At 71.9% G+C, this 115,343-nt stretch carries 105 protein-coding genes and 1 tRNA gene (2 of these 106 running past the window's edge); 56 read left to right on the top strand and 50 right to left on the bottom strand.

The window, feature by feature from the left end; translation table 11 throughout:
* The 7 genes in view from BM424_RS16520 to BM424_RS16490 are tightly spaced (at most 8 nt apart) and all read right to left on the bottom strand, a layout consistent with a single transcriptional unit that may run on beyond the window.
* Window positions 1-264, bottom strand: partial view of an SDR family NAD(P)-dependent oxidoreductase gene (locus BM424_RS16520; RefSeq protein ID WP_093418664.1) — the 5' end (the start) only. Its footprint begins 666 nt before the window's first position; the window shows 264 of its 930 coding nt (coding positions 1-264); it begins with the start codon at window positions 262-264; its stop codon lies off the left edge, out of view.
* 8 nt (window positions 265-272) lie between these two features.
* On the bottom strand, window positions 273-500 hold the full coding sequence (locus BM424_RS16515) for a hypothetical protein (protein WP_245775898.1): 228 nt from the start codon (window positions 498-500) through the stop codon (window positions 273-275).
* Window positions 497-1,525, bottom strand: a complete 1,029-nt coding sequence (locus tag BM424_RS16510) for an ABC transporter ATP-binding protein (RefSeq protein WP_093418662.1) — start codon at window positions 1,523-1,525, stop codon at window positions 497-499. The genes BM424_RS16515 and BM424_RS16510 overlap by 4 nt, the downstream gene beginning before the upstream one ends.
* Window positions 1,522-2,535, bottom strand: a complete 1,014-nt coding sequence (locus BM424_RS16505) for an ABC transporter ATP-binding protein (RefSeq protein WP_093418659.1) — start codon at window positions 2,533-2,535, stop codon at window positions 1,522-1,524. The genes BM424_RS16510 and BM424_RS16505 overlap by 4 nt, the downstream gene beginning before the upstream one ends.
* Entirely contained in the window at window positions 2,532-3,362 is an 831-nt protein-coding gene (locus tag BM424_RS16500; RefSeq protein WP_093418657.1) for an ABC transporter permease, read from the bottom strand. The genes BM424_RS16505 and BM424_RS16500 overlap by 4 nt, the downstream gene beginning before the upstream one ends.
* Window positions 3,349-4,356, bottom strand: coding sequence for an ABC transporter permease (locus BM424_RS16495; protein WP_245775897.1), 1,008 nt, complete (start codon window positions 4,354-4,356; stop codon window positions 3,349-3,351). Before BM424_RS16495 ends, BM424_RS16500 begins: the two co-directional genes overlap by 14 nt.
* The gene (locus tag BM424_RS16490; protein ID WP_093418654.1) at window positions 4,353-5,963 is read right to left on the bottom strand and encodes an ABC transporter substrate-binding protein; all 1,611 of its coding nucleotides are present in this window, start codon (window positions 5,961-5,963) and stop codon (window positions 4,353-4,355) included. Before BM424_RS16490 ends, BM424_RS16495 begins: the two co-directional genes overlap by 4 nt.
* Before the next feature lie 422 nt (window positions 5,964-6,385).
* On the opposite strand from BM424_RS16490, the gene BM424_RS16485 reads away from it, so the two are divergent.
* Complete coding sequence (locus BM424_RS16485) at window positions 6,386-7,204, top strand: IclR family transcriptional regulator (RefSeq protein WP_093418651.1); 819 nt, start codon at window positions 6,386-6,388, stop codon at window positions 7,202-7,204.
* A gap of 808 nt (window positions 7,205-8,012) precedes the next feature.
* Here the strand turns inward: BM424_RS16485 and BM424_RS16480 are convergent.
* From BM424_RS16480 to BM424_RS16425, 12 genes are all read right to left on the bottom strand, one after another.
* Window positions 8,013-9,017, bottom strand: coding sequence for an amidohydrolase family protein (locus BM424_RS16480; protein WP_093418648.1), 1,005 nt, complete (start codon window positions 9,015-9,017; stop codon window positions 8,013-8,015).
* A gap of 14 nt (window positions 9,018-9,031) precedes the next feature.
* Window positions 9,032-10,138: a zinc-dependent alcohol dehydrogenase gene (locus BM424_RS16475; RefSeq protein ID WP_093418645.1), complete on the bottom strand. Its 1,107-nt coding sequence runs from the start codon at window positions 10,136-10,138 to the stop codon at window positions 9,032-9,034.
* Window positions 10,138-11,187 carry a hypothetical protein gene (locus BM424_RS16470; RefSeq protein ID WP_093418642.1) on the bottom strand — a complete coding sequence of 350 codons (1,050 nt, stop codon included), beginning with the start codon at window positions 11,185-11,187 and terminating at the stop codon, window positions 10,138-10,140. Before BM424_RS16470 ends, BM424_RS16475 begins: the two co-directional genes overlap by 1 nt.
* Complete coding sequence (locus BM424_RS16465) at window positions 11,184-11,729, bottom strand: UGSC family (seleno)protein (protein WP_093418640.1); 546 nt, start codon at window positions 11,727-11,729, stop codon at window positions 11,184-11,186. The genes BM424_RS16470 and BM424_RS16465 overlap by 4 nt, the downstream gene beginning before the upstream one ends.
* A gap of 11 nt (window positions 11,730-11,740) precedes the next feature.
* Window positions 11,741-13,030 (bottom strand): phenylacetate--CoA ligase family protein, encoded by a 1,290-nt coding sequence (locus tag BM424_RS16460; RefSeq protein WP_093418637.1) that lies wholly within the window; start codon window positions 13,028-13,030, stop codon window positions 11,741-11,743.
* Window positions 13,031-13,046: 16 nt separating this feature from the next.
* Complete coding sequence (locus tag BM424_RS16455; protein WP_093418634.1) at window positions 13,047-14,171, bottom strand: NDMA-dependent alcohol dehydrogenase; 1,125 nt, start codon at window positions 14,169-14,171, stop codon at window positions 13,047-13,049.
* On the bottom strand, window positions 14,168-15,142 hold the full coding sequence (locus BM424_RS16450) for an LLM class F420-dependent oxidoreductase (protein WP_093418632.1): 975 nt from the start codon (window positions 15,140-15,142) through the stop codon (window positions 14,168-14,170). Before BM424_RS16450 ends, BM424_RS16455 begins: the two co-directional genes overlap by 4 nt.
* Window positions 15,129-16,253, bottom strand: a complete 1,125-nt coding sequence (locus BM424_RS16445) for an NDMA-dependent alcohol dehydrogenase (protein WP_093418628.1) — start codon at window positions 16,251-16,253, stop codon at window positions 15,129-15,131. Before BM424_RS16445 ends, BM424_RS16450 begins: the two co-directional genes overlap by 14 nt.
* A 193-nt stretch (window positions 16,254-16,446) precedes the next feature.
* Window positions 16,447-16,722: a hypothetical protein gene (locus tag BM424_RS16440; RefSeq protein WP_093418626.1), complete on the bottom strand. Its 276-nt coding sequence runs from the start codon at window positions 16,720-16,722 to the stop codon at window positions 16,447-16,449.
* A 52-nt stretch (window positions 16,723-16,774) separates the two neighbouring features.
* Window positions 16,775-17,590 carry a citryl-CoA lyase gene (locus BM424_RS16435; protein WP_093418623.1) on the bottom strand — a complete coding sequence of 272 codons (816 nt, stop codon included), beginning with the start codon at window positions 17,588-17,590 and terminating at the stop codon, window positions 16,775-16,777.
* Window positions 17,591-17,813: 223 nt separating this feature from the next.
* The gene (locus BM424_RS16430) at window positions 17,814-18,965 is read right to left on the bottom strand and encodes a CaiB/BaiF CoA transferase family protein (protein WP_093418621.1); all 1,152 of its coding nucleotides are present in this window, start codon (window positions 18,963-18,965) and stop codon (window positions 17,814-17,816) included.
* Between the two features lie 87 nt (window positions 18,966-19,052).
* Entirely contained in the window at window positions 19,053-19,877 is an 825-nt protein-coding gene (locus BM424_RS16425) for a PhzF family phenazine biosynthesis protein (RefSeq protein WP_093418618.1), read from the bottom strand.
* A gap of 81 nt (window positions 19,878-19,958) precedes the next feature.
* Here BM424_RS16425 and BM424_RS16420 point away from each other — a divergent pair, with 81 nt between their 5' ends.
* On the top strand, window positions 19,959-20,897 hold the full coding sequence (locus BM424_RS16420) for an NADP-dependent oxidoreductase (RefSeq protein ID WP_093419275.1): 939 nt from the start codon (window positions 19,959-19,961) through the stop codon (window positions 20,895-20,897).
* Window positions 20,898-20,916: 19 nt separating this feature from the next.
* On the opposite strand, the gene BM424_RS16415 is transcribed toward BM424_RS16420, so the two are convergent.
* The 3 genes from BM424_RS16415 to BM424_RS16400 all read right to left on the bottom strand — a co-directional run bounded on the left by BM424_RS16415 (window position 20,917) and on the right by BM424_RS16400 (window position 24,484).
* Window positions 20,917-21,846: an aldo/keto reductase gene (locus tag BM424_RS16415; RefSeq protein ID WP_093418615.1), complete on the bottom strand. Its 930-nt coding sequence runs from the start codon at window positions 21,844-21,846 to the stop codon at window positions 20,917-20,919.
* 3 nt (window positions 21,847-21,849) lie between these two features.
* A complete protein-coding gene (locus BM424_RS16410; RefSeq protein WP_093418613.1) occupies window positions 21,850-22,602 on the bottom strand; it encodes an SDR family NAD(P)-dependent oxidoreductase in 753 nt (250 codons plus the stop codon).
* A 463-nt stretch (window positions 22,603-23,065) separates the two neighbouring features.
* Entirely contained in the window at window positions 23,066-24,484 is a 1,419-nt protein-coding gene (locus BM424_RS16400; RefSeq protein ID WP_093418608.1) for a sugar porter family MFS transporter, read from the bottom strand.
* A 146-nt stretch (window positions 24,485-24,630) separates the two neighbouring features.
* Between BM424_RS16400 and BM424_RS16395 the strand changes: the two genes are divergently transcribed.
* From BM424_RS16395 to BM424_RS16365, 7 genes are all read left to right on the top strand, one after another.
* Window positions 24,631-25,812 carry an ROK family protein gene (locus tag BM424_RS16395; RefSeq protein ID WP_139274088.1) on the top strand — a complete coding sequence of 394 codons (1,182 nt, stop codon included), beginning with the start codon at window positions 24,631-24,633 and terminating at the stop codon, window positions 25,810-25,812.
* A complete protein-coding gene (locus BM424_RS16390) occupies window positions 25,809-26,831 on the top strand; it encodes a LacI family DNA-binding transcriptional regulator (protein ID WP_175548128.1) in 1,023 nt (340 codons plus the stop codon). Before BM424_RS16395 ends, BM424_RS16390 begins: the two co-directional genes overlap by 4 nt.
* Window positions 26,832-26,965: 134 nt before the next feature.
* The gene (locus tag BM424_RS16385) at window positions 26,966-28,273 is read left to right on the top strand and encodes an extracellular solute-binding protein (protein ID WP_093418600.1); all 1,308 of its coding nucleotides are present in this window, start codon (window positions 26,966-26,968) and stop codon (window positions 28,271-28,273) included.
* Window positions 28,270-29,238 (top strand): carbohydrate ABC transporter permease, encoded by a 969-nt coding sequence (locus BM424_RS16380; protein ID WP_245775894.1) that lies wholly within the window; start codon window positions 28,270-28,272, stop codon window positions 29,236-29,238. Before BM424_RS16385 ends, BM424_RS16380 begins: the two co-directional genes overlap by 4 nt.
* A complete protein-coding gene (locus BM424_RS16375) occupies window positions 29,231-30,070 on the top strand; it encodes a carbohydrate ABC transporter permease (protein WP_093418598.1) in 840 nt (279 codons plus the stop codon). Before BM424_RS16380 ends, BM424_RS16375 begins: the two co-directional genes overlap by 8 nt.
* A gap of 60 nt (window positions 30,071-30,130) precedes the next feature.
* Window positions 30,131-32,065: a cellulase family glycosylhydrolase gene (locus BM424_RS16370; RefSeq protein WP_093418595.1), complete on the top strand. Its 1,935-nt coding sequence runs from the start codon at window positions 30,131-30,133 to the stop codon at window positions 32,063-32,065.
* A 120-nt stretch (window positions 32,066-32,185) separates the two neighbouring features.
* Window positions 32,186-33,073 carry an SMP-30/gluconolactonase/LRE family protein gene (locus BM424_RS16365; protein ID WP_093418593.1) on the top strand — a complete coding sequence of 296 codons (888 nt, stop codon included), beginning with the start codon at window positions 32,186-32,188 and terminating at the stop codon, window positions 33,071-33,073.
* A 75-nt stretch (window positions 33,074-33,148) separates the two neighbouring features.
* Here BM424_RS16365 and BM424_RS16360 read toward each other — a convergent pair whose 3' ends face one another.
* The 3 genes from BM424_RS16360 to BM424_RS16350 are packed head-to-tail and all read right to left on the bottom strand — an operon-like array spanning window position 33,149 to window position 36,194.
* On the bottom strand, window positions 33,149-33,967 hold the full coding sequence (locus tag BM424_RS16360; RefSeq protein WP_093419273.1) for a carbohydrate ABC transporter permease: 819 nt from the start codon (window positions 33,965-33,967) through the stop codon (window positions 33,149-33,151).
* A complete protein-coding gene (locus BM424_RS16355) occupies window positions 33,967-34,899 on the bottom strand; it encodes a carbohydrate ABC transporter permease (protein ID WP_093418590.1) in 933 nt (310 codons plus the stop codon). Before BM424_RS16355 ends, BM424_RS16360 begins: the two co-directional genes overlap by 1 nt.
* Window positions 34,896-36,194 (bottom strand): ABC transporter substrate-binding protein, encoded by a 1,299-nt coding sequence (locus BM424_RS16350; protein WP_093418588.1) that lies wholly within the window; start codon window positions 36,192-36,194, stop codon window positions 34,896-34,898. Before BM424_RS16350 ends, BM424_RS16355 begins: the two co-directional genes overlap by 4 nt.
* 296 nt (window positions 36,195-36,490) lie before the next feature.
* Here BM424_RS16350 and BM424_RS16345 point away from each other — a divergent pair, with 296 nt between their 5' ends.
* From BM424_RS16345 to BM424_RS16335, 3 genes are all read left to right on the top strand, one after another.
* Window positions 36,491-38,803, top strand: coding sequence for a beta-xylosidase/alpha-l-arabinosidase (locus BM424_RS16345; RefSeq protein ID WP_093418585.1), 2,313 nt, complete (start codon window positions 36,491-36,493; stop codon window positions 38,801-38,803).
* 69 nt (window positions 38,804-38,872) lie between these two features.
* The gene (locus BM424_RS16340; protein WP_093418583.1) at window positions 38,873-39,889 is read left to right on the top strand and encodes a LacI family DNA-binding transcriptional regulator; all 1,017 of its coding nucleotides are present in this window, start codon (window positions 38,873-38,875) and stop codon (window positions 39,887-39,889) included.
* 147 nt (window positions 39,890-40,036) lie between these two features.
* Window positions 40,037-41,023 carry an LLM class flavin-dependent oxidoreductase gene (locus tag BM424_RS16335; RefSeq protein WP_093418580.1) on the top strand — a complete coding sequence of 329 codons (987 nt, stop codon included), beginning with the start codon at window positions 40,037-40,039 and terminating at the stop codon, window positions 41,021-41,023.
* 1 nt (window position 41,024) lies between these two features.
* On the opposite strand, the gene BM424_RS16330 is transcribed toward BM424_RS16335, so the two are convergent.
* Window positions 41,025-42,524: an amidohydrolase family protein gene (locus BM424_RS16330; RefSeq protein ID WP_093418578.1), complete on the bottom strand. Its 1,500-nt coding sequence runs from the start codon at window positions 42,522-42,524 to the stop codon at window positions 41,025-41,027.
* Window positions 42,525-42,526: 2 nt separating this feature from the next.
* Window positions 42,527-43,792 carry a cytosine permease gene (locus BM424_RS16325; RefSeq protein WP_093418575.1) on the bottom strand — a complete coding sequence of 422 codons (1,266 nt, stop codon included), beginning with the start codon at window positions 43,790-43,792 and terminating at the stop codon, window positions 42,527-42,529.
* A gap of 203 nt (window positions 43,793-43,995) precedes the next feature.
* Here BM424_RS16325 and BM424_RS16320 point away from each other — a divergent pair, with 203 nt between their 5' ends.
* Window positions 43,996-45,048, top strand: a complete 1,053-nt coding sequence (locus BM424_RS16320; protein ID WP_175548127.1) for a PucR family transcriptional regulator — start codon at window positions 43,996-43,998, stop codon at window positions 45,046-45,048.
* Between the two features lie 19 nt (window positions 45,049-45,067).
* Here BM424_RS16320 and BM424_RS16315 read toward each other — a convergent pair whose 3' ends face one another.
* Window positions 45,068-46,075, bottom strand: a complete 1,008-nt coding sequence (locus BM424_RS16315; protein ID WP_245775893.1) for an ABC transporter substrate-binding protein — start codon at window positions 46,073-46,075, stop codon at window positions 45,068-45,070.
* Window positions 46,076-46,135: 60 nt separating this feature from the next.
* On the opposite strand from BM424_RS16315, the gene BM424_RS16310 reads away from it, so the two are divergent.
* From BM424_RS16310 to BM424_RS16280, 7 genes are all read left to right on the top strand, one after another.
* The gene (locus BM424_RS16310; RefSeq protein ID WP_093418570.1) at window positions 46,136-47,065 is read left to right on the top strand and encodes a siderophore-interacting protein; all 930 of its coding nucleotides are present in this window, start codon (window positions 46,136-46,138) and stop codon (window positions 47,063-47,065) included.
* Window positions 47,066-47,137: 72 nt separating this feature from the next.
* A complete protein-coding gene (locus BM424_RS16305; RefSeq protein ID WP_093418567.1) occupies window positions 47,138-48,121 on the top strand; it encodes a sigma-70 family RNA polymerase sigma factor in 984 nt (327 codons plus the stop codon).
* Between the two features lie 37 nt (window positions 48,122-48,158).
* A tRNA-Sec gene (locus tag BM424_RS16300) sits at window positions 48,159-48,253 on the top strand.
* 32 nt (window positions 48,254-48,285) lie between these two features.
* Window positions 48,286-49,284 (top strand): selenide, water dikinase SelD, encoded by a 999-nt coding sequence (selD, locus tag BM424_RS16295; RefSeq protein WP_093418564.1) that lies wholly within the window; start codon window positions 48,286-48,288, stop codon window positions 49,282-49,284.
* A gap of 551 nt (window positions 49,285-49,835) precedes the next feature.
* A complete protein-coding gene (locus BM424_RS16290; protein WP_093418561.1) occupies window positions 49,836-50,957 on the top strand; it encodes an LLM class flavin-dependent oxidoreductase in 1,122 nt (373 codons plus the stop codon).
* A 16-nt stretch (window positions 50,958-50,973) separates the two neighbouring features.
* Entirely contained in the window at window positions 50,974-52,311 is a 1,338-nt protein-coding gene (locus tag BM424_RS16285) for an NtaA/DmoA family FMN-dependent monooxygenase (RefSeq protein ID WP_245775892.1), read from the top strand.
* Window positions 52,312-52,327: 16 nt separating this feature from the next.
* Window positions 52,328-53,449, top strand: coding sequence for an MsnO8 family LLM class oxidoreductase (locus BM424_RS16280; RefSeq protein WP_093418559.1), 1,122 nt, complete (start codon window positions 52,328-52,330; stop codon window positions 53,447-53,449).
* 237 nt (window positions 53,450-53,686) lie between these two features.
* Here the strand turns inward: BM424_RS16280 and BM424_RS16275 are convergent, their stop codons facing one another.
* Window positions 53,687-54,307 carry a TetR/AcrR family transcriptional regulator gene (locus tag BM424_RS16275; RefSeq protein WP_093418556.1) on the bottom strand — a complete coding sequence of 207 codons (621 nt, stop codon included), beginning with the start codon at window positions 54,305-54,307 and terminating at the stop codon, window positions 53,687-53,689.
* 64 nt (window positions 54,308-54,371) lie between these two features.
* Here BM424_RS16275 and BM424_RS16270 point away from each other — a divergent pair, with 64 nt between their 5' ends.
* A complete protein-coding gene (locus BM424_RS16270) occupies window positions 54,372-55,436 on the top strand; it encodes a DUF2855 family protein (RefSeq protein WP_093418553.1) in 1,065 nt (354 codons plus the stop codon).
* 17 nt (window positions 55,437-55,453) lie between these two features.
* Here the strand turns inward: BM424_RS16270 and BM424_RS16265 are convergent, their stop codons facing one another.
* Both BM424_RS16265 and BM424_RS16260 read right to left on the bottom strand, forming a co-directional pair.
* Window positions 55,454-56,197, bottom strand: coding sequence for an SDR family oxidoreductase (locus BM424_RS16265; RefSeq protein ID WP_093418551.1), 744 nt, complete (start codon window positions 56,195-56,197; stop codon window positions 55,454-55,456).
* A gap of 80 nt (window positions 56,198-56,277) precedes the next feature.
* The gene (locus BM424_RS16260; protein WP_245775891.1) at window positions 56,278-57,603 is read right to left on the bottom strand and encodes a carboxypeptidase regulatory-like domain-containing protein; all 1,326 of its coding nucleotides are present in this window, start codon (window positions 57,601-57,603) and stop codon (window positions 56,278-56,280) included.
* A gap of 187 nt (window positions 57,604-57,790) precedes the next feature.
* On the opposite strand from BM424_RS16260, the gene BM424_RS16255 reads away from it, so the two are divergent.
* A complete protein-coding gene (locus BM424_RS16255; protein WP_093418548.1) occupies window positions 57,791-58,738 on the top strand; it encodes a DUF3048 domain-containing protein in 948 nt (315 codons plus the stop codon).
* Here the strand turns inward: BM424_RS16255 and BM424_RS16250 are convergent.
* On the bottom strand, window positions 58,735-60,180 hold the full coding sequence (locus tag BM424_RS16250) for an Nramp family divalent metal transporter (protein WP_245775890.1): 1,446 nt from the start codon (window positions 60,178-60,180) through the stop codon (window positions 58,735-58,737). The two genes, BM424_RS16255 and BM424_RS16250, sit on opposite strands and share 4 nt — an antisense overlap.
* Window positions 60,181-60,386: 206 nt before the next feature.
* Between BM424_RS16250 and BM424_RS16245 the strand changes: the two genes are divergently transcribed.
* From BM424_RS16245 to BM424_RS16205, 9 genes are all read left to right on the top strand, one after another.
* Window positions 60,387-60,872 (top strand): NUDIX domain-containing protein, encoded by a 486-nt coding sequence (locus BM424_RS16245; protein ID WP_093418546.1) that lies wholly within the window; start codon window positions 60,387-60,389, stop codon window positions 60,870-60,872.
* 114 nt (window positions 60,873-60,986) lie between these two features.
* A complete protein-coding gene (locus BM424_RS16240) occupies window positions 60,987-61,808 on the top strand; it encodes a CoA transferase subunit A (RefSeq protein WP_093419267.1) in 822 nt (273 codons plus the stop codon).
* Window positions 61,805-62,560 (top strand): CoA-transferase subunit beta, encoded by a 756-nt coding sequence (locus BM424_RS16235; protein WP_093418543.1) that lies wholly within the window; start codon window positions 61,805-61,807, stop codon window positions 62,558-62,560. The genes BM424_RS16240 and BM424_RS16235 overlap by 4 nt, the downstream gene beginning before the upstream one ends.
* 39 nt (window positions 62,561-62,599) lie before the next feature.
* On the top strand, window positions 62,600-63,352 hold the full coding sequence (gene pcaH, locus BM424_RS16230; RefSeq protein ID WP_093418541.1) for a protocatechuate 3,4-dioxygenase subunit beta: 753 nt from the start codon (window positions 62,600-62,602) through the stop codon (window positions 63,350-63,352).
* Window positions 63,352-63,912, top strand: a complete 561-nt coding sequence (gene pcaG / locus BM424_RS16225) for a protocatechuate 3,4-dioxygenase subunit alpha (protein ID WP_093418539.1) — start codon at window positions 63,352-63,354, stop codon at window positions 63,910-63,912. Before pcaH ends, pcaG begins: the two co-directional genes overlap by 1 nt.
* Before the next feature lie 38 nt (window positions 63,913-63,950).
* A complete protein-coding gene (gene pcaB, locus BM424_RS16220) occupies window positions 63,951-65,267 on the top strand; it encodes a 3-carboxy-cis,cis-muconate cycloisomerase (RefSeq protein ID WP_093418536.1) in 1,317 nt (438 codons plus the stop codon).
* Window positions 65,264-66,022, top strand: coding sequence for a 3-oxoadipate enol-lactonase (gene pcaD, locus BM424_RS16215; protein WP_093418533.1), 759 nt, complete (start codon window positions 65,264-65,266; stop codon window positions 66,020-66,022). The genes pcaB and pcaD overlap by 4 nt, the downstream gene beginning before the upstream one ends.
* On the top strand, window positions 66,019-66,402 hold the full coding sequence (gene pcaC, locus BM424_RS16210) for a 4-carboxymuconolactone decarboxylase (protein WP_217649734.1): 384 nt from the start codon (window positions 66,019-66,021) through the stop codon (window positions 66,400-66,402). The genes pcaD and pcaC overlap by 4 nt, the downstream gene beginning before the upstream one ends.
* 38 nt (window positions 66,403-66,440) lie before the next feature.
* A complete protein-coding gene (locus BM424_RS16205; protein WP_093418531.1) occupies window positions 66,441-67,241 on the top strand; it encodes an IclR family transcriptional regulator in 801 nt (266 codons plus the stop codon).
* 2 nt (window positions 67,242-67,243) lie between these two features.
* On the opposite strand, the gene BM424_RS16200 is transcribed toward BM424_RS16205, so the two are convergent.
* Window positions 67,244-67,999, bottom strand: coding sequence for a FadR/GntR family transcriptional regulator (locus tag BM424_RS16200; protein ID WP_093418529.1), 756 nt, complete (start codon window positions 67,997-67,999; stop codon window positions 67,244-67,246).
* 143 nt (window positions 68,000-68,142) lie between these two features.
* Between BM424_RS16200 and BM424_RS16195 the strand changes: the two genes are divergently transcribed.
* The 4 genes from BM424_RS16195 (at window position 68,143) to BM424_RS16180 (ending at window position 71,440) form a co-directional block, all read left to right on the top strand.
* A complete protein-coding gene (locus tag BM424_RS16195) occupies window positions 68,143-68,877 on the top strand; it encodes a (Fe-S)-binding protein (protein WP_093418527.1) in 735 nt (244 codons plus the stop codon).
* 17 nt (window positions 68,878-68,894) lie between these two features.
* Window positions 68,895-70,337, top strand: coding sequence for a LutB/LldF family L-lactate oxidation iron-sulfur protein (locus BM424_RS16190; RefSeq protein ID WP_093419262.1), 1,443 nt, complete (start codon window positions 68,895-68,897; stop codon window positions 70,335-70,337).
* Window positions 70,334-70,969 carry a LutC/YkgG family protein gene (locus BM424_RS16185; RefSeq protein ID WP_093418525.1) on the top strand — a complete coding sequence of 212 codons (636 nt, stop codon included), beginning with the start codon at window positions 70,334-70,336 and terminating at the stop codon, window positions 70,967-70,969. Before BM424_RS16190 ends, BM424_RS16185 begins: the two co-directional genes overlap by 4 nt.
* 258 nt (window positions 70,970-71,227) lie before the next feature.
* Complete coding sequence (locus BM424_RS16180; protein ID WP_093418523.1) at window positions 71,228-71,440, top strand: hypothetical protein; 213 nt, start codon at window positions 71,228-71,230, stop codon at window positions 71,438-71,440.
* A gap of 56 nt (window positions 71,441-71,496) precedes the next feature.
* Here the strand turns inward: BM424_RS16180 and BM424_RS16175 are convergent, their stop codons facing one another.
* Both BM424_RS16175 and BM424_RS16170 read right to left on the bottom strand, forming a co-directional pair.
* Window positions 71,497-72,972 carry an APC family permease gene (locus tag BM424_RS16175; RefSeq protein ID WP_093418520.1) on the bottom strand — a complete coding sequence of 492 codons (1,476 nt, stop codon included), beginning with the start codon at window positions 72,970-72,972 and terminating at the stop codon, window positions 71,497-71,499.
* 51 nt (window positions 72,973-73,023) lie between these two features.
* A complete protein-coding gene (locus tag BM424_RS16170) occupies window positions 73,024-73,767 on the bottom strand; it encodes a GPP34 family phosphoprotein (protein ID WP_245775889.1) in 744 nt (247 codons plus the stop codon).
* 336 nt (window positions 73,768-74,103) lie between these two features.
* Here BM424_RS16170 and BM424_RS16165 point away from each other — a divergent pair, with 336 nt between their 5' ends.
* Window positions 74,104-76,008, top strand: a complete 1,905-nt coding sequence (locus tag BM424_RS16165) for an ABC transporter ATP-binding protein (RefSeq protein ID WP_217649740.1) — start codon at window positions 74,104-74,106, stop codon at window positions 76,006-76,008.
* Between the two features lie 188 nt (window positions 76,009-76,196).
* Here BM424_RS16165 and BM424_RS16160 read toward each other — a convergent pair whose 3' ends face one another.
* The 5 genes from BM424_RS16160 to BM424_RS16140 form a co-directional block, all read right to left on the bottom strand.
* A complete protein-coding gene (locus tag BM424_RS16160) occupies window positions 76,197-76,685 on the bottom strand; it encodes a MarR family winged helix-turn-helix transcriptional regulator (RefSeq protein WP_217649733.1) in 489 nt (162 codons plus the stop codon).
* 27 nt (window positions 76,686-76,712) lie between these two features.
* Window positions 76,713-77,708 carry an NsdA family TPR-like regulatory protein gene (locus BM424_RS16155; protein WP_139274087.1) on the bottom strand — a complete coding sequence of 332 codons (996 nt, stop codon included), beginning with the start codon at window positions 77,706-77,708 and terminating at the stop codon, window positions 76,713-76,715.
* Window positions 77,709-77,819: 111 nt separating this feature from the next.
* A complete protein-coding gene (locus BM424_RS16150) occupies window positions 77,820-78,809 on the bottom strand; it encodes a PHP domain-containing protein (protein WP_245775888.1) in 990 nt (329 codons plus the stop codon).
* Window positions 78,806-80,197: an amidase gene (locus tag BM424_RS16145; RefSeq protein WP_093418512.1), complete on the bottom strand. Its 1,392-nt coding sequence runs from the start codon at window positions 80,195-80,197 to the stop codon at window positions 78,806-78,808. Before BM424_RS16145 ends, BM424_RS16150 begins: the two co-directional genes overlap by 4 nt.
* 60 nt (window positions 80,198-80,257) lie before the next feature.
* Window positions 80,258-81,040: a hypothetical protein gene (locus BM424_RS16140; protein ID WP_093418510.1), complete on the bottom strand. Its 783-nt coding sequence runs from the start codon at window positions 81,038-81,040 to the stop codon at window positions 80,258-80,260.
* A 259-nt stretch (window positions 81,041-81,299) separates the two neighbouring features.
* Here BM424_RS16140 and BM424_RS16135 point away from each other — a divergent pair, with 259 nt between their 5' ends.
* Window positions 81,300-81,992 (top strand): GntR family transcriptional regulator, encoded by a 693-nt coding sequence (locus tag BM424_RS16135; protein WP_093418507.1) that lies wholly within the window; start codon window positions 81,300-81,302, stop codon window positions 81,990-81,992.
* A gap of 315 nt (window positions 81,993-82,307) precedes the next feature.
* Here BM424_RS16135 and BM424_RS16130 read toward each other — a convergent pair whose 3' ends face one another.
* On the bottom strand, window positions 82,308-83,468 hold the full coding sequence (locus BM424_RS16130; protein ID WP_139274086.1) for an acyl-CoA dehydrogenase family protein: 1,161 nt from the start codon (window positions 83,466-83,468) through the stop codon (window positions 82,308-82,310).
* Between the two features lie 325 nt (window positions 83,469-83,793).
* Here BM424_RS16130 and BM424_RS16125 point away from each other — a divergent pair, with 325 nt between their 5' ends.
* The 5 genes from BM424_RS16125 (at window position 83,794) to BM424_RS16105 (ending at window position 91,004) form a co-directional block, all read left to right on the top strand.
* A complete protein-coding gene (locus BM424_RS16125; RefSeq protein ID WP_093418502.1) occupies window positions 83,794-85,491 on the top strand; it encodes a thiamine pyrophosphate-binding protein in 1,698 nt (565 codons plus the stop codon).
* A gap of 11 nt (window positions 85,492-85,502) precedes the next feature.
* Window positions 85,503-86,729 carry a formyl-CoA transferase gene (gene frc / locus BM424_RS16120; protein ID WP_093418500.1) on the top strand — a complete coding sequence of 409 codons (1,227 nt, stop codon included), beginning with the start codon at window positions 85,503-85,505 and terminating at the stop codon, window positions 86,727-86,729.
* Window position 86,730: 1 nt separating this feature from the next.
* Entirely contained in the window at window positions 86,731-88,860 is a 2,130-nt protein-coding gene (locus BM424_RS16115) for an acetate--CoA ligase family protein (protein WP_093418497.1), read from the top strand.
* Between the two features lie 208 nt (window positions 88,861-89,068).
* Window positions 89,069-90,565 (top strand): Nramp family divalent metal transporter, encoded by a 1,497-nt coding sequence (locus tag BM424_RS16110; protein WP_245775887.1) that lies wholly within the window; start codon window positions 89,069-89,071, stop codon window positions 90,563-90,565.
* Window position 90,566: 1 nt separating this feature from the next.
* Window positions 90,567-91,004 (top strand): hypothetical protein, encoded by a 438-nt coding sequence (locus BM424_RS16105; RefSeq protein ID WP_093418491.1) that lies wholly within the window; start codon window positions 90,567-90,569, stop codon window positions 91,002-91,004.
* 27 nt (window positions 91,005-91,031) lie between these two features.
* Here BM424_RS16105 and BM424_RS28430 read toward each other — a convergent pair whose 3' ends face one another.
* Window positions 91,032-91,217, bottom strand: a complete 186-nt coding sequence (locus tag BM424_RS28430) for a hypothetical protein (protein ID WP_139274085.1) — start codon at window positions 91,215-91,217, stop codon at window positions 91,032-91,034.
* Window positions 91,218-91,289: 72 nt separating this feature from the next.
* Between BM424_RS28430 and BM424_RS16100 the strand changes: the two genes are divergently transcribed.
* The 3 genes from BM424_RS16100 to BM424_RS16090 all read left to right on the top strand — a co-directional run bounded on the left by BM424_RS16100 (window position 91,290) and on the right by BM424_RS16090 (window position 95,189).
* Entirely contained in the window at window positions 91,290-92,624 is a 1,335-nt protein-coding gene (locus tag BM424_RS16100) for an MFS transporter (RefSeq protein WP_139274084.1), read from the top strand.
* Window positions 92,625-92,708: 84 nt separating this feature from the next.
* On the top strand, window positions 92,709-94,289 hold the full coding sequence (locus tag BM424_RS16095) for a phytoene desaturase family protein (RefSeq protein ID WP_093418486.1): 1,581 nt from the start codon (window positions 92,709-92,711) through the stop codon (window positions 94,287-94,289).
* Window positions 94,290-94,667: 378 nt separating this feature from the next.
* Window positions 94,668-95,189, top strand: a complete 522-nt coding sequence (locus tag BM424_RS16090; protein ID WP_093418483.1) for a lytic polysaccharide monooxygenase auxiliary activity family 9 protein — start codon at window positions 94,668-94,670, stop codon at window positions 95,187-95,189.
* A 53-nt stretch (window positions 95,190-95,242) separates the two neighbouring features.
* Here the strand turns inward: BM424_RS16090 and ilvA are convergent, their stop codons facing one another.
* On the bottom strand, window positions 95,243-96,490 hold the full coding sequence (gene ilvA / locus BM424_RS16085) for a threonine ammonia-lyase IlvA (protein ID WP_093418480.1): 1,248 nt from the start codon (window positions 96,488-96,490) through the stop codon (window positions 95,243-95,245).
* A gap of 46 nt (window positions 96,491-96,536) precedes the next feature.
* Window positions 96,537-96,932, bottom strand: a complete 396-nt coding sequence (locus BM424_RS16080) for a DUF5313 family protein (RefSeq protein WP_093418477.1) — start codon at window positions 96,930-96,932, stop codon at window positions 96,537-96,539.
* Window positions 96,933-97,028: 96 nt separating this feature from the next.
* On the opposite strand from BM424_RS16080, the gene BM424_RS16075 reads away from it, so the two are divergent.
* The 7 genes from BM424_RS16075 to BM424_RS16045 all read left to right on the top strand — a co-directional run bounded on the left by BM424_RS16075 (window position 97,029) and on the right by BM424_RS16045 (window position 105,133).
* Entirely contained in the window at window positions 97,029-98,324 is a 1,296-nt protein-coding gene (locus tag BM424_RS16075; RefSeq protein WP_139274083.1) for a nickel pincer cofactor-dependent isomerase, group 22, read from the top strand.
* Between the two features lie 193 nt (window positions 98,325-98,517).
* A complete protein-coding gene (locus BM424_RS16070; protein WP_093418471.1) occupies window positions 98,518-99,084 on the top strand; it encodes a GNAT family N-acetyltransferase in 567 nt (188 codons plus the stop codon).
* A gap of 245 nt (window positions 99,085-99,329) precedes the next feature.
* Window positions 99,330-100,775 carry an LCP family protein gene (locus tag BM424_RS16065; protein ID WP_245775886.1) on the top strand — a complete coding sequence of 482 codons (1,446 nt, stop codon included), beginning with the start codon at window positions 99,330-99,332 and terminating at the stop codon, window positions 100,773-100,775.
* 308 nt (window positions 100,776-101,083) lie between these two features.
* Window positions 101,084-101,731, top strand: a complete 648-nt coding sequence (locus BM424_RS16060) for a hypothetical protein (protein ID WP_217649732.1) — start codon at window positions 101,084-101,086, stop codon at window positions 101,729-101,731.
* Between the two features lie 12 nt (window positions 101,732-101,743).
* Complete coding sequence (locus BM424_RS16055) at window positions 101,744-102,292, top strand: hypothetical protein (RefSeq protein WP_093418468.1); 549 nt, start codon at window positions 101,744-101,746, stop codon at window positions 102,290-102,292.
* On the top strand, window positions 102,289-104,160 hold the full coding sequence (locus BM424_RS16050; protein ID WP_139274082.1) for a hypothetical protein: 1,872 nt from the start codon (window positions 102,289-102,291) through the stop codon (window positions 104,158-104,160). The genes BM424_RS16055 and BM424_RS16050 overlap by 4 nt, the downstream gene beginning before the upstream one ends.
* A gap of 40 nt (window positions 104,161-104,200) precedes the next feature.
* A complete protein-coding gene (locus BM424_RS16045; RefSeq protein WP_093418461.1) occupies window positions 104,201-105,133 on the top strand; it encodes an AraC family transcriptional regulator in 933 nt (310 codons plus the stop codon).
* Between the two features lie 97 nt (window positions 105,134-105,230).
* Here BM424_RS16045 and BM424_RS16040 read toward each other — a convergent pair whose 3' ends face one another.
* From BM424_RS16040 to BM424_RS16030, 4 genes are all read right to left on the bottom strand, one after another.
* Complete coding sequence (locus BM424_RS16040; RefSeq protein WP_093418458.1) at window positions 105,231-106,151, bottom strand: AEC family transporter; 921 nt, start codon at window positions 106,149-106,151, stop codon at window positions 105,231-105,233.
* A gap of 185 nt (window positions 106,152-106,336) precedes the next feature.
* Window positions 106,337-109,492 (bottom strand): arabinosyltransferase domain-containing protein, encoded by a 3,156-nt coding sequence (locus BM424_RS16035; RefSeq protein WP_093418455.1) that lies wholly within the window; start codon window positions 109,490-109,492, stop codon window positions 106,337-106,339.
* A gap of 159 nt (window positions 109,493-109,651) precedes the next feature.
* Window positions 109,652-109,777, bottom strand: a complete 126-nt coding sequence (locus BM424_RS29735) for a hypothetical protein (RefSeq protein WP_281248777.1) — start codon at window positions 109,775-109,777, stop codon at window positions 109,652-109,654.
* A 390-nt stretch (window positions 109,778-110,167) separates the two neighbouring features.
* Complete coding sequence (locus BM424_RS16030; RefSeq protein WP_093418452.1) at window positions 110,168-110,686, bottom strand: hypothetical protein; 519 nt, start codon at window positions 110,684-110,686, stop codon at window positions 110,168-110,170.
* A gap of 128 nt (window positions 110,687-110,814) precedes the next feature.
* Here BM424_RS16030 and BM424_RS16025 point away from each other — a divergent pair, with 128 nt between their 5' ends.
* Genes BM424_RS16025 through BM424_RS16015 form a run of 3 tightly spaced genes read left to right on the top strand, consistent with a single transcriptional unit; the run spans window position 110,815 to window position 113,276 of the window.
* Window positions 110,815-111,366, top strand: a complete 552-nt coding sequence (locus BM424_RS16025; protein WP_245775885.1) for a heme-binding beta-barrel domain-containing protein — start codon at window positions 110,815-110,817, stop codon at window positions 111,364-111,366.
* 17 nt (window positions 111,367-111,383) lie between these two features.
* Window positions 111,384-111,827 carry a MarR family winged helix-turn-helix transcriptional regulator gene (locus tag BM424_RS16020; protein WP_217649731.1) on the top strand — a complete coding sequence of 148 codons (444 nt, stop codon included), beginning with the start codon at window positions 111,384-111,386 and terminating at the stop codon, window positions 111,825-111,827.
* A 24-nt stretch (window positions 111,828-111,851) separates the two neighbouring features.
* Window positions 111,852-113,276 (top strand): MFS transporter, encoded by a 1,425-nt coding sequence (locus tag BM424_RS16015; RefSeq protein WP_093418449.1) that lies wholly within the window; start codon window positions 111,852-111,854, stop codon window positions 113,274-113,276.
* 129 nt (window positions 113,277-113,405) lie between these two features.
* Here the strand turns inward: BM424_RS16015 and BM424_RS16010 are convergent, their stop codons facing one another.
* A complete protein-coding gene (locus tag BM424_RS16010) occupies window positions 113,406-113,609 on the bottom strand; it encodes a cold-shock protein (RefSeq protein ID WP_093418446.1) in 204 nt (67 codons plus the stop codon).
* Between the two features lie 350 nt (window positions 113,610-113,959).
* Here BM424_RS16010 and BM424_RS16005 point away from each other — a divergent pair, with 350 nt between their 5' ends.
* Window positions 113,960-115,078: an LLM class flavin-dependent oxidoreductase gene (locus BM424_RS16005; protein ID WP_093418442.1), complete on the top strand. Its 1,119-nt coding sequence runs from the start codon at window positions 113,960-113,962 to the stop codon at window positions 115,076-115,078.
* Here BM424_RS16005 and BM424_RS16000 read toward each other — a convergent pair whose 3' ends face one another.
* Window positions 115,079-115,343, bottom strand: partial view of an L-threonylcarbamoyladenylate synthase gene (locus BM424_RS16000; RefSeq protein ID WP_093419244.1) — the end only. 356 nt of this gene lie beyond the right edge of the window; only the last 265 of its 621 coding nucleotides appear in the window; the start codon falls outside the window, past its right edge — the gene reads right to left on this strand; the stop codon is at window positions 115,079-115,081.

The following is a 115,343-nucleotide window of genomic DNA, read 5'->3' as shown; positions in this document are numbered from 1 at the left end:
GAGGATGTCGATGTGCCCGAAGCGCTCGACGACGGTGTCGATGTAGCCGGTGACCTGCTGTTCGTCGGTGACGTCGCCGGGGATGGCCAGGGCGGTGCCGCCGTTGCGCTCGATGCGCTCGACGCAGGCCTGCGCGGCGGCGGGGTCGATGTCGTTGCAGGCGACGGTCGCGCCGTAGCGGGCCAGCGCCAGGGCGATGCCGCTGCCGATGTTGGGTCCGGCTCCGGTGACGATCGCGACCTTGCCCTCGAGTGAGATCTCCACGTGCGCTCCTAGTCCTCGCCGGGATAGATCAGGGTGATGTCGTCCTCGGGAATCCCCAGGGCCTGTTGCAGCACGCCGCGCATGAGGGGTTTGGGCACGAGGCAGTCCTCGCAGGCCTCGGGACCCGCGGTGATCCGCACCCGCACTCCCGCGTCGGTGTCGGTGACGGCGAGGTCGTAGTCGTCGGCGGCCAGGGTGCCGCGCAGCTGCTCCAGGGCGGTGTCGTCGATGCTCACAGCGCACCTCCGGGGAAGTGGCACGCCACCCGGTGGCCGGGGGCGCGTTCGCGGAGCACGGGTTGTTCGCGCTCGCAGCGGTCCTCGGCCTTCGGGCAGCGGGTGCGGAACCGGCAGCCGGTGGGCGGTTCCAGCGGGGACGGGGGTTCGCCGCTCAGCGGGGCCGAGCGGCCTTCGGCCCGGCCCGCTCCGGGGGCGAGTTCGGGGATGGAGGCCAGCAGCGCGGCGGTGTAGGGGTGTTGCGGGTGCGCGTAGAGCTCGTCGGCGGGGCCGATCTCGGCGAACTGCCCGAGGTGCATGACCGCGACCCGGTCGCTGACCTGCTTGACCAGGGCGAGGTCGTGCGAGATGAACAGGTAGGACAACCCGAGTTCGCGGCGCAGCTGCTCGAAGAGGTTGAGCACCTGTGCCTGCACCAGGACGTCCAATGAGGACGCCGCTTCGTCGCAGATCACCAGGGCGGGGTTGAGCGCGATGGCGCGGGCGATGGCGACCCGCTGGCACTGCCCGCCGGACAGCTCCCGGGGTCGCCGGCGGCCGTGGGCGGCGGGGTCGAGGCCGACGAGGTCGAGGAGTTCCCCGACGCGCTTGCGGCGGTGCTCGGCTCCGCGCACGCCGTAGCCGAGGAGGGGTTCTTCGACGAGGTCGGTGACGCGCCAGCGCGGGTTGAGCGAGCCGAACGGGTCCTGGAACACCAGCTGCATCTCGCGGCGGGCCTCCACCAGCGCGCGTCGGCGCAGCGTCGTCAGGTCGGTGCCCTGGAACAGCACCTCGCCCGACCTGGGGCGCGGGGATTGCAGGATCGATCTGGCCAATGTGGACTTCCCGGACCCGGTTTCACCTACCACGCCGAGGGTTTCGCCCGGGTGCAGGTCGAAGGACACGTCGGAGACGGCGTGCACGGTGCCGCCCTTGATTCCCCCGGCTCCCCGGGAGGTGAACTGCTGGACGAGGTGGCGGACCCGCAGCAGCGGTTCGCCGGTGCGGTTCGGGTCTCGCGCGGTGCGTTCCTGGACTGCGGTCATGCGCTCGCCTCCTCGACCGGGTGCCAGCAGGCCCACCAGTGGCCGGGTTCGTGCTCGTCGAGCGGTGGTTCCTGGGCGCACCGCTCGGTCGCCGAGGGGCAGCGCGGCCGGAACGGGCAGCCCTCCGGCAGGGCGCTCAGATCCGGTGGCTGGCCGGGGATGACGGGCAGCAGCGCGTGCGCTTCGCGCTCCAGCGTCGGGATCGCGCCGAGCAGCGCGCGGGTGTAGGGCATCCGGACGTGCTCGAAGAGCTCGGCGGTGGCCGCGTGCTCGACGGCTCGTCCCGCGTACATGACCACGACGTCCTGGGCGTAGGAGGCGGCGAGCCCGAGGTCGTGGCTGATCAGGATGACCGCCATGTTCAGCCGTCGTTGCAGGTCCAGCAGCAGGTCCATGATCTGGGCCTGGGTGGTGACGTCGAGGGAGGTGGTGGCCTCGTCGGCGATGAGCAGCCGGGGTTCGGCGCCGAGCGCGATGGCGATCATGACCCGCTGCCGCATCCCTCCGGAGAGCTGGTGCGGGTATTCGTGGAAGCGCTGCTCGGGCGCGGCGAGCCGCACCAGCCGCAGCAGTTCCACGGCCCGCTCGCGGGCGGCGGCGCGGTCGAGGTCGCGGTGGGCGCGGATGGCTTCGGTGATCTGGTCGCCGACGCGCATGGTGGGGTTGAGCGAGCGGGCCGGGTCCTGGAACACCACGGCGATGTCGGCGCCCCGGTGCCGGCGCATCTCCTTGTCCGGCAGGCCGACGAGCTCCACGCCGTCGAGGCGGGCCGAGCCGGTCACCGTCGCGGTGGGCGGCAGCAGGCCCAGCAGGGCGCGGACGCCGACGCTCTTGCCGGAGCCGGATTCGCCGACGATCGCCAGCATCCGGCCCGGTGCCAGCCGGTAGGACAGCCCGTTGACGGCGTGCACCTGCCTGCCGCGGTGCCGGAACCGCACGCGCAGGTCCGAGACCTCCAGCAGCGGCGTGGTTTCCACGACGGGGGTGCGGGTGGCGCGTTCGATGCTCATTCGCCGCTCCAGCGGGATCGCAGGGATTCGCCGAGCAGGTTGAACGCCAGCACGGTCGCGAACAGCGCCAGGCACGGCCACACCACCAGCATCGGGGTGGCCGACAGGCTCTGCTGGCCTTGGGCGATCATGTTGCCCCAGCTCGGTTCGGGCGCCTGGATGCCGAGACCGAGGAAGCTCAGGGCGCCTTCGATGACGATGATCAGCCCCATGCCCAGCATCGCGAAGGTGACCAGCTGCGGCAGCACGTTCGGCGCGATGTGCCGCAGCAGGATCCGCCACGACGGCGTGCCGCACAGCTCCGCGGCGGCCATGCACGGCTGTTCCCGCAGTCGCAGGGTCGCGGCGCGGGACAGCCGGGCGAAGGCGGGGACGCTGAAGAACGCCAGCGCCAGGATCGTGTTGGTCCGGCTGGGGCCGAGGCTTTGGGCGACGGCGAGGATCAGCACCAGCGACGGGAACGCGATGAGCACGTCCAGCAGCCGCATGATGATCGTGTCGCCGATCCCGCCGAGGTAACCGGACAGAGCGCCGAGGGCACCTCCGGCGAGCAGGCCGAGGGCGTTGACCGACACCGCCACGGTCAGCGACGACCGACCGCCGTGCAGGACGCGGGAGAGGATGTCGTTGCCGTTGGGGTCGGTTCCCAGCGGGTTGCCGGGCGTGAACGACGGCAGGTAGGACTCCAGGACGCTGCCGCCGGTGGGTGGCGGCACGGGAAGCACGAGCGGGCCCAGGAAGCAGGCGCCGATCATGAGCGCCGCCAGGGCGGCCGGGGCGACGATCGGCAGGGAACGCGTCCAGGACGGCGGGTCAGCGACTGCCATAGCGGATCCTCGGGTCGAGCACGGCGTAGAGCAGGTCGGCCAGCAGGTTGGCGGCGACGGTGACGACGGCGAACAGCACGACGCAGGCCTGCACGACCACGTAGTCGCGGGTGTTGATGGCCTGCAGCAGCAGCTGCCCGAGCCCGGGCAGCGCGAAGATCTGCTCGATGATGACGGTGGAGCCGATCAGCGTGCCGAGGTTGAGGCCGACGACGGTGATCAGGCCGAACGCGGAGTTGCGGAAGGCGTGCAGCAGCAGGACCCGCCACGGTCCGATCCCCTTGGCGCGGGCGGTGGTGATGTAGTCCTCGCCCTGGAGCTGGTCGACGAGGTCGCCGCGCAGGAACCGGGTGTACAGGCACAGCAGCGGGATGCCGAGTCCGAGCGCGGGCAGCACGAACGAGTGCAGGTTGCCGCCGATGCTCTCCGACATCGGGACGAAGCCGATCGCGGGGAACACCGTCATGTTCACCGCGAACGCCAGCACCAGCAGCAGCGCGAGCACGTAGTTGGCCACCGACAGGCCGGTGATGCTCAGCAGCATGCTGAGCCGGTCGAACCAGCCGTGCGGGCGAATCGCGGCCAGCAGCGCCAGGGGGATCGCCAGGGCGAGGGAGAACAGGAACGCCAGGGCGAGCAGTTCGGCGCTGACCGCGAGGTGCTCGCCCAGCAGCCCGGTGACGGGCTGGCCGCTGACCAGCGAGGTCCCGAGGTCACCGGTGACGGCGGCGCCGAGCCACTGCAGGTAGCGCACGGGCGCGGGCCGGTCGAGTCCGAGCTGCTGCTCCAGGGCCCGGATCTGCTCGGGGGTCGCTTCGGCGCCGAGCAGCTGCTGCGCGGCTCCGCCGGGGATGAGGGTGAGCACCCAGAACGCCAGGACGCTGACGCCGAGCAGGATCGGCACGGCCATCAGCAGCCGCTTGCCGATCAGCCGCAGGCTCGGTGACCCGGCGAGCCCGTCCGGTGCGGGCCGGGTGGTAACGGCGGCGGTCACCGCTGCTCCCTCCAGACCTCGTCCCAGAGCACCCCGCTGTTGACCAGCATCGGCGGGATCTTGGTGGTCAGTCCGGGTCCGTGGACGCCGGCGACGGCGAGGTTGGCGGGCGCGAAGGCCAATCCGAAGGGGGCGTAGGCGTGGTCACTGATGTGCTCGGCGGCCCGGGTGTAGAGCGCGTCGCGCTGGGCGGGGTCGGCGGTGGCGGCGGCGTCGTTGAGCAGCCCGTCCAGCTCGGGGTCGGACACGCCGCTGAACGGCGAGGTGGAGTTGAAGCGGAATCCCACGCCCACCCCGGCCGCCGGGTCCCAGGCCCCGGCGGTCTGCAGCATCGCCTGCCACTTCCCGGAGTTGAACTGCTGGACCAATGTGGACAGTTCGTACTTGTGGACGGTGACCTCGATCCCGGCCTGCCGCCACTGGGTCTGCAACGCGGTCATGACCTGCTCGGCGACGTAGTTGCCGAGGGTGCCGAGTTCGACGCGCAGCCCGCCCAGCTCGGTGACCAGCTGCCGCGCGCGGGCCGGGTCGTGCGGCGGGTAGCCGGCGACCTTCTCGTGGTGGAACAGCCCGCCCTGCCCGGTGAAGGACTGGCTGACCGGGTACTGGCCGCGGAACAGGCCCTGCGAGATGGCCTGGAAGTCGGTGGCGGCGTAGATGGCGTCGCGGGCGCGCTTGTCGTCGAACGGGGCGGCGGCGGTGTTGAGCTGCACGACGTAGGGCGAGGTCGGCGGCTGGGCGGTGACGGCGAGTTTCCCGCTCTGCCGCGCGGTGTCGAGCAGCGGTGTGGTGGTCAGGCCCTCGTAGGCCTGGGCCTGCCCGGCCAGCAGCGCCTGGTAGGCGGGCTGGTCGCCGCCGATGGACTTGAAGGTGAGCTTGTCGAGGTAGGGCAGCCCGGGTTCGAAGTAGTGCGGGTTGCGGCGCAGGACGAGTTCGGAGGAGAGCTTGTTGGATTCCACGACGAACGGGCCCGCGCCCACCGGGGTGATCTTGAAGGCCTCCTCCCCCAGCTTCCGCAGGGCGGTGGGCGAGGCGATCCAGTTGGCGTTGGAGGTGGGCATGCTGTTGACGGCCGCGCCGTAGGGGCGGGTGAAGTGCAGCGACACGACGCGCGGGTTCTCCACGGTGATGCCGTTGTCGGCCAGCGGCCAGGTGGGGCGGCAGGTGCACGGCGAGCTCATCGCCCGGCGCAGGTTGAACGCGACCGCCTCGGCGTCCATCGGGGTGCCGTCGGAGAACCGCAGGCCCTCGCGCAGCGTGATGCGCACGGTCCGGTCGCCGTCGAGGAGCTCGTAGCTCTCGGCCTGGTGCGGGACGACCTCGGCGCCGCTGCCGTCGTCGCGGGCGCGCAGCTGGAACAGGCCGCCGTAGACGGCGAACATCTGGGAGATGTTGGCGCCGCCGGTGGTGTTGGTGGCCGGGTCGAGCCCGGTCGGCCAGCCGCCGCCGAAGCTCGCGTCGGCGAGCACGGTGAGCTCGCCGCCGCGCTGCGGCGGTCCGGAGGGGCGGGTGTCGACGGCTCCGCTGCTGCCGCAGGCGGCCAGCATCAGTGTCAGCGCGGCTCCGGCCAGGGCTTTCGCTCTCGGTAGCGGTCGTCCTCTGCTCATCACGTCAGCACTCCCGCTTCGGGTCGCGAACCGGCGCGGGAGCACTCGTTCGACGGCGCCGCTGCCGATCCGTGGTGGGGTGGGCGCCGCGAACGCGGGGGTTCCCAAGGGGTTCCGCCCCGGCGCCGCCGTGACCGCGCTCACCTTCTCGCCGCTCCAGACTCACCAACGCGCCCGATGCGGTGCACTGCGCTTTCGCGGGGCGAAAGGGAAGTTGGGGGTCCCGTTGTGTGGGGGTGGGGACAGTTTTCATGAAAACTGTCCCCACCCCCGAAGGCCGCAACGGGCCTACGTCGTTTGTCCCGAACTCGGTGCGCCGATGCGGCCGAGCCGGCCGAAAGCGGTCCGCCTCCCTTGTGGCCCCGCCGCCGAGGTGGCAAGACTGGGGACGGAGCTGGCGACGTTGACAAAGGGGTCGGCGGATGACCGTGTTACCGGACGTGGAGTCGACGACAGGAGATCCCGGCGAGCGCAGACCGACGGCCGCGGGCAAGGTGCTCGCGGTGCTCGACGCGTTCGGCCCCCGGCACCGCACCTTGTCGCTGAGCGAGATCTCGCGCCGCGCGGGACTGACGCTGCCGACGGCGCACCGGCTGGTCCGCGAGCTGCTGGCCTGGGGCGCGCTGGAACGCGACGACGACGGCCGCTACTCGGTGGGCCTGCGGCTCCTGGAACTCTCAGCCCTCGCCCCGCGCGGCCTGGAACTGCGCGAAGCCGCGTTCCCGCACCTGCAAGACCTGCACCAGATCACCCGCGGCAACGTGCACCTGGGCGTGCGCGACGGCGTCGAAGTCGTCTACGTGGAGGCCATCCGCGCCCGCGTCCGCAACCCGGTCTCCAGCCGCACCGGCGACCGCTGGCCCATGCACGTCACCGGCACCGGCCTGGTCCTGCTGGCCTTCGCCGACTCGGAGTTGCAGGAAGAGGTCCTGGCCGCCCCGCTGGAACGCTTCACGCCCCTGACGGTGGTCGACCCGGCCGAACTCCGCCGCAAACTCGCCCACATCCGCCAGACCGGCGTCGCAGTCGCCCGAGGCCAGATCACCACACCGGACATGGTGGTGGCGGTCCCGGTCCACAGCCCCCGAGGCGAAGTCATCGCCGCCATCAGCGTCGTGGTCGAAACAGCCCAAGCCCGCCCCAGAGAACTCACAGCCCTCCTCACCCAAGCCTCCCGCTCCATCACCCGAACCCTCGACCCCACCCGACGCCTCCCCCTACGCCCAGCCCCGAAGCACTGAACGCCCGAGGTACCGACCGGGCTAACGCTACCCAAGAACGCGCACAAGGAACGCGATCAAGGCGACCCAAGCTTCAGCAAACGCGACCCACTACGGGTACGTTTCAAGAGGAACGCAACTAAAACGACCCAAGCTTTGGTAGACGCGACCCACTACGGGTACGTTTCGCAAGGGAACGCGATCAAGGCGACCCAAGCTTTGGTAGAGGCGACCCACTACGGATACGTTTCGAAAGGCAGTGACAATTTCTTCTGAAATTGGCGAACCGCACAACGTAAGAAAAGCACAAAACGAAGCCAATTTCAGGAGAAATTGTCACTCCGTACGCAAGCAGCTCGACCCCGCGGAGCGCTCCTGAAGAACCCCGTGGGGGTGGTGACAGTTTTCATGAAAACTGTTCGACCCCAACGGAGTCTCTGCGGGGAGGACTCCAGGGCTCTCGAGGTGGTTGAGCTGGGGTTTTGGGGTTCCGTCCTGTGGGTGGAGTGACAGTTTTCATGAAAACTGTCCCGACCCCCACGGGGTCGCCTTGGGGGCGCTTCGCGGGGTGCTTTGCGTGGGTGCGGAGGGGCAATTTCTCCTGAAATTTGCTTCGTTTTGTGCTTTTCTTACGTTGTGCGGTTCGCCAATTTCAGAAGAAATTGCCCCTGCCTTGCGAAACGTATCCGTAGTGGGTCGCGTTTACCAAAGCTTGGGTCGCCTTACTCGCGTTCCTTGCGAAACGTATCCGTAGTGGGTCGCGTCTACCAAAGCTTGGGTCGTTTTAGTTGCGTTCCTTTTGAAACGTACCCGTAGCCCCACTCCGGGTTTAGGTGGGTGGTGGGAGGCCTAGCCAGGTGTAGGCGTTGTCGTAGGTGATTCTGTGCAGGGTGTCGGCGGGGAGGTTCATCGCGCGCAGGGTTCGGGCTGTTGGGGTTTCTCTGGGCATTGCTGGGAAGTCTGAGCCTATGAGGAGGCGGTCCGGGCCGAGGAGGTCTATGAGGTAGCGGAGGGCGCGGTGGTCGAAGACGAGGGTGTCGTAGTAGAAGCGGCGGGCGTGGTCCAGGGGTGAGGGGCCGTCGTCGGGGGCTACCGCGCGGTCGAGGTCGACCGGTCCTTCGTTCCAGGAGCCGCTCCAGAAGTACTGGGCGCGGGGCAGCATCAGCGGGTAGCCGCCCGCGGCGTGGCTGAAGGCGATGCGCAGGTCCGGGCACTTCGCGGCGGTTCCGCCTGCGACCAGGGAGGACGCGGCCAGGGCGCCTTCCAGGCCGACGACGTAGGTGCCCATCGCCGACTGCGGGAGGCGGTCGGTGGCGGTGGGCATGGCGTGCACGAACACCGCGAGGCCGAGACGTTCGGCCTCGGCGAAGAACGGCAGGAACCGCTCGTCGCCGATGGATTCGCCGGCGATGTTGGAGGCGATCTCGACGCCGTGCAGCCCCTGGTCGCGGATCGCGGTGAGCTCGGCCGCGGCGGATTCCGGATCCTGCAGCGGCACCATCCCCAGGCCCAGCAGCCGGTGCGGGTGAGCGTCGCACAGGGCCGCGGTGAACTCGTTGACGTGCCGGGCCAGCGACAGGCCGTCGGCCGGGGGCAGGTCGGAGCGCAGCAGCGGGGGCATCGGGCTGAGGACTTCGACGTCCACGCCGGAGGCGTCCTGGGCCTCGATGCGGCGCTCGGCGTTGAAGAACACGTCCCGGGCCCGGAACCGCAGCGCGCCGAACAGCAGGGTCCGCGCGCTGTCGCCGTCGACGGGTTCCATCCGCGGGAAGCACTCCGGGGCGTCGGCCGGGTAGTCGTAGGGCAGCAGGTGCGCGTGCGTGTCGACCAGCACGGGAGACCTCCGGCTCAGTGGTGGGGATGGACCGAGACGTGCACGGGCGCTTCGCCTTCCACCTCGCCGGCGAGGGTTTCCATCGCCAGCGCGGTGTCGTCGAGGCCGAAGGTGTGGGTGTGCAGCTTCTCCAGCGGGAATCGCCGGGACTCGATGAGCTTGATGGCGGCCGCGTTGGACTCGGCGTCGACGCCGAACGCGCCGAAGACCTGCAGCGCGCGGTTGATGATGAGGTCGGTGCGCAGCGGCACCTCCCGGTCGCCCTTGAGGCCGGCGAGCACGACGCGTCCGCCGTGCTTGGCGGCCAGCAGCGCGTCGGTGACCGGTTGCGCGGCCATCGGGGTGAGTTCCAGGACGACGTCGGCCATCTCGCCGCCGGTGATCTCGGTGACGCGCTGGACGGTGTCCTCGGCGTGCTCGCCGTCGACGGTGAGGGTGTGGTCGGCGCCGAACTCCCCGGCCAGCGCGAGCTTGTGGGCGTCGGCCTCCAGGCCGGTGACGATGATGGTGCCGGCTCCGGCGGCGCGGGCGGCGATGACCGAGGCGATGCCGCGCTGCCCGGCGCCGAGGATCAGGACGGTGTCGCCGAGCCCGACGCCGCCGAGCTTCGCCGCCCACCGCACCCCGGCGCCCAGCGGGTTGAACATCGCGGCGACCTCGGCGGGCAGCGTGTTGTCGATCTTGTGCAGGACGGCGTTGGGCGTCAGGTAGAGGTGCTCGGCCATGCCGCCCCACAGGCTCGGGGCCACGTCGATCCCGGTGACGCCGTGGCCGATGGTGCGGTTCTTGCAGCCCTGGTAGCGGCCGGTCAGGCAGTCCCGGCAGGTCCGGCACGGGACGATGACCTCCAGCGCCACCCGGTCCCCGGGCTGCACGCCCCAGCGCCGCGCGGCCTCGTCGCCGATCTCCTCGACGATGCCCATCGGCTCGTGCCCGGGGATCACCGGGAAGCCACCGCGCATCCGCATGTGGCCCTTGTACATCTCGACGTCGCTGCCGCAGATGCCGTTGGCCTCCACCCGCAGCAGCCCGTCGTCGGCGCCGATCTTCGGGCGGTCGAACTCGCGGATCTCGATCCGCCGGGGCCCGGTCTGCACCGCGGCCCGCACCTTCTCGCTCATCACTGCCCTCCGGTTGAGTGGATCGGGACCGAGGTGCCGGACCAGTCGGCGAAAAGCCGCACCACCATGGAGATCCCGGCGTTGCGCGCCCCGGCCACCAGCAGCGGCAGATGGGTCCGGGTGTCGCCGGGCAGCAGCCGGTCGAACGCCTCGGGCCGGGTGCCGTCGGCGTGCCGGACGCCGTTGTCGCCGAGCCCGTCCTTGCCCACGGCGGCGAGATCGGCGACGCTGCGCCCGCAGCGCTCGGCGAGCCAGGCGCGCACGTCGGCCTTGGTGAACCCGGCGCGGCCGAGCATCTGGGCGTGCTCGGGGCAGAACACCACGCCGGCGCCCGCGTGCCGGAAGATCCACGAGCCGGTCCGCGAGATCGTGTCGGCGAAGTCGGCGAGCAGCTGCTCCGGGTCGCTGGTGTGCCGGTTGTCGACGAACTCGCAGGTCCGCAGCAACGTCGCCGACACCGCCGAAACCCCTTGCGGGGAACCGGTTTCCTCCGCGAGGGGTTCCCAGGGCGATTCCTCCTCGTTCTCGGCCAGGCAGATCTGCCAGCGGCCGGGCAGGCCCTGGGTGGCCTGTTCAAGGACGTGCGGGTGCACGCCGAAGACGTTGCGCACGATGAGCCCGATCGCACGCGGCACGGTGGCGTTGGCGCGGAACCCGGGCCCGAACGCTCCCCCGGCGCCGTTGAAGCCCAGGCGCTGCCGGATCGGGCCGTTGACCACGATCAGCGGTGCGGGCCCGCTGGTGGACTGCCAGCCGCCGCCGGTGGCGGCGCGTTCCCGCATCAACGCTTCCCAGGCGGCCAGCACCACCGGGAAGTGCTCGGGGCGGCATCCGGCCATGGCGGCGTTGATCGCGGCGAGTTCGACGGTGACGACGCGCTCGAACTGCGGCAGCTTCCCGATCTCCTCGCCGGGGTCGCGATCGACCTCGGCGAGGAAGCGGTCCACCAGCGGTTGCGAGGCCGGGACCAGCGGGAGCCCGTCGGACCAGTCCTGCTCGTAGCAGTGCTCGATGGCCCGCTGCGCGACGTCGGGGTCGGGGCCGCTCACGCGCCCTCCCCGGTCAGCAGCGCGACGACGCCGGGCAGCACCTCGCGCGCACGTTCGCGGACCTGCTCGGGGGTGAGGATCGCGACCGGGTGGGCGGTGGTGGCGTAGCGGTAGCCGGGCGAGCCGCGCAGCTGCGCCATCGCGTCGGCGGTGGCCACGAACGCGTCGCTGCAGATCACCGCCGCGGGCAGGCCCGCCTGCTCGAACAGCAGCCCGTCGGCGACGGCCGAGGCGCTGCACGACCCGCAGTCGCCGACGCCGGTGACGACCACGTCGCAGCGCTCGGCGTACTCGGCGATCAGCTCCGGCGGGGCGGGCTGGGCGAAGGCCCGCTTGGTGCGCAGCAGCTCGACCCCGGCCGCGCCGTGCTCGGCGCACAGCAGCTCGGCGAGCTCGGTGAGCAGCAGGGCGGCGTTCTGCTTGGTGTTCTCCAGCAGCCCGACGCGGGCGCCGACCAGACCGGCCGGGCGCTTGGCGAGCCTCGTCTCCCCCGCCGCGACGGTGGTCGACCGGCCGGTGGGATCGAGGATGGTGTGGGACATGTCGGCTCCTCTCAGCTCTCGACGCGGGTGAGCCGGGTCTTCATCTCGGAGCGCTCGATCGAACCCGGCGGCACCAGCGCGATCTCGGCGCGCACCGACAGGCGCGCGCGGAGGGTGTCGGTGATGAGCCGGGCGAGTTCGGCGTGGTCACCGGCCTGCTCGCCGTGCTCGACCTCCACGCGCAGCGGCGGTTCCACGCGGGGTCCCGGCGCGGGCAGCACCACCTGCACGGCGCCGGTGGTGCGCGGGTGCAGCGCCTGCACGAGGTCGCGGATCGCCGACGGGAACACGTTGACGCCCAGCACGATGAGCATGTCGTCGGTGCGGCCGAAGCAGCGGATCAGCGGCATCCCGTCGTCCTCGACGCCGGTGACCACCACCCGGTCGCCGGTGCGGAACCGCACCAGCGGGCAGCACTCGCGGTCGACCGAGGTGTAGACGAGCTCACCGCGGGTACCGGTTTCGGGCACGAGCACGTCCCCGGTGTCGGGGTCGACGAGTTCGACGAGGACGTGCCTGCCGCCGGTAAAGCGCATCCCGCCGCTGCCGGGGCGTTCGCCGAACAGCACCGGTGCCATGTCGGCGTTGCCGAGCCCTTCGGTCATCGGGGCGCCCCACTCGCTCTCGACGTGCTCGCGGAACGCCGGTTCCCCGCCACCGGGTTCGCCGCCGACGAACAACCGGCGCAGCCCGAACTCCCGGGGGTCGCGCCCGCGCGCCCGCAGGTGTTCGGCCAGGTAACGGGCGTAAGACGGGGTGGAGTGCAGGGCGGTGACACCGAGGGTGTCCATCGCCTGCACGACCTTCTCCGACGCCCCGGTCCCGATGGGCACGAACGCCGAGCCGATGCGCTCGAACGCGTCGCGCACCGGGAGGCCGCCGACGAACAAGGTCAGCCCGGCGGCGTGCACGACGACGTCGTCGCGGGTGGCGCCCATGGTGCGGAAGGCGCGCGCCACCATCTCGGTCCAGGCCGCGGCGTCGCGCCGGGTCACCCCCACCCAGCTCGGGGTGCCGGTGGTGCCGGTGGAGGCGTGCACCCGCACGACCTCGGCCGGGTCGACCCCGGCGTGGCGGCCCAGAGGGGGCCGGGCGGCTTGGGATTCGCGCAGCATCGGCTTGGTGGTGAACGGGAACTTGGCGAGGTCTTCGAGGGAGTCGAACGCCTGCGGGGTGACGCCGTGCTCGGCGAACGCGTCGGCGTAGAACGCCGACCGCGCGGGCAGGCCCTCCAGCTGGGCGCGCAGCAGCTCGAACACGACCTCGCGATCGTCGGGCGTGGTGAAGCTCGGGGTGACCACAGCGATCCTCCGGTCCTCAGACGTCGTGGACGACGACGCCGCGGATGTTCTTGCCCTCGGCCATGTCCCGGTAGGCGTCGTTGATGTCGTCGAGCCGGTACTTGCGTGTGACGAGTTCGTCGAGCTTGAGATCACCGGACCGGTAGAGCCCCAGCAGCGTCGGGATGTCGTGCAGCGGGTTGGAGTCGCCGAACAGGGCGCCGCGGATCTGACGCTGGTAGCTGATGGTGTTGCCGGCGTGGACGTGCACGGTGTTCTCGCCGAGCCTGCCGATGGCGGTGAGCGTGACCTTGCCGCCCTTGCCGACGACCTGCACGGCGTCGTTGACGACCTCCTCGGTGAGCACGCCGGGCGTGCAGATGGCGTGGTCGGCGAGCTGGCCCCAGGTGGTCTCGACGACGAACTCGTGGGCGGTGGCGGCGTCGGCGAAGGTGTGGGTGGCGCCGAAGACCTTGGCCATGTCGCGCTTGAACTCCACGGGGTCGACGACCACGACGTTCTTCGCCCCGGCGTAGCGGGCGCCCTGCACGGCGTTGCTGCCCACTCCGCCGGCGCCGTAGATGACCACGGTGTCGCCGGGCCGGACTCCGGCGGCGTGCACGGCCGAGCCCCATCCGGTCGGCACGCCGCAGCCGACGAGGGCGCCGATCTCGAAGGGGATGTCGTCGGCCAGCGGCACGCACGCCCACTCCGAGACCACCGCGAGCCGCGAGAAGGTCCCGAGGGTGCAGAACCCGCCGAGGTCCTGGTCCCCGAGGTGGAACCGGAAGGTGCCGTCGAGGAACATGCCGGTGCTCGCGTTGAGGCCCTTCACGCACATGTTCTGGTGGCCGGTGGAGCACGGGCGGCAGGCGCCGCAGGCGGGGATGTAGGAGCACACGATCCGGTCGCCGGGCCGGACCCGCCGCACGTCGGGGCCGACGGATTCGACGATCCCGGCGCCTTCGTGGCCCCCGACGACGGGGAACCGGACGGGCGCGTCGCCCTGGGTGATGTGGTCGTCGGAGTGGCACAGGCCCGCCGCGTGGAACCGCACCCGCACCTCGTGCGATCCGGGGGCGTCGAGGGTGAGGTCGGCGAGTTCCCAGCCGCGGTGCGGCTCGCGGGCGATGGCGGCCCGGGTGGTGATGGTGCCGGTCATGACGTGACCCCCGTTTCCGGCCGTGCCGCGCCGGGCACGTGCGGCAGCACCTCGGCACCGATCAGCGCGATCTGGTCGAGGTCGTGGATGTCGTAGACGTGCAGGTAGACGGTGTCGGCGCCGATGCGGGCGAGCTCCCCGATCCGGTCGGCGAGGTGGCTCGGGGAGCCGATCGCGGCGTGCTCGCGGATGAACTCCGACCCGATGACCCCGGCCCTGCGCTCGGTCTCGGCACGGCTGGTGCCGCAGGCCACCGGCAGGACGGCAGAGTGCCGTGCCGTAGCCGGGTCGCGCCCGATGGCCTCGCAGGCGCGGTCGAAGATCGCGTAGCGCTCCCGCAGGTCGCCGCCGAGGGCGCCGTTGAACTCGGCCGCGTAGCGCGCGGCCAGCGCCGGGGTGCGCTTGGGACCCGCGCCGCCGATGATGATCGGCGGTCCCGGGCGTTGCACGGGACGTGGCGGGGTGCGGTTGTCGCTGACTCGGAAGTGCTTGCCGTCGAAGGAGAATCCCGTTCCGGGTTCGGCGGTCCACAGCCCGGTGACGATCGCGAGCACTTCCTCCAGCCGGTCGAAACGCGTTCCGGTGCCGGGGAAGTCGATGCCGAAGGCCTCGTGCTCCCGGGCGTACCAGCCGGTTCCGATGCCGAGCTCGACGCGACCGCCGCTCATGTCGTCGGCGGAGGCCACGATCGCGGCCAGCAGGCCGGGTTCCCGGAACGTGGCGGCGGTGACCAGCGAGCCGAGCCGCACGCGGCGGGTGTCGCGGGCCAGGCCGGCGAGCGTGGTCCAGCAGTCGGTGGGCCGGTAGGCGGGGTCGTCGGGGTCGACGCCGAGCAGGTGGTCCGAGCGGAAGAACGCCTCGAACCCGGCCCGCTCGGTGGCCTGGGCGAGCGCGAGGACGTCGGCGTAGCGGGCTCCGTGGCGGGGTTCCATGAGCACCCGCATCCGGATCCCGCTCTCACGCGGCGTCATGCGACACCTCGTGGACGACGACGCCCCGCACGTTGCGGCCGTCGAGCATGTCCCGGTAGCCCTGGTTGACGTCCTCGAGCCGGTACCGGCGGGTGATCAGCTCGTCGAGCTTGAGATCCCCGGACTGGTAGAGCCCGAGCAGGCGGGGCACGTCGTGCAGCGGGTTGCAGGCCCCGAAGATGGCGCCCTGCACGCGCCGCTGGTAGCCGATGAACATCCCGGCGGGGGCGTCGACGCTGCCGTTGCCGACGGCGGTGATCGTGACCTGCCCGCTCTTGCCGACGACCTGCAGCGCCGAGTCGATGACCTCGTCGTGCAGCACGCCGACGGTGATGATGGCGTGATCGGCCAGCTCGCCCCACGTGGTCTCGACGACGAACTCGTGGGCGGTGGCGGCGTCGGCGAAGGTGCGGGTGGCGCCGAAGACCTTCGCCATGTCCCGCTTGAACTCCACCGGGTCCACCACGACGACGTTCTTCGCCCCCGCGAACCGCGCCCCCTGCACGGCGTTGCTACCCACTCCCCCGGCCCCGTAGATCACCACGGTGTCGCCCGCGCGGACCCCGGCCGCGTGCACCGCCGAGCCCCACCCGGTCGGCACCCCGCAGCTGACCAGCGCCGCGACCTCGAACGGGATGTCCTCGGCGATCTTGATGCAGGAGAACTCGGAGATCACCGCCCGCTCGGCGAAGGTCCCCAGCACGCACAGCCCGCCGAGGTCCTGGCCGTCGAGGTGGAACCGGAACGTGCCGTCGGGGAACATCCCGGTGGCGGCGTTCTTCCCGGCGTCGCACAGGTTCTGGCGCGCGGTGGAGCAGTAGCGGCAGGACCCGCAGGCGGGGATGAACGAGCACACCACGTGATCGCCGACGGCCACCCGGGTCACGCCCTCGCCGACGGCCTCGACGATCCCGGCGCCCTCGTGCCCGCCGACGACGGGGAACCGCATGGGCGCGTCGCCCTTCTGGATGTGGTCGTCGGAGTGGCACAACCCGGCGGCGTGGAAGCGCACCCGCACCTCGTTGGCCCGGGGTTCGTCGAGCTCGACGTCCGTGATCTCCCACGGCCGTCCGGGCTCCCGGCAGATGGCGGCACGCGTGATCATGCTCATGTGGGCCCCGTCCCTGGAGAACATCGCCGAACCGACCGCGCGGGAACGCACTCACCCGCAGCGATTTTCACGATGCCCCGGCCGGGCCCGCCCCGGCGACACCGCTTTTGCGACGCGGAAGCCGCAGCCCGCACGACGAACCGGGCCGCGCTCGGCAGCGCAGCCCGGTTCACCGGCTCCGGCCCCAGGCCGGTCAGGGGCGGGGAACGACCTCAGCGAACTCCGCGTCCACACCCGCGACCAGCTGATCCAGCCACGGCGGGACCGACGGGTCCTCGGCGGGCACGTCGGTGCTCTGCACCTGCACGAGGTACTGGCCGTAGCGCAGGTCCACCCACCAGGTGTCGCAGACGCCGGGCCTGCCCCGGATCTCCCCGCACGCGAAGCGCACCTCGTCCGCCTCGCGCGGTGGCACCCGCGGGACGCGCTGCGAGGTCTCGTCGAACCCCTCACGACCACGCGGGTCCACGCGGCCGAACGCCCAGCCCGCCCACCGCGCCGACGCGTGGAACGGGGTGTTTTCACTCGGTCAGCGGAGTGGGGCCGTCGGTTGGTGGGTCTGCGTAGTCGGCGTTGCGGTCGACTGCGCGGTAGATGTCGTGGGCGATGGGGGTGCGCATCTCTTCGGCGAGGTGGCCGAGGAGGCCCGCTGCTCGGGCGAGGAGGGCGTAGCCGCGGAGGAGTTCGATCGGCAGGCCGAGGTCGGCGAGGGCGGCGCCGCAGACGCCCGCGCCGTTGAGCGGGAGCGCGCGGCCCAGTTCGTCGGGGGCGACGCGGCCGATCGCTTCGAACAGGGCGAGGTGCGGGCCGTGGGTGCCGGATTCGCGGGCGATGCGGATGAGGACCGGGGTGCGCGGGTCCTGCTGCTTGTGCACCGGGTGGCCGAGCCCCGGCACCAGCTGCTCTCGGGCGCGCTGCTGGCGGATCGCCTCGCGGGCCAGGACGTCCCAGCCCTCGTCGGTGTCCGGGGTGTCGTGGCCGGCGAGGGTGTCGGCGAGGAACTTCGCGGTGTCCTCGGTGACGCCGAGGAACCGGGAACCTCCGCCGAGCAGGCCTGCGGCCATCGCGCCCTGGATCGACTCCGGGGCCGACAGCAGGGTCAGCCGGGAGGCGATGGCGGTCGGCGTGAAGCCGTGATCGGCCAGGGCCACCAGCACGGTGTCGAACACCCGCAGCTGACCGGGCGTGGGACGGCGCCCGGCGGTGAGCTGGAAGGCCAGTTCCCCGAAGGAGATCCGGCCCATCAGGTCTTCGGCGAGGTTCTGGCCGAGGAGGGTGATCGTGTCCGGGTCCGAGGTGCCGATCGAGGTGGGGTAACGCGGTTGCTCGACGCTCACGCCGCCATCTCCTGCTTCTCTCGACGCTGCCGATTCCCCCGAGGCTGCCACGCCGAACGGTCTCGCGGTCCCGGTGGCGACGTCCGTTGCCAGGGGACAGTTTTAGTGAAAACTGTCCATGATCAATATCCCTTTTGTCCGGACAGTTTTCACTAAAACTGTCCCCTGGTGAGGAACGCGCCCCCACGGGACCACGGCTCGGCGGCGGGGTTGCGGCTGGGGTTCACCGGTCGGTGAGCCAGCGGCGGATGTCGTCGCCGTGCTCGTCGAGGGCGGGTGGGGGTAGGGAGTGGCGGGAGGGGGTGTGGCTGAAGCCGATGGGGTTGCGGATCATCGGGAGAGCTTCGTCGCCGACGTGGACCACCGGGTCGAGGCCGAGCTCGGTGGCCAGGGAGACTCCGCCGTCGACGGTGTTGATCGGGCCGCACGCGACCCCGGCCTCGCTGAGCTCGCGCCACCACTCCAGGGCGGGCCGCTTGCGCAGTTCGGCGACCAGCAGCGGGCGCAGCTGGTCGCGGTTGCGGGTGCGGTCGTCGTTGTGCCGGAACCGCTCGTCGTCGACCAGCTCGTCGAGGCCGAGGACTCCGCACAGCGCCCGGAACTGGCCGTCGTTGCCCGCGATGACGATGAGGTCGTTGTCGGCGGTGGGCAGCGGTTCGTAGGGGAACAGGCTCGGGTGCGCGTTGCCCATCCGGTGCGGGACCGCGCCGGACGCGACGTAGCCGGTGCTGTGGTTGACCAGACCCGACAGGGCCGACGACAGCAGGTTCACCTCCACGTGCTGGCCCTCGCCGCTGCTCGACCGGTGGTGCAGAGCCGAGAGGATGCCGATGGCGGCGTGCATCCCGGTCATCAGGTCGAACACCGAGATCCCGGACCGGTACGGCGGACCGTCGGGATCACCGGTGAGGCTCATCAGCCCCGACATCGCCTGCACCAGCAGGTCGTACCCGGCCAGCCGCGCACCCGCGCCGGTGCCGAAACCGCTGATCGAGGCGTACACCAGGCCCGGGTTGCGAGCCGCGGCGGTGTCGTAGTCCAGGCCGAAGCGCGCCAGTCCGCCCGGCCGGAAGTTCTCGATCAGCACGTCGGCCCGGGCCGCCAGCTCGCGCGCCACCTCGCCGTCCTCGGGGTCGGTGAGGTCCAGGGCGATGGAGCGCTTGTTGCGGTTGATCGCCAGGTAGTAGGTCGACACGCCGTCGCGTTCCGGCGGCATCCAGGTGCGCGTGTCGTCCCCGCCCGGGGACTCGACCTTCACCACGTCCGCACCCAGGTCGGCGAGCAGCATCGTCGCGTACGGGCCGGCCAGGATCCGGGAGAAGTCGGCGATCAGCAGCCCCGACAGGGGCCCGGGTGCGGGTTGGGACACGAGCATCTCCTCGACCGGTGCGCGAGCCGTCCGCGCTCGACGATTCTCGTGCGATCACCGCGGGTCAAGGCATCTCGCGCCCGGTGGAAGCGCTCAGATCGCGACCTGGCCGTCGATGCAGGTGACGGCGCTGCCGCCGACCCACACCGCGCCGGTGTCGTCGGTGTCGATGCGCACCGTTCCGGCCCGGCCCAGCGCGGTGCCCTGGCGTGCGGTGTAGGGCGCGGTGGTGCGCCCGGAGCCCAGCAACCACTGGGCCAGAGACGCGTTGAGGCTGCCGGTGACCGGGTCCTCGACGCAGCCCGCACCGCCCAGCGGGGCGAAGGCGCGGACCTCGAAGCGCGCGGGCCCGTCAGCCGGGTGCGGACCGGCGACGCCGATCTTGATGTCCTCGCGGTAGGACGGTTCCAGCGCCAGCACCGCCTCGGCGTCGGCGAGCAGCAGCGCCACCCAGCCCGGGCCGTTGTCGGCCCACTGCGCGTCGACGATCTCGCTCACCTCGATGCCCAGGTGCGCCGCGACCCGCTCCAGCACGTCGGGTTCCACCGGGCCGGAGCGCAGCAGCGGCGGCGCGGCGAACGCCAGCCCGCCGCCCGAACGCCGCACCGTCACCAGCCCGGCGCCGCACTCCTGCACGACGGTGTCCCGCTCGCCGTGCACCGACTGCCAGGCGTGGCAGGTGCCCAGCGTGGGGTGACCGGCGAAGGGCAGTTCCTCGGAGGGCGTGAAGATCCGCACCCGGTAGTCGGCACCGGGGTCATCCGGGGGCAGCACGAACGTCGTCTCCGACAGGTTCGTCCACGCCGCGAACCGCTGCATCGCCTCGTCCGACATGCCCTCGGCGTCGAGCACGACCGCCACCGGGTTGCCGTAGTAGGGGGTGTCGGTGAACACGTCGACCTGCTGGAACCTGCGCATGACCGCGACCCTAGCGGCCGTGGCGGCGTGACGAGGTCAACGGTCCGGAATAGCGGCTTCCGGTGGCGGGTTGTGATCGACATGCGTGTTTTGGGTTTCACCGAGTTCGGCGGTCCGGACGTGCTGGGGATCCACGACGTGCCCGAGCGGCACGCCGGCCCCGGCGAAGTGCGGATCCGCGTGCGCGCGGCGGCGGTCAACCCGACCGACACCGCTGGACGCGCGGGATGGTTCACCGAGCGGTACCGCGACCTCGAACCTCCCTACGTGCCGGGCATGGACGCGGCCGGCGTCATCGACGAGATCGGTGAGGGCACCGACACGGACCTGCGGGTCGGTGACGACGTGATGGCCATCGTCGTCCCGTCGGGTTCGCACGGCGCCTACTCCGAGAGTCTCGTGGTACCTGCCGAGTCGGTCGCGCGGATCCCCGCTGGCACCGACCACGCGGCGGCCTCGACGCTGCCGATGAACGGGCTGACCGCGCGTCTGGCGCTCGACAGCCTCGCGCTGCCGCCGGGCGCGCTGCTGGGCGTCACCGGTGCCGCGGGCACGCTCGGCGGGTACGTGGTGCAGCTGGCCAAGGCCGACGGGCTGCGGGTGGTCGCCGACGCGAAGGACTCCGACCGGGAGCTGGTGGCCTCGTTCGGCGCCGACGAGATCGTCGAGCGCGGCGAGGACGTCGCCACCCGGTTCCGGGAGGTCGCGCCGGACGGGCTGGACGCGGTCGTGGACGCTGCGGTGCTCAACGACAAGGTGGAGCCTGCCGTCCGCGACGGCGGCGGCCTGGCCACCGTGCGGTTCTTCGCCACCGAGTCCGACCGCGGCATCACCTACCACCGGGTGCTGGTCAGCGACTACTACAAGGAGCGGGACAAGCTCGACGAGCTGCGGCAGCAGGTCGAGGACGGGGTGCTGACGCTGCGCGTCGCCGACACCGTCCCGGCCGAGCGAGGCGCCGAGGCGCACCACCGCCTCGAAGCGGGCGGCACCCGGGGCCGCCTGGTCGTGCTGTTCTGATCCCCGCGCGGAGGCCGGGTCACCCGGCCTCCGCCAGGTCCTCCCACAGCTCGTCGGGCACGGGCGCGTGAAAGGCGGCGGCGTGGCTGCGGACCTCTGCCGGTGTCCGCGCCCCGAGCACCACCGAGGCCACCGCCGGGTGCCGCCGCGCGAAGGCGATCGCGGCCTGCGGCAGCGACACCCCGTGCCGACGGCAGATCTCGCGCAGCCGCCGCGCTTTCGCCACCAGCTGCGCTGGAGCGGGCCGGTAGTCGTAGACCGCGTGGGCCGCCGGGTCGTCGGTGGCGAGCAGGCCGCCGTTGAACACCCCGGCCGCCAGCACCGAGACGCCGCGCCGGGCGCATTCGGCGAGCAGCGGTTCCCCAGAGCGGTCCAGCAGCGTGTACCGGCCCGCGAGCATGACGGCGTCGATGTCGGTCTCGGTCGCGAAGCGGCGCAGCATCGGCCACTGGTTCATCCCGACGCCGATCGCCCCGACGACGCCTTGGGCGCGCAGGTCGTGCAGCGCCGGGTAGGCCTCGTCGACGGCTTGCCGCCAGTGGTCGTCGGGATCGTGCAGCAGCACCAGGTCGACCCGGTCGAGCCCCAGTCTGTCCACACTGGACTCCAGGCTGCGCCGCACGCCGTCGGCGCTGAAGTCCCAGCGTCGCGCGACATCCGCGGGGACCGCGAATCCGGCCGCGTCGTCCCGTTCTCCGCGCGGGTTGGCGACCGGCTCCAGGAGGCGGCCGACCTTCGTCGAGACCGCGAACTCGTCCCGCGGTCGCCCCGACAGGGCCGCGCCGAGGCGGCGTTCGGCCAGGCCGAGCCCGTAGTGCGGTGCGGTGTCGAAGTAGCGGACTCCCGCGTCCCACGCCGCGTGCACGGTGGCCGCGGCGGTGTCGTCGTCGACCTCGCGGTAGAGGTTGCCGATCACCGCGCCGCCGAAACCCCAAGGGCTCACCAGCATGCGTCACTTCCGCAGCCGGAGCGCCTGCATCCCGCCGTCGACGGCCAGCGACGTCCCGGTCGTGGCCCCGGCCGACGGGCCCGCCAGGTAGGCCACCGCGGCCGCCACCTCCTCGGCCGTGACCAACCGGCCGGACGGCTGCCGAGCGTTGAGCGCCGCCAGCTCGGCGTCCGGGTCGGCGGCGACCGACAGCAGCCGGCGCACCCACGGGGTGTCGGCGGTGCCCGGGTTCACGCAGTTGACGCGGATGCCCTCGCCGAGATGATCGGCGGCCATCGCCTGCGTCAACGACAGCACCGCGCCCTTGCTGGCGCTGTAGGCGGCGCGATCCGGCAGTCCCGCGGTGGCCGCGATCGAGCAGGTGTTGACGATCGACGCGCACGACGACCTGCGCAGGTGCGGCAGCGCGGCCCGGGTGGTGCGCACGATGCCCAGCACGTTCACGTCGAACACCCGGTGCCACTCCTCGTAGGAGTTGGTCTCGACCGTGCCCTGCGCCCCGATCCCGGCGTTGTTGACCAGAACGTCGATCCCGCCGTGCCGCTCCGCGACCTCCTCGACGGCGGCGCGCACCGAATCCTCGTCGCGCACATCGCACTTCATCCCGAGCGCCTCGGCGGGCACCGCGCCCGGATCCAGGTCCAGCGCCGCCACGGTCGCCCCGCGCTCGGCCAGCGTCCGCACCACGGCCAGTCCGATCCCCGACCCACCACCGGTGACCACCGCCGACACCCCGTCGAACTCCCCAGCACCCACCGCACAACCCCTTCGCTCGCCGAGAACCTCCAGGACCTCTAGCACCCCGAACGAACGGGCAACAAGCACTCACCCCCACCATCGACGACCTCCACCCGGGACGCCACCACCTCCCCCTCCACGACGACCCACTCACGCTCCCCCGCCCCACGCCGGAAGACGTCCTCGCGAAAACGCCCCTCCCCCACCTCGAACCACGGAAACCAACCACCGTCCACGACGACAACCCCCTTCCCGCACCAACGAACCCCGCACCCTACCCCCACCCGCTCCACGTCCCCGCGGACAAATCCTGCGGTATTCGCCCGGTCAAAAACCGCGGTATTCGACCCGACGAATCCTGCGGTTTTTGACCGGTCGAATCCTGCGGTTTTTGACCCGACAAATCCTGCGGTTTTTGACCTGAGACGTGAAAGCGGGGGCGTGACCTGGTGGTCACGCCCCCGCTGGGTGGAGTTCCGGGTCAGCCCATCTGCTCCAGGGTGCGGCCCTTGGTCTCCGGGATCCACTTCCAGACGAAGTAGATGGAGACGACCGCGAACGCGGTGTAGCCGATGTAGGCGCCGGAGAGGCTCAGCTCGGACAGCGACGGGAAGGTGACCGTCACCAGCCAGTTGGTGACCCACTGAGCCGCCGCGGCCACGGCCAGACCCGAGGCGCGGATGCGGTTCGGGAACATCTCGCCGAGCAGGACCCAGACCACCGGGCCCCACGAGATCGCGAAGAAGAACACGAAGGCGTGCGCCGACACCAGGGCGATCAGGCCGTACGGGTCGGGCAGCGTCGGGTCACCGTTGACCAGCTGCGCCTGCGCGAACGAGAACGCGGCCCCGCCCAGCGTGACGGCCATGCCGATCGAGCCGGTCAGCAGCAGCGGGCGACGACCGACGCGGTCCAGCAGGACCAGCGCCACGACGGTGCCCGCGATGTTGAAGATCTGCGTGGACATGCTCAGCAGCAGCGAGCTGTCCTCGTTGATGCCGACCGACTGCCACAGCGCCGAGGAGTAGTAGAAGATCACGTTGATGCCGACGAGCTGCTGCAGCATCGACAGGCCGATGCCGATCCACACGATCGGCAGCAGCGCGGTGCCCTTGGCCTTGAGGTCGCTCAGGCGGGGCTTGCGGTCGCTCTTGAGCGATTCCTGGATCTCCGACAGGCGGGTGTCCACATCGGTCGGTTCGAGCGAGGCCAGCACCTCGCGGGCCTCGTCGGGGCGCCCGGTGGCCACGAGGTGGCGCGGCGATTCGGGGATGGTGAACGACAGCACGCCGTAGAGGATCGCGGGCACCGCGGCGACGCCGAGCATCCACTGCCAGGCCGACAGGAATCCGAGCTGCTCGGTGGCACCGCCCGCGGCGTCGGCGATGGCCCAGTCGACGACCTGCGAGATCGCGATGCCCAGGACGATGGCGAGCTGCTGCAGGGTTCCGAGCCTGCCGCGCTGCGAGGCGGGGGCGATCTCGGCGATGTAGGCGGGGGCGATCACCGAGGCCATGCCGATGGCGACACCGCCGACGAGGCGCCAGAAACCGAGGTCCCACGCGGAGAACGGGATGGCGGACCCGATCGCGCTGATGCAGAACAGGATCGCGGCCAGGCGCATCGCGAAGAGCCGGCCGGAGCGGTCGGCGAGCGACCCCGCGAACCAGGCGCCCACGGCGGAACCGAGCAGGGCGATGGCGACGGTGGCACCGGTGGCCACTGCATCGATTTGGAAGTGATCTCGGATGGCGTTGACAGCGCCGTTGATCACGGCCGTGTCGTAACCGAAGAGAAATCCGCCGAGGGCCGCGACTGAGGCGAAGTGGAGAGCCTTCAAACGTCTCGGACCGGCTGTTCTACCGTCACCCGGGGTGACGGTCCTGGCGCTTTCCGCCATGCGTTGCTCCGTTGCAGTGCGTTGTTCTCTTGCGCCGCGAGTGCGGTTCGGGTTAGTAAAGGGCACATACCAACCCATCGTCAAGGGAGACGGTGACCGCCTTGGCCGCAGATCCGCGTCCTCGCCCGCCCGGGCATACTTCCCGGGTGTCCCCGAACGGCCCCAAGATGGTGCGGCAGCTCAACCGGAAGCTGGTCCTGGACCAGTTCCGCGACGGCGAGCCCCGGTCGCGCGCGGACGTGGCCCGGCAGACCGGTCTGACCAAGCCGTCGGCCACCACCATCACCGACGGGCTGCTCGCCGAGGGCTTCCTCGTCGAGGCCGGGGTCGGTGAGCCGGGCGCGGCGGGCGGCCGCAGGCCCAACCTGCTGCGCTTCAACGAGCGCTGCCGCGCCTACGTGGGCGTGCACTTCGGGGCGCAGCGCACGATGGTCACCCTCGCCGACGCACTCGGGAACCCGCTGGCCCGGGCGTCGGCGGCCAGTTCGCTCGGCGACGCCGAGCGCGGCCTGCGCGCGGCCCGGACCCTGGTGCTGCGCGCGTGCGGGCGCGCGGAGATGCCGGTCGACCTCGTGGCGGCCGTGGGCGTGTCGGTGGAGGGCATGGTCGACCGGACCTCGGGACGCTGCCTGCTGGCGCCGAACCTGGGCTGGCGCGACGTGCCGATCCAGTCCCGGGTGGAGGAGCTGATCGGCGCTCCGGCGACGGTGTTCAACGAGGCGCACGCGGGCGCGCTGGCGGAGAACCACGCCGGCGTGGCGGTGGGCGTGGACTCGTTCGTGCGGCTCAGCGTCGGCACGGGCGTCGGTTCCGGCGTGATGCTGGGGTCCCGGCTGTTCTCGGGCAGCACCGGCATCGCAGGCGAGATCGGGCACTGCCGCGTCGAGGACGACGGGCTGGAGTGCGGCTGCGGCAACACCGGCTGCCTGGAGACGGTGGCCGGGGAACGGGCCATCACCAGCGCCGTGGACAGCGCGCTGCGCGGGAACCGCTCGAGCTCGCTGCGGGCGGGCAGCCACCTGCGGTTGATCATCGAGGCGGCCCACCAGGGCGATGCGGCGGCCCGGGCGGCGCTCGCGCGCGCCGGGCGCGGTCTGGCGCGCGGGATCTCGTACCTGCTCAACGTGCTCGATCCCGATCTCGTGGTGATCGGCGGCGCGGTGCGCGAGGCCGGGGAGCTGCTGCTGGGCCCGCTGCGCGCGGAGCTGCCGCTGTCCTCGCTGCCGCAGCACCGGGAGTGCCAGGTCGTCTTCAGCGAGGTGCCGCAGGCCGAGCTCGACGGGGCGGTACTGCTGGCGCGTCGGCTCGACGAGGCCGAGGCGCCGTGAAGCGCCCGACGATCGTCGACATCGCCCGCGAGGTCGGGGTTTCCAAGGCGGCGGTCTCCTACGCGCTGAACGGGCGCGGCGGCGTCTCGCAGCAGACGCGCGAGCGCATCCTCGACGTGGCCGCCGAGCTGGGCTGGCGCGCCAGCAGCGCCGCGCGGGCGCTCTCCAGCGACCGGGCGGCGACGGTCGGCGTGGTGCTGGCCCGCTCGCCGGAGGTGCTGCGCACCGAACCGTTCTTCATGCAGGTCGTCGCGGGACTGGAGAAAACCCTGTCCGCGCACGGGTTCTCGCTCCAGCTGGCGTTGTGCTCCGATCCGGGGACGGAGCTGGAGACCTACCGGCGCTGGTGGGCCGAGCGCCGCGTGGACGGCGTGCTGCTGACCGACCTGCGGGTGGACGATCCGCGACCGGCGCTGCTGCGCGAACTGCGGATCCCGGCGGTGTTCTTCGGCACCGAGCGCCCGATGGCGGGCATCCCGGTGCTGTGGGTCGACGAGCGCGACATCGCGGCCAGCGCGGTGGGGCACCTGGCGGAGCTGGGCCACCGGCGCATCGGGCACGTGCAGGGGCCCGAGCAGTTGCGCCACACCGCGCGCCGGGAGCGGGAGTTGCGCTGCGCGATCGCCGAGAAGCCCGGCATGGAGCTGATCCCGGCGCAGGGCGACTACACCGAGGCCGGTGGCGTGGCCGCCGCGGCGCGGCTGCTGGGGTCGGCGGAGCCGCCGACGGCGATCATCTTCGACAACGACGTGATGGCGGTGGCCGCGGTCGTCCGCGCCGAGGAGCTGGGAGTGCGCGTCCCGGGCGAACTCTCGGTGCTGGCGTGGGACGACTCGATGCTGTGCCGGGTGGTGCGCCCGGCGATCACCGCGTTCTCGCACGACGTCGGCGGCGCGGCCGAGCGGGCGGCGCTGATGCTGCTGGAGCTGATCGAGACGGGCGTGGCCGACGACGCCCGGATGCACGCCCGCGAGCTGATCACGCGGGACAGCACGGGCGCGGCGGCCCGGTTCAGCTGATCGGAGCAGCACACGACCACCGGTGGTAACGAATCGGTCACGCCGGATGTACCGGACCTTCTGATTAACCGGTTAAGTCCCTAGCTTGAGCGGCAGGCCCAACGACGGGTCCGACGAGGCCGAGGAGTCGTTTCGTGATCAAACGCTCGCTCGCGACGGTGTCGCTGATCGCCGCAGTGCTCGCCGCAACGCTGACCGGCTGCGCCGGCTCGGCCGAAGACCCGAACACGATCACCTACTGGGCCAGCAACCAGGGCGAGAGCGCCGAGCAGGACATGCAGATCCTGCACGACGACCTGGCCCGGTTCACCTCCGAGACGGGCATCAAGGTGAACGTGGAGGTCATCGGCTGGTCCGATCTGCTCAACCGGATCCTGGGCGCGGCGACCTCCGGAGTCGGCCCGGACGTGGTGAACCTGGGCAACACCTGGTCGGCCTCGCTGCAGGCCACCGGCGCGTTCGTGCCGTTCGACGACCGGCTCATGCAGCGCTTCGGCGGCCGCGAGCGGTTCCTCGACAGCAGCATGAGCTCCACCGGCATGGCCGGGCAGGTGCCGACCTCGCTGCCGCTGTACGGGTTGAGCTACGGCCTGTTCTACAACAAGAAGCTCTTCGCCGAGGCCGGTCTGGCCCCGCCGCGCACGTGGGACGAGTTCGTCGCGGCGGCGCGCAGGCTCACCGATCCGGACCGCAACCGCTGGGGCCTGACGATCGCGGGTGCGAGCTACACCGAGAACGCGCACTTCGCCTTCATGTTCGCCCGCTGGGAGGGCGTGGACCTGATCACCCGGCACGGCCCCGATTTCGACTCGCCGGGCGCGGTGGCCGCGGTCCAGCGCTACCTGGACCTGATGGCGACGCAGAAGGTCGTCAGCCCCGGCGACGCCGAGGAGGGCAACACCTCCAGCGCCGCCGAGGACTTCACCGACGGCGACGCGGCGATGCTCGTCGCGCAGAACAGCGTGATCCCCACCTTGCAGGACAACGGGATGGCCGACGACGCCTACGGCGTGGTGCGGCTGCCCGCGCCCGATCCGCTGCCGCCGGGCGGGACTCCGGCGCTGAGCCACGTGGCGGGCTCGAACGTGGCGGTGTTCGCCGACAGCCCGAAGCGGGAGCAGGCGCTGAAGCTGGTCGAATTCCTGACCAGCAAGGACGTCCAGGCGTCGTTGAACGAGAAGTACGGGACGCTGCCGGTGGTCACCGACGCCTACGACGATCCCGCGTTCCACACCGAGCGGGACGAGGTGTTCGCCGACGTGCTGGCGAACTACTCCGAGCCCGCTCCGATGATCCCGACCGAGGCGCACTTCGAGACGACCGTGGGTTCGGCGATGCGGGACCTGTTCGCCGAGATCGCCACGGGTCGCCGGGTCACCACCGAGGACGTGCGGGCGGCTCTGGCCGACGCCGAGCAGAAGATGCGAGGTACCGGAAGTTGACCAGTACCGCCACCTCCCCCACCGCACCGGTCGCCCCGCCCGATCCACCGCCGCGCCGCAAGTGGTCGCCGAGCAAGCGGCTGCTGCCGTACCTGCTGGTGGCGCCGGCGCTGTGCTTCGAGCTGCTGGTGCACCTGCTGCCGATGCTCGGCGGGCTGTACATGAGCGTGCTGGAGCTGACCCAGTTCTACCTGCGGGACTGGCTGAGCGCGCCGTGGGCGGGCCTGGCGAACTTCCGCTTCGCGCTGGACTTCGACGGCGCGGTCGGCGCGGCGCTGCTGCGCTCGTTCGCGGTGACCGCCGGGTTCTCGGTGCTGACGGTCGGGTTGTCCTGGCTGCTGGGGGTGTTCGCCGCGACGCTGCTGCAGCGCTCGTTCCGGGGTCGGGCGGTGCTGCGGACGCTGTTCCTGGTTCCCTACGCGCTGCCGGTCTACACCGCGGCGATGATCTGGAAGTTCCTGCTGGACCAGGACGACGGCATGGTCAACGCGACCCTGGGCGGGCTGGGCATCACCGACGGCAAGACGTTCTGGCTGCTGGGCGACAACGCGTTCCTGGCCACGGTGGCGACCGCGACCTGGCGGTTGTGGCCGTTCGCGTTCCTGGTGCTGATGGCGGGGATGCAGTCGATCCCGCACGACGTCTACGAGTCGGCGACGGTCGACGGCGCGGGGCTGTGGCAGCAGTTCCGCAACATCACGCTGCCGATGCTGCGGCCGGTGAACCAGGTGCTGGTGCTGGTGCTGTTCCTGTGGACGTTCAACGACTTCAACGTGCCCTACATCCTGTTCGACAAGTCGGTGCCCAGCGCCGCGAACCTGCTGTCGATCCACATCTACAACAACTCGTTCATCACCTGGAACTTCGGGATGGGTTCGGCGATGTCGACGTTGCTGCTGCTGTTCCTGCTGGTCGTCACGGCCGGGTACCTGGCCTTCACGTCGCGGAGGATGAAGGATGCCTGAGCCGAGGTGGTTCCGCGTCCTGCGGGTCGTGGGCCTGGTGGCGCTGACGCTGTTCACGGTGGTCCCGCTGTACGTCATGGTGACCTCGGCGCTGAAACCGCTGGGCGAGGTGCGGGACCGGTTCGAGTGGTTCCCGGGGAACCTGACGTTCGAGCCGTTCGTGGACATGTGGTCGACGATCGATCTGGCCCACTACTTCCTCAACAGCGCGATCGTGGCGCTGGGGGCGGCGGTGGTGTCGCTGGCGATCGCGATCCTGGCCGCCTACGCGGTGAGCCGCTACCGGTTCCGCGGTCGCGACGGGTTCCGGATCGTGGTGCTGTCGACGCAGATGTTCCCGGGCATCCTGTTCCTGCTGCCGCTGTACCTGATCTACGCGACGATCGGCCGCTACACCGGCATCGAGCTCTACGGCAGCCTGCTCGGGCTGATCGTCACCTACCTGACGTTCTCGCTGCCGTTCGCGATCTGGATGATGGTGGGCTACTTCGACACGATCCCGCGCGATCTCGACGAGGCGGCGCTGATCGACGGCGCGAGCCCGCTGGGCGCGCTGTGGCGGGTGGTGCTGCCTGCGGCGCGGCCGGGCATCGCGGCGGTGGGCATCTACGCGTTCATGACGGCGTGGGGCGAGACCCTGTTCGCGTCGATCATGACGGATTCGGATTCGCGGACGCTGGCGGTCGGTCTGCGCGAGTACTCCACGGAGACCTCGGTGTACTGGAACGAGGTGATGGCCGCGTCGCTGGTGGTCAGCATCCCGGTCGTCATCGGGTTCCTGGCGCTGCAGCGCTACCTCGCCCAGGGCCTGACGGCGGGTGCGGTGAAGTGACTCGGCCGGTTGACCGGTCGTGATGTTCCGTGCAGGTTCCATTGCTGCGGAAGGGTTCTCATGCGACGCAACACCGCCAAGGTGACCGTGGACGGACGACCGGAGGTCTGGCTGGGCGCGAACTTCTGGTCGCGCACCGGCGGCCCGCTGATGTGGCGGAACTACTCCCCCGAGGTCGTGCGCGAGGAGCTGCGGGTGCTCCACGAGCACGGTCTGCGGCAGACCCGGTCGTTCTTCTACTGGCCCGACTTCATGCCGGCCCCGAACGAGGTGGACGAGCAGAAGGTGGCGCACTACCGGGATTTCCTGGACGCGCACACCGAGGTCGGGATGACCTCGATCCCCACGTTCATCGTCGGGCACATGTCCGGCGACAACTGGGACCCGGCGTGGCGCGGCGGCCGCGACCTGTACGCCGACGTGTGGATGGTGTCCCAGCAGGCGTGGTTCGTGCAGCGGATGACCGAGCGCTTCGCCGGTCACGAGGCGGTGGCGGGCTGGCTGATCAGCAACGAGATGCCGATCTACGGCAGGCTGCGGCACGAGCCGAAGGCCCCGACCGAGCAGGTCAGCGCCTGGGCGCGGCTGATGGTGCAGGCGGTGCGCGCCGGCGGCGGGACCCAGCCGGTGTCGCTGGGCGACGGCGCGTGGGGCATCGAGGTCACCGGCGTCGACAACGGGTTCTCGGTGCGCGAGACCGGGGCGATGGTGGATTTCGTGGGCCCGCACGTGTACCGCATCGACAGCGATCCGGTGCGCCAGCACCTCATCGCGGCGCTGGTGTGCGAGCTGTCGGCGGTGGCGGGGAAACCGGTGGTGCTGGAGGAGTTCGGCCTGTCCAGCGACCAGGTCTCGCCGGAGAACGCCGGTCACTACTACCGGCAGACGCTGCACAACTCGCTGCTGGCCGGGTCGACGGGCTGGGTGGCGTGGAACAACACCGACTACGACGACCTGATCGGCCAGGGCCCGTACTCGCACCACCCGTTCGAGATGCACTTCGGGATCACCGACTCGACGGGCGCGCCGAAACCGCCGCTGCGGGAGCTGGCGTCGTTCGCCGAGGTGCTGGAGCGGGTGGACTTCGCCCGCTGCGAGCGCAGCGACGCCCGCGCGGCGCTGGTGGTCACCGAGTACCTGGAGCGCGGGTACCCGTTCACGCAGGACGACGACCGGCCGCTGATCTTCGACACGCTGCACCAGGCGTACGCGGCGGCGCGGGAAGCGGATCTGCCGGTGGGTTTCACGCGCGAGCGCGACGGCCTCGATCCCGACTGCGACCTGTACCTGCTGCCGTGCGTGAAGCAGATCCAGGGACCGACGTGGCAGCGGTTGCGGGAGCGGGTCGCCGAGGGCGCGGTGCTGTACCTGTCCTACACGGCCGGTGAGGTGGGCCATCACCGGCAGCCGTGGATCCCGTACCTCGACGAGACCTTCGGGGTGCGCAAGAACATCACCTACGGGGTGGTGGACGAGGTCGTCGACGAGGAGGTGCGGTTCGACTTCGCCGAGGACTTCGGCGACATCGCCGCGGGTTCCTCGCTGCGGTTCCGGGTGGCGGGCAACGAGCACAGCCGCGCGTTCCTGCCGGTCACCCCGCAGGGCGCGACGGTGGTGGCCACCGACGCCCACGGCAACCCGGCGCTGCTGCGGTACTCCACCGGTGCGGGCGAGGCGGTGCTGTGCACCTACCCGGTGGAGCTGTTCGCGGCCCGCACCGCGCGGGTGAACCCGGACGACAGCCACCGCCTCTACCGCGCTCTGGCCGCGATCGCCGGGGTGGAGCGGGAGATCGCGGTCGACGACCCGGGGGTGTTCGCCGACGTCCTGGTGCACGCCGACGGCCGCCGCTTCGCCTGGCTGGTCAGCCAGCACCCGCAGGAGACGGCGGTGACGCCGCGCTGCTCGGGCTCGCTGCGGAGCCTGGCCGGCGAGCCGCTGACGGAGGTGGTCCTGGCGCCGTACGGCGTCGAGGTGGTCGAGCTCAAGCCCTGACCACCGCGGGTGGCCTCGGTCGCTCGGGGGATCGAGGCCGCCCCTCCCCCACCGGCGTGACGCGCCGGTGCCGGGCGCCCATACTCCGGGGGACGTCAACGGCGACGAGGTGGGGCGATCATGCGCGAGATCAGCACGGTCCTGGACGGCTTCTCCTTCCTGGAATGCCCGCGCTGGCACGACGAGCGGCTGTGGCTGTCGGACTTCTACACCGGCCGGGTGATGACCACCGACGGCCGCGGACCGGCCGAGGTGGTCGCCGAGGTCCCCGAGCAGCCTGGCGGTCTCGGGTGGCTGCCGGACGGCCGCGCGCTGATCGTCTCGATGCGCGACAAGCGGCTGCTGGTGCGGGATTCCGACGGGCGGTTGGCCGAGCACGCGGACCTGTCCGCGCACGCTCCCGGCGCGCTCAACGACATGCTCGTGGACGCGCAGGGGCGCGCCTACGTCGGCAACTTCGGGTTCGACCTGATGGCGGGCGAGCCGATCCGGTGGACGACGCTGCTCCGGGTCGATCCCGACGGATCGGTGGTCGAGGCCGCCGCGGACCTGGGCTTCCCGAACGGGATGGTGCTGCTCGACGGGAACGTGCTGGTGGTGGCCGAGACCTTCGCCGGGCGGCTCACCGCGTTCGACGTGGCCGCCGACGGTTCGCTGCACGGCCGCAGGGTGTGGGCGACGTTCTCCGAAGTCCCCGAGTCGGACGACGTCGAGCAGGTGCTGGGTGCGCTGGACGTCGGTCCGGACGAAATCTGCGCGGACTCCGAAGGCGCGATCTGGGTGGCCGACGCGCTCCACGGCCGGGTGCTGCGGGTGCGCGAGGGCGGCGACATCGCTGACGAGATCAGCGTCGGCACGGGCGTTTTCGCGTGCGCGCTCGGCGGTTCGGACGGGCGGACGCTGTTCCTGTGCGCGGCACCGTCGTTCGCCGAGCACGAGCGGCGTCCGGTGCGGGAGGCGGAGCTGCGGTCGGTGCGGGTGGACGTGCCGGGCGCCGGGCTGCCGTGAGACCGGGCTCCGGGTCCGCGCGGTCGTGATCGCGCCGGTCGGCGGGTGCCCGCTCTCCCGCCGACCGGCGCCTCCTCACTTGCCCGCGCCCGCGGTGAGTCCGGCGATCATGAACCGGCGGCCGAGGATGTAGAGCACCAGCACCGGGATCGCCGAGAGCACGACACCGGCCATGATGGCGGGAACGTTGACGGTGTACTGGCCCTGGAACTGCCACAGCATCACCGGCAGCATCGCGGTCTCCTCGCGCTGGGTGAGGATCAGCGGGAACAGCAGCCCGTTCCACACCTGCAGCGCCTGGTAGATCCCCACGGCCAGCAGCGCGGGCCGGGACAGCGGCAGCACCAGGTTCACCAGCACCCGGAACTGCCCGGCCCCGTCCAGGCACATCGACTCGTAGAGCTCCTCGGGGATGTCGCGCAGGAAGTTGCTCAGGATCAGCACCGACAGCGGCATCGCGAAGGCGATGGCGGGCAGGATGATCGCCAGCAGGCTGTCGTACAGACCGGCCTCCACGATCATCACGTAGACCGGGATGATCGTGGCCTGAAGCGGGATCGCCAGGCCCGCCAGGAACATCCGGAACAGCCACTGGTGCCGCCTGCGTCGTCCGCGCACCACCACGTAGGCCGCCGGTAGCGCGGTCGCGAGCACCACGACGACCGTGATGGCGGTGGTGAGCACGCTGTTGAACAGGAACTTGGCGAACCCGTCGGAGAACACCAGCCCGTAGTTGTCCAGCGTCGGCGATCCCGGTAACGACAGCGGGTTGTCGGTCACCGAGGCGTCCTCGCCGCGCAGGCTGGTGACCACCACGTAGTACAGCGGGATGGCCACCACCAGCGCCCACAGCAGGGCGGCGGCGTTGGGCAGCAGGCCTCTGAGTCGCAGCATCACGCGCCCTCCTGGTCACTGCGCATCCGGGCGAAACCGGAGTACTTGGTCAGTCCCAGCGACAGGGCGGTGCCCAGCGCCACGAGGAACAGCGCGATCGCGCTGGCGTAGCCGAGCTGGTACTGCTGGAAACCGGTGACGTACATGTTCACCGGCAGGATTCGGGTCGCATCGCCCGGACCGCCTTCGCTGAGCACGTAGAACAGGTCGAAGTAGGTGAGCGAGCCGACCAGCATCAGCGTGCTGGAGGTGACGACGGTGTTCCGCAGCTGCGGCAGGGTGATGCGGAAGAACTGCTGCACCGGTCCGGCGCCGTCGAGCACGGCGGCCTCGTAGAGCGGCGCGGGGATCTGCCGCACGCCCGCTTGGTAGAGCAGCGTGTGGAACGGGATGAACTGCCACGACACCACGAAGATGAGGGTGTAGAGCGCGAAGTGCTCGTCCCCCAGCAGGTTCAGGCCGGGCAGGCCGAGCGCGGGCAGCACGCCGAACTCGGGGTCGACGAGGTTGCGCCACACGATGCCGATGCCGGTCGACGACAGCACCAGCGGCAGGAAGAACAGGGCCGCGAGCACCGCCCGGGACTTCTGCTTTCCGGCGACGTAGACGCCGAGCAGGATGCTGATCGGGGTCTGCACGACCCAGCACAGGATCATCACCTGCAGCGACACCCACACCGAGTGCCACATCCCGGAGTCGGTGGCGAGCTCGGCCCAGTTCTCCCCCGCGTTGAACTCCGGGGAGGAGATGCCGTTCCAGTCCATCAGGGACAGCACGACGACCACGACGATCGGCGCGATCACCAGTGCGGCGAAGAACAGCAGCGCGGGCGCGGCGAACCAGGTGGACGGTTCGGTCCAGTGCCGCGCGGGGCGGCGTTGCCGCGGGGCGGGGGCGGGCGCGGTCGGGCGCAGGGCCTCGGTGGCGGTCATCTCGAGGACTCCTCCATCAGCTGGGAGAACTCTTCCGGGCCGATCTGGTCGAGGAACAGCTTCTGCAGGTTGATGAGCACGTTCTGGGCGGGTCCGGGCGGCAGCGCCTGGTCCCACGACTGCTGGAAGTGCGGTGCGTTCTTGGCCAGGTCGTAGACGAAGGTCATGTAGTCGGCGTCCTTGGAGGCCCGCAGCTCCTCGTCCATGCCGGCCGCGGGCGGCACGTCGCCGCGTTCGACGAGCCCCTGGGTGAACTCGGGGCTGGAGAGCTCTTCGCGGAGGAAGTCGATCGCGACCTGCTGGTCGGGACCGGTGGTGGCGGACATGAAGGTCGTGGGGTTGCCGACGAGGTTGGCCGGGTCGCCCTTGCCGCCTTCGACGGCCGGGAACGGCGCCCAGCCGAGGTGGCCTTCGCGGACCCACTGCTCGTCGTCGCCGAGGATGTCGGAGTAGCCCGCGCCGAGGTGGACCATCATCGCGGCACGTCCGCTGCGCAGCAGCGTGCGCTGCTGGCCGAGCTCGGCGCTGGTGGAGGCGAAGGCGTTGCCGAAGGCGCCCCGGCGCACCAGGTCCTGCAGCATCGCGTTGGCCTTGATGATGTCGGGGTTGAGCCAGGCGCCGGGCTTGCCGTCGAGGATCGCCTGGAACGCCTCGGGTCCGGCGACCCGGTCGACGATGGCCTCCTCCCACATCAGGTAGGTCCAGGAGTCGGCGCCGCCGAGGGAGATCGGCAGGTACCCGGCCTGCTGGAGCTTGGGGATCTGGTCGAGCAGCTCGTTCCAGGTGCGCGGCGGTTGCAGCCCGGTCTTGGCGTAGACGTCCTTGTTGAAGTACATCAGCACGGGCTGCATCCCCCCGATGGGGATGCCGTAGGTGCCGCCCTTGATGTCGACGGGGCTCATGACGCTGGGCAGGAAGTGGTCGCGCCACTCGGGGTGCTCGCGCATCGCGGGTGCGAGGTCGGCGACCTTGCCCGCGTCGAGGAACGCCTCGAGCGCTCCCCCGCCCCAGCCGAAGAACGTGTCGGGCGGGGTGCCCGAGCCCATCGAGACCCAGAGCTTGTTCTTGTAGGGGTCGTTCTGGAAGAACTGGGTCTGCATCGGCCGGCCGGTCCGCTGCTCGAACTTCTCGGCCTCGCCCGGCATCAGCTCTTCTTCGCCGCCGCCGCTGATCGCCCAGGTGGTGACCACGTCGGCGCTGCCCTCGCTGGGTGGCAGCAGCACGGCGCACCCGGTCGAGGTCAGGGCGAGCGCCAGCGTCGCCCCCATCGCGCACAGACGTCGCAGTCCACGCATCGTCGCTCCCGTCGCACCGTTGCGAACTCTCGTGGCCCGGCCGTGGTGTGCACGCGGTCACACCCGCCTGCCGGACGGCGAGACGGTACCGCAGCGGCGGAACGATCGACAAGACTGAGTTTCCAAAACTTTCACGATCCGGGTGGTCCGGGATTTATCGGGATCCATGCAGGACTTTCGGCGGACGATGTGGCAATCTGTCGATCGTTACACCCCGGTGACCGGACCGAGCCGCCGAAACAGTTTCGAAAGTGTCGGCGCGGACGGCCGCCCAACCACGACGGGAGTCGCAGCACATGCCGCAGTCGCGCCCGACCGAGGACCGCCAGCCCTACCGCGATCCCGCACTACCGGTCGAGGAGCGGGTCGCCGATCTGGTGTCCCGCATGACGCTGGAGGAGAAGCTCAACCAGCTCGTCGGGATGTGGATCTACGTCTCCGGCGCCGAGGAGCGCGTCGCCCCGCACCAGGAGGACTTCGCCGAGGACACCCCGCCCTGGGACGAGATGATCAAGAGCGGTCTGGGGCAGCTCACCCGCGTGTTCGGCAGCGCCCCCATCGAACCCGCCCGCGGCGCCGCGGCCCTGACCCGGCTGCAGCGCGAGATCACCACCTCCAGCCGCTTCAGCATCCCGGCCGTGGCGCACGAGGAGTGCCTGGCCGGGTTCACCGCCTGGGGCGCCACCGCCTACCCGGTGCCGCTGTCCTGGGGCGCCTCCTTCGACCCGGAGCTGGTCGGCGAGATGGCCGCGCGCATCGGCGCCGACATGCGCTCGGTGGGCGTGCACCAGGGACTGGCCCCGGTGCTGGACGTGGTGCGGGACCTGCGGTGGGGCCGGGTCGAGGAGACCCTCGGCGAGGACCCGTACCTGATCGGCACCGTCGGGTCGGCCTACGTCGCGGGCCTGGAGTCGAGCGGGATCGTGGCCACCCTCAAGCACTTCGCCGGCTACTCGGCCTCCCGCGCGGGCCGCAACCTCGCGCCGGTGAGCATGGGGCCGCGGGAGTTCGCCGACGTGGTGCTGCCGCCGTTCGAGATGGCGCTGCGGCTGGGCGGCGCCCGCTCGGTGATGCACTCCTACACCGACGTCGACGGCATGCCCTCGGCCGCCGACGAGTCGCTGCTGACCGATTTGCTGCGCGACGAGCTGGGTTTCACCGGCACCGTGGTCGCCGACTACTTCGGGGTGTCGTTCCTGCACAAGCTGCACGGCGTGGCCGAGGGCCCGGGCGAGGCGGGTGCGGCGGCGCTGCGCGCCGGGGTGGACGTGGAGCTGCCCAACGCCCGCTGCTACGTCGATCCGCTGGCGCGCCTGGTGCGCTCCGGCGACGTCGACGAGGCGCTGGTGGACCGGGCGCTGGGGCGGGTGCTGAGCCAGAAGGTCGAGCTGGGGCTGCTGGACCCGGACTGGTCGCCGGAGGCCCCGGGCCCGCGCGAGTTCGACTCGCAAGGAAACCGGGACCTGGCGCGGAAGCTGGCCGAGGAGTCGGTGGTGCTGGTGGCCAACGACGGCACGCTGCCGGTGCGCGAACCGGGCCGGGTGGCGGTGGTCGGTCCGCTGGCCGACGACCCGTTCGCGCTGCTGGGCTGCTACTCCTTCCCCGCCCACATCGGGGTGTCCTACCCGGACTGGCCGAACGGCGTCGACCTGCCGACCTTCCGCGACGAGATCGCCCGCGTCGCCGAGCACGTCGACCACGTCAAGGGCTGCGACCTGCCCTCCGGCGGAGCGGATCTCGACGCCGCGCGGGCCGCTGCGGCGGGCGCGGACCTGTGCGTGGCGGTGGTGGGCGACCGGGCGGGCCTGTTCGGCCGGGGCACCTCCGGAGAGGGCTGCGACGCGGCGGACCTGCGACTGCCGGGCGACCAGCAGGAGCTCGTGGAAGCGCTGATCGAGACCGGGACGCCGGTGGTGCTGGTGGTCTCCAGCGGCCGCCCCTACGCGCTGGGCGAGCTGGCCGGCCGGGTCGCGGCGGTGGTGCAGGTGTTCTTCCCGGGCGAGGCGGGCGCGGCGGCGCTGACCGGGGTGCTCACCGGCGAGGTGAACCCCTCGGGCCGGTTGCCGGTGTCGATCCCGGCCACGCCGGGCGGCAACCCGGGCACCTACCTCACCGCTCCGCTGGGCGCGGCCAGCGAGGTCAGCTCGCTGGACCCGACGGCGCTGTTCCCGTTCGGGCACGGTCTGTCCTACACCTCCTTCGCCTACTCGGACCTCACGATCAGCGCCGCGGAGGTCGCCACCGACGGGGCGGTGGACGTGGCGTGCACGGTCACCAACACCGGCGACCGCGACGGCGACGAGGTGGTGCAGCTCTACCTGCGGGACCCGGTGGCGCAGGTGACGCGCCCGGTGCGGCAGCTGGCCGGTTTCGGCCGGGTTTCGGTCCCTGCGGGCGGGAGCCGCCGGGTGTCGTTCCGGCTGCACGCCGACCGCACCGCCTACACCGGCGCGCGCGGCAAGCGGATCGTCGACCCCGGCCTGATCGAGGTCCACGTCGGCGGCGACAGCGCGAACCCCCGCCTGTCCGGCGAGTTCCGCCTGGTCGGCGAGGTGCGCGAGGTCGGTGCGGACCGGGTGCTCGACACCCCGGTGACGATCTCGGAGTGACGCGCTCGGGTGCGGGCGGTGACGCCGAAACTTTCAGGTACGGTGACGTCGGTCGAGCTAGGAGGCACGGTGACCGAGGCTAAGAAGAACCGCGTGACGATCAGCGACATCGCGCGGGAGGCCGGTGTGTCGGTGCCGACCGTGTCCAAGGTGCTCAACGGACGTCCTGAGGTCGCCGCCCACACCCGGGAGCGGGTCGAGAAGCTCATCACCCGGTACAACTACTCGCGCCGGGCCAGCCACGGCAGCGGCCGGGCCGGGCTGATCGACCTGGTCTTCCACACGCTCGACAACGAGTGGGTGCTGGAGATAGTGCGCGGCGTCGAGAGCGTCACGCACGACGCCGGGGTGGGCATGGTCGTCTCGGCGGTGCACGACGGCCGCAAGACCGAGCGGGCGTGGCTGGACAACCTCACCTCGCGCCGCTCGGACGGGATCATCCTGGCGGTGACCGAGCTCGGCCCCCGGCACGCCGAGCAGCTGCACGGCCTGGGAGTTCCGGTGATCATCATCGATTCGCTGGGCCAGCCGGACCCGCGGGTCGCCTCGGTCGGGGCGACGAACTGGAGCGGGGCGCGCGCCGCCGTGGAGCACCTGCTGGAGCTGGGCCACCAGCGGATCGGGTTCATCGGCGGTCCCCCGCAGCTGCAGTGCTCGGTGGCGCGGCTGGACGGCTACCGGTCGGCGCTGATGGCGGCCGGGATCACCGTCGAGGACGCGCTGGTCGTCGACGGCGACTTCACCCACGACCGGGGCGAGCAGGCCGCCGAGGAGCTGCTGGCGCTGCCCGAGCCGCCGTCGGCGATCTTCGCCGCCAACGACCTGCAGGCGCTGGGCGCCTACCGGGCGGCCGAGCGGCGCGGGCTGCGCATCCCGGACGACCTGAGCGTGGTGGGCTTCGACAACCTGCCGATGGCGCAGTGGATCTCGCCCGCGCTGACCACCGTCAACCAGCCGGTGGCGACGATGGCCGCGGAGGCGGCGCGGATGGTGCTGCGGCACTCCGAGACCGGACGCTTCGACACCCACCGGGTGGAGCTGGCCACCGACCTCGTCGTGCGCGGCAGCACGGGGCCGCTCTCCTGACCCTGCGGGTACCGCCGGTCACGGGGCGCATCCGGTGCCAGATCACAGCAGGACCCGGAAATATCGCGGATCGGCGTCGCGTTGCCACTGGGTGCCGGGGTGGTGTGCCCCGGCGTGGTGTTCTCGCGTGGAAAGGCTGATCCTGCCGTGACTGTGGCTCTCTCCGTTCTCGACCTGGCGCACATCGGCGACGGGGAGACCGCCGCGGACAGCTTCTCCGCGAGCGTCGACATGGCCCAGCGCGCGGAACGCTGGGGCTACCACCGCATCTGGTACGCCGAGCACCACAACATGCCCACCATCGCCTCGTCGGCGACGAGCGTGCTGATCGGTCACGTGGCGGCGAAGACGAGTTCGATCCGGTTGGGCGCGGGCGGCATCATGCTGCCCAACCACTCCCCGCTGACCATCGCAGAGCAGTTCGGCACCCTCGAGACCCTGTTCCCGGGCCGCATCGACCTGGGCCTGGGGCGCGCCCCGGGCAGCGACCAGCGCACCATGCGCGCGCTGCGCCGCGACCCCACCTCGGCGGACTCGTTCCCGCAGGACGTGCTGGAGCTGCAGGGCTACCTCGCCGGGGAGACCCGCATCGCCGGGGTCAACGCGACGCCGGGTTACGGCACGAACGTGCCGCTGTACGTGCTGGGTTCGTCGATGTTCGGCGCGCAGCTGGCCGCGCTGCTGGGCCTGCCGTACGCGTTCGCCTCGCACTTCGCGCCGGACGCGCTGGAGGCGGCGACCTCGCACTACCGCAAGGAGTTCCAGCCCTCGGCGCAGCTGTCGGAGCCGTACGTGATCGCCGGGGTGAACGTGATCGCCGCCGACACCACCGAGTACGCCGAGCAGCAGCTGCTGGAGGCCAAGCGCTACCGCGCGGGCCGGATGCTGGCGCAGGGCCGCAAGCTCAGCACCGAGGAGATCGACGCCCTGCTGGCCTCCCCCGCCGGCCGCCAGGTCCAGTCGATGGCCCGCTACAGCGCCGTGGGAACCCCGGACGAGGTCGACGACTACCTGGACAAGTTCGCCAAGCAGGCCCAGGCCGACGAGCTCATGGTCGTCTCCTCCGCGGTCGACCGCACCGCCTGGCTGCGCTCCCTGGAACTCCTCGCCGACGTCCGCGGTCTCGGCGACTGACTCACCCCGCCCAGCGGTTGACGCCGACATTCTCGGCGGCGCAACGCCGGTACATGGCCTCGAACGGTTCGTGGAACGCGGCGTTGCGCCGGTCGAGGTCGTCCTGATCGCGCCGGATCTCCGGGAGCCGTTCGCGCAGCTCGGCCAGCAGCGCGCTCTCGTCGACGCCGGTGACCCGGCCGTCGCGCACGATCACCTCGCCGTCGATCATGACGGTGCGCAGCGAACTCCCGTTCTCCGAGTACACCAGGTGCAGGTCCGGCCGGTTCCACGGCGCGAACGCGAGCGTGTCGAGGTCGTAGATCAGCAGGTCGGCGCGCTTGCCCTCCTCCAGGCTGCCGATCTCGGCGTCGAGCTGGGCGCTGCGGGCTCCGCCGAGGGTGGCCGCGCGCAGCACCTCGTCGGCGCTGGACCAGCGGTCCGGGTCGGGGTCGGTGACCTTGTGCAGCAGCGCGGCGCTCTTGATCACCTCGTGCAGCCGGGGCGTGTCGCTGCTGGAGCACCCGTCGGAGCCGAGCCCGAGCGTCACCCTGGCGTCGTGGTAGCGCCGCCACGGGGCGATGCCGGAGCCGAGCTTGAGGTTCGACAGCGGGTTGTGCGAGACGCTGACCCGGTTCTCGGCGAGGATCTCGACGTCGCGGTCGGTGACCCAGATGCCGTGCGCGAGGGTGGTGCGCGGCGACAGCGCGCCGATCCGGCGCAGGTGCTCGACGAGGGTGGTGCCGTAGAACTCGCGTCCGGTGACGGCTTGGGTCTTGGTCTCCAGGACGTGGACGTGGCACTCGGCGCCGTGCGCGTCGGCGAGCTCGGTGGCGCCGGCGAGCAGGTCGTCGGTGCAGCGCTGCGGCCCGGACGGCGCGAGCATGTACCGCAGCCGTCCCCCGGCGCGGTCGCGGTAGCGGGCGAAGGCCTCGGCGCTGAAGCCGAGGTAGTCGGCGGTGGTGGGCACCGGCAGCGCGCGCACCTCGGCGAGCAGGTCCGCGGGCAGCAGGTCGGGCACGTAGGGCAGCGTGTCGACGAACGGCCGGTTGATGATGTGCCCGGAGATGTTGGCGCGCACCCCGGCGGTCTCGTAGGCGTCGAAGACCGCGTCGAGCTGGGCGAAGTCCTGGCCCGGTGTTTCCAGCACGTCGTCGACGAGGGTGGTCACGCCGTTCTTGAGGGATTCGACGGCGAACAGCAGGCTGCGCAGCCGCACCAGGTCCGGCGGCAGCGGGCGCGCGCCGAGGATCGGGTAGGAGTACAGCATCCACAGTTCCAGCGGCAGGTTGTCGTAGCGCCCCTTGGCGAGGTACTCCCACGAGTGCGTGTGGGCGTTGACGAACCCGGGGCACACCAACCGGTTTCGCCCGTCGATGACGGTGTCCCCGTCCTCGGTGCGGACTTCGGGGGCGATCCGGGTGATGCGGCCGCCGTCGACGCGCAGCGAGCGGGTGACCGGGGTGCTGCCGGTGGCGGCGTCCATGAGGATCGCGGTGGCGTCGCGGATCACGGTTCCCACGGTCAGCTCTCCTTCGTCGGGATGGCGGCGAGCACGAGCGCGACGGCCACGCCCTGCAGCGCGGGGATGCCGATGCCCAGCGCGGCACCGGCGATGGCGACGGCGGTCCCGGCGAGGTACGCGACGAGACCGGGCAGGCGCACCGGCGGGACGGAGTCCAGGTCGGTGCCGGGGTCGTGGGCCTTCCAGCGGAACAGGAAGGTGCCGATGATGGCGCCGCCGAGCGGCGGGACGAGCACGCCGAGCGCGGTCAGGAACGCCGAGAGCGCGTCGGCGATCCCGGTGAGCGCGAGCAGCACGCCGATCACCACTCCCCCGACGACGAACGGGCGCTTGTCGGCCTTGCCGAACAGCTCCGATCCGGCGACGCCGAAGGCGTAGGCGGCGTTGTCGTTGGTGGTCCACAGGTTCGCGACGATGAGCAGCGCGGCCACGGCCGCGGAGCCGATCAGCATCAGCACTTCGGCGAAGTCGGGTTGCCCGTAGGCGATGGCGCCGAGACCGCCGAAGAAGAACATCGCGCCCTGCACGAGCAGGATGGTGACGGCGGTGGCGGAGAACCCGGTCCAGCCTCCCGCGGCGAAGCGGGTCCAGTTGCCGACCTGGGTTCCGCCGCTGATGAAGGTGCCGATCATGAGCGTCAGCGCGACCCCGACGCTCGTGCCGCCGGTGCCGTCGACGGCGAAGAGCGCGGACCAGCCTCCGGCGTGGTCGACGGCGGCGACGGCGATCCACAGGCACAGCGCGGTCATCAGCGGCACGGCGATCCAGGACAGCAGTTCCATGCCGCGGAAGCCCTTGTAGGCGGTGATGGCCATGACGACGCCGCCGATGAGCACGATCGGCCACCGGGTCTGCGTCCCGAACGCCTGGCCGAGCAGCGTGGCCAGGACCCCGATGGTGATGCCGTACCAGCCGATCTGGGTGCCGCCCAGCAGGATCGAGGCCCACTTGCCGCCGATCCGGCCGAGCACCAGGCGCGCGAGCAGCACGGTGGTGAGCCCGGTCCGGGCGCTGGCCAGGCCCATCGCGGCGATGTAGACGGCGAGCACACCGGCCGCGGCGAGCGCGAGCCCGAGGAACGGGCCGAGGCCGAAGGCTCCGGCGACCTGGCCCCCGGTGACCATGGTGGGCGTGAAGAAGCCGAAGCCCGCGATGACCACGGCGACCGAGGCGACGCCCTTGCGGCGGGCCGCGGGCACGCGGGTGAGCGGGAAGTCCTGGTCGGTGCGCGCGTCGTCGGGCGCGGTGTCGGTCGCTGCGGTCACGGGTGCCTCCTTCGCGCTCCGGTCGATCGGCCGGGCGGAGCCCCATTCAAGGCGCGCCGGGCCTCGGGGAGAACGGTTTCGGGCGAGGTGTGGAGGAGCTGAACCGCCCGGTCGGCGCGCGGTGTGCGAACCCACACCGCGCCGTAATGCGCCCGTCAACACCGGTAATCGGGTTTTCACGCGTCCCTCGTAGCGTGCCGCTCATGGGTGCGGTGGTGGAGGAGGTGGCGGCCCCGCCGACGCGGGTCGCCGACGTGCTGGGCTGGGCCGAGGGGTTGCGGCTGGTGGGCCGCGCGGTGGGGCTGGATCGGCGGGTGCGCTGGGCGCAGGCGTCGGACCTGCCGGATCCCGCGCCGTTCCTGCGCGGTTCGGAACTGGTGCTGGTGGCGGGTCTTTCGCTGCCCGACGACGCGGCGTGCGAGCGGTTCGTCGCGGCGCTGCGCCCGGTGGAACCGGCGGCGATCGGCTACGCGGTGGGCGTGGTGCACGACGTGGTACCGGAGGCGTTGGTGCGGGCCGCGAACCGGATCGGCGTGCCGGTGTTCGAGATCCCCACGTCGGTGCCGTTCATCCTGTTCACCGAGCGGTTGGCGCAGGAGTCGATGCGGGTGCGCGAGCGCCGGGAGAACGGGCACCTGCTGGAGCTGGTGCGCGCGGGCCGGGCGCGTCCGGACGCGGTGCTGGATCGCGCTCCGCTGTTCGCCGACGCCGATGACCTGCGCGTGGTGGGGATGTCGCCGGAGCAGGTGCCCGCGCTGCCGCCGGGCGGGCCGCTGGTCGCCGACCTGGTGGGCGCGAGCCTGCTGGTGTCCCGGGATTCCGCTCCTGCCCCGGGTTTTCCGGCGGATCTGGTGTGCGGGGTGAGCGGGCGCGGTGCGCTCGCGGACCTGCCGAGGCTGATCGGCGAGGCGCTGGAGGCGTGGGAGCTGGCGCGGCGCCGCAGCGCGCGCACGACGGCCGCGGACCTGGCGTCGCTGACGGCGCTGGCGCAGCGGCTTCCGGAGAGCTGCCTGCACCCGTTCCGGGAGTACCTGCGCCGCCCGATCGAGGTCTACGACCGCAGGCACGGCGCGGGCCTGCGCGCGACGCTGGAGGAGCTGATCCGCTGCGACGGCTCGGTCACGACGTGCGCCCGGAACCTGTTCCTGCACCCGAACACGGTCCGCAAGCGCCTCAAGCGGGTGCACGCCCTCACCGGCAAGGACCCGGTCGTGCCGGTGCACCTGGCGGAGCTCGCCCTCGCGCTGCGCGGGTGAGGGCGAGCTCCGGGGCGGGTCAGGCGCCGGGGTGCGCTTCGAGCTGGTCGGCGAGCTCGTTCATGATCTTGGCGTAGCTCGCGTGGCTGAGCGGGGCGACCGCGTCCCACTCGGCGAAGCGCCCGGCGGCGGCCGCGGGGGTGGCGGCGAAGACCGGGTTCTGCATCATCTGCTGCGGGGTCATCGACGCCGAGCGGGCGTCCCACAGCAGGATGTCGGCCGGGTAGGCGTTGGCCTTCTCCCAGGACAGCCGCTCGTAGTAGCCGCCGCTCGCCGGGTCCGGGTTGTTCGGCGTGGTGATCGGCAGCCCGAGCTCGGTGACGTAGTAGTCCAGGTCGGGGTTGCGGCCGGGCACGACGACGAAGAACTCCTCCTTCGTGCCGCCGATGGCCAGGATCGACCGGCCTTCGGCCTTCATCCGCGCGCCGATGCCGCGCAACCGGTCGGCGGCGGCGTGGAAGGCCCGCTCGTCGGCCTGGATCTTCTCCGAGTCGACGTCGGCGCCCAGCGAGCGGGCGAGCTCCTTGTACTTGCCGATGGCCTCCGGCAGCGCGATTCCGGACTGCTGCACGCCCAGGGTCGGCACGATCTCGGCGACCTTCTGCTCCTGGTCCTGCACGAGGTGCCAGAGCCCGGGGTATTCCGCGTACTTGCCGCTGACCAGCAGGTCGGGGTGCAGCGAGAGGAGCCGCTCCAGGTTGATCTCGCCGTAGCCGGCGCCGGTGACGTCGGTGACCTTGGCGGGGTCGAGTCCGGCGGCTTCGGGTTCGACGGAGCCGTCGTCGCGCACCAGGGGTCCGAAGGTCCCGGTGATCGGCACGCCGAAGTCCTGCAGCGCGGCGGCCGAGGAGACCTGGGCGACGATCCGCTGCGGGCGTTCGGGGCGGGTGATCGTGATGCCGCGATCATCGGTGTGGGACCAGCCGGTGCCGGCTTGTTCGGACTGCGAGGATCCGCACGCGGACAGCGCGCCGACGGCGGTCAGCGATGCCGCGATCAGCGCGGCGGCCCGGATCGAGTGACGCAAGGTCGACCTCCCGTTGTTCTAAGGCTAGGCTAACCTAGCAGCACGACCGGGAGGTTTCGGATGACAGGCACGCAAAACGGGCAAAGGGCCCTGGTCAAGCCGCGTTATCGGCTGTTCCCGGTGGAGGTCGCCCGGGTGCTGCGGCTCAGCCCCAGCTTCGTGCGGATCACCTTCACCGGCGCGTGCCTGTCCGGGTTCGGCTTCGGCGGGCACGACCAGCGCATCAAGATCGTGCTGCCCAAGCCCGGCCGCGCGCTCGACGACTTCCCCGAGGGCGAGGACTGGTACCAGCGCTGGCTGGCGCTGCCCGAGGACGTCCGCCCCGACCTGCGCACCTACACCGTGCGCGACTACCGGCCCGAGTCCTGCGAGGTCGACGTCGACTTCGTGCTGCACGGCCTCGACGACGGCCACGCGGGCCCGGCCTCCACCTTCGCCGCCGGTGCGCGACCCGGCCAGGTCCTCGGCCTGTTCGCCCCGGACCGGCCCGGCGGCGGGCGGATGTGGGGCTGCGAGTGGGCTCCCCCGGCCTCGGCCGATCGGCTCGTGCTGGCCGGCGACGAGACCGCCGTGCCCGCGCTGGCGGCCGTCGTGGAGTCGCTGCCCGCCGACGCGCGCGGCGTGGTGTGCGTGGAGGTCCCGGAGGAGGCCGACCGGCAGGAGTGGGCGTGCCCGGCCGGGGTGCGGGTGCGCTGGTACGCCCGGACCGGGGCGCCGCACGGCAAGCTGCTCGGCGAGGGCGTCGCCGCGGCGCTGCGCGAGCTGTGCCCGGTAGACGGCACCGGTTCGCCGGGCGGCGCGCTGGAGGACGTCGACGTCGACACCGACGTGCTGTGGGAGGTCCCGGAGACCTCCACCGGCTCGATCTACGGGTTCCTCGCCGGCGAGGCGTCGGTGATCAAGCGGTTGCGGCGGCTGCTGGTCGACGAGCACGGCATCCCGAAGCGGTCGGTGGCGTTCATGGGCTATTGGCGAGAAGGTCGATGCTGACCCTTTTGTCGGAGTAGCGCGCTACCGTCTTCGGCGTCGGGTCGGGCCACCTCTCACCGAAGGGCCAGCGCCATGCCAGTCACGACGACCGCGCCTACCGATGACTTCGTCGCGCAGGCCGACTCCTACCGCCGGGAGCTGCTCGCGCACTGCTACCGGATGCTCGGGTCGCTGCAGGACGCCGAGGACCTCGTGCAGGAGACCTACCTGAAGGCCTGGCGGTCCTACGACCGCTTCGAGGGCCGCAGCTCGCTGCGCACCTGGCTCTACAAGATCGCCACCACCACCTGCCTGACCGCGCTGGAGAGCCGCAAGCGGCGGCCGCTGCCCAGCGGCCTGGGCGCCCCGGCCGACGAGGTGCCGCACGAGAAGGTCGTGGAATCCGGCGAAGTCCCGTGGTTGCAGCCGATCTCGGACGGGATGATCACCGACCGGGCCACCGACCCGGCGTCGGTCGTGGGACTGCGGGAGAGCACCCGGCTGGCGTTCATCGCCGCCCTGCAGCACCTGCCCGCGCGGCAGCGCGCCGTGCTGATCCTGCGCGAGGTGCTCAAGTGGCGGGCCGCCGAGGTCGCCGACGCGCTGCACATCTCCACCGCCGCGGTCAACAGCGCCCTGCAGCGCGCCCGCGCCCAGATCGCCGACGCCGCCCCCTCGGAGGACGACCGGCCGCGACCGCTGACCGACGAGCAGCAGCGGCTGCTGGAGCGCTACGTGGCGGCGTTCGAGGCCAAGGACGTGCCCGCGATCGTGGAGCTGTTCACCGCCGAGGCCGTGTGGGAGATGCCGCCGTTCGAGCTGTGGGTGCGCGGCGGCGAGAACATCGGACAGCTCACCGCGCGGCAGTGCCCGGCCGGTCCGGACGGGTTGCGGTTGCGGCCGACGCGGGCCAACGGCCAGCTCGCCTACGGCGTCTACATCCGCTGCGACGACGACGTGTTCCGGCCCTTTCAACTGCACGTCCTGGAACTCGACGGCGAGCTCGTCGGGCACGTGGTGTGCTTCTTCGACGTCGACTTCGCCCGGTTCGGGCTGCCCGACGCGGTGACCGGGTGATCTGTGGAACCCGGCGTCAGCTCGTACAGTGGGCGGCGGAGACGTTCGGGGTCTGGTGACCCCCGCGGCCTTCAAAGCCGTTGGCGCCGAGCAACTCGACGCGGCGGGTTCGATTCCCGTCCGTCTCCGCCAGACCTCTGTCACCGACCGCGAGGACGGGTTCGATGGGCGGCTACCGGCTCACGCAGTACGCGCACGGCGGCGGATGCGCCTGCAAGATCCCGCCGGGAGAGCTGGAGGACGTCGTCGGGTCCCTGCTGCCGGAGGTGCCCGAACCGAACGCGAAGCTGCTGGTCGGATTGGACACCGGCGACGACGCCGCGGTGGTGTGCACAGACGAGGGCTCCGGGATCGTGGCGACCACCGACTTCTTCACGCCCGTGGTCGACGATCCCTACGACTGGGGCCGGATCGCGGCGGCCAACGCGCTCTCCGACGTCTACGCGATGGGCGGCACGCCGCTGCTCGGGGTGAACCTGCTGGGCTGGCCGCGCGAGGTGCTGCCGTTCGAGCTGGCCGGTGAGGTGCTGCGCGGCGGTGGTGACGTGGCCGCGCTCGCCGGGTGCCACCTGGGCGGCGGGCACAGCGTCGACGATCCGGAGCCGAAGTACGGCCTGGCGGTGACCGGCCTGGTCGATCCGGCGCGGATGCTGCGCAACGACGCGGCCCGGCCGGGTGTGCCGCTGTCGCTGACCAAACCGCTGGGCGTCGGGGTGCTCAACACCCGGCACAAGGCGACCGGGCAGCGCTTCGACCAGGCGGTGGCGCTGATGACCGAGCTCAACCGCGACGCCTCCCGGGCGGCGCTGCGCGCGGGCGCGGTGTGCGCCACCGACGTCACCGGTTTCGGCCTGCTGGGGCACCTGTTCAAGACGATGCGCGCGTCCGGCACCTCCGCCGAGATCGAGGTGGCCGCGGTCCCGGTCCTCGACGGCGCGCGGGAGGCGGTCCGGGACGGCTTCATCAGCGGCGGCACCCGCCGCAACCTCGACTGGGTCCGACCGCACCTCGACCCGGGCGGCACCAGCCCCGAGGACCTGTTCCTGCTCGCCGACGCCCAGACCTCAGGCGGCCTCCTCGTCGCCGGCGAGATCCCAGGCGCCCCCGTCATCGGCCACGTCCTCCCCCACCACCCGGACAACCCCCACATCACCCTCCGCTGAAAACCCGGCCTACGCCGGTGTTCTCCCATCCCCACCGGATCACCGCAGTCTCCGGAACCCCGAACACCGCAGTCTTCCGGCAACGGATTACCGCAGTCTTCCGGTGACGGATTACTCCGGTTTTCGGGTGACGGAATACCGCCGTAATCGGGGACCCGAATACCGGAGTTTTCCGGTTCCCGATTACTCCGGTTTTCCGTGACCCGATTACGGCGGTATTCCGTCGGCGGAGTACGGCGGTATTCGGGTGGCGGAGTACCGCCGTTTTCCGGGTGGTGCCCACATCTCGGACCGCGTTGACGGGGTGGAGGCGTGGTTCTAGCTTGGGGACATGACGTTCCGGCTTCGATTGGTCACGCGCGACCACATCGACCTGCTCCGGGTCATCGCCGCCGCCTGTCCCCGCTGACGGGCGAGTTCCGGCCGCTCCTCCCCCGCTTCCCCGCTCGCCACCCGGCCTCGCGCCGGCGCGAGCAGCGTTTCCCGCACCGCATCGCGGCGGTGTTCCACTCCCCCTCGACCCGCGCCGCAGGCGCAGGGAGGACACGAGGATGGTTCAACCCACGCAGTGGCACCTGGCAGTGGCGCTCGACGGGACCGGCGCGCACCCGGCCTCGTGGCGGTCCGCGCAGGCCGGACCCGGTGAGCTGCTCACCGCCGGGTACTGGCTGGACCTGGTCGAGCGCGCCGAGTCCGGGTTGCTGGACTTCGTCACGTTCGCCGATTCCCTGGGCCCCCAATCGGATTCGCCGCACGGCGTCGACGACCGCACCGACCGGGTGCGGGGCAGGCTCGACGCCGGGCTGATCGCGGCGCGCGTCGCGCCACGCACCCGCCACGTCGGCCTGGTGCCGGTCGCGGTGGTGACCCACACCGAGCCGTTCCACATCTCCAAGGCGATCGCGACGCTGGACTACGTCTCCGGCGGCCGGGCCGGGTGGTTGCCGCAGGTCAGCGCGAGCGCCGCGGTCAACGCGCACTTCGGTCGCCGCGCGATCGAGCGGCACCGGCTGCTCGACGAGGCCGCCGATCACGTGGAGGTGGTGCGCCGGTTGTGGGACTCCTGGGAGGACGACGCGGAGATCCGCGACGTGGCCACCGGCCGGTTCGTCGACCGGGACAAGCTGCACTACATCGACTTCCGGGGCGAGTGGTTCCACGTCAAGGGCCCGTCGATCACGCCACGCCCGCCGCAGGGACAGCCGCTGGTGACCGCGACCGCCACCGATGAGGCCGGGTTCGGCTTCGCCGCCCGCTCGGCGGACGTGGTGTTCACGCCGCTGCCCGATCCGGACGCGGCGGAGCGGGCGGTGGCCCTGGCCGAGGGGCTGCACGTCTTCGGCGACCTGGTCGTCCACCTCGGACCCGACGCCGCCGACCGCAAGGCGCGGCTCGACGCGCTCGATCAGTCCACATCGGACCTCCCGGTGTTCGTCGGCGAGGCGCGGGAACTGGCCGACCTGCTGGCGGCTCGGGCCGCGCGCGGGATCACCGGCTTTCGGCTGCACCCGGGCGAGCTACCGGCCGACCTCGACGCCATCACCGGCGAGCTGGTGCCGGAGCTGCAGCGGCGCGGGGTGTTCCGCACCGGCTACCAGCCCGGGACGCTGCGCGACCGGCTGGGACTGGCCCGGCCGGTCAGCCGCTACGCGAGCGCCGGAGGCACCCCGTGACCACCTGGAGGTTCCCGTGACCAAGCAGATCCATCTCGCCGCGCACTTCCCCGGGGTCAACAACACCACGGTGTGGAGCGATCCGCGCTCGCTGAGCCAGATCGAGTTCTCCTCCTTCACCCACCTCGCCGAGACCTCCGAGCGGGCGCTGTTCGACTTCCTGTTCCTCGCCGAGGGCCTTCGGCTGCGCGAGCACGCCGGGCGCATCTACGACCTCGACGTGGTGGGGCGGCCGGACACGTTCACGGTGCTGGCGGCGCTGGCCGGGGTGACCGACCGGCTGGGGCTGGCGGGCACCATCAACTCCACGTTCAACGAGCCCTACGAGGTGGCGCGGCAGTTCGCGAGCCTCGATCACCTCTCGGCGGGCCGGGCGGCGTGGAACGTGGTGACCTCGTGGGACGCGTTCACCGGCGAGAACTTCCGGCGCGGCGGGTTCCTGCCGGAGGACCAGCGCTACGAGCGCGCCAGGCGGTTCCTGGAGACAACGATCGAGCTGTTCGACTCGTGGCGCGGCGACGAGGTCGTCGCCGACAAGGATTCCGGGACGTTCCTGTCCGATCCGCGCGCCGGGGAGTTCGCGCACAGCGACGCGCACTTCGACATCCGCGGCCGGTTCACCGTGCCGCGCAGCCCGCAGGGCCGGCCGGTGATCTTCCAGGCCGGGGATTCCGATGCCGGGCGCGAGTTCGCGGCCTCCCGGGCGGATGCGATCTTCACGCGGCACTCGACGTTGCAGGCGGGCAAGGACTTCTACGCCGACGTCAAGTCCCGGCTGGCGGCCCACGGCCGGTCCCGCGACGAGCTGCTGGTGTTCCCGGCGACCTCGGTGGTCGTCGGCGACACCGATGCCGACGCCCAGGAGCAGGCCGCGATCATCCGCAAGCAGCAGGTCAGCGGCCCGACGGCGATCGCGTTCCTGGAGCAGCTGTGGAACACCGACCTCGGCGAGCTCGACCCGGACGGTCCGCTGCCGGACTTCGACCCGGTCGTCGACGGCGACACCCTGTCCAAGGGCCGGGCCAGCACCCGGATGTTCGGCGACCGGCTGGCCACCGCGCGCGGCTGGCGGGAGCTCGCCGAGGCCAAGAACCTCTCGATCCGGGAGCTGATCATCGAGGTCACGGCGCGGCAGTCGTTCATCGGCAGCCCGTCGACGGTGGCCGAGGAGATGAACCGGTTCGTGCAGGAGGACGCCTCCGACGGGTTCATCCTGGTCCCGCACCTCACGCCCGGCGGACTGGACGACTTCGTCGACCGCGTCGTGCCGCTGCTGCAGGAGCGCGGCGTCTACCGCACCGAGTACCCGGGGACGACGCTGCGCGAGAACCTCGGCCTGCCCACCCTTCCCTAGAGCCCCGGAGGCTTCGATGTCGGTCCCGCTGTCGGTCCTGGACCTCTCGCCGATCGTGTCCGGGCGGTCGGCCTCGGACGCCCTGCGCAACACGCTCGACCTGGCGCGGCGCACCGAGGAGTTCGGCTACCGCCGCTACTGGGTCGCCGAGCACCACCTCACCCCGGGCGTGGCGTCGGCGGCGCCCGCGGTGCTGCTGACCGCGATCGCCGGGGTGACCCGGTCGATCCGGGTGGGCTCGGCGGCCGTGCTGCTGGGCCAGCACTCGCCGCTGACGGTCGCCGAGCAGTTCGGCACGCTGGCCCAGCTGCACCCGGGCCGGGTGGATCTGGGCGTGGGGCGTTCCGGCAAGAAGCGCGCCCGGGAGCTCGCCGAGCGGCTGACCGCGCCCGCCGAGGGCGAGGGAACCGAGGTGGACGGGCTGGTGGTGCCGCCGAAACCGAGGGCGGTGGCCCGCTCGGAGACCTACGCGGCCCGGTTGCGCCAGCAGGCCGAGCTCGTCGGCGCCCCGGCCGAGGAGCTGGACTACCGGGAGCAGGTGGGGCGGGTGCGGCGGTTCGTCGAGGGCGGTTTTCCCGGCCCCGACGGGGAACCGGTGCGCGCCCACCCGGCCGAGGGCGCCGACCTGCAGATGTGGGTCCTGGCCTCCAGCGGCGGCGAAAGCGCCGCCACCGCAGGTGAACTGGGCCTCCCGCTGGCGGCGAGCTACCACATCACGCCGTCGACGGTGCTGGAGACGGTGGAGTCCTACCGCGAGCACTTCCGCCCGTCGGCCCACCTGGAGCGGCCGCACGTGGCGGTCTCGGCGGACGTGGTGGTGGCCGACACGACCGAACGCGCCCGCGAGCTGGCCGCGCCGTACGGCGTGTGGGTCCACAGCATCCGCGCGGGCGCGGGCGCGATCCCCTTCCCCACCCCGGCCGAAGCGGCCGAGTTCGAGTGGGACGACGAGTCCCGCGACGTCGTCGCCGACCGCCTCACCACCCAGTTCGTCGGCACCCCGGACGAGGTCGCGGACGAGCTCGCGACCCTGCAACGCGTCACCGGCGCCGACGAACTCGTCATCACCACCATCACCCACGACCACCCCGACCGAGTCCGCTCCTACGACCTCCTCGCCAAGACCTGGCTGTCATGAGGTGGGGGAAGTTCTCATGAAAACTTCCCTCCCCCACCAAACCCGAGATCTCCTCGGAAACGTGGGATCACCCGTCGTGAGGGACTTTTCCACGACATCCTCACGTTCACATCGAAGACAGTTTTCATGAAAACTGCCCCCTCCCAGGGACCTCGTGGGTGGGGAAGTTTTCATGAAAACTTCGACCACCCGGACCACGGCCGCTGACGACCTCGTCGACGAGCGCCGGGGAGCTGGTCAGGGGGCGGAGGGTTCGTCCGGCGCGAGGGCGCGGCGCCAGTGGTCGGTGACCTCGTCGCCGAGACGGTCGAGGTCGACGGCGTCGGGGTCGAGCAGGTACTGCATGCCGATGCCGCGCAGCTGGCCGACCACGGCGACCGCCACGTCGGCGGGGTCGGCGTCGGCGCGCACCGCGCCGTCGGCGATGCCGGCCGCCACCTCGGCAGCGATGTCGTGGCGGAAACCCACGTCCCGGTCGCGGAAGGCGGGTTTGAGCTCCGCGGAGGTCATCGACTCGGCCCACAGGAGCAGGAACGCTCGCCCGGTTACCGACCGGGAGCCGAGCGCCCGCAGGTAGCCGCCGACGAGGGCGAGGAGTCGTTCCAGCCCGGGCGGCTGCTCATCGAGCCCCGGGACGAAACCGCTCTGCAGCGCTCGGGCCAGCGCGTCGAGGAGCCCCTGCTTCGAACCGAAGTGGTGGGACACGATGCCCCGGCTGTAACCGGCCTTCTCTCCGACCCGGGCCAGCGTGAGGGACCGGACGCCGGTGTCGACGACGAGTTCGGCGGCGGCCGAGATCAGCGCGGCTTCCGCGTGCTCGCGACGTTCCCGCTGCGTGCGGCGATCTTGAGTGGGCATGGCACGAGGTTAGCCGCAGCCCGCGGCGTCGACAAACTTGTTGGACGACAAGTAAGCTTGTGTCATGACCTCCTCCACAAGCAGCCGCGTCCTCGAATTCCTGCGCTCGGACCCGCTGCACACCACGCGGATCACCACCGAGCCGCTGCCCGCGCCGGGTCCGGGTCAGGTCCTGCTCCGGATCGAGCGCTTCACCCTGACCTCCAACAACGTCACCTACGCGCGCAACGGCGACCAGCTCGGCTACTGGGCACCGTTCCCGTCCCACGAACCCGGGTGGGGCCGGGTCCCCGCGTGGGGCGCCGCCCGGGTGATCGACGGCGACCCGGCGCTGGCGGAACCGGGCGCGATGCTCACCGGATTCCTGCCCATGGCCACGCACGTGCTCGTCGAGGGCGAGCCGCTCGCCGACGGCCTGCGCGCCACCGCACCCGAGCGGCAGGTCCTGCCGCCGCTCTACCGGGACATGCCGCGCGCCGACGAGTCGCTCGGCGACGTCGAGCTGTCCGTGCTGCTGGGCGTCGTGCGCACCGCCGCGCACCTCAGCGACGAGATCCTCTCCGCCGAACCCGCGCAGGTCGTGTTCTCCAGCGCGACCAGCCGCACGGCGCTGACCACGGCCTCCGTCCTGCACCGGGCCGGGGCACGCGTCGTCGGCCTCACCTCGCCCGAACGCGCCGAGGCCGCCGCTCGGGCCGAGGTCTACGACGCGGTCGTGCCCTACGACGACCTGGGGAACCTCGACGCCGTTGCGGGCACCACCTACGTCGACATCGCCGGCCGTCCCTCGATCACCGCCGGAGCGCACCGGCTGCTCGGCGACGCGCTCACGCGCAGCATCCGCGTCGGCGGCACGCACCCGGCCGAAGAACCGGGAACCGGCGTCCTTCCCGGACCGGTCGTCGAGCGGTTCAACGTCGGAGCGCGCCGCGTCGAGGTCGCCGAGCGGATCGGGGACGAGGGGCTGGCGGCGTTCGAGCGTTCCGCGGTCGGGCCGGTCACCGCCTGGGCCACCGCTCACCTGACCGCCGAGCGGTTCACCGGGCTCGACGAGGCCGAGAAGGCCTGGGGCCGCGTGCAACGCGGCGAGCTCGACCCGCTCACGACCGCGGTGGCCCTGCCGAACTGAGCGAACCGCCTGCGGCTCTATCCGCGGCCGAGAAAGGGCATGGTGGTGGCGGTGATGGTCATGAACTGGACGTTGGCCGTGAGCGGGAGGCCGGCCATGTAGCGGACGGCGTCGGCGACGTGCTCGGGGTCGAAGGTCGGTTCCGGGCGGACCGAGCCGTCGGCCTGGGTGGCGCCGGTGGCGATGCCGGAGGTCATGTCGGTGGCGGCGTTGCCGATGTCGATCTGGCCGCAGGCGATGTCGTGCGCGCGGCCGTCCAGCGAGATCGACTTGGTCAGGCCGGTGATGGCGTGCTTGGTGGTGGTGTAGGCGACGCTGCGCGGGCGGGGTGCGTGGGCCGAGATCGAGCCGTTGTTGATGATCCGCCCGCCGCGCGGTGACTGCTCGGCCATGATGCGGAAGGCGTGGTGGGCGCACAGGAACGAGCCGGTGAGGTTGGCCCGCACCACGGCGTCGAAGTCCTCGGGAGGCAGTTCCCCGACGTCACCGGTGGGCCCGAAGGTGCCGGCGTTGTTGACCAGCAGGTCCACCCGCCCCCACTCGCCGACGACGGTGTCGAACAACGCCTCGACGGCCTGCGGGTCGGTGACGTCGGTGGGCACGGCCCGAGCCGCGGGGGTGTCGGCGGCGACCTCGGCGAGGGGTCCGGGCCTGCGCCCGGCCAGCGCCACCCGGTAGCCGTCCGCGAGCAGGGCTCGGGCGATCACCCGCCCGAGCCCGGAACCCGCACCCGTCACCACCGCGACTCGCTCGTTGCTCATGGCCACATTGATACCTGACGGGACGGGGCGGTCAGTATCCCCAGCCGCCTCCGTAGCCCCATCGCCAGTCCCACACGGTGCTACCTCCTCGCCGTCACTCGCTCGTCCCGCAGCGCGAAGTCCCGGTCGCCGACGCGGCCGCTGCGGACGGCGACCCGGTCCACGGCCGGTTCGCGCCCCTGCGCGGACACGACCACCGTCACGAACCCCTCCGGCAGGTCGTGGACCTCGTACTCGCCGCCGGTGGAGGCGACCACGCGGGCCAGCTGCTGGCCGGACTGGTCGGTCATGGTGAGGATCGCGCCGGGGATCGGGGTCCCGCGCTCGTCGCGCACGGTACCCGCGAGGGTGCGGTGCTTGCGGGGTTTCGGCGCCTCCAGGATCGGGTCGACGATCACGTCGCCGTCGTCCTCGTGCTCGTAGGTGCCCGCGGTGGTGACCACCTCCGGGTCGGTGCCGGCCTTGCGGCGCACCCACCACTGGTGCCCGCCGACCAGAGCGACGCCGAACGCGCACCAGCAGCACAGGCCGAGGATGGCGCGCGGCGCCCCGACGCCGTCGAAGTAGAGGATGCCGCGCATGGCGTCGACGGCTTGCCCCAGCGGCAGGAACGGGTGCAGCGCCTGGAAGAACGGCGGCACGAGCTCCTTCGGGATGGCACCGCTGGAGGAGGGCATGCTCAGCAGCACGAAGGTGCCCATGGCCACGCCGGGCAGGAACTGCTTGACGAACGGCACCAGCCCGAAGGTGGTCCACCCGACGGCCTGGGTGAGCAGGAACCCGACGACCAGCAGCAGCGGGTCGTTGTAGATGACGCCCATCGACAGCGCGGCGCTGTAGCAGACGACGGCGGCGAAGGCGCCGACGCCGACGAGCGCGGCGAGCTTCTGGCGGGTGCGCAGTTCGGCGCGCAGCAGCATCATCACCGTCACGTAGGGCGGGATGTTCATCGCCAGCAGGCAGTAGAGCAGGCCGGTGCCCATGACGTCGCCGGGCGCCGAGGGCGCCAGGTCGGTGAGCACGAGGTGGTGGCCGGAGGCCGAGGCGATCGGGGTGAAGATCTGCTGCAGGATCATCATCAGCGCCGATCCGTTGGCCTTGGCGTAGAGCAGCTCGCCGGTCTGCGGGTCGTACCCGGCGACGGCCTCGCGCTGGGTGATGGCGTTGCGCGCGCCGGCCTCGTCGGGGACCGCCGAGATGTCGAAGCCTCCGGGCATCTTCGCCTCGAAGCTGGTGGCGAGCTGGTGAGCGGCCTGGTCACCGACGACCACGACGGACATGTCGTGGGGTTTCGGGGCGTGCAGCGGCAGCAGGTAGCAGAGCATGAACCCGCAGATGAAGAACGCGGGGAACCACAGGGTGTTGACCAGCGTGCGCACCGTGGAGGGTGGCTGTGGCTCGGTCAAGGAACCTCCTTCTTCTCGGCACGGGTGTGCCCGCGCGACGGACCCGGAGACGGTTGACTTGAACAACCATTAGCCAGCCTAACTTATTCCGGATAATGCTCCGCTTGATGCCCATCACCCTCGATCGAAATGCGAATTCTTTCCAGATCCGTAGCCTCAGCTGCGGGGGGAAGGAGCTCGCGGCACCATGCGCAACCGCTCACGCACGTTCTCCGCCGCGCTGGCCGTGCTCGCGCTCGCGGCCGCCGGCGCGTGCCAACCGGCACCGCCACCACCCCAGGGCGGCGGCGTCACCTCGGACCAGCAGGGCGGCGCCGGAGCTCCGGACGGCCCGCCGGTGGTGGCCGTCAAGATCGACAACGCGGCCGAGGGACGTCCCCCGGTGGGCCTGGAGGCCGCCGACGTGGTCTACCTCGAACCCGTCGAAGGCGGGCTGAGCCGCATCCTGGCCCTGTTCGCCACGCACAAGCCCACCACCATCGGCCCGGTGCGCAGCGCCCGCGAGACCGACGCCGAGATCCTGCCGCAGTACGGCCACCCGACCCTGGCCTACTCCGGCGCCGCGCCCGAGGTGCTGCCCACGATCGCCGCCGCTCCGCTCACCGACGCCTCCGACGCCCACGTGCCCGACGCCTACTCGCGCGACGACACCCGCCCGGTGCCGCACAACCTGTTCGTCGACTCCACCAAGCTGCCGCCCGGGCAGCCCTGGGCGGGAGCCGCCCGCCCGACCATCGGCGACGCCCCCGCCGGGGGCACGCCCACCGAGCGCTACGAGGTCCGCTACACCGCCGCCGCGGCCGGGTTCTTCTTCAACCACGACAATGGGCGCTGGATGATCTCGATGGACGGCGACCCCTACGCCGCGGTCAACAGCGGCCGCCTGGGCGTGTCCACGGTGATCATCCAGAAGGTCCGCACCCACGAGTCGGTGGTGCGCGACGCGGCGGGCAACACCTCCCCGGTCGCCGAGACCGTCGGCAGCGGCCAGGTGCTCGTGCTGCGCGACGGCAAGAGCTTCGAAGGGACCTGGAACCGCCCCTCCCCCGAAGCCCCCACCACCTACACCGACCAGGCCGGCGCACCACTCCCGGTGGCGGCCGGCCAGGTCTGGATCGTGCTGGACCCGAACTAGAACTGGTCGATGAGCAGGGCGACGGAGAAGTAGCCGTAGAAGACCACCGCGACGCACATCATCACCAGGCGCCAGCCGCCGAGGCGGATGACCCGCGGCAGGAAGCGGCGGTTGGTGACGATCAGCAGCATCGAGTACAGGAACATCACCACGCCGCCCGCCGACGAGGAGATCAGGATCAGCGCCAGCGGCTGGTCGGTGCCCGACAGCAGGATCGCCGACCCGGCGACGATCATCAGCCAGATCACCGCGAAGTAGACGCGGCTCTCGGTGACCTTGGTGCTGTCGCGGAAGAACGTGACCTTGACGGTGTCGGCGGTCAGCCGGCTCACCCAGTCCATGATGCCCAGCTGGGTGGAGAACAGCGCGATCGCGCCCGCGCACCAGAGGGCCATCTGGAACCAGGGCCCGAAGTTCTGTCCGAAGACCTCGCCCTCGGCCTTGATGAAGTCGAAGTCGTCCTCGGGCAGCGGGCGGCCGAAGACCGTGGCGTAGGCCAGCACCGACATGATCACCAGGGTTCCGCAGCCGAGCAGGAAGAAGGTGCCGAACTGCTCGACGTTGGCGACCTTCCACCAGCCCTTCCAGCGGCGGCGGTTGTCGTCGTTGTCGAGGAACATGTGCCCGGTCCCGGCCGCGGCCTCCTCCGCGCCGGTGAACGGCGAGGTCACCCGAGGCATGAACCGCCCCATGCCCATCCGCTTGTCGCGCACCCAGTTGCTCTGCACCAGGTTGTTGCCGCCGCCGGCCCCGGCGAAGGCGATCGCGCCCAGCAGCGCGGCCACACCGCCGACCTCCTCCATCGGCGGCAGCTGGCCGACGTGGGCGAAGCTGGCACCGAAGGCGGCCCAGTCCGACAGGCCGGTACCGACGAACAGCGCCACCACCAGGAACACCGCGATGCCGCCCACCAGCACCATCTCGACGCGTTCCACGGTCTTGTAGACCACCTTGGACAGGGTGAGGGCCGACCCGATGGCCACCATCGCCACGATCGCGATCGGCACCGGTGATCCCGCACCGGCCACGTAGGTCACGATCGTCGCCGCGCCGGTCGCCCAGCCGGGCCAGAGGTTCGGGATGATCGCGATGACGGTGATGAGCACGCCCAGCGGCGGCCAGATCCGGGTGAAGCCGGTGACCGCGGTTTCGCCGGTGGCCAGCGTGTACCGCTCGATCTCCATGTTGAGGATGTACTGCATGAAGAAGCCGAGCACGGCCGTCCACATGAGAACGAGGCCGACCTGGCTGGTGATGTAGGGCCACAGCACGAACTCGCCGGAACCGATCGCGGTGGCGGTGAGGATGATGCTGGCGCCGAAGATCTGCCGGAACCGGCGCGGTTCGGGCAGATCCCGGTACCTCGCCGGGGGAAGGAATCCGCTGGGCAGTTCACGGGCGATGGCCCCTGCTTCCGGTCTCTCTCGGTCCTGGACGGCCACGGTGCCTCCTGGGCTGGAGCGGATACGGCCGATCAGGTGTAGCAACCCGGCAGGGTGTTGTGAACCAGCTCACACGACTGGATCCATCCCGAATGTCCGAATCGAAACCCGTGCGCTGCGGAAACACCCGGTCGAATGCCGGTGCGGTCAGGCCGGTCTCCGGTAAAGTGATCTTTTCTGACACCGTGGCGAAGGGACCCGCACCGATGCCCAAGTTCTCCTGGCACACCGACCCCGTTCCGGCGGGCCTGGCGGTGCGGCAGGTGTACGGGTTCCTGTTCGTCCCCGACGGCAGGCTGCTGATCCGCCTCGACGGCAGCAAGCACACGCTGCCCGGCGGCCGGCCGGAGCCGGGAGAGATCGCCTACGCCGACATCCTGCGGCGCGAGACGATGGAAGAGGTCACCGTCGACATCGACGAGCCGCACTACCTCGGCTACCAGTGCGTCGACGACGGCATCTCCCCCTATGCCCAGGTCCGGATGGCCGCGGTGATCTCCTGCGCCTACCCGGCCGCACCGGACCCGGACAGCGGCCGCACCTACCGGCGGCTGCTGGTGCACCCGAGCAAGGCCGGCGACCTGCTGGCCTGGGGCGAGACCGGCTACCTGCAGGCCACCTGCGCGGCCGAAGCCGCCGTGCAGGTGCTGGGCCTGCCCGCCGAAGGCCTGCCGCCGACCGGCGAGCTCTGAACAGCCGAAGCGGCTTCGACCAGGCGAAACCACCCTTGACCGGGACGACCTGTCTCCCCTATCGTTCGCATGCAGCACATCTGTTCACTATGCGAACAACGAGGGGTGGTCGGGGTGGCACGCATCCTGAGCCTTCGCGAGGCCGTCGCGGAGCTCGTCCACGACGGCGACACGGTCGCGCTGGAGGGATTCACGCATCTCATCCCGGTCGCCGCCGGACACGAGATCATCCGGCAGGGCCGCACGGACCTGACGCTGATCCGCATGACGCCCGACATCGTCTACGACCAGATGATCGGCGCCGGCTGCGCGCGCAAGCTGATCTTCTCCTGGGGCGGCAACCCCGGAGTCGGCTCGCTGCACCGCTTCCGCGACGCCATCCAGAACTCCTGGCCGGTGCCGCTGGAGATCGAGGAGCACAGCCACGCGGGCATGGCCAACCGCTACGCGGCCGGGGCCGCCGGGCTGCCGTTCGCGGTGCTGCGCGGCTACACCGGCACCGATCTGCACGGCCAGACCGAGACGATCAAACCGATCGAGTGCCCGTTCACCGGCGAGCGCCTCACCGCCGTCCCGGCGGTCAACCCGGACGTGGGCATCATCCACGCGCAGCGCGCCGACCGGGCCGGCAACGTGCAGATGTGGGGCATCACCGGCGTGCAGAAGGAGACGGTGCTGGCCTCGGCGCGGTCGCTGGTGACCGTCGAGGAGGTCGTCGACGAGCTCGAACCGGTGCCGGGGGCCGTGGTGCTGCCGCAGTGGGTGGTCACCGCCGTCGCCGAGGTGCCGCGCGGCGCGCACCCGTCCTACGCGCAGGGCTACTACGAACGCGACAACGGCTACTACCAGGACTGGGACCCGATCGGCCGGGACCGCGAGCGCTTCGAGCAGTGGCTGGCCACCGAGGTCCTGGGTGCGGAGAGGAGCGCGCGATGAGCCTGGAGTTCACCTCCGACGAGATGATGACGGTCGGGGCCGCCCGGTCGCTGGAGGACGGCGCCAAGTGCTTCGTGGGCATCGGCCTGCCCAGCACCGCGGCCAACCTGGCGCGCCGCACGCACGCCCCGAACCTGGTGCTGATCTACGAGTCGGGCACCCTGGGCGCCAAGCCCGACCGGCTGCCGCTGTCCATCGGCGACGGCGTGCTGGCCGACACCGCCGACTCGGTGATCAGCGTGCCGGAGATCTTCAACTACTGGTTGCAGCCGGGCCGCATCGACATCGGCTTCCTCGGCGGCGCGCAGGTCGACAAGTTCGGCAACATCAACACCACCGTCATCGGCGGCGACTACCGCAACCCCAAGGTGCGGCTGCCCGGCGCGGGCGGCGCCCCGGAGATCGCGGCCTCCTGCCGCGAGGTGCTCATCGTGATGCGGATGAGCCCCCGCAGCTTCGTCGACCGCGTGGACTTCGTGACCTCGCTGGGCTACGGCACCGGCAAGGGCGACCGGGAGGAGCTGGGCCTGCGCGGCAGGGGCCCGGTCAAGGTCATCACCGATCTCGGCGTGCTGCGCCCGGATCCCGAGACCTGCGAGCTCACGCTCACCGAGCTCAGCCCCGGCTCCACCGTCGAGCAGGCCCGGGAAGCCGCGGGCTGGGACCTCAAGGTCGCCGACGACCTCGGGGCCCAGGATCCACCCAGTGAAAAGGAGCTGGAAGTCCTCCGCGCGCTCAAAGCTACGGTCTAGGCGTCGCCAGCAGAACAAAGCCGTTCGAGGAGTCCTCTTATGACTGTTCATGAGACTCGGTCCGATTCCGGTCTCATCCTGCCGGAGTACCTGCCGGACGACGGTTCGCACCCGCCGCTGGACTCGCCCGAGTACCGGTCGTCGGCGCTGCGGCACCCGAAGCAGCCGTTGCAGTACCTGCCGCAGAACCTCACCGAGGTCACCGGCCCGCTGCTGGGGCAGGACCGGTGCGGCGAGCACGACCACGACCTGACCGTCCAGCACGACGGCGAGCCGCTGGGCGAGCGGATCATCGTCAGCGGCAAGGTGCTGGACTCGTCCGGCAAACCCGTGCCGAACACGCTGGTGGAGATCTGGCAGGCCAACTCGGCGGGGCGCTACCTGCACCAGGGCGACCGGCATCCGGCGCCGCTGGACCCGAACTTCTCCGGCACCGGCCGGTGCATGACCGACTCCGAGGGCAACTACCGGTTCATCACCATCAAGCCGGGCGCCTACCCGTGGCGCAACCACGACAACGCGTGGCGCCCGGCGCACATCCACTTCTCGCTGTTCGGGCAGGCGTTCACGCAGCGGCTGATCACCCAGATGTACTTCCCGGGCGATCCGCTGTTCTACCAGGACCCGATCTTCAACTCGGTGCGCGACGAGAAGGCGCGGCAGCGGATGATCTCCCGCTTCGACCTGGACTCCACGGTTCCCGAGTGGGCGTTGAGCTTCAAGTGGGACATCGTGCTGCGCGGCCCGCAGGCCACCGTGTTCGAGGACGAGGAAGAGGAGGACGACGACTGATGGGTGTTCCCGCCACCACCCCGTCGCAGACGGTCGGCCCGTTCTACGCCCTGCCGGACGGGATCCTGTGGGACGACGGGCCCGAGCTGGTGCCCGCCGACCGCGAGGGCGCGTTCGTGCTGCACGGCGTTCTCCGCGACGGCAACGGCGATCCGGTCCCGGACGGCGTGATCGAGATCTGGCAGGCCGACGAGCGGGGCCGCTTCGATCACCCCGACGACCCGCGCCCGGACTCCTCCGGCTGGCAGGGGTTCGGCCGCTGCCCCACCGACACCGAGGGCCGCTTCCGGTTCCGCACGGTCAAACCGGGCGTGCTGCCGACGCCGGACGGCCGGACCGAGGCGCCGCACATCGACGTGACCGTGCTGGCGCGGGGGATGCTCAACCGCGTGGTGACCCGCGTGTACTTCCCGGGCGAGGCCGCCAACGACACCGACCCGGTGCTGCCGACGGTGCCCGCCGAGCGGCGCGACACGCTGATCGCCGCCGCCGACGCCGAGGGGCTGCGGTTCGACATCCGCCTGCAGGGCGATGGCGAAACGGTGTTCTTCGCGGTCTGATGGGGCGGTCAGTCCACTGGAGAGCGAAGGAGTCGGGTGTGTTCGGTCCGATGTTCAGCACCCCGGAGGCCACCGAGCGCACCGGGGAGACGGCCTGGCTGCAGGCGATGCTGGACTTCGAGGCGGCGCTGGCTGCCGCGCAGGCCAAGGCCGGGATCGTTCCGGCCGAGGCGGCCGAGGACATCGCGGCGCACTGCCGCGCGGAGCTGTTCGACGCGGCCTCGATCGGTGAGCGCGCGGCGGCCTCGGCGACACCGGTGATCGCGCTGGTCAAGGACCTCACGGCCGCGGTCTCGCCGGCGTCGCGGCCGCACGTGCACCGGGGCGCGACCAGCCAGGACGTCATCGACACCGCGGCGATGCTGCTGGTGCGCGACGTGCTGGAGCCGGTCGTGGAGGACCTGCTGGCGGCGGCGCGGCGGTGCGCGCAGCTGGCCGAGGAGCATCGCGGGACGGTGCTGATCGCGCGATCGCTGCTGCAGCAGGCGCTGCCGACGACGTTCGGGTTGCGCTGCGCCGGCTGGCTGACCGCGCTGGACGAGGCGATCACCGGGCTGCGGCGGGTGCGCCCGGCGGTCCAGTTCGGCGGCGCGGCGGGCACGCTGGCGTCGCTGGGGGCGAGCGGCACCGAGGTGCTGGGCGGGGTCGCCGAGCGGCTGGGGCTGGCCGAGCCGGTGCTGCCGTGGCACACCGACCGCTCCCGGATCGCCGAGCTGGCGGGCGCGATCGGCGCGGCGTGCGGGGTGCTGGGCAAGATCGCGCTGGACGTGGAGCTGCACGCGCAGACCGAGGTCGGCGAGCTCACCGAGGGCAGGCCGGGCGGGTCGTCGGCGATGCCGCACAAGCAGAACCCGGCCACCTCGGTGCTCATCACCGCTGCGACGCAGCGGGTTCCGGGGCTGGTGGCGACGCTGCTGTCGGCGATGCCGCAGTCCTACGAGCGGGCCGCCGGGGCGTGGCAGTCGGAGTGGGAACCGCTGACCGAGCTGCTGCGGCTGGCGGCGGGCGCGGCGCGGCGGACGCGGGAGTTGTTGGAGGGCTTGCGGGTTCACCCGGACCGGATGGCCGCGAACCTCGACCTCACCGGAGGTCTGGTGCTCGCGGAGAACGCCGCCGGGCGTCTCATGGGCGCGCTGGGCCGCACCGAGGCCCAGGAGCTCGTCGCCGAGCTGTGCCGGAGGACCGTCGAGGACGGGGGCACGCTGCGCGCCGCGCTGCTGGCCGAACCCCGGGTGCGGCAGGTGCTCTCGGCCGACGACGTGATCGCGGCGACCTCGGCGGCCGACTACCTGGGCTCGGCGTCGGCATTCATCGATCGGGCTTTGGCCGCACACACCGGAATGGAGGAGCGGTGAACGTCAACCACGAGCTGACCGGGCCCGAGGGGGCTCCGGTCGTGGTGCTGTCCAACTCGCTGGGAACCGACCTGCGCCTGTGGGACGAGCAGGTCCCGGCGTTGCGCGAGCGCTTCCGCGTGCTGCGCTACGACCAGCGCGGGCACGGCGGCACGAAGGCCGAGCCGGGCCCGTACTCGCTGGCCGATCTCGGCGGCGACGTGCTGGAGCTGCTGGACCGGCTGGGCATCGACCGGGTCCACTTCGCCGGGGTGTCGCTGGGCGGCATGACCGGGATGTGGCTGGGCGAGAACGCCCCAAAGCGCATCGCCTCGCTGGCGCTGATCTGCACCTCGGCGGACCTGGGCGGCCCGTCCTGGTCGGAGCGGGCGGCGACGGTGCGGGCGAACGGGATGGCGGCGATGGTGGAGTCCTCGCTGCCGCGCTGGTTCACCCCGGCCGCGACCGGGAACCCCGCGATCCGGGAGAAGTTCACCGACATGATCCTCAGCGCCGACCCCGAGGGCTACGCGGGCTGCTGCGAGGCCATCGCCGAGATGGATCTCCTCGGCGGGCTCGGCGGCATCACCGCCCCGACGCTGGCGATCGCCGGCGCCGAGGACCCGGCCACTCCCCCGTCGCACGCCGAGCGCATCGCCGCGGACGTGCCCGGCGCTCGCGTGGAGGTGGTGCCCTCGGCCGCGCACCTCGCCAACGCCGAGCAGCCGGAGACCGTGAACCGGTTGCTGCTGGAGCTGTTCGGGGGTGCCGCGTGAGCGACGAGAGCCGCTACGACGCGGGAATGCGGGTGCGGCGCGAGGTCCTCGGCGACGCGCACGTCGATCGCGCGAACGCCCGCAAGACCGACTTCACCGAGGGGTTCCAGGACTTCATCACCCGCTACGCGTGGGGCGAGGTGTGGACCGGCGACGGCGTCGACCGGCCCACCCGCAGCATGCTGACCCTGGCGATCCTGGCCGCCACCGGGTGCGAGGACGAGTTCGCGATGCACGTGCGGGCGGCCCGCCGCAACGGGCTGGAGCCCGAGCGGATCAAGGAGGTGCTGATGCACGTGGCGATCTACGCGGGCGTGCCCCGCGCCAACACCGCGTTCGGCATCGCCAATACGATCCTGAGCGAGGAGCAGACGGAGTAGTTTCATCCGAGGCCGTTCCGCCGACGAGGGGATCACCGATGGAGTCCGAGGCCGACACCAGCAGCGGCTACGTGCAGTCGCTGGCGCGGGGGCTCGCGGTGATTCGCGCGTTCAGCGAGTCGAGCCCGGAGATGACGCTCTCGGAGGTCGCCCGCGCGACGGACCTGTCGCGCGCGGCGGCCCGCCGGTTCCTGCACACCCTGGTCGGTTTGGGCTACGTGTGGACCGACGGGCGGGTGTTCGCGCTGACGCCGCGGGTGCTGGAGCTGGGGTTCTCGTACCTGTCGAGCGTGTCGCTGCCGGAGATCGCCCAGCCGCACCTGGAGGGGCTGGTCTCCGAGGTGCACGAGTCGGCGTCGGTGTCGGTGCTCGACGGGACCGACATCGTCTACGTGGCGCGCGTTCCCACCTCGCGGATCATGACGGTCTCGATCAACATCGGCACCCGCTTCCCCGCCTACGCCACGTCGATGGGCCGGGTGATGCTGGCCGACCTGCCCGAGGACAAGCTCCGCGCGCACCTCGACCAGGTCGATCTCGCGCCGCTGGGGCCGCACACGATCACCGCCCGGGAGGACCTGCAGGCGGAGCTGGAGCGGGTGCGCGGGCAGGGCTGGGCGCTGGTCGACCAGGAGCTGGAGGCCGGGCTGCGCTCGATCGCGGCCCCCATCCGGGACCGCTACGGCCGGGCGGTGGCGGCGGTGAACATCTCCTCGCACGCCAGCCGCACCACCCGCGAAGCCGCCGAGCAGGACCTGCTGCCCCCGCTCCTGGCCACCGCCGAGCGCATCGCCGGAGACCTCGCGGTCTCCCCCCAATCCCGCGCCGTGGTCCGCTAGCTTCACAGGTCGTCTTGGGCCCAGCCGTGGCGGTAGAACGCTCGGATGTGGGCTTCGGTGCGCTCCTCGGCGGCGTCGGCGTCGCCGTCGCGCAGGGCCTGGTGGATCGCGCGGTGGTCGGCGCGGAGTTCCTCGGCGATCCGATCCCAGTCGTCGCCGAGGGCGTCGAAGGCGGCCAGCAGCGGGCGGCGCAGCGACTCGCGGATCGCGATGGTCATGTCGGCGACGAGGCGGTTGCCGCCGGCTTCGGCGATGCGCACGTGGAACTCGGTGTCGAGGTCGTTGAACCGGGCCCGGTCGCAGTCGGGCGAGTCCATCTCGTCGAGCAGTTCGGCGAGCCGGGCCAGCTCGTCGGGGTGCGCGCGGGTGGCGGCGCGCCGCGCGCTCTCGCGTTCGAGCATGATGCGGGCGCGCACGACGTCGGCGACGGGGAAGTTGGCCAGCGCCACGTGCAGCCGCAGCAGCCGGGTCAGGGCCTGGCTGGGCATGGCCGCGACGGTGGTGCCGGAGTCGGGCCCGGTGCCCACGCCCATGCGCAGCACGCCTTGGGCCTCCAGGGCGCGGAAGGCCTCGCGCACGGCCGCGCGGCTGACGCCGAGCATCTTGGCGAGGTCGCGCTCGGCGGGCAGCCGGTCGCCGACCTTGACCGCGCCGGTGATGATCTGCTCCTCGACGCGGTCGATGACCAGCTCGTAGGTGCGGGTGCGGGTGACCGGGCGCCACTCGGCGTCGCCCGCGTCCGCTTCGAATCCGGCCACTCGGGTCCCCTTCACGCGCCGTCGGTGATCCCCAGGGTAAGTGCCCCGTGTGGTCCGACCATAGAATGGTCGACAAGTCGGGTGTCGCGGCGTTCGGTGCGCGAGGATTCCGGCGAGGACGGAGAGGACTCGGTGATGCGCGCATGAGGGTGGCCCTGTTCGCGACCTGCCTCGGCGACACGCTGTTCCCGGAGGCGCCGAAGGCGACGGTGCGACTCCTGGAGCGGCTGGGCTGCGAGGTCGACTTCCCCGCCGCGCAGACCTGCTGCGGCCAGATGCACACCAACACCGGCTACCGCAAGCAGGCGCGGTCATCCGTGCGGACGTTCGTGGAGGCCTTCGCCGGTTACGACGCGGTCGTGGCGCCGTCGGGCTCGTGCGTGGCCTCGGTGCGCCACCAGCACGCGCAGGTCGCCGACGGCGACCGGGCGCTGACCCGCGCGGTGGAGCGCACCGCGCCGAAGGTGCACGAGCTCTCGGAGTTCCTGGTCGACGTGCTGGGCGTGACCGACGTGGGCGCCTACTTCCCGCACCGGGTCACCTACCACCCCACCTGCCACTCGGCGCGGCTGCTGCGCGTCGGCGAGCGCCCGCTGCGGCTGCTGCGCGCGGTGCGCTCGCTGGACCTGGTGGAGCTGCCGGCGTCCGAGCAGTGCTGCGGGTTCGGCGGCACGTTCGCGCTGAAGAACCCCGACGTGTCGGTGGCGATGGGCGCCGACAAGGCCCGCCACGTGCGCGAGACCGGCGCGGAGGTGCTCTGCGCCGGGGACTCCTCGTGCCTGATGCACATCGGCGGCCTGCTGTCGCGGCAGCGCTCGGGCATCCGGGTGCTGCACCTGGCCGAGATCCTGGCCTCGACGGAAGGAGAGCAGCGGTGAGCGCCACCGACCTGGGCATGCCCTCGTTCCCGACCGCGGCGAAGCGCGAGCTGGCCAACTCGCAGCTGCGGCACAACCTGGCCAACGCCACCGCCACGATCCGCCGCAAGCGGGCCGGGGTGGTCGGCGAGCTCGACGACTGGGCGCAGCTGCGCGAGGCAGGCGCGGCGATCAAGGCGCACACGCTGTCGCACCTGGACACCTACCTGGAGCGGTTCGAGTCCGCGGTGACCGAGGCCGGGGGCACGGTGCACTGGGCGCGCGACGCCGCCGAGGCCAACCGGATCGTCACCGACCTGGTGCGGGCGACCGGCGAGCGGGAGGTCGTGAAGGTCAAGTCGATGGCCACCCAGGAGATCGAGCTCAACGAGGCGCTGGCCGAGGCCGGGATCGACGCGTGGGAAACGGATCTGGCCGAGTTGATCGTCCAGTTGGGACACGACGAGCCCAGCCACATCCTGGTGCCCGCGATCCACCGCAACCGCGCGGAGATCCGGGAGATCTTCCGCCGCGAGATGGGCACCGTCGGCACCCCGGCGCCCGAGGACCTCACCGACGAGCCCGCGCGGCTGGCCGAGGCGGCGCGGCGGCACCTGCGGGAGAAGTTCCTGCGGGCCAAGGTCGCGGTCTCGGGCGCGAACTTCGCGGTCGCCGACACCGGCACGCTGGTGGTGGTCGAGTCCGAGGGCAACGGGCGGATGTGCCTGACGCTGCCGGAGACGCTGATCAGCGTGGTGGGCATCGAGAAGCTGGTGCCGAGCTGGCGGGACCTGGAGGTGTTCCTGCAGCTGCTGCCGCGGTCGAGCACCGGCGAGCGGATGAACCCCTACACCTCGACGTGGACCGGTGTCACGGCAGGCGACGGCCCGCAGGAGTTCCACGTGGTGCTGCTGGACAACGGGCGCACCGACGCGCTGGCCGACGAGGTGGGGCGCCAGGCCCTGCGCTGCATCCGCTGCTCAGCCTGCCTGAACGTGTGCCCGGTCTACGAGCGCACCGGCGGGCACGCCTACGGCTCGGTGTACCCCGGTCCGATCGGGGCGGTGCTGACGCCGCAGCTGCGCGGCACGACGTCCGAAGTGGACAGGTCGCTGCCGTACGCCTCGTCGCTGTGCGGGGCGTGCTACGACGTGTGCCCGGTGGCCATCGACATCCCGGATCTGCTGGTGCACCTGCGGACTCGGGTGGTCGAGGAGCGCTCGGGGGCGCGGAACAGGCCGCTGGACGCGCTGATGGGCCTGGCCTCGTGGGTGCTGGGCGATGCGAAGCGGCTGGCGGCGGTGCAGAAGGTGGCGTCGTGGAGCCGGAAGCTGATCGGGCGGCGCGGCACGATCGGCCGGTTGCCGGGTCCGCTGTCGGGCTGGACCGACGCGCGGGACGCCCCGGCTCCCGCGCAGGAGTCGTTCCGCTCGTGGTGGCAGCGCACGCGCGGTGAGGACGAGCGAGGAGGCGGGCGATGAAGGCGGAGTCGGCGCGTGAGGCGGTGCTGGGCCGGGTGCGCCGGGCGCTGCGCGACACCGAGCGCACTCCCCTGTCGGCGGTGCCCCGCGACTACCGGTCGGCGCGCCCGCAGGCGGACCTCGTGTCGGCGTTCTGCGAGGCGGTCGCCGACTACCAGGCCACCGTGGACCGGGTGGCCGCCGACGAGGTGGTCTCCCGGATCGCCGGGATCGCGCGGGACGCAGGTGCGCGGCGGCTGCTCGTCCCGGACGGGGCACCACAGGCGTGGTCGTCGGCGCTGGGCGAGGAGTTCGAGCTGGTCGACCCGGCGGCATCGACAGCGGTGTTGGAGCAGGTCGACGCGGTGATCACCACGGCTGCGGTGGGCATCGCCTCGACCGGCACGATCGTGCTGGACCACGGGCCGGGCCAGGGGCGCCGCGCGGTCACGCTGGTGCCGGACCTGCACGTGTGCGTGGTGACCGAGCAGCAGGTGGCCGACGACGTCCCGGCCGCGCTGTCCGGAGTGGACCCGGCGCGGCCGACGACGTTCATCAGCGGCCCGTCGGCCACCAGCGACATCGAGCTCAACCGGGTCGAGGGCGTGCACGGCCCCCGGACGCTGCACGTGCTGGTCGCCCCGTCGCTCTGAGCCCGGCGGTCACCGCCGTCGAGAGGGTGACGTGGGCGCCGGATGCGACGGCCCCTGCGGTGGAGGTCGGGCGCACCGTCCGTGCTAGGTTCATCCATCGCTTCTCACAGGCGGTTCCGCCGCGAGCTCCCTCGATCGGGAAGATCGGCCGCTCGTCCCACCCACACGATCAAGTGACGGCGGGAACCGGTGCGCCGGGGGCGCGGTCCTAGGCGATGTCGTTGTCCACGCGTCCATGGGAGAAGGAAAGGGGTCGCCGTGCCAGACATCCGGGTCCGGCTCCGCGGTGGGCCGCAGGACGGTCAGGAGCTGACCGTCTCGGCCGACTCATCGGGCAAACCGATCCCGCGCATCACCTTGCCCGCGCGCGTTCGCAATCCCGAGGCCGTGCCGCCTCGGCTGATCTACGAGCGCTCCGCCAAGCACGGTGATGGAACCTGGGAGTTCCGCTACGTGGGTGCCGAAACCTGACACCCCGGCGGCCGCGGCAGGGCACGGAGCCGGGTGCCCTGCCGGTCGTCACCCCCTCACCTCCGGGCGGAGGCCTCCGGGCTGCGCATGACCGTGGCCCGCGCGCCCGCCCCGATCCGCGCGTACACCTCGGGTTTCGCGCGCTTGAGCAGCATCCCCCACGCCGTCCCGGCGGCGAAGACCAGTGCCAGACCCGAGGGCACCAGCCAGCCCAGCAGGTGCCCGGGCGCCAGGCCCAGCGTCGAGGGGTAGGACAGCACCGCCGCCACCAGCGCCAGCGCCAGCAGCGCTGAGGCCAGCGCCGGGGCGATGGTCGTGGGCCAGGCGCCGTGGCCGTGCCCGCCGGTGCGGCGGAAGAACCCGACGACCGCCAGCGAGGTCAGCAGCACCAGCAGCAGCACGCCGAGCGCACCGGTCGTCGCGCCCCAGAAGAACAGGTGCACCGCCGGGTCCAGCTCCAGCAGCGCGGTGCCGGCCACGGCGACGGCGCTGACCGTGGTGGCCACGAGCGACCCGGCCACGGGAGCGCCGGTGCGGGCGCTGGTGCGCACCCACCAGCGGGCGCCGACGCCCTCCAGGCCGAGCGAGAACAGGTAGCGGGCGCACACGTGGTGGAAGGCCAGCGCCGCGGCGAACAACGACGTCAGGTACAGGGCGCTGCCCAGGTCGACCAGCGCGGCGGGCAGCCGCTCGGCGGCCAGGGTGAACAGCAGCCGGGTGGAGTCGCGGTCGGCGGCGGCCACCACCGAACCGGGCCCGGTCGCCACCGTGATCGCCCAGGTCGACGCGGAGAACAACCCGCCGATCACCAGCAGCGAGATGGCCGCGGCGCGGATGACGGTGCTCGGGTCGCGGGCCTCGCGGGCCAGCACGGTGAGGTTGGCGAAGCCGATGAAGCCGGTGAAGGCGATCAGCAGGATCGCCCCGGCCGACCCGGTCAGCAGCACCGACGGGTCCAGCGCGTCGAAGACCCGGCCCTGCCCGCCCGGGGCCACCACGAACGCCACGTCGTAGACCACGAGCACGCTCACCTCGGCGAGCAGCAGCAGCGCCAGCACCCGCCCGTTGACGTCGATGCGCTGCAGCCCGAGCGAGGCCACCAGCGCGATCGCCGCCGCCGAGCACCACCACCAGGCCGGGGTGGTGCCGGTGAGCCGGTGGGTCAGATCGGCGGCGCCGACGCCGAAACCGCCGACCAGGCCGCCGAGGATCAGCAGGTAGGACACCACCGCCACGGCGCCCGCCCCGGCTCCGGTGGCACGGCCCAGGCCCTTGGCGATGTAGGCGTAGAAGGCGCCCGCGTTGTCGACGTGCCGCGACATGGTCACGTAGCCGATCGCGAACACGCCCACGATCAGCGCCATCACCAGGTAGCCCAGCGGCAGTCCGGGGGTGGCCGCGACCGCGAACCCGCTGGTGGCCAGACCGCCGACGATGGTGGCCGGTGCTCCGGCGGCCACGGTGAAGAACACGATCGACAGCACGCCCATCCGGGTTCCGGACAGCGTCGCCGCCACCTTCGATGGGGGCACTCTCACGCTCCTAGTGCTCGGTTCAGTGCCGGTGCTTCAGTGCCGGGGGGTTCAGTGCCGCGGCGTGATGGCCGACGCGCCGCGGGCCGCGCCGATCTCGTGGAGCAGGCTGCGCAGGGTTCCCGGCAGCAGCGACTCCCACGAGTCCATCCGGAACTCCCCCTGCCGCAGCGCGTTCTTGCTGAAGCGCAGGTGGCGCAGCACCCCGGTCTCGCGGGCCAGCAGCGCGAAGGTGATCTCGGTGAGCCGCTCGGGCACGGTGATCACGCCGTTGCCGGTGGCGGCGTCGGTGCCGGTGAACAGCTGCTCCAGCTCGGCGGTGGGGGTCTCGCGCCGGGCGTCGGCGAGGCGCCAGGCGGCGGCCGCTCCCCCGCGCAGCCCACCGGAGATGGGGACCTCGCGCAGCACGTCGACCAGCACCAGCCGGCTGCGGACCTTCTCCACCGAGGTCTGGGCGAGGTGCTCCAGCCAGGTGCGCAGGTCGTGGCCGGCTTCGCGGCGGACCTCGCGCAGCACGGTCCAGGACAGGAAGTCCGGGCAGCGCCCGTTGCCGCTGGGCCGCACGTCGGGGGTGAGGGCGATCTCCTCCTCCACGATCAGCTCGGCCAGCAAACCGCCCGCGCACCCGAGGGCGAGCAGGTCGGTGTCGATGCGCGGGGAGATGCGGTTCTCGCCGCTGTGGGCGGCCAGGAAGAACCGGTCCGCGACGCGCAGCGGCAGCCGCGAGCCGTCCAGCTCGGGAACGTTCCGGCCACTCCTGGCCACGCCCTTCAACACGTGGTCGCTCTCCTTCACCAGCCAGAACGTGTTCGCCGCGGCAGTGCCGTCCCCCGGGTCGCCCTGGAAGCCCTCGGGTCGCTCCGGAAGGTGTCCGGGCGGGCACCGCGCGTGGTGCACACCTATCGTTCAAGATCAACGCCGGATCGCGCATCGGCCGAACACCGGCTGTGGCCGAATCGTTGTGGTGGCTAACCGTCCGTTTACCGGCCTGTGGCCTGCACCGGAGCGGTCCGCGCGGGAACAACCGGGAGCCTCGTTGACTTCCACCTGTGTCGAAGTTCGAGGATGGACGCACCCGAACGACACCACCACGTCACGAAGGACCTCCACGTGAACGCCAACTGGTCGACGATGCGCTCGTTCGCGAGCGACAAGTCCGTCACCCGGCAACGCCTGTCCGCCGGCCTGTTACGCCGCATCGGCGGGTACGCGCGCCCCTACCTGCGCGACATCGTGCCGTTCCTGGTGCTGGTCGCGCTGGCCGCCGCGCTCGGCGTGGTCAACCCGCTGCTGTTCAAGGCCATCATCGACGACGGCATCGTGCCGCGGAACTTCTCGCTGGTGGTGTGGCTGGCGCTGGCGGTGGCCGGGGTGGCGGTGCTGGAGGCGGCGATGAGCCTGGCCCAGCGCTGGTACTCCGCGCGTCTCGGCGAGGGGCTGATCTACGACCTGCGCCGCGAGGTCTTCGACCACGTGCAGCGGATGCCGGTGGCGTTCTTCGTCCGCGCCCAGACCGGGGCGCTGGTCAGCCGCCTGAACAACGACGTGATCGGCGCGCAGCGCGCCCTGACCTCGACGCTGTCGTCGGTGGTGTCCAACGTGCTGAGCCTGGTGCTGGTGCTGGCGACCATGTTCACGCTGTCCTGGCAGATCACGGTGATCGCGCTGGTGCTGCTGCCGCTGTTCCTGCTGCCGGTGCGCTGGGTGGGCCGCCGGTTGCAGCGCATCACCCGCGAGCAGATGAAGCTCGACGCGGAGATGAGCTCGCTGATGACCGAGCGCTTCGGGGTGGCCGGGGCGATGCTGGCCAAGCTCTACGGCCGCGCTGACGAGGAGTCCGAGCGCTTCGCCGCGCGCGCCGAGCGGGTCCGCGACATGGGTGTCATCTCGGCGATGTACAGCAGGGTGTTCATGGTGGCGCTGACGCTGCTGGCGGCGCTGGCCACGGCCGTGGTCTACGGGCTCGGCGGCGGTCTGGTGCTGGCCGGGGCGTTCCAGCTGGGCACCCTGGTGGCGCTGGCGACGCTGCTCAACCGGCTGTACGGGCCGCTGACGGCGCTGTCGAACGTGCACGTGGACGTGATGACGGCGCTGGTGAGCTTCGACCGGGTCTTCGAGATCCTCGACCTCAAGCCGATGATCACCGAGAAGCCCGACGCCCGCGAGCTGCCCGCCGGGGCCTCGGACGTGGAGTTCGATCACGTGTCGTTCCGGTACCCGGCCTCCAGCGAGGTGTCGCTGGCGTCGCTGGAGTCGGTGGCCCGCGCCGACCACTCCCCCGCGCACCCGGTGCTGCACGACATCAGCTTCCGCGCCGCGCCGGGCCAGACCGTCGCGCTGGTGGGCCACTCCGGCGCGGGCAAGACCACGATCACCAACCTGGCCGGGCGGCTCTACGACGTGGACTCCGGTGCGGTGCGCATCGGCGGGGTGGACGTGCGCGACACGTCGCTGGCCTCGCTGTACGACCACGTCGGGGTGGTCACCCAGGACGCGCACCTGTTCCACGACACGATCCGCGCGAACCTCACCTTCGCCCGCCCCGACGCCTCCGAGGAGGAGCTGACCGAGGCGCTGCGCACGGCTCAGCTGGGGCACCTGGTCGACGCGCTGCCCGACGGGCTGGACACGGTGGTCGGCGACCGGGGCCACCGCCTCTCGGGCGGGGAGAAGCAGCGGCTGGCCATCGCCCGCCTGCTGCTCAAGGCCCCGCCGATCGTGGTCCTCGACGAGGCCACCGCCCACCTGGACTCGGAGTCGGAGGCCGCGGTCCAGCGGGCCCTGGCCACGGCGCTGTCCGGGCGCACGGCGCTGGTCATCGCCCACCGGCTGGCCACGATTCGCGAGGCCGACCGCATCCTGGTCATCGACGACGGTCGCATCGCCGAGGAAGGCACCCACGAGGAGCTCCTGGCGCGCGACGGCCACTACGCGGAGCTCTACCGCACCCAGTTCGCCCAGCAGAACCACCCCGACGCGACCCCGAACCCCGACTCAGCCCCGGCCCCGGACTCCGATTCCGACGAAGCCGCCTGACGGTCGGCGGTCCTCACTCCCCTGTCCGCGAGTCGCGGTGGGGACGTTCGTCGCCAGGGGACAGTTTTTGCCAGAATCACCCATGATCAACGTCCGAAATGTCCGGATAATTATGGCTAAAACTGTCCCCTGCCAACACCGCACCCCACCGGAGGGACGTCACGGGCAGGGGGTGCACCTGGGGCGCGTCAGTGCTCGGGTGGGGTGACCGAGAGGGTGCCGCCGGGGTCGACCTGGGCGAGGAGGGCGCTGCAGAGGTCGTCGAGGAGCGCGACCTGGGAGGCGTCGAGGCCGTCGATGATCAGCGAGCGAACCTTCCCGACGTGGCCGGGAGCGGAGGCCACGACCTTGGCCAGGCCCGCTTCGGTGAGCTCGGCGATGCTGCCGCGGGCGTCGTCCTCGGCCTTGCGGCGGGCGACGAAGCCCTGCTGCTCCAGCCGGGACACCACGTGCGAGACCCGCGACGGCGAGGCGTTGGACTGCTGCGCCAGGTGGCTCATCCGCAGCTCGCGGCCGGGCGCCTCCGACAGCATCGACAGGACCCAGTAGCCGAACATCGTCAGACCCGCGTCGCGCTGCAGCTGCGCGTCCAGCGCAGCGGGGACCACCGTCATCAGGGCGGCCAGCTTCCGCCAGGCGCGCTGCTCGGAATCGCTCAGCCAGCGCGTATCGCTCACGCCCCGAGAGTAACAGGGGTTGAAGGTTCAAAGAGGCTGCCCGACCAGTGGCGACACGCCGCGCGCGGCGCAGAACGACCCGATCTGATCACGCAGCCGCACCGCCGCGGGCGCCGCCTGCAGGGGTGTGCGTTCCAGCGACCGGCCGAGCCGCCGCAGGCGCCGCAGCACCGCCTCGGTGCGCCGGGCGGTGGCCGCGACCAGCACGAGATCGACCTGCTCGGCGGCGCCGTCGAGGTCGCGCGCCCGCAGCCGCACCTCGGCCAGGTCCAGCCGCGCCAGGCACAGCTCCCCGACCCGCTGCCGCTCGGGCGGTTCCTGGGCGTAGCCGGCGATGGCGGTGATCGCGTCCCGCTCGGCGTGGGCCAGGCCGACCTGCCCGCCCAGCCACAGCGCCGTCGAGGAGGCGTAGGCGTACTGCTTGGCGACCGGGAACTCCATCATCCCGCCCGGGACGTCGGCCTCGGCGACCTCCTCGCGCGCCTGCTCGGCGCGGGTCAGGGCGCGCTCGGCGGCGTGGGCGTCGCCCAGGCGCGCGTGCGCGCGGGCCTCGATCGCGGCCAGCCGGACCGCGGCGGTGCCGGACTCGGGCGGGTAGCGCAGCCCGTCGCGGGCGAGTTCGACGGCGTCGCGGCCGCGGTCGTCCCAGTAGGCCACCAGGCTCTGGGTGCCGCGGATCCAGCAGCGCAGCGCGTCGTCCCCGGCCTGCTCGGCGCACTGGAACGCGGTGCGGGCCTGGGCTTCGGCGGCGGTGGGGTGGCCGAGGTCGAAGGCGGCGGTGGACATCGCGGCGCAGGCCAGCCCGGCGGTGCGGAACCAGTCGCGGGCGTGCTCGGCAGGCACCCGCCGCTCCAGCACCTTCAGCGCCCGGTCCCGCAGCTCGCGCAGCTCCACGAACAGCGGGAACACCGGCTGGTGCGGGTAGACGTCGATGATGCGCGCGACGTCGGCGCGGAAGCGGTCGAGGTTCTGCGGCCCGCCGTGGCCGGAGCGGGTGGGGGTGGCGGGTTCGGTAGCCGGCATGAGCGCCTCGCTCTCCACGTGCCGTTGCCTCACGGAGCCGGTCCGGACCTGGGGTTTCGGCGGCTCAGGCGTACGGTGACAGCCCGCTGACCGGACCCGCAAGTGGGACTTCTACCCGGTGATATCCGCGGCTTGGCGGGTGTTGCGGACGCGGTCGGGGCCGATGCCGCACTCCTCGGCGCGGGCGCAGCCGTAGGCCAACCAGTCGAGCTGGCCCGGGGCGTGGGCGTCGGAGTCGATGCTGAACTCGCAGCCCAGATCCCGGGCCAGGCGCATCAGCTCGCGGGGCGGGTCGAGCCGGTCCGGCCGCGAGTTGATCTCCACGGCGACGTCGTGGTCGCGGCAGGCGGTGAAGACCTCGCGCGCGTCGAAGGTGGACTGCGGGCGCTTGCGGTCGCCGATCAGCCTGCCGGTGCAGTGCCCGAGCACGTCGACGTGCGGGTTGCTCGCGGCGGTGACCAGGCGGCGGGTCATCGGCGCGGAGGCCATCCGCAGGTCGGAGTGGACGCTGGCGACCACCACGTCGAGCTCGGCCAGCAGGTCCTCGTCCTGGTCGAGGGAACCGTCGCCGAGGATGTCGACCTCGATGCCGGTGAGGACGCGGAACGGGGCGAGCGACCGGTTGAGCCGCGCGACGACGTCGAGCTGCTCGCGCAGCCGCTCGGCGGACAGGCCCCGCGCGACGGTCAGCCGCGGCGAGTGGTCGGTCAGCGCCACCCACTCGTGCCCGAGCGCGCGGGCGGTGGTGGCCATCTCGGCGATCGGGCTGCCGCCGTCGGACCAGTCGGAGTGGGTGTGGCAGTCGCCGCGCAACGCCGCCCGCAGCTCGGCCCCGTGCTCCGGAACCTCCGCCGCGTCGCGGACTTTCGCCAGGTAGTCGGGTGTGCGGCCACCGTGGGCCTGGGCGATGACGGTGGCGGTGGTGCGGCCGATGCCCTCCAGGTCGGTGAGCGTGCCGCGCTCGACGCGCCGGTCGAGGTCGTCGACGTCGTCGAGGACGGCGGCCGCCCGCCGGAAGGCGCGCACCCGGTAGGTGGGCGCGTTCTGCCGCTCCAGCCAGAAGGCGATCTCGCGCAGCGCCGCGATGGCGTCCTCGCTCACCCGTCCTTGGTAGCCGCTCGGGGTCCGCCGCGCCACCGTTGCAGCGCCTCGCCGATGCCGTCGGCCACGGCGAACAGCTCGTCCTCCCGGCCGGGGGCGCCGACGAGCTGCAGCCCGGCCGGGAGCCCGCCGACGGTTCCGGCGGGCACCGACAGCGCCGGGACTCCGGCGAGGTTCCAGGGCCGGGTGAGCCCGATCAGCGAGCCGCGCACCGGCAGCGGCGTTCCGCCGATGTCGACCTGGCGCTGGTCGATCTCGGGTGCGGCGACGCAGGTGGTGGGCATGGCCAGCAGGTCGACCTCGTCGAGCAGCGCGGCGACCTCGGCGCGCCACCGCTCGCGGTCGGTCAGCGCCCGCACGTACTGCCACCCGGCGGTCTCCCCCGCCTGGCGCAGCAGGTCCAGCACGTCGTCGGTGAACAGCTGCGGCGCCTCGGCGACGCGGTCGGCGTGCACGGCGTGGGCCTCGCTGAACTGGATGGCGCCGAAGGCCCGCAGCATCCCGTCCAGGCCCTCGGGCCGGATCTCGCGCACGTCGAGTCCGTCGCTGTCCAGGGCGGTGCGGGCGAGCTCGGCGACCCGGGGATCGGTGGGGTGCAGCAGGTCCGGCGGGATCCAGCCGACGCGCACCTCCGATCCGGGATCGCGGCGCGGCATCGGGCGCAGCCCGGCCAGCACCCGGTAGCCGGTGCGGCAGTCGGCGGGGCTGCCGGCGAGCACGCCGACGTGGTCGAGGGTCTGCGACAACGGGAACACCCCGCCGGTGGGCACGGCGTCGAAAGCCGGCTTGAACCCGGCGACGCCGCACAGCGAGGCGGGGATGCGCACCGAGCCGCCGGTGTCGGTGCCCAGCGCCAGCGGCACGATCCCGGCCGCGACCGCGGCACCGCTGCCGCCGCTGGAGCCGCCGGTCATCCGCCCGCTGTCGTGCGGGTTCCGGGAGGCGCCGTTGTGGGCGCGGTCGCCGGTGGGCCCGAACGCGAACTCCTGGGTGGTGGTCTTGCCGACGATGATCGCCCCGGCCTCGCGCAGCCGCGTCACGCACTCGGCGTCCTGTGTGGACACGTGGTCGGCGAAGTGCGCCGAGCCCATGGTGGTGCGCAGCCCGGCGACGTCGATGATGTCCTTGACCGCCACCGGGATCCCGTGCAGCGGACCGCGATCGCGGCCGTCGGCGAGTTCGGCGTCGGCGGTCTCGGCGGCGCGCAGCGCTCCCGCGCGATCGACGGTGACGAAGGCGTTGAGCGTCCCGTCGAGCGCGTCGATCGCGGTCAGCGCGGCCTTGACGAGGTCGACCGAGCGGATCTCGTCGGCCCGCAACCGCTCGCCCAGCTCGGCGAGGGTGCGGCCGCGGAAATATCCCGTCGTGTGCTGTGTTCCGGTGCTCAACGCGCCTCCAGCCCGGCGTTTCCGGCGAAGAGCTCATCGTGCGCTCGCGTCCGGTGATCGTCAACGCCCCGAGCGCACCGCGGTGATCGCGCCGAGCACCACCACCAGCAGCGTCATCGCCAGCGACAGCCCGGTCACCGAGGCGTCCTGGCCGGGACCGCGCCCGGCGAGCCCGGCCAGCAGCGCTTCCACCCCGAAGAACACCAGCACGGCCGCGCCGCCCACCGCCGCGCCCGGCGCGCGGCGGCACCGCGGGGACGCCGTGCGCACCACGCGCGCGGCACCCAGCAGCGGCAGCAGGTTCGCGCACAGCACCGGCGCCGCGTCGCCCCCGGTGGCCGTCGCGGCGAAGGCGCCGAGGACGACGGCGGCCGGGATCGCGGCGAACCGAGCGGCCCCGGGTTCGGGCAGACCGGAGTCATCTCGCCGGAACAGCCACCAGGCGCCCAGCAGCACCGCCGCCCCGGAGACCGCCGACAGCAACGGGAGCCCGGGGAGCCCGGTGCCGGCCAGCGCGATCCGGGTCAGCGCCGAGGCGCCGACGGCGGCGGGCACGAGGCGGTGCGAGCCCGGGAGGCGGTGGGTGAGCACGACCAGCAGCACGACGAGCACGACGGTCATCGCCAGCGCCGCGCCCCAGGCGGCCAGGAACTCGCCCGCCCGCGCCGGGGAGTCCAGCGCCAGCACCCCCGCCAGCAGGGGTGCGGCGAGCAGTGCGGCCCCGGCCACCAGCGGGTCGGCGCGGGTGGGGGCGCGGCCCCGGGAGCAGGCGAGCAGGTCGGCGGTCAGGGCCGCGAGCAGCACGATCACCGCTGCGGACGGGACCAGGGCGGGCACGCTCATGGGCGCCTCCGGCGTGGGGAGTCGACGATCCCCCGCAGGCCGCGGGTCTCGGGCCTGGCAACGGTGGTTCTAGTCGGGCGGAAGGGCGGTGTCCAGGACCACACCGGTGATCCATCCGTTCGGCCCAAGGCCTGGTCCACACTGGACCGACCGGCGGTGCCGCTCGTCGTTCCCGGCCACGCGGGGCGGGATACTGTATGCTAAAGCCACGGGCTGAGCCCGTGGACCGCATCGCCCACGAGCAACCGGAGCTGACCGCATGTCCCTGACCTCGAAACCGTCCGAGGGCCTCGCCGCCCGCCAGGTGGCGCGCCCGGTCCCGCTGCGCGAGACGGTCTACGAGGCCATCCTCGAACTGATCATCACCGGCGAGCTCAAGCCGGGCCAGCACCTGGTGGAGAAGGAGCTGGCCGAGGCGCTGGGCGTCTCCCGCCAGCCCGTCCGCGAGGCCCTGCAGTGGCTCAAGAAGGACGAGTGGGTCGACCTGCGCCCCGGCTACGGCGCGTTCGTCCACAGCCCCACCCCCGAGGAGGCCGACCAGCTGCTGAGCGTGCGGACCCTGCTGGAGGCCGAGTCCGCACGGCTGGCCGCCCAGCACGCCACCAAGGAGGGCGTGGCCGGGCTCAAGCAGATCTACAAGCGCGGTGTCGCCGCCCTCAAGGCCGACGACATCGACGCGGTCGTGGCCGCCAACTCGGAGCTGCACGCCACCATCACCGAGCTGTCGGGCAACAAGGTCCTCATCGAACTGGCCTCGCAAATCAACCGCCGGGTCCGCTGGTACCACACGCCGGTGGCCAAGAGCCGCGGCAAGCAGGCCTGGGACGAGCACTCCGCGCTCATCGACGCGATCTCCAAGAAGGACGCCGACACGGCGGCCGCGCTCATGCGCGAGCACACCGAGCACACCCGCAAGACCTATCTGGACCAGAGCGCGGAGGAGCGCGACTGACCTCCCGCACGGGCGCGCGGGACCGCGGAAGCCGGCCGTAAACGATCATCACCTCGGCTTTCCCCGCTGTGAAAGTGGCGAGAAAGCCCGATGGGGCAGCATTCCTGTTGCCTGCCTGGGGCACAGGGCGTCCGTTGAATTGGGTTCCGCGGTCGCTCGGGTGGCCGGGCGCCGGTTCGATGAGGATGGGGGATTCGTCGCACCGGCGCCGGCGTCACCGTTCAGGAGGGGGACCAAAGGGCGGCCGCTTGTGGGGAGCGGTCGCCCTTTCTCTTCGTTCGGCTCACGCAACACCGCAGGTGCTCATCTGAGCCCTCAGCCCAGCAGCGGTCGTCCGCAGGTCAGCCGGGCGAGGTGATCGAGGGCCCGGTCGGCGGGCAGCTGGCCGTGGGCGGCGGTGTGGGCGTCGCGGAACCGCCGCTCGACGCCGTAGTCCTTGCGGAAGGCGTGCTGGCCGCAGACCTTGATGCCGAGTTCGGCGACGTGCACGGCGTGCTCCCCGGCGAGCGCCCGCGCCTGCAGGAGCCGTTCGAGTCCGTCGGCGTGCCAACGACTTCCGACGGCGTCGGTGAGCGCGAGCGCCGCGGTGTCGACCTTGGTGCGCATCCGGGCGAGGTCGGCGCGCACCTCGGGGCGTTCGGCGGGCGGGTCCTGCCAGCGCGACCAGGACGGCTGCGGGCCGGTCACGCACGCGACACCGCGGGCGAGCACGGCCTGCATCAGGCCGAGGGCGAGCGCGGCCTGCAGCGCGCACAGCCAGGGCAGGACGATCTCGACGAGCGGGTCCGCTCCCCCGCCGCGCGCGCCGAGCAGGGCGGAGTCGGGGACGCGGACGGGATCGGCGGTGAGGGTGGCGGTGGCGCTGCCGCGGAGCCCGACCGCGTCGGCGTGCGCCGGGACGCACAGCCCGGGCGCCTGGGAGGGCACGAGCCACCACGACAGGCCGCCGTCGTCCTCGCGGCCGCACCACAGGTAGCTGTCGGCTTCGCCCGCGGCGGTGACCCAGTTCTTGCGGGCGGTCAGCGCGGTGACCCCGCCGGCGCTGTCGGCGCGGCCGGTGGGGATCGTGCCGGGGTTGCCGGGCTCGGCGAGGGCGAGGCTCGTGAGGTGCCGGCCGGCGGCCACCTCGCGCAGCAGCTCGGGTCCGGCGTCGCGGCGCAGCGCGGCGGTGGCGGTGTAGTGCGAGGCGAGGATCGCGGCGGTGGAGCCGCAGGCGCGGGCCAGCCTGGTGATCACGTCGACGGCTTCGACGAGGCCGCGACCCCCTCCGCCGCACCTGCTCGGCAGCGTCAGGCCGAGCAGGCCCGCCTCCGCCAGGGCGGCGACGGTCTCGCGGGGGAAACGGCCCTGATCGTCGGTCTCGCGGGCGCGGGGTTCGACGACGGTGCGCAGGACCCGGCCGAGCGGGTCACCACCCCGGGCCGTCATGTCCCACCCCGAGGTGCGCCCGCCCGCTGCGGGCGGGTATCCGTGCACGCGCCGATGGCAACAGCTGTCACTGGTGATCTCCGCTCTGGTCGTGCGCGCCAGGCGTGGATGTCAGTGCACGCAGTATACAGTATGCGTCTTTGCGGGCAAGATTTCTCCGCCTCCCCACCGGAGAAGGTCAGCCTCAAAACCACCTGCGACCAGCGCAGATCGGAAATACCACGTCCACAGTGGACGATTCTGCGGCGGGCTCGACCCCCGACTCGACCTATGGACACCCGCCTTCCACTGCGGTATGCCTGAGAGGCACCTCATACGGTATGCAGTATGTCGCCGACCGTAGACGCGGCCTTCTTCCAAAGGGGATGAGCGCATGGCCCAGGCTTCCGACAACGCAGGCGAACCCGAGCAGATCTCCGGCGGACACCTCGTCGCCAAGGCGCTCAAAGCCGAAGGCGTGGACACGATCTACACCCTCTGCGGCGGCCACATCATCGACATCTACGACGGCTGCGTGGACGAGGGCATCGACGTCGTCGACGTCCGCCACGAGCAGGTCGCCGCCCACGCCGCCGACGGCCACGCCCGCATCACCGGCAAGCCCGGCTGCGCGGTCGTCACCGCCGGCCCCGGCACCACCGACGCCGTCACCGGCGTGGCCAACGCCTTCCGGGCCGAGAGCCCGATGCTGCTCATCGGCGGCCAAGGGGCCCTGTCGCAGCACAAGATGGGGTCGCTGCAGGACCTCCCGCACGTCGACATGATGAACCCGATCACCAAGTTCGCCGCGACCGTGCCGCACACCGAGCGCGCCGCCGACATGGTCTCGATGGCCTTCCGCGAGTGCTACCACGGCTCCCCCGGCCCGTCGTTCCTGGAGATCCCGCGCGACGTCCTCGACGCGAAGGTCCCGGCGGATCGCGCCCGCATCCCGCGCGCGGGCGGGTACCGGGCCACCACCCGCTCGGCCGGCGACCCCGACGCCGTCGAGAAGCTGGCCGATCTGCTGGTCAAGGCGGAGAAGCCCTGCATCCTGCTCGGCAGCCAGACCTGGACCTGCCGGGCCACCGACTCGGCGGTGAAGCTGGTCCGCGAGCTGAACGTGCCCGCGTTCTGCAACGGGGCCGGGAGGGGCACGCTCCCGCCCGCGGACCCGCTGCACTTCCAGCTGGCGCGCCGCTACGCCTTCCAGAACTCCGACCTGATCATCATCCTGGGCACCCCGTTCGACTTCCGGATGGGCTACGGCAAGCGGCTGTCCCCGCAGGCCACCGTCGTGCAGATCGACCTCGACTACCGCACCGTCGGCCGCAACCGCGACATCGACCTGGGCATCGTCGGCGACGCCGACGCCGTGCTCACCGCGGTGGCCCAGGCCGCCTCCGGACGCCTCGACAACGGAGCAGGCGGCCGCAAGCCCTGGGTGCAGGAGCTGCGGGAGGTCGAGACCGCCGCGCTGCAGAAGCGCCTGCCGCGCCAGCACTCCGACGCCTCCCCCATCGACCCCTACCGGCTGGTCCACGAGCTCAACGAGTTCCTCACCGAGGACTCGATCTACATCGGCGACGGCGGCGACATCGTCACCTTCTCCGGCCAGGTCATCCAGCCCAAATCCCCCGGGCACTGGATGGACCCCGGACCGCTGGGCACCCTCGGCGTCGGCGTGCCGTTCGCGATGGCCGCCAAGAAGGCCCGGCCGGACAAGGAGGTCGTGTGCCTGTTCGGTGACGGCGCGTTCAGCCTCACCGGCTGGGACTTCGAGACGATGGTGCGCTTCGACCTGCCCTTCGTGGGCATCGTCGGCAACAACTCGTCGATGAACCAGATCCGCTACGGCCAGATCGCCAAGTACGGCGAGGACCGCGGCCGGGTCGGCAACACCCTCGGCGACATCTCCTACAGCAAGTTCGCGCAGATGCTCGGCGGCTACGGCGAAGAGGTCCACGACCCCGCCGACATCGCCCCCGCGCTGCAGCGCGCCCGCGAGTCCGGCAAGCCGTCGTTGATCAACGTCTGGGTCGATCCCGAGGTCTACGCGCCCGGAACGATGAACCAGACCATGTACAAGTGAGGTGTGACGTCATGAGCGCACTCGAAGGTGTCCGCGTCCTGGACATGACGCACGTCCAGTCGGGTCCGTCGGCGACCCAGATCCTGGCCTGGCTCGGGGCCGACGTGGTCAAGCTCGAAGCCCCCACCGGCGACATCACCCGCAAGCAGCTGCGCGACGTCGCCGACGCCGACAGCCTCTACTTCACGATGCTCAACTGCAACAAGCGCAGCATCACGCTGAACATGAAATCCGAGGCGGGCAAGGAGATCTTCCGCCGGCTGGTCGCCGACTCCGACGTGCTGGTGGAGAACTTCGGGCCCGGCACCGTCGACCGGATGGGCTTCACCTGGGAGACGCTGCGCGAGATCAACCCGAAGCTGATCTACGCCTCCATCAAGGGATTCGGCGAGGGCCCCTACACCCACTTCAAGGCCTACGAGGTCGTCGCCCAGGCCATGGGCGGGTCGATGTCGACCACCGGTTTCGAGGACGGTCCGCCGCTGGCCACCGGTGCGCAGATCGGCGACTCCGGCACCGGCATTCACACCGTCGCCGGGATCCTCGCCGCGCTGCTGCAGCGCGAGCGCACCGGCGAGGGCCAGCGGGTGTCGGTGGCGATGCAGCACGCGGTGCTCAACCTGTGCCGGGTCAAGCTGCGCGACCAGCAGCGGCTCGCGCACGGCCCGCTGCGGGAGTACCCCAACGCCGAGTTCGGCGACGAGGTGCCGCGCTCGGGCAACGCCTCCGGCGGCGGCCAGCCCGGCTGGGCGGTGCGCTGCAAGCCCGGCGGCGAGAACGACTACATCTACGTCATCGTCCAGCCGCAGGGCTGGGCCCCGATCGCGAACCTCATCGGGCGTCCGGAACTGATCGAGGACCCGGACTGGGCTACCCCGGAGGCACGTCTGTCCAAACTGGACAAGATGTTCAGCATGATCGAGGAGTGGACGCTCGGGCACGACAAGTGGAGCGTGCTGGCCGCCCTCAACGAGCACAACGTGCCGTGCGGCCCGATCCTATCGACCAAGGAGATCATCGAGGACGCCTCGCTGGCCGCCAACGACATGATCGTCAGCGTCGATCACCCCGAGCGCGGCGAGTTCAAGACGGTCGGCTGCCCGATCAAGCTCTCCGACTCCCCCGTTCAGGTCCAGCGCTCCCCCCTGCTCGGCGAGCACACCGCCGAGGTCTTCCGGGACCGGCTGGGCATCGACGAGTCCGAACTGGCCGATCTCAAGGCGAACGGAGTGATCTGACGTGGCATACGACGGTGCCCGCGTGCGGGAGGTGCTCGACGCGGTCCGGTCCGACGGCCGCACCGCGCTCACCGCGCCCGAGGCGAAGAAGCTGTGCGACGCCTACGGCATCCCCACCGCCGGCGAGGGCCTGGCCACCAGCTCCGACGAGGCGGTGGCGCTGGCCGCCGAGATCGGCGAGCCGGTGGCGCTCAAGATCGTCTCGCCGGACATCCTGCACAAGACCGACGCCGGCTGCGTGCTGGTCGACGTCCGCGGCGAGGCCGACGTGCGCGCCGGCTACGAGCGGATCCTGGCCAACGCCCACGCCCACACCGAGAACCCGGCCATCGCCGGGGTCCAGGTGCAGCAGATGGTCAGCGGCCAGGAGGTCATCGTCGGCGCCACCACCGACCCGACCTTCGGCAAGGTCGTGGCCTTCGGCCTCGGCGGGGTGCTGGTGGAGGTGCTCCAGGACGTCACCTTCCGGCTGGCGCCGCTGAGCGCCGGCGAGGCCCGCACGATGCTCGACGACATCGCCGCCGCTGAGGTGCTGCGCGGTGCGCGCGGCGCCGACCCGGTCGACGCCGACGCCCTCGCCGAGGTGCTGCGGCGGGTCTCGGACCTGGTCAGCGACTTCCCGGAGATCGCCGAGCTGGACCTCAACCCGGTGTTCGCCACGCCCACCGGCGCCACCGCCGCCGACGTGCGGGTGCTGCTGAGCCCGGAGGAACCGGTGGCGGTGCCGCGGCGCTCCACCGAGGAGATCCTGGAGTCGATGCGGCGGTTGATGATGCCGAGCAGCATCGCGGTGATCGGGGCCTCCAACGAGGAGGGCAAGATCGGCAACTCGGTGATGAAGAACCTGATCAACGGCGGCTACGCGGGCGAGATCCACCCGATCAACCCCAAGGCCGACGAGATCATGGGGCGCCCGGCTCGCAAGAGCATCACCGACGTGCCCGGCCCGGTGGACGTGGCGGTGTTCGCGGTGCCGGCGAAGTTCGTGGCCCCGGCGCTGCGGGAGTGCGGCGCGAAGGGCGTCTCGGCGGCGGTGCTGATCCCGTCGGGTTTCGCCGAGACCGGCAACCAGGAGCTGCAGGACGAGGTCGTGGCGGTGGCCCGCGAGCACGGGATCCGGTTGCTGGGGCCCAACATCTACGGCTACTACTACACGCCGCAGAACCTGTGCGCGACGTTCTGCACGCCCTACGACGTGCGCGGCGGGGTGGCGCTGACCTCGCAGAGCGGCGGGATCGGGATGGCGATCCTGGGGTTCTCGCGCACCACGAAGATGGGTGTGTCGGCGATCGTCGGGCTGGGCAACAAGTCCGATGTGGACGAGGACGACCTGCTGACGTTCTTCGAGCACGACGACAACACCAACGTGGTGGCGATGCACCTGGAGGACCTCAAGGACGGCCGCGCGTTCGTCGACGCCGCGCGCAGCATCACCAAGAAGAAGCCGGTGGTGGTGCTCAAGGCCGGGCGCACCGACCTGGGCGCGCGGGCCGCCAGCTCGCACACCGGGGCGCTGGCCGGCAACGACAAGGTCTACGACGACGTGCTGCGCCAGTCGGGCGTGGTCCGGGCGCCGGGTCTCAACGAGATGCTGGAGTACGCCCGGGGTCTGCCGGTGCTGCCGACGCCGAAGGGCGAGAACGTCGTGATCATCACCGGTGCCGGGGGTTCCGGGGTGCTGCTGTCGGACGCGTGCGTGGCCAACGGGCTGCGGCTGATGGACATCCCGCCGGACCTGGACCAGGAGTTCCGCCGCTACATCCCGCCGTTCGGCGCGGCGGGCAACCCGGTCGACATCACCGGTGGCGAGCCGCCGAGCACCTACGAGGCCACCATCCGGCTCGGCCTGCGCGACCCGCGGATCCACTCGCTGATCCTCGGCTACTGGCACACCATCGTCACCCCGCCGATGGTGTTCGCCGAACTGGCTTCCCGCGTCGCCGAAGAGGCCCGCGCGGAAGGGATCGACAAGCCGATCGTGGTGTCGCTCGCGGGCGACACGGAGGTGGAGAAGGCCGCGGACTACCTGTTCGACCACGGCATCGTCGCCTTCCCCTACACGACGGAGAAACCGGTCGCGGTCCTGGGCGCCAAGTACCAATGGGCCCGCTCCGCCCACCTCCTCCCCTGATCGGCGGTCCCCCGGACGAAAACCCCAGCATTCATCGCGTCGAAAACCGCACCATTCGCGCGACGAAAACCGGGGTTTTCGCCGGGTCGAATACCGCAGGTTTTGTCGGGTCAAAAACTGCGGTATTCGACCGGTCGAAAACTGCGGTTTTTGACCGGTGGGGCCGGTGTGCACTCCCATGGACGACCAGACGACAAGGAGGTCCGATGTGGACGCTGAGCAGGCGCCTGGGAGAGACGATCACGAGCCGGTATTAGAGGACGGCGGCCGGGTCTGGCGCGCGGGCGGGCTGGAGCCGATGCCCATCCGCGCGCTGCCCGACGCTCCGCCGTCGATCCATCTGCTCGGCCCCACCGTGTTCCTGGTGGCGCTCGGTGTGGGCATGGGCGAGTCCTACATGTGGCCCAGGCTGGTGCTGATCTTCGGCCCGGAGATCCGCTGGCTGTTCCTGATCGGTGTGACGCTGCAGGCCGTGGTGATGCTGGAGATGGCGCGCTACGCCATGGCCACCGGCGAGAGCATCTTCTCCGGCGCGGCGCGCGTGGCCAAACCGCTCATGTGGTTCTTCTTCATCACCGCCATCGCCGTCTACATCTGGCCGGGTCACCTGTCGGCGGGCGCGGCGGCGCTGGAGCAGATCACCGGAATCCCCTGGTACGTCTCGGGATGCGTGGGTCTGCTGCTGGTCGGGGTCATCTTCACGATGGCCAAGGTGATCTACAGCCTGCTGGAGAACGTGCTGTCGATCCTGATCGGCCTGCTGGTGGTGGGCACCGCGGTCATCGCCTCGCTGGTCGGCGACCTGGGCGATCTGGCCAGCACGATCGGCGGGATGTTCCACTTCGGGTACCTGCCGCAGGCGGCGATGTCGCCGGAGTGGTTCCCGGTGGTGGTCGGCGCGATCGCCTTCGCGGGACCGTCGGGCATGCAGCAGATGTGGTACACGCTGCACCTGCGCGATTCGGGCGCCGGCATGGGTTCGCACATCCCCCGCATCCGCGGCCTCCGGCACGCGGGCGAGGAGGAGACCATGCCCTCGCGCGGGTTCATGTTCGACACCGACGACCCGTCCGAGATGGCCAAGTGGAAGGGCTGGCGACGCTGGGTCACCTTCGACGCGCTGCTGCTGTTCTGGGGCGTGACGATGCTGGTGACGATCTCGTTCACGGTGCTGGCCCAGGCCGCCTCGCGGGAGAACCCGGACGTCAAGACGCTCATCGAGTCCGGTGAGCGGGAGGCGGCCCTGTCGGCGATGTCGGACGCGTTCTCGGCGGCGGGCTCGCCGGTGCTGGGCACGGTGTTCCTCGGGTTCATCGCGCTGATCGGGCTCAACGCGACGCTGGGCCTGTTCGACTCGTTCTCCCGGGGCCAGGCCGACATGACCTACCACTTCGTGCCCGGTGCCAAGCGCTTCGGGATGTCGAAGCTCTACGCCGCGTTCCTGTGGGGCGTGATCGTCTTCGGGATCCTGATCCTGCTGTTCGGCCCGGCCGACGGCCCGAGCTCGATCCTGGACATCCTCGCGTTCCTGTCCACCTTCGCGATGGGCGCCTACTGCGTGGTGCTGCTGCTGGTGAACAACCGGATGCTGCCCAAGCCGATCCGGCCGAGGTGGTGGTCCAACGCGATCATCGGGCTGGGCGCGGTGTTCTACCTCGGGATGCTGTTCTACAGCCTGGTCCGCTTCGGCGTGGTCGTGAGCTGAGATGACCACCGCGGAGCGGAATCGGGCGGCGCGGATCACCGCGCCGGGACTGATCATCGGCGCCGTCGCCGGGCTGTTCACCGCGCTGTTCGCGCTCGTGGCCGGGGCGCCGGCGGCGTGGGCGGTCACCGGCGGGCTGCTGCTGGCGGTGCCGCTGGCGGCCTTCGGCGCCGGCTGCAGCGCGCTGCGCCTGAGCGGGCTGCTGCGCGGCGGGGCGTTCGCGCCGATCGCGCTGTACTGGGTGATCGCGTTCCCGCTGGCGCGGCTGACCCAGGAGGTCGGCACCCGGCTGGTGGTCGGCGACGGGCTCGCGCTGCCGCCGCAGCCGTGGGCGTTCCTGCTCTACCAGGCCCTGATCGGGCTCGGGTTCGCGATCGGGTTCGTGTGGGTGCAGGAGCGGCTGGTGCGGGGTGGTGCCCAAGTGCGGGGTGGTGCCTGACATGAGCGCACCGGGCACCCCCGGCGATCAGCCGTGCGTGCCGACGAGCCGCTCGTCGTCGCGCCCCGGCTCGGGCCGCGCGCCACCGCGCCGGTCGTCGTGACGAGCCGATGCGATCGCGGCGGACGTGGCCAGTCCCAGCATGCGCCCGTCCGCCGCGTAGCCGCGCGGCATCCGTTCGAAATGGCGCAGGATGGTTCCGATGATCCGCATTGTCCTCACCTCCTCCCGCTCTCGTGCACTGCATACAGTATGCCGGTGGTGTGTCCGCTTGGCGAAGTTCTTGTGAGCACCGACACCCGAACGGAGGTCGAGCCGGTGCGCGACGACCCGCCGATGATCGGCCTGCACACCCCGCGACGCGAGATCCGCGACCACCACGGTCGCCGCTACCGCGTCGGCGAGCGCCCGCGCGAGCTCGCGGGCCTGCCCCGCGCGGTCATGCTGGGAGCCTGCTGGCTGCCGATGCTGCTGGTCGGAGCCCTCCAGTACGCCTTCGGCGCCGCGATCCCGGGCCTGCTGACCGCCGGGCACGACCTGGCCGCGCTGTGCTGGACACTGGCGGGCTGGACCGTGCTGCAGGCCGGCGCGGGCTACCCGGCCGCGCTGCTGCGGCGCCGCTCCCGCACCGGACCGCGCGCGATGCTCGTCCTCGGCGGGATCCTGTGCGCCGCAGGCGCTCTCAGCCTCGGGCTCGGCGTCACCACCGGCTACTGGCTGCTCGGCGGAACCGGCGCGGGCCTGGTCTACGCCGCCTGCACCTCCACCGCCGAGAAGTGGTTCCCGGAGAACGCCGCCGCCCGCGTCGGCGTGGTCACCGGCGCCTTCGCCTACGGCGCCACCCCGCTGGTCATCGCCGCGACGCAGGCCCCCGGCCACGTCGAGACCGGACTGATCGCCCTCTCCCCCGTCCTGCTCGCCGGCGTGGCCGGGTGCGGGCTGCTGCTGTCCGACCCGCCGCCGCGCTGGTGGCCCGCGCACGTCGACCACCGCGGCTGGGCGCGCGCGAATCCGCCCGCCGCGCGCGAGTTCTCGGCCGCCGAGGCGATGCGCACCCGCGCGCTGCCGCTGATGGCGACCTGCCTTTTCTGCGCGGCGGCGGTGTCGCTGTTCGACGCGACGTTCCTGGTCCTGCTGGCCGCGCCGCTGTCCCCGGTCGCGGCCATCGCGCTGTTCGTGGCGGTCAACGGCGCGGGCCGCTCGGTGGCGATCCCGGTCGCCGCGCGGCTGGGACGGCGCCGCACCCTGCGCTGGGTGATCACCGCCCAGGCGCTCGGGCAGGTGCTGCTGCTGGCCGGGATCTCCCAGAGCTCCCCCGGGTGGCTGGCGGCCGGGGCGGTGGTCGCCGGGATCGGCGGCGGGGCGTTCTACCCGCTGTTCGCCGCGCTGGCCCGGGAGTGCTTCGGGCAGGAGCGCAGCGTGGAGGTCCACGGGCTGGTCTACAGCGCCAAGGCGGTCAGCGGCGTGGTGGGCATCGGGCTGGGCTGGCTGGTTCTGGCCACCTGGGGCCCTGCCGTGGCGCTGATGTCGGCGTGCGTGCTGTCCTTGCTGGCAGCGGCGTTGTGCGGGGCACTGCGACGCCAGGGATTTCCCCACACTCTGCCCAGCGCGAGGCCTTGATCGGTCTAGCAGCGAATGCGAAGATCTTTCCGTTTCTGGTGATGATCAGGTGCCCGCGGCCGGGCACGCGGGAGGTCGGCAGGGATGGGCGCCGAATTCGATGTCATCGTTGTCGGTTCCGGCATCAACGGCATGGTCGCCGCCGCCGAACTCGCCCGCGCGGGCCGCTCGGTGCTGCTGGTCGAGCGCAACGACCGCCTCGGCGGCTTCATCGCCTCCGAGCAGCGCACCGTCCCCGGCTACGTCCACGACACCTACTCCTCCTGGCACCCGCTGTTCCTCGCCGGCCCCGCCTACGCCTCGCTCGGCGAGCAGCTGCACGCGCACGGGCTGGTCTACCGCAACACCGACACCTGGGCGGCGGCCAGCGTCGCCGACGACGGCCGGGTGAGCCTCGCCCACCGCGACCCGGTCCGCACCGCCGAGGGGTTCGAGCACGACGCCGACCGCGCCGCCTATCTATCCATGTTGGACAAGATCGGCGAGAACATGGCCGCCATCAACGGTTTCCTCGGCAGCGAACTGCGCTCCTGGGCGCTGCTGCGGCACGGCGCGAAGCTCATCAACACCGGGGGCGTGCGCGGCGCCGAGGGCTGGCTGCGGCAGCTGGCCACCAGCGGGCGCTCGTTCTGCCGCCGCGAGTTCCAGGGCCGCGAGGTCGACCACCTCTTCGCCCCCTGGCTGCTGCACGCCGGACTCGGCCCCGACCACGCCTCCGGCGGACTGATGACCGGACTGCTCGCGGCCGGGCTGCACGGCGCCGGACTGCCCGTGGTCGAGGGCGGCGCGGACAACTTCGTCACCGCCTTCGCCAAGCTCATGGACTCCCTCGGCGTGCAGGTGCGCACCGACACCGAGGTCGAGCGGATCATGATCGAGGACGGGCGCGCGATCGGCGTCATCTCCGGCGGCCGCGTCTTCCGCGCCCGCCACGGCGTGCTGGCCTCGGTCGCCCCGTCGGACCTCTACGGCCACCTGCTGCCGCCGAGCGCGGTGAAACCGCACCTGGCTCGCCAGGCCGCGCAGTTCCGCTACGGGCGGGCGGCGATGCAGATCCACGTCGCCCTGTCCGCCCCGCTGCAGTGGCGCGACGAGCGGCTGGCCGACTTCCCGATCGTGCACCTCACCGACGGCTCGGCCAGCACCGGGATCGCCTGCGCCGAAGCCGAAGCCGGCCTGCTGCCGCGACGCCCGACCGTGGTGGTCGGGCGCCAGTACCTGCTGGACGAGACCCGCGTGCCCACCGGCGCGGCGTCGTTGTGGTTGCAGCTGCAGGAGCTCCCGTTCGACCCCGTCGGCGACTCCGCCGGAGAGCTCGACACCAGCGGCGGCTGGACCCGCGAGCTCGCCGAGGGCTACGCCCAGCGCGTCTTCGACCGCCTCGACGCCCACGCTCCCGGCGTGCGGGACCTGGTGTGCGCCGTCGACATCATCAGCCCGCCCGAGCTCACCGCGCACAACCCCGGCTCCGCCCAGGGCGATCCCTACGGCGGCAGCACCGAGCTCGACCAGAACTACCTGTGGCGCCCGCTGCCGTCGGCCGGCAGCCACGCCACCTCGATCCCGGGCCTGTGGCACATCGGCGCCTCGACCCACCCGGGCCCCGGCATGGGCGGCGGCTCCGGCCACGCGGCCGCCACCGCGCTGCTCAAGCGCGCTCGCTGAGCGCTCCTCCCCCGATTCGACGGCGCACCGAAAGCGCCGTCGATCGGCGCATTTTCGGCTGCCGAAAGAATGATCTTCGCAGCACTGATGGCGAATTCATGCCATCCTCCACAAAAACGGGAATGCCGCTGGGAAATTTCGTGCCAAACGACAAAAACAATCATCATCGCAGGTCAGAACGCCCGCCCGGGGGTGAGCGAATGGACGCGTAGCCGATTCGTCCTTGACCGGCCCGCGCGCCCGAATTATGGTCCAGACCACCAAGCGATTGGTGAATTCCCTTCCGCGACAGGAAAAACCGGCAACGGAGCGCCGAACCGGCCACCGCTGCACGGAATCGATTCACCCTGCCGCGAAATCCCCCGAAGGAGCTGACACATGCCCAAGCGCAAGATCTCCGCAGCGATGGTCGGTGCGGCCGTCGCACCGTTCCTGATCGCGATCCCCGCCGGGACCGCCAGCGCTCACGGCTACATCGACGCCCCGCCGAGCCGCCAGGCGCAGTGCGCCGAAGGCACCGTCCAGTGCGGGTCCATCACCTACGAGCCGCAGAGCGTCGAGGGCCCGAAGGGCCTCAAGAGCTGCAGCGGCGGCAACGAGAGCTTCGCCGAGCTCGACGACGACTCCAAGGGCTGGACCGCCACCCCGATCGGCACCCAGGCCACCTTCAACTGGAAGCTGACCGCCGCCCACGCCACCACCACGTGGGAGTACTACATCGGCGACAAGCTCGTCGCCTCGTTCGACCAGGGCGGCGAGCAGCCCCCGCAGACGCTGCAGCACAACGTCGACCTGTCCGGCTACAGCGGCCCGCAGAAGGTCCTGGCGGTGTGGAACGTCGCCGACACCGCGAACGCCTTCTACGCCTGCATCGACGTCAACGTCGGCGCCAAGAAGTAAGAACGCGAGAAGGCGGGCCCGGACGATCCCGGGCCCGCCTTCCCCAAGTCTTGTCAGACCAGGAACGAGAACAGCGGCGACCCGGGCGAGACCTGCTCGATCTGCAGCGGGGACTCCTTCATCCGCGTCAGCAGGTCGTCCAGATCATCGGCGTTGTCGAGCTCGATGCCCACCAGCGCCGGACCCGTCTCCCGGTTGTTCTTCTTGACGTACTCGAAGGCCACGATGTCCTGGCCGTCCACCAGCACGTCGTCCAGGAAGTGCCGCAGCGCCCCCGGTTCCTGCGGGAACGTCACCAGGAAGTAGTGCCGCAACCCCTCGTGCAGCAGCGACCGCTCGACGATCTCGCCGTAGCGGCTCAGGTCGTTGTTGCCGCCCGAGACCACGCACACCACCGGACCGCGCGGCGCGCGCTCCAGCATCTTCGACGCCGCGCTGGCCAGCGCGCCCGCGGGCTCGGCGATGATGCCCTCGGTCTGGTACAGCTCGATCATCTCGGTGCACACCGCGCCCTCGGGCACCGCCACCAGCTCGTCGACCAGCTCCCGGGCCACCTCGAACCCCAGATCGCCCACGCGACCCACCGCGGCCCCGTCGACGAAGGTGTCCACCTCGGGCAGCTTCACCGGCGCGCCCTCGTCGAACGCCGCGCGCATGCTCGCCGCACCGGCCGGCTCGGCACCGACCACGCGGATCTCCGGGAAGTGCTCCTTGAGCCACAGCACGATCCCGGCCAGCAGCCCGCCGCCGCCCACCGGGACGATCACCGTGTCGATCGGCCCGTCGTGCTGCTCGGCGATCTCCAGGCCCACCGTGCCCTGACCGGCGATGGTCCGCGGATCGTCGAACGGGTGCACGTAGACCGCGCCCGTGCTCTCCGAATCCGCCTTCGACGCCGCGCTGGCCTCGTCGAACGACGAACCCGCGATGATCGGCTCGACCCACTCCCCGCCGATGCTCGCGATGCGCTTGCGCTTCTGCCGCGGCGTGTTCGCCGGCAGGTACACCCGGCCCTTGATCCGCAGCTCCCGGCACGCGAACGCCAGCCCCTGCGCGTGATTGCCCGCGCTGGCGCAGACCACACCGCGCTCGCGCTCGGCCGGGTCGAGCCCGGAGATCAGGTTGTAGGCACCGCGCACCTTGTAGGACCGGCACACCTGCTGGTCCTCGCGCTTGAGGCGAACCGGAACGCCCAGCTCCGCGCTCAGGCGGCTGCTGGTCTCCAGCGGCGTGCGCCGGACCACCTGGCGCAGGCGGGTCCCGGCCCGGAAGATCGCGGCGGGAGTGAGCTCATCGGACACCTGTCGATACTAAAGCCGCTGGTGAATCCGGCGGCCGTCGGGTGGTTCAGCTCTCAGGCGGGTCCTTCCGCCACACCGCCCGGTACCGCTCGGCGGCCGCCGCGTCCCGCTGCCGCCGCACCGCGGACCCGTGACCAGGCGGGAAGCCGTACTTCGTGAGCCGGCTGTCGACGCTGTCGACCGAACTGGTCAGCACGATCCGGGCCACCACCAGCACGCCCAGCAGCAGCGCCCCCGCGGCGATCGGCCACGCCCCGCCCAGCACGCCCAGGCCGAGGAACAGCACCACCCCCAGCGGCGCGATCTGCAGCAACCCCCGGATCAGCACGCGCAGCACCCAGGTCCGGCAGGTCGCGTCGTGCAGCACCCAGTCCCGGTACCGATCGGGCAACCGCCGTCCGTACTGGTAGGCGATCCACCGAAGAGGCCCAGGGCGCAGCATCCACCCAGCATAGAACCGCGCCCCGCAGGTGGTGATCGTGGCCGTTCGACCTGCCAGGGTGAGGAGCACACCAGGTCCGCAGCCCCGGAGAAGAGCATGTTCAACGTTGAGAGAGTTCGGTTGGCCGGTGCCGACGTTCCGCTGCCGCGCATGCTGCCGGTCGAGCAGCGCTTCGCGGCCCCGACCGTCGACGACCTCGAAGGCACGATCCGCGCGCAGGTCGCCGAGCACGCCCGCACCCACCCGCTCGGCGGCAAGCGGATCGCGGTGACCGTCGGCAGCCGCGGCATCGCGCGGCTGGACCGCATCGTCATCGCCCTCATCGGCGCGCTGGCCGAGCACGGGGCGAAACCGTTCGTGATCCCCGCGATGGGCAGCCACGGCGGCGGCACCGCCGACGGGCAGCGGCAGGTGCTCGCCGAGTACGGCGTCACCGAGGAGACCGTGGGCGCCCCGGTCATCGCCTCGATGGAGACCGTGGTGGTCACCGAGCTGCCCGACGGCACCCCGGTGCACTGCGACGCCGAGGCCGCCCACGCCGACGGCATCGTGGTGCTGGGCCGGGTCAAGCCGCACACCGACTTCCGGGGTTCCCACGAGAGCGGACTGGCGAAGATGATCGCCATCGGGCTCGGCAAGCACGAGGGCGCGGCGACGCTGCACCGCCACGGCTTCGAGCGGTTCGACTCCCTGATCCCCGAGACCGCGGCGGTGGCCCTCGAAGTGCTGCCGTTCGAGTTCGGCCTGGCCGTGGTGGAGAACGCCTACGAGGACCTCGCCCGGCTCGAACTCGTGCCCACCGAGGGCATGCTGGAGCGCGAGGCCGAGCTGCTGGCCGAGGCCAAGTCGCTGATGCCGAAGCTGCTCATGTCCGACATCGACGTGCTGATCGTCGACGAGATCGGCAAGGACATCAGCGGCGCCGGCATGGACCCCAACATCACCGGCCGGGCCCCGGTCAACTCCGACAAGTTCCACGCGACCCCGATCAAGCGGATCGTGGTGCTGGGCCTGACCGAGCACACCAACGGCAACGCCTGCGGGCTCGGCCTGGCCGACTTCACCACGCAGGGCTGCGTGGACCAGATCGAGTTCGGCTCGTTCTACACCAACACGCTGACCTCGGGCGTTCCCGACGGCGCCCGGATCCCGATGGCGCTGGGCTCCGATCACGACGCGATCACCGCCGCCGTCGCCCTCACCCAGGGACCGCGCCCGCGCCCGCCCAAGGTGGTGCGCGTCCGCAACACCCTGTCGATGCCGCGGGTGGAGGTCTCGGAGGCCTACACCCAGGAGGTCGCCGAGCACCCGGACATGACGGCCCTCGGCGAACCCCGCCCGTGGGAGTTCGACGACACCGGCCGGCTGCCGAAGCTGCCGCCCGTGCACTGACCCCGGCCCGGCCGGGCCTCGCTCCGTCCCGGCCGGGTCTTTTGCGCTCGTCGAGCATTGATTTCGGTCAGCACTGAAGCAATAGGTGCTGTTAACTGGTGTCAGCCGCCTCCCCCGGACGGATAGAATTCCGTGGAGGCTTCTCCCCCTACAGCACCCGTTCCGGCCGGTTCGGGGAAGGCGAGGGCAGGCGATGCAACTCCCCATCTCCACCGAGCGGCTCGTGGTCCGCGACTGGACGACCGAGGACGGCGACGTGCAGGCCGCGCTGGACCTCTACGGCCGCCCCGAGGTCACCGAGTGGCTGACCCCGGTGACCTCCCACGTCGCCGACCTGGCCGCGATGCGCGCCGTGGTGCACTCCTGGACCGAGTCCCAGCCCAACCTGCTGCCGCCGACCGGCCGCTTCGCGATGCAGCGCCGCGAGGACTCCCAGGTCGTCGGCGGCCTGGTGCTGCGGATGCTGCCGCCCTACGACCACGACCTCGAGCTCACCTGGCAGCTGCGCCCGGCCGAGTGGGGGCACGGCTACGCCACCGAGGCCGCGATCGCGCTGCTGCACTGGGCGTTCACCTTCGACATCGATGAGATCTTCGCGCTGGCGCGGCCGGACAACACCCGCGCGATCGCCACCGCGCGGCGCATCGGCATGGAGTGGGTCGGCGAGACCGCCAAGTACTACGACACGACGCTGCAGGTCCACCGCGTCCGCCAGAGCGACCTGCCCGACGCACCGGGTCTGGAAGCGCCCGAGGACTGACCGGCGAAGATCACCGTCCGTGGCGAAATCCCCCGCCAAAGAGTGATCGCAACAGGCACGTACAGCGGTTTCGGGATGTAATCCTGGAAGCGTCGTCCGAGCGCCGATCACGGGGCGCACCCGACGGAGGAACCTTGCCAACGCCACGCGACAGGAACCCGGTCCCGCCTCGGCGCCCCAGGGGGCGGCCGCCGGCCAGACCGGTTCCGCAGCGTCGCCGGCACAAGCCGGTCGGGCCCAAGGTCGTGGCCACCGTCATGTCGCTGGTGATCCTGCTGGTCACCGGCTACGGCTGGAGCAACTACCGGCACCTGCTCAACGGCCTGGCCACCAGCGACGTCGCCGACGGCGGCGGCGCGGACGGCGCGGTCGACATCCTGCTGGTCGGCATGGACAGCCGCACCGACGCGCACGGCAACCCGCTTCCCGAGGACGTGCTGCAGGAGCTGCACGCCGGGTCCAACGACGCGTCGCTGACCGACACGATCATCATGCTGCACATCCCCAACGACGGGTCGAGCGCGGTCGGCTTCTCCTTCCCGCGCGACTCCTACGTGTCGATCCCCGGCCACGGCCAACACAAGATCAACTCGGCGTACGGCCGCGGCAAGGAGGCCGAGATCGCCTCCGAGCAGAAGAACGGCGTCACCGACCAGGCGGCGCTGGACCGCGCGGGCAACGAAGCCGGGCGCAAGCTGCTGGTGCGCACCGTGGAGAACCTCACCGGCTCCTCCATCGACCACTACGCCGAGGTCAACCTGCTCGGCTTCGCCAAGATCACCGAGGCCGTCGGCGGCGTGCCGGTGTGCCTGAACTCCGCGACCAGCGACAGCTACTCGGGCGCGGACTTCCAGGCAGGCGAGCAGACCATCAAGGGACCCGACGCGCTGGCGTTCGTGCGGCAGCGCCACGGCCTGCCGCGCGGCGACCTCGACCGCGTGGTGCGCCAGCAGGCCTTCCTGGCCGGGCTGGCCAGCACGGCGCTGTCCGGCGGGGTGCTGGCCAACCCGAACAAGCTGCGGGAGCTGATCAGCTCGGTGCAGGACTCGGTGGTGCTCGACCTCGGCGACGACACCGACGTGTTCTCGTTCGCCGAACGGCTGCGCGGCCTGGCCGGCGGGGCGATCAAGTTCGACACCATCCCGATCGAGGACGCCGCCTACGACACGCCGGACGGCGCGGCGCTCAAGGTCGACCCGAGCGAGGTCAAGGACGCGGTGCGCGCCGCGACAATGCCCCCGGGCGCACCCGGCTCGCCGACCGCGCAGCCGCCCGCCACCTCGGCCTCGCCGTCGGAGCAGGCGGTCTCGACCCGGGTCGACGTGCTCAACGGCACCCGCACCTCCGGGCTGGCCTCGAAGGTGCAGGACCGGCTCGACGGTCAGGGCATCGAGGTCGGCACGATCGGCAACACGAGCAAGCGCAGCTCCTCGGTGGTGCGCTACGGCTCCGGCGGCGAGTCCGCCGCGCAGGAGGTCGCCTCGCTGCTGGGCGGGATGCGGACCGAGGCGGACTCGTCGCTGTCGTCGGGACGCGTGCAGGTGCTCATCGGCTCGGACTACGACGGCCCGGCCGCTCCGCGCTTCTCCCCCGGCGGCGCCCTGGCGCTCGACGGCAGCGCCCGCCAGCAGTCCTCGGACTCGCCGGAGCAGGCGCCGATCAGCGCGGCCGGGATTCCCTGCGTCAACTGAGTTCTCCGGCGAGCGGCCGGAATTCCGCTCGCCGGACGTGCTTGCGCCGGTCGTCGGCTGCCGATAACGTGCACGCACGGGTCGTGGTCGAAACCCCGTGGCATTGCGCCGATCGGATGTCCGGCCCGCTGGGGATTGCGCCGAACAGGTGGCGTTCTCGCACGTCGAGGACACGCAGCACCGACTGGTTCCGCAAATGACACCTCCCGGTGGTGTGCAGTACAGCCGCACCACCCCGCCGGACCGCAGGCTCGTTGAACGTGCGCAACGTTATCGGTGTCCAGTCAGACGAACGGTCCGATTCGCCCGTGACGAGCCGCGAGCAGGACGCGGTGCGGTTGCTGCTGCTCATCGACGGCGCCGCCGAACCGCTCCCCCACCCGATCCCGGACCCGGAGCTGGCCGACGCGGTCGGCGTGGTGACCGGGCAGACCCGCTTGCAGAAGCTCGACTTCTGGCTCCGCAGCCCCGATTTCCTCGCCGACGAACTGCTCACCGAGTACGAGCGGACCGAGGAGGCGGCGCTGCTGGAACTGGCGGGGCGCATCCTCGACTCCGAGGAACCCGAGGTCCGCCGCTACCCGATGCTGCGCCACCACTTCGGCGCCTACGAACCGCTCGACGACGCGCTCGCGGTGCTGCGCAGCGCGGGGCTGATCGTCCGGCGGCGCCGCGGCCGGGTCGGCCACACCCGGCGGCACGACTACTACCTGCTGGAGCGGGGCAGGCGGGTCGCGCGCACGATCATCGCCCGGGCACCGGCGTTCCGCTACTACGTCGACCGGGTCCGGCTGGTGCTGGACCTGGCCGACGGGCGCGGCGGACGCCAGCTGCGGGACCGCCAGTACCTGCAGGCCGAGTACGCGGGCGCGCGACGGGGCAGCCCGATCGGCACGATCGCCGAGCGGGTCCGCGACCGGCTCGCCCGGCTGCGCGCGGATCTGCGCGCGGCGTGAGGGGTGTCGACGATGAGCGCGGGAACATCGCTGCTGCACGAGCGGATCTCGGCGATCACCGGCATGGCCGCCGAGACCGTGGCCCACCTGCTGGCCTCGGGCGGCAACTCGCCCTCGGCGCCGCTGCGGCGGCGGATCGACGACGCCGAGCGCGACTGGAAGCGCTTGGAGCAGGCCCACCGCGCGGCCCGGCAGCGCCGCCAGGCCGACGAGCGAAACCTCAACGACACCAGGGAGAACGGGCTGGCGCGGGTGCTGTTCCACGGTCTGGAGCCGCATTCCTGCCCGCGTTGCGACGCGCCGATCTCCGAGCAGCGGCGGCGCGCGGAGCGCGAGCAGCTCCGGTGCGCGGTGTGCACCGGCGACCTGTCGGCGAGCGCGCGGGACTGCGACGAGCCGGAGATCTCGATGCGGCTGCGGCTGGCCGCCAGCGAGGCGGCGGAGGCCTCGGCGCTGGCGAACCTGCGCGGTGCCGAGGTCGCGGTGGCCGAGCTGGTCGCCGAGCTCGCCGAGCCGCCGAGGCCGCGCGACGGCGACAACCCGACCGGCTGCCCGCCGTGAGCGCGCGAGCGGAGGCGGCCGGGCCGCAGGCCCCCGAGGTGGCCGCGGCGCTGGCCGATCGGGCGGAGATCGCGGAGTTCATCGAGGGCGTGGCGGACCAGCGCAGCCTGCTGGCGCTGGCGGGGACCGTCGACGCGCTGCTGGCCTCGCCGCAGGTGGTGCGGGAGCACGGGACGCGGTTGCACGACGTGCTGCTGCGCGATCTGGACTCGGTCCGCCTGCGGTCTCCGCTGATCGCGGCGGCCCGGTTGGCGGGCGCGGTGCGGCTGGCGATCGCCGACGTCGTCCCGCCGTTCGCGGTCCTGGGCGCGCTCACCGGCTTCCCGGCCGAGGCGCCGGAGGAGTTCACCGAGGCGCTGCCCCGGCTGATCGGCGCGGCGATGGACCGGTGGGCGGGCGAACCGGCGATCACCGCACCGCTGCGCGCCGCCCTCGAACGGCTGCGCCACGACGAGGCGGCGTCGGTGGACGCGGCGTTCGAGCTGGCCTGCGACCAGCTGCGCGCGGCGCTGGCGGCCTCGGAGGTGCCCGACGTGCTGGCGGCGTTGACCGAGGCCCGGGCGCGGTTCGCCACCGTCGACGCCGCCGAGCAGGCGCGGCACGACGCGCGCGCTCACGCCGCCGCCTGCGACGCGGTGCTGGCCTTCGCCGCCGGGGACCGGTCACGGCTCGCGGAGGCGGCCGAGGAGCTCGCGGCCGCGCTGGACCAGCGCGCGGCCTGGTTGCGCGGCACCCACCGATCCCCGTGGCTGCGCCCCCGGCACGCGGCCGACGGGGCGTGGCGGCGGCTGGTCCTGCTGCTGCGGAACGCCGCGGATCGGCTGGCGGAGACGGTCTGCATGGACGTCTGGGAGGCGCTCGGCGCGGTGCTGGAGGCCTACGCGCAGGTGCGGGCGCTGCAACCGCTGCCCGGTGCGCGGGCGGAGGGCCTGGCGGTGGTCGTGGAGCCGGCGATCGAGAACGCGGTCCTGCGCGACCGGTCCCGGTTGGCGGCGCTGCGGCGCGCGGTCGCGGAGGTCTCGGCGGCCGAGGACCCGCCGCTGCCGCCGGCCGCCGCGCGACTCCTGCTGGAACGCGTCGAGGCCGCGGGCACCGACGGGCCGGAGCCGACGCGGGAGCCCGGTACCGCGGCGGTGTCGCGGGCGCACCGGGTGGCGCCCGCGCTGGTGCGGGTGCTCGGCGAGCGGGACGCGGCCGGGCTCACCGAGGCGTTGACCGACGACGACCTGCGGCTGCTGGAGGGCGTGGTGCACAGCGGCGAGCTCGCGCGGTCCCGCACCGCGCACCCGGTGCTCGACCCGCTGCTGGAGCGGCTCCTCGGGCAGCTCGCCGCGGCACCGGAGTTCACCGGGCGGGTGCGGGCGACGTTCGGGCTGCTGCTGGAGCAGACGCTGCGGTTCCTGCTCAGCCGCGCCGATCTCGGCACGGCCACGTGGGGCCTCGGCGAGGACTACCGGCGCGAGTTGCGCGACGGCGAGCCGCGACCGCGCGAGTCGGCGCTGCAGCGCGACTACCACCAGTGGCTGGCGACCGGGCAGCTCGGCGGGCTGGTGGCGGTGGAGTCCGGTGACGTGGCGCGGGGCCGCGCGGACGTGACGACCTCGTTCGGCGCGCTGCGCTACGTCACCGAGGTCAAGCGCGAACTCCGCGACGCCTCGCGGGAGCGCGTCGAGGCCGCGCACCTGGCGCAGGCCGCCGAGTACGCCGGGGCCAACGCCGCGTTCGGGCAGCTGCTGGTGCTGGACCTGACGCCGCACCCGCGCGGGACGCCGCGGGTCGACGAGCGGGTGTGGCTGGCCCGGCACGGCGGGCGCTGCGTGGTGGTCGGCGTGGTCACCGGCAACCGGCCCGCGCCCCACCGGTTGTGATCGACTTCGGGTCCCGCGCCCCTGCTAAGGTGGCAGGATTATGGCTCAGGTCACCGCCGAGCACGGGGTGCGCGTGTTCTCCACCGCCGGCCTGCCCGCGGAGGAGCGGGTGGCCCTGTGGGAGCAGCACAACGCCCGCGCGCTGGTGGGGTTGTCGTGCAAGACCATCGACGACGCGCCGCTGGCGGCCACCGAGCGGAACCTGCCGCTGCCCCGGCTGCACTTCGCGCACGTCAGCGGCAGTCCGCACCTGGTCGAGCGCGGTGCCCGCGAGATCAGCGACCGGCCGACCGGTGCGGCGGTGCTCTACATCGCCACGGCCGGTGAGGCGTTCTTCTACAGCACCGGCGGGACCCGCGTGCTGCGCCCGGGTCAGGCGGTGCTGTGCGACGCGGACCGGCCGTTCGCGCGCGGCTTCTCGCACGGGCTGAAGGAGTTCGTGCTCAAGATCCCGCACGGCGCCCTGGAGGAGCTCACCGGTTCCACCCTGGCGCAGCCCGAGTTCTTCGACCTCACCGACGGTGCCGCGGCCGACGCCCTGGGGGCGCTGACCCGGCTGATGCGCACCGCCATCGACGATCCGGCCGACGGGCACCGCGCCGAGCAGCAGGCCCTCGGCCTGCTCGCCGCGCTGCTCACCGGCGGTACCGGCACCCATCTCGACATCGCCAAGGCGGTCATCGAGCTCCACCTGCGCGACCCGAACCTCTCGGCGGCCCGCGTCGCCGACCGCATCGGCATCAGCGAGCGGCAGCTGTGCCGGGTGTTCAACCGCGCGGGTCTCAGCGTCGCCCGCCACATCCTCGACCGGCGCTTGGAACTCGCCCGCGAGCAGCTGCTGTCGTCGCGCACCGCGCACTGCTCGATCGCCGAGATCGCCCGGGACTGCGGGTTCGTCTCGCCCTCCCACTTCACCCGCACCTTCAAGCGGCGCTACGACACCACCCCGGCTCACCTGCGCGCCACGTCGTAGCTCCGGTGGGGTGCGGACGTCACCAGGGGACAGTTTTTCCTCGAATTGTCCCGACATTTCGGACATCGATCATGGGTGATTCGAGGAAAAACTGTCCTCAGCCGAGCAACGCGGTCACGGTGACCAGGACGGGCACCGACAGGATCGTCGACAGCAGGATGGATTCGCGGGCGAGGCGGACGCCGACGTTGTAGCGCGAGGCGTAGACGAACAGGTTCTGCGCCGCGGGCAGCGCCGAGATCACCACCACCGCGAACAGCGCCGCGCCCTCCATGCCGAACAGCCCGGCACCGATCACCCACGCGATGACCGGATGCGCGAAGGACTTCAGCCCGACCGAGACCAGCACCGGCCACCGCTCCGCTCCCCCGGCGGGCAGCTGCGAGCCGCGCAGCGAGATGCCGAAGGCCAGCAGCACCGTGGGCACCGACAGATGCCCGAGCAGCGTCAGCGGTTCGGCCACCGGGCCGGGGATGCGCCAGCCCAGCAGCGACAGGGCCACGCCGAGCAGCGAGCAGATCACGATGGGGTTCTTGAACGGGGCGAGCAGCCGCGTCCACGTCGAGGCCGTCTCGCCGGACTGCGCGAAGTCGATCACGGTGAGCCCGATCGGGGTCATCACCAGCAGCTGGAACAGCATCACCGGCGCCACCAGGCTCGCGTCGCCGAGCACGTAGACCGCGACCGGGATTCCCAGGTTGCCCGCGTTGACGTAGCTGGAGCACAGCGCGCCGATGGTGGTGCGCCGGATGTTCCACCGCCGCCAGAGCGCGACCAGCACGAACAGCGCCGCCGCGGCGAACGTGCTCAGCGCGGTCACCAGCAGCGGGGACGAGAACAGCACGCGGACGTCGGAGTCGGCCAGCATGGTCAGCAGCAGCGCGGGGGTGCCGACGTAGAAGGAGATCTTCGCCAGGACGTCGCGCCCGCTGTCGCCCAGGACCTCGCTGCGCCCCAGCACGTACCCGACCAGAACGATGGCGCCGATGACGCCGAAGCCCTGGAGCACACCCGACACGACGCCTCCACCCCCGGCGCGCTGTCCACTGTGGAAACACGCGCGAGCCGTTGCGGTTCTCCGAACGCGGTTTTCGGCGCACATCGCGGCCGCATCGCCGGGGCGCCACACCCGTTAGGCACCCTAATCGATCACACCCGGACCCGAGGTGTCCGAATGGCGACTCTCACACCGCGACGCCGGGTTCAGCTCTCGTCGCCGGTGATGGCCGGTTCCACCGGCCGCAGGTCGGTGCGCCCGTCGGAGGTCGGCACCCGGCCGGGCAGGGTCACCGCCTCGGTCAGCGGGCCCGGGCTCCAGTCGCCCCAGTGCGTCTCGTGCCGCACCTGCAGCGCCGCCTCCGCGCCGACGGTGTCGGGGTTGTAGGGGTCGACCACGTAGATCGCGCCCCAGTCCCGGTTCGGCTCGCCCTGCAGGTAGGCGGGCAGTCGCCGGACGCTGGCGCCGACGTTGAGCCACCCGAACGGTCCCCCGCCCGCCGGTGCCGACCAGCTCTGGCCCATGTCGCGCATGATGCCGCCGCCCGCGACCCGGAAGTGCGGCATCTCGAACACCCCGTCGTGGATCTTGGCCGGTCGCAGGCACGGGTGCACCAGCGCGGCGGGCCACTCGACGAACGCCGGCTGGTCGCCGATCAGCTTCGTCATCGACGTCATCTCGGGCACGCGCGGGGCGCTGAAGGCCAGCCACCCGGCCGGATCGGCGCGGCGGTCGGCGGCCACGATCCGGACCTTGCTCGCCCCGGGCACGTCGAGGCGGACGTCCTGCCAGCTCCCGTGGTCGAGGCCGAGATCGCGCTGCCCGGTGATCGCGAAGCCGCCCGGGACCTCGTGGCCCCACTCCACGCGCAGCGCATTCGTGCCGGTCGAGGAACCGGCGAACTGCAGCACCACCGGCGAGGTGCCCGCGGCGGCCTTCGGCGGCACGTCGTACCAGGCGGTGCGGATCTCGCCGGTGCCGGTGGCGTCGGTGTCGAAGGTGCCCCAGATCGGGGCGTCGTCGCCGCCGTAGCCCCACGGCGGGAGGTAGTCGGTGCTGCTCGGGTAGCCGAAGCGGTGGAAGCCCTGCTGCTCGGCGCGCAGGTAGTCCGCGGGCTGCGCGGCGTCGCCCGGCACGCGCGGCTGGTCCGCCGAGGGCGTGAGCACACCGCGGCGCGGGTCGGCCTCGACGTTGATGTAGTCCGAGAGCCCGCAGCTGTGCCCGGCGATCTGCTTGACGTTGTCCAGGCCCAGGCTGTAGCTGTCCCGCTGCTTGTCCATGCCCACGGCGAACAGCCCGACCTCGACGATCAGGCACAGCGCGCAGGTGATGGTCAGCGGCGCCGCGCCCAGGCTCAGCACGCGCTTGCGCGCGGACGCGGTGACCACCGGCGGTTCGCGGTGGCGCACGTGCGCGATGAACGACACGACCAGCGCGATGAAGCCCAGTCCCAGGAACGCGGTGCTGGCGTGGCGCCCGTCGAGGCTCGGGGCCTTGTCGAACCACGGCACGCCCCACCCGGAGACGTACCACCAGGAGTTGGTGCCGGTTACCGACAGCGCGCACACCACCATCAGCCCGGCGACGAACCCGGCGCGGTTGCGGCGCGAGCGCAGCACGGCGGCGCTGGTGGCCAGCGCGGTGAGCGCGGCCAGCACCGCTCCGATCCCGGCGAACACGCCGAAGTGGTGCGTGTGCTTGGTCGGGGTCACGGCCAGCACGGCGAAGCACAGCACCGCGATGCCCAGCATCCGGCGGCTGGGGCCCAGCGCGGCGCCGCGGATCTTGCCGCGCCGCAGGAACACCACCCCGCTCGCGGCGATGCACAGCACCAGCAACAGCACCGGGAAACGCCTGGTCAGCGATCCGTCGGGCCACTTGTCGAAGAGCTTCTCGTAGCGGCCGAGCTCCTCGTACCAGGCGTCGTTCGGGCCGAACTCGGTCTTGAGGTCGACGGAGTCGAGCACCGACTGCAACGTCTGGTCGAAGAAGACCAGGACCAGGATCACCAGCCCGGCCGCCGCGATCGGCGCCAGCACCGGCAGCACGCCGACCTCGCGCACGCGCCGCCACAGCAGCCGCAGCAGCGGCTTGGCGGCCACCAGGAACGGCAGCACCGCGACCATGCCGTGCGGGTTGGCTTCCAGGCCCAGCGCGGCCGCGACCAGACCGAGCGCCGCCGGGGTCAGGCGTTCGGTGGCCACCGCGCGCTCCACGGCGCACACCGACAGCAGGAAGAACGCGACGACGACCGGTTCGGGCCGCAGTCCGTTGTTGTAGGGCAGCCAGAACGCCAGGAACACCGCGGCCGCCGCCCAGCCCGCGGACTCGCTGCGCCGGACCTGCTGGCCGAGCCGCGGCAGCACTCCCCTGCTCAGCAGCAACCAGCTCACCACGCCGAGGAACAGCGCGGGCAGCCGCACCCACGGGGTGGCGGCCGAGACCTGCACCCACAGCGCGTAGATCTCGTAGAACCAGCCGAAGGGCGACTCGGGGTTGCCGAACCAGCGGAAGTAGTTGGTGACGTAGCCGGCGTCGGGGGCGGCCCGCAGCATCGTGAGGATGTAGCCGTCGTCGGCGGTCATGGCTCCGATCAGCCACCACACGCCCAGCGCGCCGAAGACCAGGACGTCGCGGATGCTCAGCCGCCACCAGCCCACCGGCAGCCTGCGCACGGGCGGGCGCAGTTCGAGCTTGCGCAGCGCGAGCACGGCGCCGAGGAAGCTCAGCACGGCCAGGACCATCGCCGCGGTCTTCAGCGGGGTGGGGGTGGTGTCGAACCGGGTGTCGACCCCGGCCTGGAAGGCGAGTCCGCGCACGTCGTCGCGCTGGCCGTCGAGCTGCGAGTAGATGCCGGTGAGCTGCGGGCGCTGGTCGCCGCCGACCGATCCGAGCGGGACCCCGGCGACGTCGGCGCGGGTCTGGGCCGCGTCGGAGGTGATGGTGATCGCGCAGTCGCCGGCGGGCAGCGCCGCGGAACCGAGCTGGTGGCCGCGCGAGTACAGCGCGACCTGGCCGTTGTCGACCTGGAGGTTCATCCCGGTCAGACCGCCGTAGTCGCCCGAGGGCGCGTTGGTGGCCAGCAGCGTGGCGACGCCGTTGACGCGGTCGTCGAGGCCGCGGGCCGACGCGCAGGGAACGGTGGCGTTGAGCCAGAGGGGTTCGTGGCTGAGCAGCGGCGCCGACACCGAGCGGGTGCCTTCGGCCGTGGGCCACTTCAGGGTGGTGACCTCGTGGTCGACGGGCAGCAACGGCACCAGCACCGCGAGCACCGCCGAGAGCAGGCCGAGCACCGCGGCCACCAGGCGCGCACGTCCGCGCGCCGGGTCACGACGCGTGAACCACGCCGAACGCTGACTCACGCGCTCGCCACCTCACCTCGCAGGTCTGCTCCTCGCAGAGCTTAAACGGTGGCGACACATCGGCGACGGCTGGCAGCGGTTCAGGCCGCGAACGGGCACCGCCGGAGTACCCGGGTGGGGTGCTGTTCGCTCGGCTGCGCAGGGGTTTCGCGCGGACGATCAGGCGGCGAGGGCGGGTTCGAGGTCCGCGGCCATCGGGTTGCGACGGGCGTCGAACAGATACCCGACCCAAAAACCGACGACTCCGGCACCGACAACGGCCAACGTTCCGACAGCACGCACCATGGGAGGTTTCCTCTTCTCGGCGACGCAGATCCTCTAGGACCCGGCTCATGACTGGTCGATGGGAAAATCGTGAACCCGCCGGGTGGCAGCGCCGTTGCACAAACGATAACCGGGCGTAAATCGGCCGACCACGCCACCCCTCGCACGCCCGCGATCACGGTGCGTCATGTCGCGGACCCGCGAACGGAGTAGTCGAAGCCCGTCGGGGAACACCGAAAGCGGGGCTTCGGTGAGCCGGTCGCACGCGGGTGCGCCGGGGTTGCGGTCAGACCGCCACCCACCCGACGTTCCGCTCACCGAAGCGGACGCCGACTCGCCATTTCGGAGAAGTCACCCGCTCGGGCCAGCATCGCGAAAGGCGTTCGCGATTCGCCCGGTGCCGCAGCGTTCTCAGAGGTTGATCTCGGCGAGGCCGCGGTGGTCGCGCTCGACCTCCGGCCAGGGCTTGCGCGCCTCGGCGAGCAGCCTGCTCGCGGCCTCGGTGATCTCCCCGGAGCAGTCGGCCATCGCCGCGATGTCGGCCGCGTGCTCGGCCGGGTCCAGCCCGGCGCGGCGCAGCAGAGGCGCGACGTCGTTGAGGACGCGGGTCAGCCAGCCGATCGGATCGGCCGCGAGGTCGGGGTCGAAGACCCGGTCGCCGGGCTCGCCGTCGGACATCTCCGGGTGCCAGTGCATCCGGTCGGCCGCGTTCGGGCGGGATTCCAGCAGGTCGAAGCGGCAGACGCCGCGGGTGAGCCAGGCCGCCCGGGAGGCGTAGACCGACCCGGCCTCGGCCGATTCGGTCAGTCCCCGCAGCTCCAGGCGCACCCCGCGTTCGCGCACCTCCGGCTCCCCCGCCAGCGCGGGGTCGAGGAAGTCGACGCCCTCGACGGTCACGGCGAGCTTCTGGAAGCAGTAGATCCGGTACACCCCAGCACACAAGCACAACCGCGCGGCCCGCGACAAGGACGAATCCGGTGGTCCACTGTGGATTCCCAGATGCCGGTACCCGCGTGCCGGTTCGCCCGCTTCGCCGGCCGGCTCCTAGGCTCGGCCCGGTGAACGTTCCCAAGGAGTTCCGCCAGCCGATCCCGGCCGACACCACCGACCTCAACGTCCCGCCGCTGCACCAGTCCTGCGCGCCGCTGCGCGAGTTGGTCGGCGTGTGGCACGGCGAGGGCGAGGTGGACTACCCCACCATCGACGGTCCGGTCCGCTTCGGCCAGCAGGTGACGATCTCCCACGACGGCCGCCCGTTCCTGCGTCACCAGGCGCGGGCGTGGCTGCTCGACGCCGAGGGCCGGGTGCTGCGCCCGGCCGCCTGGGAGACGGGTTTCTGGCGTCCCGGCGCCGAGGGGCGGATCGAGCTGCTGCTCACCCACGCCACCGGGCTGCTGGAGGTCTTCTACGGCTCCGCAGGCGAAGGCACCTGGGAGCTGGAGACCGAGACGGTGCTGGGCACGGCGACGGCCAAGCAGGTGCGGGCCGCGCAGCGGCGCTACGCGCTCGACGGCGAGGTGCTGGAGGTCGCCGAGAGCCGGGCGATGGTCGGCGAGCCGATGACCCCGCACGTGGCCGCGCGGCTGCGGCGCGTCCCCACCTCCGAATAGTCAGCTATGCTGAACAGGTGACTCCGGCATCCACCGATTCCGAAGCCCTCGCCCAGGCCGCGGCCGAGGTGCGGGTGGGCGTGATGCGGATGGCGCGGCGGCTGCGCGCCGAGCGCGAGCCCGGTGAGCTCACCCCGGGCCGCTTCGCGGTGCTCGCCCGCCTGGAGCGCGACGGTCCGGCCACCGCCAGCGCGCTGGCCTCCGCCGAGCGCGTCACCCCGCAGTCGATGGCGCGCATCGCGCAGCACCTCCTCGACAGCGGCCTGGCGGAACGCGTTCCGGATCCGGACGACAAGCGCGCCGCGCACCTGCGCATCACCGACGCCGGTCGGCGGCGGGTGCAGGCCGACCGCAGCCAGAACGAGGCCTGGCTCGCCCAGGCCATGTCGGAGCTCACCGACGTCGAACGCGACCTGGTGGTGCTGGCCGCGCGCGTGCTCGACCGGATCGCCCACTCCTGACCCCTCGCGAAGCAGCCCGAGACCATGACCCGCACCGCCCACGAAGTCGACAGCAATGCTGATGATGTGCCGCACGCCACGGCACCGGAGCTGCCGTCCCGGTTCGTCACGTCGATCGCGTTCGGCACCGTTCTGCAGCCGCTGAACTCCTCGATGATCGCGGTCGCCCTGGTCGGCATCCGCACCGAGTTCGCCGCGGGCACCTCGGTGACCTGGCTGGTCTCCGCGCTCTACCTGGCCACGGCAGTGGCCGCGCCCGCGATGGGCCGTCTCGCCGACGTGTTCGGGCCGCGTCGCACGAGCCTGGCCGGGTTCGCCCTGGTCGGGCTGGCCTCGGCGGCGGCGCCGTTCGCGCCGACGGTCCCGGCGCTGGTGGCCTGCCGCGTCCTGATCGGCATCGGCACCGCCGCGCAGTACCCGTGCGGGGTGGCGATGGTGCGCCGCGCCGCCGATCGGCTGCGGGCCCGGTCCGGCAACGCGCTGGCCTCGCTGGCGGTGTGCTCGCAGGTCAGCGTCGCGCTGGGGCCGTCGTTGGGCGGACTGCTGGTGGGCGCGCTGGGCTGGTCCGGGGTGTTCTGGATCAACGTGCCGCTGGTGGTCCTGGGCGCCGCCGTGATGCTGCGCTGGGGCCCGGCCGATCCCCCGTCGCCGGTGGGGCGCGGCGCCCGGGCGCGGGCGCTGCTGAGCGTCGACCCGGTCGGGATGGCGCTATTCACGGTGTCGCTGACGGCGCTGATGTTCTGGTTGCTGTCGCTGTCGGAGGACCCGCAGTGGTGGTGGCTGGCGATCGCGGTGCCCGCCGCGGCGGCGACGGCGTGGTGGAGCCTGCGCGGCGAGGACCCGTTCCTGGACGTGCGGCTGCTCGGGCGCAGCGCCCTGTCGCTGACCTACCTGCGCACGGTGGTCACCTACACCGCGTTCTACTGCGTGTTCTACGGGTTCCCGCAGTGGCTGGAGGAGTCGCGCGGCCTCGGTCCGGTGGGCGCGGGCCTGGTCGTGCTGCCGATCTCGGCGGTCGGGGTGGTCGCGACGCTGACGGCGAACCGGTTGCAGCGCAACCGCTCTCACTGGCTGTCGCTGACGATCGGCAGCGCCGCGCTGTGCGCCGGCGGAGCACTGCTGCTGGTGCCCGGCGCGTCGGCGCCGATCCCGCTGCTGCTGGTCATCGCCGCGGTGCTGGGGCTGCCCAACGGCTTCAACAACATGGGCAACCAGCGCGCGATGTACGCGGTGGCGCCGGCCTGGGCGATGGGCGCGGCGTCCGGGCTGTACCGGACCTCGCAGTACGTGGGCGCGAACCTGGCCGCGGCGGTGCTGGTGCTGACCTTCGGGGCGCGGCCGACCGACGCCGGCCTGCACCGGATGGGCCTGGCGGTCGCCGGGATCGCCGCGTTCCTACTGGTCACGGCCGTGTACGGGACCGCGGTGGAGCGGCATCGGGCCGCGTGACGCGCAAGAGGCCCCGCACCCGTTCCCGGATGCGGGGCCTCTTGTCTGCGGGCCGTGTGACCGGCTCTGTGAAGTGGGACGACCTACCTCAAGCGGAAGCTCGTCCCGGTATTACGCGAGACGCCGTGCTCAGATGACGCGGACGTCGGCAGCCTGCGGGCCCTTCGGGCCCTGGCTGACCTCGTAGGTCACCTTCTGGTCCTCGTCGAGGCTGCGGAAGCCGCGGGCGTCGATGGCCGAGTAGTGGACGAACACGTCCGGGCCACCGTCGTCAGGGGCGATGAAGCCGAAGCCCTTTTCCGAGTTGAACCACTTCACGGTTCCCTGTGCCATGCTTGCTCTCTCCTTCTGGGAGCCGGTACTACATCAGACCGTCACACTGCGTGACGACCTGGGCCGCGGATCGAACGGCGACTTGTCCAGCTACAACCAGAAAGCAGCACGCCCGCATCACCATCCTGCGAGTGTGCGCGAACACGACCCCAGAAAAATACGACCACCACGAACACTACACGGTCCCTCGTGGACACGTCTGCCACTATCACCCGTGCGTGCGGTGACCGGGGTCACATTTTCCTCGGCTTCCCGGTCGCCCGCTCCGGCCTCGTTCCGTGATGAACTCGATCTTGTCTCGCGCTCCGCTTCGAGGTGAAATCGATTCACAACCGAATGAGGAGACGCGGATGTCCAGCAGTTTGCTCACCAGCCGGGACTTCAAGCTCGGCCTCTTCTCGCCCAACTGCTCCGGCGGGCTCGCGATCACCACCGTCGCCGACCGGTGGGGAGCGAGCTGGGCCGACAACCTCGCGCTCGCGCGCCTCGCCGACGACGCCGGGCTCGACTTCCTGCTGCCGATCGCCCGGTTCATCGGCTACCCCGGCAGCTCCGGGTTCCACGAGAGCGTCCTGGAACCGGTCCCCTGGGCGGCCGGGCTGCTCGCCGCCACCCGGCGGATTACCGTGTTCGCCACCGTCCACACCGCCTTCAACCACCCGGTCGTCAGCGCCAAGCAGCTGGCCACCCTGGACCACGTCGGCCAGGGCCGGGCCGGGCTCAACGTGGTGGCCGGCTGGAACGAGCCCGAGTACCGGGCGATGGGCCTGGAGCTGCCCGAGTCCCACGACGACCGCTACGCGCTGGCCCAGGAGTGGTGGGATCACGTGCACGCGCTGTGGACCCGCGAGGGCCGGTTCGACCTGCCCGGCCGGTTCTTCGACCTGCACGGCGTCGAGTCCTCCCCCAAGCCGGTCAACGGGACGCTGCCGCTGCTCAACGCCGGCTCGAGCCCGCAGGGCCGCGCGTTCGCCGCGCGCAACGCCGACTTCGTGTTCACCGCGCTGAGCGACCTCGACCACGGCGCCCAGGTCGTCGCCGAGCTGCGGGCGGACGCGCGCGGCCGCTACGGCCGCGACGTCGGGGTGATGGCGCCCGCGTTCGTGGTGTGCCGCCGGACCCGCGCCGAGGCCGAGGAGTTCCTGCACCACTACGCCGAGGAGAACGCCGACTGGGAGGCCGTCGACGAGCTGATGCGGCTGCAGGGCATGTACGCCCAGTCCTTCGCCAACGACATCATGGACACCCTGCGCACCCGCTTCGCCGCCGGGCACGGCACCTGCCCGCTCATCGGCACCCCGCAGGAGATCGCCGACGAGATCGAGCGCTACGCGAACGCGGGCCTTGCGGGCATGTCGCTGGCGTTCCTGGACTACCTCGGCGAGCTGGAGGACTTCGCGGCCGAGGTGCTGCCGCGCCTGGAGGCCAAGGGGATCCGGTCGCCGGCGGCCGAGCGCGTCAGCTCGTGATCACTCGAAGCGCGAGGGGTCGCCGGCACCGACGCGCACGACCTCCGGTTCGTCGGTGGAGAAGTCGATGACCGTGGTCGGTTCGACGCCGCAGTCGCCGGAGTCGATGACCGCGTCGAGCACGTGGTCCAGCTCGTCCTTGATCTGCCAGCCCTGGGTCATCGGCTCCTCCTCGCCGGGCAGCAGCAGCGTGCTCGACAGCATCGGCTCCCCCAGCTCGGCCAGCAGCGCCTGGGCGGCGACGTGGTCGGGGATGCGGACGCCG

The sequence above is a fragment of the Saccharopolyspora flava genome (genome assembly GCF_900116135.1).
GTDB lineage: Bacteria > Actinomycetota > Actinomycetes > Mycobacteriales > Pseudonocardiaceae > Saccharopolyspora > Saccharopolyspora flava.
Note: the sequence above shows the minus strand (reverse complement) of the source record. Positions and strands in the feature narration are given on the sequence as shown.

Coding starts and splice junctions, on each gene's coding strand:
- BM424_RS16275 (WP_093418556.1), bottom strand. CDS start 54,307: ATGCCCACTCAAGATCGCCGCACGCAGCGGGAACGTCGCGAGCACGCG.
- BM424_RS16005 (WP_093418442.1), top strand. CDS start 113,960: ATGTCCAGCAGTTTGCTCACCAGCCGGGACTTCAAGCTCGGCCTCTTC.
- BM424_RS16350 (WP_093418588.1), bottom strand. CDS start 36,194: ATGCGTGGACTGCGACGTCTGTGCGCGATGGGGGCGACGCTGGCGCTC.
- BM424_RS16075 (WP_139274083.1), top strand. CDS start 97,029: ATGTTCAACGTTGAGAGAGTTCGGTTGGCCGGTGCCGACGTTCCGCTG.
- BM424_RS16485 (WP_093418651.1), top strand. CDS start 6,386: ATGACCGTGTTACCGGACGTGGAGTCGACGACAGGAGATCCCGGCGAG.
- BM424_RS16310 (WP_093418570.1), top strand. CDS start 46,136: ATGACAGGCACGCAAAACGGGCAAAGGGCCCTGGTCAAGCCGCGTTAT.
- BM424_RS16140 (WP_093418510.1), bottom strand. CDS start 81,040: ATGAGCGTGCCCGCCCTGGTCCCGTCCGCAGCGGTGATCGTGCTGCTC.
- BM424_RS16290 (WP_093418561.1), top strand. CDS start 49,836: ATGGTTCAACCCACGCAGTGGCACCTGGCAGTGGCGCTCGACGGGACC.
- pcaG (WP_093418539.1), top strand. CDS start 63,352: ATGGGTGTTCCCGCCACCACCCCGTCGCAGACGGTCGGCCCGTTCTAC.
- BM424_RS16365 (WP_093418593.1), top strand. CDS start 32,186: ATGCGCGAGATCAGCACGGTCCTGGACGGCTTCTCCTTCCTGGAATGC.
- BM424_RS16445 (WP_093418628.1), bottom strand. CDS start 16,253: ATGAGCATGATCACGCGTGCCGCCATCTGCCGGGAGCCCGGACGGCCG.
- BM424_RS16255 (WP_093418548.1), top strand. CDS start 57,791: ATGCGCAACCGCTCACGCACGTTCTCCGCCGCGCTGGCCGTGCTCGCG.
- BM424_RS16045 (WP_093418461.1), top strand. CDS start 104,201: ATGGCTCAGGTCACCGCCGAGCACGGGGTGCGCGTGTTCTCCACCGCC.
- BM424_RS16370 (WP_093418595.1), top strand. CDS start 30,131: ATGCGACGCAACACCGCCAAGGTGACCGTGGACGGACGACCGGAGGTC.
- BM424_RS16475 (WP_093418645.1), bottom strand. CDS start 10,138: ATGAGCGAGAAGGTGCGGGCCGCGGTGCAGACCGGGCCCCGGCGGATC.
- pcaH (WP_093418541.1), top strand. CDS start 62,600: ATGACTGTTCATGAGACTCGGTCCGATTCCGGTCTCATCCTGCCGGAG.
- frc (WP_093418500.1), top strand. CDS start 85,503: ATGAGCGCACTCGAAGGTGTCCGCGTCCTGGACATGACGCACGTCCAG.
- BM424_RS16415 (WP_093418615.1), bottom strand. CDS start 21,846: ATGCTGGTGAGCCCTTGGGGTTTCGGCGGCGCGGTGATCGGCAACCTC.
- BM424_RS16195 (WP_093418527.1), top strand. CDS start 68,143: ATGAGGGTGGCCCTGTTCGCGACCTGCCTCGGCGACACGCTGTTCCCG.
- BM424_RS16080 (WP_093418477.1), bottom strand. CDS start 96,932: ATGCTGCGCCCTGGGCCTCTTCGGTGGATCGCCTACCAGTACGGACGG.
- BM424_RS16465 (WP_093418640.1), bottom strand. CDS start 11,729: ATGTCCCACACCATCCTCGATCCCACCGGCCGGTCGACCACCGTCGCG.
- BM424_RS16265 (WP_093418551.1), bottom strand. CDS start 56,197: ATGAGCAACGAGCGAGTCGCGGTGGTGACGGGTGCGGGTTCCGGGCTC.
- BM424_RS16450 (WP_093418632.1), bottom strand. CDS start 15,142: ATGACGCCGCGTGAGAGCGGGATCCGGATGCGGGTGCTCATGGAACCC.
- BM424_RS16055 (WP_093418468.1), top strand. CDS start 101,744: ATGAGCGCGGGAACATCGCTGCTGCACGAGCGGATCTCGGCGATCACC.
- BM424_RS16280 (WP_093418559.1), top strand. CDS start 52,328: ATGTCGGTCCCGCTGTCGGTCCTGGACCTCTCGCCGATCGTGTCCGGG.
- BM424_RS16070 (WP_093418471.1), top strand. CDS start 98,518: ATGCAACTCCCCATCTCCACCGAGCGGCTCGTGGTCCGCGACTGGACG.
- BM424_RS16505 (WP_093418659.1), bottom strand. CDS start 2,535: ATGAGCATCGAACGCGCCACCCGCACCCCCGTCGTGGAAACCACGCCG.
- BM424_RS16185 (WP_093418525.1), top strand. CDS start 70,334: ATGAAGGCGGAGTCGGCGCGTGAGGCGGTGCTGGGCCGGGTGCGCCGG.
- BM424_RS16205 (WP_093418531.1), top strand. CDS start 66,441: ATGGAGTCCGAGGCCGACACCAGCAGCGGCTACGTGCAGTCGCTGGCG.
- BM424_RS16345 (WP_093418585.1), top strand. CDS start 36,491: ATGCCGCAGTCGCGCCCGACCGAGGACCGCCAGCCCTACCGCGATCCC.
- BM424_RS16245 (WP_093418546.1), top strand. CDS start 60,387: ATGCCCAAGTTCTCCTGGCACACCGACCCCGTTCCGGCGGGCCTGGCG.
- BM424_RS16135 (WP_093418507.1), top strand. CDS start 81,300: ATGTCCCTGACCTCGAAACCGTCCGAGGGCCTCGCCGCCCGCCAGGTG.
- BM424_RS16320 (WP_175548127.1), top strand. CDS start 43,996: ATGGGTGCGGTGGTGGAGGAGGTGGCGGCCCCGCCGACGCGGGTCGCC.
- BM424_RS16155 (WP_139274087.1), bottom strand. CDS start 77,708: ATGCCGGCTACCGAACCCGCCACCCCCACCCGCTCCGGCCACGGCGGG.
- BM424_RS16010 (WP_093418446.1), bottom strand. CDS start 113,609: ATGGCACAGGGAACCGTGAAGTGGTTCAACTCGGAAAAGGGCTTCGGC.
- BM424_RS16490 (WP_093418654.1), bottom strand. CDS start 5,963: ATGAGCAGAGGACGACCGCTACCGAGAGCGAAAGCCCTGGCCGGAGCC.
- BM424_RS16510 (WP_093418662.1), bottom strand. CDS start 1,525: ATGACCGCAGTCCAGGAACGCACCGCGCGAGACCCGAACCGCACCGGC.
- BM424_RS16270 (WP_093418553.1), top strand. CDS start 54,372: ATGACCTCCTCCACAAGCAGCCGCGTCCTCGAATTCCTGCGCTCGGAC.
- BM424_RS28430 (WP_139274085.1), bottom strand. CDS start 91,217: ATGCGGATCATCGGAACCATCCTGCGCCATTTCGAACGGATGCCGCGC.
- BM424_RS16015 (WP_093418449.1), top strand. CDS start 111,852: ATGACCCGCACCGCCCACGAAGTCGACAGCAATGCTGATGATGTGCCG.
- BM424_RS16400 (WP_093418608.1), bottom strand. CDS start 24,484: ATGGCGGAAAGCGCCAGGACCGTCACCCCGGGTGACGGTAGAACAGCC.
- BM424_RS16360 (WP_093419273.1), bottom strand. CDS start 33,967: ATGCTGCGACTCAGAGGCCTGCTGCCCAACGCCGCCGCCCTGCTGTGG.
- BM424_RS16090 (WP_093418483.1), top strand. CDS start 94,668: ATGCCCAAGCGCAAGATCTCCGCAGCGATGGTCGGTGCGGCCGTCGCA.
- BM424_RS29735 (WP_281248777.1), bottom strand. CDS start 109,777: ATGGTGCGTGCTGTCGGAACGTTGGCCGTTGTCGGTGCCGGAGTCGTC.
- BM424_RS16500 (WP_093418657.1), bottom strand. CDS start 3,362: ATGGCAGTCGCTGACCCGCCGTCCTGGACGCGTTCCCTGCCGATCGTC.
- BM424_RS16430 (WP_093418621.1), bottom strand. CDS start 18,965: ATGCTCGTGTCCCAACCCGCACCCGGGCCCCTGTCGGGGCTGCTGATC.
- BM424_RS16425 (WP_093418618.1), bottom strand. CDS start 19,877: ATGCGCAGGTTCCAGCAGGTCGACGTGTTCACCGACACCCCCTACTAC.
- BM424_RS16355 (WP_093418590.1), bottom strand. CDS start 34,899: ATGACCGCCACCGAGGCCCTGCGCCCGACCGCGCCCGCCCCCGCCCCG.
- BM424_RS16375 (WP_093418598.1), top strand. CDS start 29,231: ATGCCTGAGCCGAGGTGGTTCCGCGTCCTGCGGGTCGTGGGCCTGGTG.
- BM424_RS16455 (WP_093418634.1), bottom strand. CDS start 14,171: ATGACCGGCACCATCACCACCCGGGCCGCCATCGCCCGCGAGCCGCAC.
- BM424_RS16420 (WP_093419275.1), top strand. CDS start 19,959: ATGCGTGTTTTGGGTTTCACCGAGTTCGGCGGTCCGGACGTGCTGGGG.
- BM424_RS16095 (WP_093418486.1), top strand. CDS start 92,709: ATGGGCGCCGAATTCGATGTCATCGTTGTCGGTTCCGGCATCAACGGC.
- BM424_RS16105 (WP_093418491.1), top strand. CDS start 90,567: ATGACCACCGCGGAGCGGAATCGGGCGGCGCGGATCACCGCGCCGGGA.
- BM424_RS16190 (WP_093419262.1), top strand. CDS start 68,895: ATGCCCTCGTTCCCGACCGCGGCGAAGCGCGAGCTGGCCAACTCGCAG.
- selD (WP_093418564.1), top strand. CDS start 48,286: ATGGGCGGCTACCGGCTCACGCAGTACGCGCACGGCGGCGGATGCGCC.
- BM424_RS16305 (WP_093418567.1), top strand. CDS start 47,138: ATGCCAGTCACGACGACCGCGCCTACCGATGACTTCGTCGCGCAGGCC.
- BM424_RS16165 (WP_217649740.1), top strand. CDS start 74,104: ATGCGCTCGTTCGCGAGCGACAAGTCCGTCACCCGGCAACGCCTGTCC.
- BM424_RS16235 (WP_093418543.1), top strand. CDS start 61,805: ATGAGCCTGGAGTTCACCTCCGACGAGATGATGACGGTCGGGGCCGCC.
- BM424_RS16125 (WP_093418502.1), top strand. CDS start 83,794: ATGGCCCAGGCTTCCGACAACGCAGGCGAACCCGAGCAGATCTCCGGC.